Source organism: Anaerococcus rubeinfantis (assembly GCF_001487145.1).
Classification (GTDB): domain Bacteria; phylum Bacillota; class Clostridia; order Tissierellales; family Peptoniphilaceae; genus Anaerococcus; species Anaerococcus rubeinfantis.
In genome coordinates this window covers 1,094,508-1,209,850 of record NZ_LN913016.1, presented here as the reverse complement: position 1 = coordinate 1,209,850, position 115,343 = coordinate 1,094,508, and the positions used below count along the sequence as shown (strand labels likewise).

At 28.4% G+C, this 115,343-nt stretch carries 102 protein-coding genes, 1 tRNA gene and 4 pseudogenes (2 of these 107 cut by a window edge); 88 read left to right on the top strand and 19 right to left on the bottom strand.

Annotated features, from left to right (window positions below; translation table 11 throughout):
- The 3 genes in view from hisS to BN3265_RS06785 are tightly spaced (at most 8 nt apart) and all read left to right on the top strand, a layout consistent with a single transcriptional unit that may run on beyond the window.
- Positions 1–1,119: the 3' portion of a histidine--tRNA ligase gene (gene hisS, locus BN3265_RS06795; protein WP_058990780.1), read on the top strand. 180 nt of this gene lie to the left of the window's left edge; the window shows 1,119 of its 1,299 coding nt (coding positions 181–1,299); its start codon lies beyond the left edge, outside the window; its stop codon occupies positions 1,117–1,119.
- Positions 1,120–1,127: 8 nt separating this feature from the next.
- A complete protein-coding gene (locus BN3265_RS06790) occupies positions 1,128–1,994 on the top strand; it encodes a DegV family protein (protein WP_058990779.1) in 867 nt (288 codons plus the stop codon).
- A gap of 7 nt (positions 1,995–2,001) precedes the next feature.
- A complete protein-coding gene (locus BN3265_RS06785) occupies positions 2,002–2,910 on the top strand; it encodes a DMT family transporter (protein WP_058990778.1) in 909 nt (302 codons plus the stop codon).
- 11 nt (positions 2,911–2,921) lie between these two features.
- On the opposite strand, the gene BN3265_RS06780 is transcribed toward BN3265_RS06785, so the two are convergent.
- A complete protein-coding gene (locus tag BN3265_RS06780; protein ID WP_058990777.1) occupies positions 2,922–3,614 on the bottom strand; it encodes a hypothetical protein in 693 nt (230 codons plus the stop codon).
- Positions 3,611–4,087: a YbaK/EbsC family protein gene (locus tag BN3265_RS06775; protein ID WP_058990776.1), complete on the bottom strand. Its 477-nt coding sequence runs from the start codon at positions 4,085–4,087 to the stop codon at positions 3,611–3,613. The genes BN3265_RS06780 and BN3265_RS06775 overlap by 4 nt, the downstream gene beginning before the upstream one ends.
- 102 nt (positions 4,088–4,189) lie before the next feature.
- Here BN3265_RS06775 and BN3265_RS06770 point away from each other — a divergent pair, with 102 nt between their 5' ends.
- Positions 4,190–4,963 carry an MBL fold metallo-hydrolase gene (locus BN3265_RS06770; RefSeq protein WP_058990775.1) on the top strand — a complete coding sequence of 258 codons (774 nt, stop codon included), beginning with the start codon at positions 4,190–4,192 and terminating at the stop codon, positions 4,961–4,963.
- 5 nt (positions 4,964–4,968) lie between these two features.
- On the top strand, positions 4,969–5,823 hold the full coding sequence (locus tag BN3265_RS06765; protein ID WP_058990774.1) for a DegV family protein: 855 nt from the start codon (positions 4,969–4,971) through the stop codon (positions 5,821–5,823).
- A 52-nt stretch (positions 5,824–5,875) separates the two neighbouring features.
- Here the strand turns inward: BN3265_RS06765 and BN3265_RS06760 are convergent, their stop codons facing one another.
- Positions 5,876–6,235, bottom strand: coding sequence for a desulfoferrodoxin family protein (locus BN3265_RS06760; protein ID WP_058990773.1), 360 nt, complete (start codon positions 6,233–6,235; stop codon positions 5,876–5,878).
- 110 nt (positions 6,236–6,345) lie between these two features.
- On the opposite strand from BN3265_RS06760, the gene BN3265_RS06755 reads away from it, so the two are divergent.
- The 8 genes from BN3265_RS06755 (at position 6,346) to recQ (ending at position 15,065) form a co-directional block, all read left to right on the top strand.
- Complete coding sequence (locus BN3265_RS06755) at positions 6,346–7,488, top strand: THUMP domain-containing class I SAM-dependent RNA methyltransferase (protein ID WP_058990772.1); 1,143 nt, start codon at positions 6,346–6,348, stop codon at positions 7,486–7,488.
- Positions 7,489–7,516: 28 nt separating this feature from the next.
- On the top strand, positions 7,517–8,935 hold the full coding sequence (locus BN3265_RS06750) for a L,D-transpeptidase family protein (protein ID WP_058990771.1): 1,419 nt from the start codon (positions 7,517–7,519) through the stop codon (positions 8,933–8,935).
- A 66-nt stretch (positions 8,936–9,001) separates the two neighbouring features.
- The gene (locus tag BN3265_RS06745; protein ID WP_058990770.1) at positions 9,002–9,832 is read left to right on the top strand and encodes an energy-coupling factor transporter ATPase; all 831 of its coding nucleotides are present in this window, start codon (positions 9,002–9,004) and stop codon (positions 9,830–9,832) included.
- Entirely contained in the window at positions 9,829–10,686 is an 858-nt protein-coding gene (locus BN3265_RS06740; protein ID WP_058990769.1) for an energy-coupling factor transporter ATPase, read from the top strand. Before BN3265_RS06745 ends, BN3265_RS06740 begins: the two co-directional genes overlap by 4 nt.
- Positions 10,679–11,473, top strand: a complete 795-nt coding sequence (locus BN3265_RS06735; RefSeq protein ID WP_058990768.1) for an energy-coupling factor transporter transmembrane component T family protein — start codon at positions 10,679–10,681, stop codon at positions 11,471–11,473. The genes BN3265_RS06740 and BN3265_RS06735 overlap by 8 nt, the downstream gene beginning before the upstream one ends.
- Positions 11,470–12,228 carry a tRNA pseudouridine(38-40) synthase TruA gene (gene truA / locus BN3265_RS06730; protein WP_058990767.1) on the top strand — a complete coding sequence of 253 codons (759 nt, stop codon included), beginning with the start codon at positions 11,470–11,472 and terminating at the stop codon, positions 12,226–12,228. The genes BN3265_RS06735 and truA overlap by 4 nt, the downstream gene beginning before the upstream one ends.
- 21 nt (positions 12,229–12,249) lie before the next feature.
- Complete coding sequence (locus BN3265_RS06725; protein WP_058990766.1) at positions 12,250–13,236, top strand: DUF4097 family beta strand repeat-containing protein; 987 nt, start codon at positions 12,250–12,252, stop codon at positions 13,234–13,236.
- Positions 13,237–13,277: 41 nt separating this feature from the next.
- Positions 13,278–15,065 (top strand): DNA helicase RecQ, encoded by a 1,788-nt coding sequence (gene recQ, locus BN3265_RS06720; protein WP_058990765.1) that lies wholly within the window; start codon positions 13,278–13,280, stop codon positions 15,063–15,065.
- 197 nt (positions 15,066–15,262) lie between these two features.
- Here recQ and asnA read toward each other — a convergent pair whose 3' ends face one another.
- On the bottom strand, positions 15,263–16,276 hold the full coding sequence (gene asnA / locus BN3265_RS06715; RefSeq protein WP_058990764.1) for an aspartate--ammonia ligase: 1,014 nt from the start codon (positions 16,274–16,276) through the stop codon (positions 15,263–15,265).
- 167 nt (positions 16,277–16,443) lie between these two features.
- Here asnA and BN3265_RS06710 point away from each other — a divergent pair, with 167 nt between their 5' ends.
- The 10 genes from BN3265_RS06710 to BN3265_RS06665 all read left to right on the top strand — a co-directional run bounded on the left by BN3265_RS06710 (position 16,444) and on the right by BN3265_RS06665 (position 25,725).
- Positions 16,444–17,397: a substrate-binding domain-containing protein gene (locus BN3265_RS06710; RefSeq protein ID WP_058990763.1), complete on the top strand. Its 954-nt coding sequence runs from the start codon at positions 16,444–16,446 to the stop codon at positions 17,395–17,397.
- A 143-nt stretch (positions 17,398–17,540) separates the two neighbouring features.
- Positions 17,541–18,401, top strand: a complete 861-nt coding sequence (locus tag BN3265_RS06705) for a substrate-binding domain-containing protein (protein WP_058990762.1) — start codon at positions 17,541–17,543, stop codon at positions 18,399–18,401.
- Between the two features lies 1 nt (position 18,402).
- Entirely contained in the window at positions 18,403–19,263 is an 861-nt protein-coding gene (gene pstC / locus BN3265_RS06700; RefSeq protein WP_058990761.1) for a phosphate ABC transporter permease subunit PstC, read from the top strand.
- An 8-nt stretch (positions 19,264–19,271) separates the two neighbouring features.
- Complete coding sequence (gene pstA, locus BN3265_RS06695) at positions 19,272–20,072, top strand: phosphate ABC transporter permease PstA (RefSeq protein WP_058990760.1); 801 nt, start codon at positions 19,272–19,274, stop codon at positions 20,070–20,072.
- A gap of 10 nt (positions 20,073–20,082) precedes the next feature.
- Positions 20,083–20,934, top strand: a complete 852-nt coding sequence (gene pstB, locus BN3265_RS06690) for a phosphate ABC transporter ATP-binding protein PstB (protein WP_058990759.1) — start codon at positions 20,083–20,085, stop codon at positions 20,932–20,934.
- Position 20,935: 1 nt separating this feature from the next.
- On the top strand, positions 20,936–21,553 hold the full coding sequence (locus tag BN3265_RS06685) for a phosphate signaling complex PhoU family protein (RefSeq protein ID WP_058990758.1): 618 nt from the start codon (positions 20,936–20,938) through the stop codon (positions 21,551–21,553).
- A complete protein-coding gene (locus BN3265_RS06680; protein ID WP_058990757.1) occupies positions 21,550–22,209 on the top strand; it encodes a response regulator transcription factor in 660 nt (219 codons plus the stop codon). The genes BN3265_RS06685 and BN3265_RS06680 overlap by 4 nt, the downstream gene beginning before the upstream one ends.
- A complete protein-coding gene (locus BN3265_RS06675; RefSeq protein WP_058990756.1) occupies positions 22,206–23,825 on the top strand; it encodes a sensor histidine kinase in 1,620 nt (539 codons plus the stop codon). The genes BN3265_RS06680 and BN3265_RS06675 overlap by 4 nt, the downstream gene beginning before the upstream one ends.
- A 66-nt stretch (positions 23,826–23,891) precedes the next feature.
- Positions 23,892–24,182 carry an NAD(P)H-dependent oxidoreductase subunit E gene (locus BN3265_RS06670; protein ID WP_058990755.1) on the top strand — a complete coding sequence of 97 codons (291 nt, stop codon included), beginning with the start codon at positions 23,892–23,894 and terminating at the stop codon, positions 24,180–24,182.
- Positions 24,183–24,216: 34 nt separating this feature from the next.
- The gene (locus BN3265_RS06665) at positions 24,217–25,725 is read left to right on the top strand and encodes a 4Fe-4S dicluster domain-containing protein (RefSeq protein ID WP_058990754.1); all 1,509 of its coding nucleotides are present in this window, start codon (positions 24,217–24,219) and stop codon (positions 25,723–25,725) included.
- 75 nt (positions 25,726–25,800) lie between these two features.
- On the opposite strand, the pseudogene BN3265_RS09790 reads toward BN3265_RS06665, so the two are convergent.
- A pseudogene (locus BN3265_RS09790) lies at positions 25,801–27,014 on the bottom strand (FprA family A-type flavoprotein).
- Positions 27,015–27,380: 366 nt separating this feature from the next.
- Here BN3265_RS09790 and BN3265_RS09350 point away from each other — a divergent pair.
- The 6 genes from BN3265_RS09350 to BN3265_RS06630 all read left to right on the top strand — a co-directional run bounded on the left by BN3265_RS09350 (position 27,381) and on the right by BN3265_RS06630 (position 34,377).
- Entirely contained in the window at positions 27,381–29,312 is a 1,932-nt protein-coding gene (locus BN3265_RS09350) for an acyl-CoA dehydrogenase family protein (protein ID WP_082664109.1), read from the top strand.
- Positions 29,313–29,324: 12 nt separating this feature from the next.
- On the top strand, positions 29,325–30,566 hold the full coding sequence (locus BN3265_RS06650) for an FprA family A-type flavoprotein (protein ID WP_058990753.1): 1,242 nt from the start codon (positions 29,325–29,327) through the stop codon (positions 30,564–30,566).
- Between the two features lie 92 nt (positions 30,567–30,658).
- On the top strand, positions 30,659–32,470 hold the full coding sequence (gene nadE / locus BN3265_RS06645) for an NAD(+) synthase (protein WP_058990752.1): 1,812 nt from the start codon (positions 30,659–30,661) through the stop codon (positions 32,468–32,470).
- Positions 32,463–33,254 (top strand): metallophosphoesterase, encoded by a 792-nt coding sequence (locus BN3265_RS06640; RefSeq protein ID WP_058991302.1) that lies wholly within the window; start codon positions 32,463–32,465, stop codon positions 33,252–33,254. The genes nadE and BN3265_RS06640 overlap by 8 nt, the downstream gene beginning before the upstream one ends.
- Positions 33,245–33,318, top strand: a tRNA-Arg gene (locus tag BN3265_RS06635). The genes BN3265_RS06640 and BN3265_RS06635 overlap by 10 nt, the downstream gene beginning before the upstream one ends.
- A 168-nt stretch (positions 33,319–33,486) precedes the next feature.
- On the top strand, positions 33,487–34,377 hold the full coding sequence (locus BN3265_RS06630; RefSeq protein WP_058990751.1) for a hypothetical protein: 891 nt from the start codon (positions 33,487–33,489) through the stop codon (positions 34,375–34,377).
- 218 nt (positions 34,378–34,595) lie between these two features.
- Here the strand turns inward: BN3265_RS06630 and BN3265_RS06625 are convergent, their stop codons facing one another.
- Positions 34,596–35,105 (bottom strand): nucleoside 2-deoxyribosyltransferase, encoded by a 510-nt coding sequence (locus BN3265_RS06625; protein WP_058990750.1) that lies wholly within the window; start codon positions 35,103–35,105, stop codon positions 34,596–34,598.
- 52 nt (positions 35,106–35,157) lie between these two features.
- Complete coding sequence (locus BN3265_RS06620) at positions 35,158–35,751, bottom strand: DUF4230 domain-containing protein (RefSeq protein ID WP_058990749.1); 594 nt, start codon at positions 35,749–35,751, stop codon at positions 35,158–35,160.
- Between the two features lie 309 nt (positions 35,752–36,060).
- Between BN3265_RS06620 and BN3265_RS06615 the strand changes: the two genes are divergently transcribed.
- The 8 genes from BN3265_RS06615 to BN3265_RS06580 all read left to right on the top strand — a co-directional run bounded on the left by BN3265_RS06615 (position 36,061) and on the right by BN3265_RS06580 (position 43,669).
- A complete protein-coding gene (locus tag BN3265_RS06615) occupies positions 36,061–36,741 on the top strand; it encodes a phosphoribosylaminoimidazolesuccinocarboxamide synthase (protein WP_058990748.1) in 681 nt (226 codons plus the stop codon).
- Positions 36,742–36,753: 12 nt separating this feature from the next.
- Complete coding sequence (gene purE, locus BN3265_RS06610) at positions 36,754–37,236, top strand: 5-(carboxyamino)imidazole ribonucleotide mutase (RefSeq protein ID WP_058990747.1); 483 nt, start codon at positions 36,754–36,756, stop codon at positions 37,234–37,236.
- The gene (locus tag BN3265_RS06605) at positions 37,233–38,516 is read left to right on the top strand and encodes an amidophosphoribosyltransferase (RefSeq protein ID WP_058990746.1); all 1,284 of its coding nucleotides are present in this window, start codon (positions 37,233–37,235) and stop codon (positions 38,514–38,516) included. The genes purE and BN3265_RS06605 overlap by 4 nt, the downstream gene beginning before the upstream one ends.
- A 1-nt stretch (position 38,517) precedes the next feature.
- Entirely contained in the window at positions 38,518–39,543 is a 1,026-nt protein-coding gene (purM, locus tag BN3265_RS06600; RefSeq protein WP_058990745.1) for a phosphoribosylformylglycinamidine cyclo-ligase, read from the top strand.
- Complete coding sequence (gene purN, locus BN3265_RS06595) at positions 39,515–40,132, top strand: phosphoribosylglycinamide formyltransferase (RefSeq protein WP_058990744.1); 618 nt, start codon at positions 39,515–39,517, stop codon at positions 40,130–40,132. The genes purM and purN overlap by 29 nt, the downstream gene beginning before the upstream one ends.
- A gap of 9 nt (positions 40,133–40,141) precedes the next feature.
- A complete protein-coding gene (gene purD / locus BN3265_RS06590; RefSeq protein WP_058990743.1) occupies positions 40,142–41,386 on the top strand; it encodes a phosphoribosylamine--glycine ligase in 1,245 nt (414 codons plus the stop codon).
- Positions 41,387–41,556: 170 nt separating this feature from the next.
- Positions 41,557–42,408 carry an SDR family oxidoreductase gene (locus BN3265_RS06585; protein ID WP_058990742.1) on the top strand — a complete coding sequence of 284 codons (852 nt, stop codon included), beginning with the start codon at positions 41,557–41,559 and terminating at the stop codon, positions 42,406–42,408.
- On the top strand, positions 42,398–43,669 hold the full coding sequence (locus tag BN3265_RS06580) for a dicarboxylate/amino acid:cation symporter (RefSeq protein ID WP_058990741.1): 1,272 nt from the start codon (positions 42,398–42,400) through the stop codon (positions 43,667–43,669). Before BN3265_RS06585 ends, BN3265_RS06580 begins: the two co-directional genes overlap by 11 nt.
- 73 nt (positions 43,670–43,742) lie before the next feature.
- Here BN3265_RS06580 and BN3265_RS06575 read toward each other — a convergent pair whose 3' ends face one another.
- Entirely contained in the window at positions 43,743–44,165 is a 423-nt protein-coding gene (locus BN3265_RS06575) for a Fur family transcriptional regulator (protein ID WP_058990740.1), read from the bottom strand.
- Between the two features lie 93 nt (positions 44,166–44,258).
- Here BN3265_RS06575 and BN3265_RS06570 point away from each other — a divergent pair, with 93 nt between their 5' ends.
- The 8 genes from BN3265_RS06570 to BN3265_RS06535 all read left to right on the top strand — a co-directional run bounded on the left by BN3265_RS06570 (position 44,259) and on the right by BN3265_RS06535 (position 58,484).
- The gene (locus tag BN3265_RS06570) at positions 44,259–45,341 is read left to right on the top strand and encodes a metal ABC transporter substrate-binding protein (protein WP_058990739.1); all 1,083 of its coding nucleotides are present in this window, start codon (positions 44,259–44,261) and stop codon (positions 45,339–45,341) included.
- Positions 45,342–46,007, top strand: a complete 666-nt coding sequence (locus tag BN3265_RS06565; RefSeq protein ID WP_058990738.1) for a metal ABC transporter ATP-binding protein — start codon at positions 45,342–45,344, stop codon at positions 46,005–46,007.
- Entirely contained in the window at positions 46,000–46,794 is a 795-nt protein-coding gene (locus BN3265_RS06560) for a metal ABC transporter permease (protein WP_058990737.1), read from the top strand. The genes BN3265_RS06565 and BN3265_RS06560 overlap by 8 nt, the downstream gene beginning before the upstream one ends.
- Positions 46,795–46,867: 73 nt before the next feature.
- Positions 46,868–47,590, top strand: coding sequence for a YaaA family protein (locus tag BN3265_RS06555; protein WP_058990736.1), 723 nt, complete (start codon positions 46,868–46,870; stop codon positions 47,588–47,590).
- Complete coding sequence (locus tag BN3265_RS06550) at positions 47,587–48,681, top strand: exonuclease SbcCD subunit D (protein WP_058990735.1); 1,095 nt, start codon at positions 47,587–47,589, stop codon at positions 48,679–48,681. Before BN3265_RS06555 ends, BN3265_RS06550 begins: the two co-directional genes overlap by 4 nt.
- Positions 48,678–51,740 carry an AAA family ATPase gene (locus tag BN3265_RS06545; RefSeq protein ID WP_058990734.1) on the top strand — a complete coding sequence of 1,021 codons (3,063 nt, stop codon included), beginning with the start codon at positions 48,678–48,680 and terminating at the stop codon, positions 51,738–51,740. The genes BN3265_RS06550 and BN3265_RS06545 overlap by 4 nt, the downstream gene beginning before the upstream one ends.
- Positions 51,737–55,096: a PD-(D/E)XK nuclease family protein gene (locus tag BN3265_RS06540; RefSeq protein ID WP_058990733.1), complete on the top strand. Its 3,360-nt coding sequence runs from the start codon at positions 51,737–51,739 to the stop codon at positions 55,094–55,096. Before BN3265_RS06545 ends, BN3265_RS06540 begins: the two co-directional genes overlap by 4 nt.
- A complete protein-coding gene (locus tag BN3265_RS06535) occupies positions 55,089–58,484 on the top strand; it encodes a UvrD-helicase domain-containing protein (protein ID WP_058990732.1) in 3,396 nt (1,131 codons plus the stop codon). Before BN3265_RS06540 ends, BN3265_RS06535 begins: the two co-directional genes overlap by 8 nt.
- On the opposite strand, the gene ymfI is transcribed toward BN3265_RS06535, so the two are convergent.
- On the bottom strand, positions 58,465–59,193 hold the full coding sequence (ymfI, locus tag BN3265_RS06530; RefSeq protein WP_058990731.1) for an elongation factor P 5-aminopentanone reductase: 729 nt from the start codon (positions 59,191–59,193) through the stop codon (positions 58,465–58,467). The genes BN3265_RS06535 and ymfI overlap by 20 nt on opposite strands.
- Before the next feature lie 50 nt (positions 59,194–59,243).
- Between ymfI and BN3265_RS06525 the strand changes: the two genes are divergently transcribed.
- The gene (locus BN3265_RS06525; RefSeq protein WP_058990730.1) at positions 59,244–60,083 is read left to right on the top strand and encodes an aldo/keto reductase; all 840 of its coding nucleotides are present in this window, start codon (positions 59,244–59,246) and stop codon (positions 60,081–60,083) included.
- A 71-nt stretch (positions 60,084–60,154) separates the two neighbouring features.
- Here BN3265_RS06525 and pdxS read toward each other — a convergent pair whose 3' ends face one another.
- On the bottom strand, positions 60,155–61,006 hold the full coding sequence (pdxS, locus tag BN3265_RS06520) for a pyridoxal 5'-phosphate synthase lyase subunit PdxS (RefSeq protein WP_058990729.1): 852 nt from the start codon (positions 61,004–61,006) through the stop codon (positions 60,155–60,157).
- A gap of 89 nt (positions 61,007–61,095) precedes the next feature.
- Here pdxS and pdxR point away from each other — a divergent pair, with 89 nt between their 5' ends.
- The 4 genes from pdxR to BN3265_RS06500 all read left to right on the top strand — a co-directional run bounded on the left by pdxR (position 61,096) and on the right by BN3265_RS06500 (position 67,574).
- A complete protein-coding gene (gene pdxR / locus BN3265_RS06515; RefSeq protein ID WP_058990728.1) occupies positions 61,096–62,481 on the top strand; it encodes a MocR-like pyridoxine biosynthesis transcription factor PdxR in 1,386 nt (461 codons plus the stop codon).
- Between the two features lie 132 nt (positions 62,482–62,613).
- Positions 62,614–63,207, top strand: coding sequence for a TetR/AcrR family transcriptional regulator (locus tag BN3265_RS06510; protein ID WP_058990727.1), 594 nt, complete (start codon positions 62,614–62,616; stop codon positions 63,205–63,207).
- Complete coding sequence (locus tag BN3265_RS06505; protein ID WP_058990726.1) at positions 63,204–65,258, top strand: efflux RND transporter permease subunit; 2,055 nt, start codon at positions 63,204–63,206, stop codon at positions 65,256–65,258. The genes BN3265_RS06510 and BN3265_RS06505 overlap by 4 nt, the downstream gene beginning before the upstream one ends.
- Before the next feature lie 9 nt (positions 65,259–65,267).
- Positions 65,268–67,574 (top strand): YhgE/Pip domain-containing protein, encoded by a 2,307-nt coding sequence (locus BN3265_RS06500; protein WP_058990725.1) that lies wholly within the window; start codon positions 65,268–65,270, stop codon positions 67,572–67,574.
- A 222-nt stretch (positions 67,575–67,796) separates the two neighbouring features.
- On the opposite strand, the gene gltA is transcribed toward BN3265_RS06500, so the two are convergent.
- A complete protein-coding gene (gltA, locus tag BN3265_RS06495) occupies positions 67,797–69,188 on the bottom strand; it encodes an NADPH-dependent glutamate synthase (protein WP_058990724.1) in 1,392 nt (463 codons plus the stop codon).
- Positions 69,175–70,017 carry a sulfide/dihydroorotate dehydrogenase-like FAD/NAD-binding protein gene (locus BN3265_RS06490; RefSeq protein ID WP_058990723.1) on the bottom strand — a complete coding sequence of 281 codons (843 nt, stop codon included), beginning with the start codon at positions 70,015–70,017 and terminating at the stop codon, positions 69,175–69,177. Before BN3265_RS06490 ends, gltA begins: the two co-directional genes overlap by 14 nt.
- Before the next feature lie 112 nt (positions 70,018–70,129).
- Here BN3265_RS06490 and BN3265_RS06485 point away from each other — a divergent pair, with 112 nt between their 5' ends.
- The 9 genes from BN3265_RS06485 (at position 70,130) to mnmA (ending at position 77,720) form a co-directional block, all read left to right on the top strand.
- A complete protein-coding gene (locus BN3265_RS06485; protein ID WP_058990722.1) occupies positions 70,130–71,899 on the top strand; it encodes an ABC transporter ATP-binding protein in 1,770 nt (589 codons plus the stop codon).
- A 52-nt stretch (positions 71,900–71,951) separates the two neighbouring features.
- Positions 71,952–72,716: a J domain-containing protein gene (locus BN3265_RS06480; protein ID WP_058990721.1), complete on the top strand. Its 765-nt coding sequence runs from the start codon at positions 71,952–71,954 to the stop codon at positions 72,714–72,716.
- Between the two features lie 64 nt (positions 72,717–72,780).
- A complete protein-coding gene (locus BN3265_RS06475) occupies positions 72,781–73,551 on the top strand; it encodes a threonine/serine exporter family protein (protein WP_058990720.1) in 771 nt (256 codons plus the stop codon).
- A gap of 9 nt (positions 73,552–73,560) precedes the next feature.
- Positions 73,561–74,031 carry a threonine/serine exporter family protein gene (locus tag BN3265_RS06470; RefSeq protein WP_058990719.1) on the top strand — a complete coding sequence of 157 codons (471 nt, stop codon included), beginning with the start codon at positions 73,561–73,563 and terminating at the stop codon, positions 74,029–74,031.
- Complete coding sequence (msrA, locus tag BN3265_RS06465; protein WP_058990718.1) at positions 74,028–74,513, top strand: peptide-methionine (S)-S-oxide reductase MsrA; 486 nt, start codon at positions 74,028–74,030, stop codon at positions 74,511–74,513. The genes BN3265_RS06470 and msrA overlap by 4 nt, the downstream gene beginning before the upstream one ends.
- A gap of 323 nt (positions 74,514–74,836) precedes the next feature.
- Entirely contained in the window at positions 74,837–75,268 is a 432-nt protein-coding gene (locus tag BN3265_RS06460; protein WP_058990717.1) for a hypothetical protein, read from the top strand.
- Between the two features lie 8 nt (positions 75,269–75,276).
- On the top strand, positions 75,277–75,498 hold the full coding sequence (locus BN3265_RS06455; RefSeq protein ID WP_004838352.1) for a YdbC family protein: 222 nt from the start codon (positions 75,277–75,279) through the stop codon (positions 75,496–75,498).
- A 43-nt stretch (positions 75,499–75,541) separates the two neighbouring features.
- Positions 75,542–76,627: a cysteine desulfurase family protein gene (locus tag BN3265_RS06450; protein WP_058990716.1), complete on the top strand. Its 1,086-nt coding sequence runs from the start codon at positions 75,542–75,544 to the stop codon at positions 76,625–76,627.
- Entirely contained in the window at positions 76,611–77,720 is a 1,110-nt protein-coding gene (gene mnmA / locus BN3265_RS06445) for a tRNA 2-thiouridine(34) synthase MnmA (RefSeq protein WP_058990715.1), read from the top strand. Before BN3265_RS06450 ends, mnmA begins: the two co-directional genes overlap by 17 nt.
- A 56-nt stretch (positions 77,721–77,776) precedes the next feature.
- Here mnmA and BN3265_RS06440 read toward each other — a convergent pair whose 3' ends face one another.
- Genes BN3265_RS06440 through BN3265_RS06430 form a run of 3 tightly spaced genes read right to left on the bottom strand, consistent with a single transcriptional unit; the run spans position 77,777 to position 81,391 of the window.
- On the bottom strand, positions 77,777–78,961 hold the full coding sequence (locus BN3265_RS06440; RefSeq protein WP_058990714.1) for a GspE/PulE family protein: 1,185 nt from the start codon (positions 78,959–78,961) through the stop codon (positions 77,777–77,779).
- The gene (locus BN3265_RS06435; RefSeq protein WP_058990713.1) at positions 78,961–80,490 is read right to left on the bottom strand and encodes a YifB family Mg chelatase-like AAA ATPase; all 1,530 of its coding nucleotides are present in this window, start codon (positions 80,488–80,490) and stop codon (positions 78,961–78,963) included. The genes BN3265_RS06440 and BN3265_RS06435 overlap by 1 nt, the downstream gene beginning before the upstream one ends.
- A 1-nt stretch (position 80,491) precedes the next feature.
- Complete coding sequence (locus BN3265_RS06430; RefSeq protein ID WP_058990712.1) at positions 80,492–81,391, bottom strand: RluA family pseudouridine synthase; 900 nt, start codon at positions 81,389–81,391, stop codon at positions 80,492–80,494.
- A gap of 134 nt (positions 81,392–81,525) precedes the next feature.
- On the opposite strand from BN3265_RS06430, the gene BN3265_RS06425 reads away from it, so the two are divergent.
- From BN3265_RS06425 to BN3265_RS09795, 16 genes and pseudogenes are all read left to right on the top strand, one after another.
- Entirely contained in the window at positions 81,526–82,230 is a 705-nt protein-coding gene (locus tag BN3265_RS06425; RefSeq protein ID WP_058990711.1) for an undecaprenyl pyrophosphate synthase, read from the top strand.
- Positions 82,217–82,993 carry a phosphatidate cytidylyltransferase gene (locus BN3265_RS06420; RefSeq protein WP_058990710.1) on the top strand — a complete coding sequence of 259 codons (777 nt, stop codon included), beginning with the start codon at positions 82,217–82,219 and terminating at the stop codon, positions 82,991–82,993. Before BN3265_RS06425 ends, BN3265_RS06420 begins: the two co-directional genes overlap by 14 nt.
- 12 nt (positions 82,994–83,005) lie before the next feature.
- Positions 83,006–84,019, top strand: a complete 1,014-nt coding sequence (gene rseP, locus BN3265_RS06415) for an RIP metalloprotease RseP (protein WP_058990709.1) — start codon at positions 83,006–83,008, stop codon at positions 84,017–84,019.
- A gap of 10 nt (positions 84,020–84,029) precedes the next feature.
- The gene (gene ispG, locus BN3265_RS06410) at positions 84,030–85,088 is read left to right on the top strand and encodes a flavodoxin-dependent (E)-4-hydroxy-3-methylbut-2-enyl-diphosphate synthase (RefSeq protein ID WP_058990708.1); all 1,059 of its coding nucleotides are present in this window, start codon (positions 84,030–84,032) and stop codon (positions 85,086–85,088) included.
- A complete protein-coding gene (locus BN3265_RS06405; protein WP_058990707.1) occupies positions 85,069–89,253 on the top strand; it encodes a PolC-type DNA polymerase III in 4,185 nt (1,394 codons plus the stop codon). The genes ispG and BN3265_RS06405 overlap by 20 nt, the downstream gene beginning before the upstream one ends.
- Positions 89,254–89,465: 212 nt before the next feature.
- The gene (locus BN3265_RS06400) at positions 89,466–90,371 is read left to right on the top strand and encodes a DMT family transporter (RefSeq protein ID WP_058990706.1); all 906 of its coding nucleotides are present in this window, start codon (positions 89,466–89,468) and stop codon (positions 90,369–90,371) included.
- A gap of 137 nt (positions 90,372–90,508) precedes the next feature.
- Complete coding sequence (locus BN3265_RS06395; RefSeq protein WP_058990705.1) at positions 90,509–90,949, top strand: ribosome maturation factor RimP; 441 nt, start codon at positions 90,509–90,511, stop codon at positions 90,947–90,949.
- 8 nt (positions 90,950–90,957) lie between these two features.
- Positions 90,958–92,217 (top strand): transcription termination factor NusA, encoded by a 1,260-nt coding sequence (gene nusA / locus BN3265_RS06390; protein WP_058990704.1) that lies wholly within the window; start codon positions 90,958–90,960, stop codon positions 92,215–92,217.
- Between the two features lie 21 nt (positions 92,218–92,238).
- Positions 92,239–92,496 carry an RNase P modulator RnpM gene (gene rnpM, locus BN3265_RS06385; protein ID WP_058990703.1) on the top strand — a complete coding sequence of 86 codons (258 nt, stop codon included), beginning with the start codon at positions 92,239–92,241 and terminating at the stop codon, positions 92,494–92,496.
- Positions 92,497–92,509: 13 nt separating this feature from the next.
- Positions 92,510–94,651, top strand: coding sequence for a translation initiation factor IF-2 (gene infB / locus BN3265_RS06380; protein WP_058990702.1), 2,142 nt, complete (start codon positions 92,510–92,512; stop codon positions 94,649–94,651).
- 1 nt (position 94,652) lies between these two features.
- The gene (gene rbfA / locus BN3265_RS06375; protein ID WP_058990701.1) at positions 94,653–95,036 is read left to right on the top strand and encodes a 30S ribosome-binding factor RbfA; all 384 of its coding nucleotides are present in this window, start codon (positions 94,653–94,655) and stop codon (positions 95,034–95,036) included.
- Positions 95,014–95,994, top strand: coding sequence for a DHH family phosphoesterase (locus BN3265_RS06370; RefSeq protein WP_058990700.1), 981 nt, complete (start codon positions 95,014–95,016; stop codon positions 95,992–95,994). The genes rbfA and BN3265_RS06370 overlap by 23 nt, the downstream gene beginning before the upstream one ends.
- Positions 95,987–96,871: a tRNA pseudouridine(55) synthase TruB gene (gene truB, locus BN3265_RS06365; protein ID WP_058990699.1), complete on the top strand. Its 885-nt coding sequence runs from the start codon at positions 95,987–95,989 to the stop codon at positions 96,869–96,871. The genes BN3265_RS06370 and truB overlap by 8 nt, the downstream gene beginning before the upstream one ends.
- The gene (locus BN3265_RS06360; protein ID WP_058990698.1) at positions 96,861–97,802 is read left to right on the top strand and encodes a bifunctional riboflavin kinase/FAD synthetase; all 942 of its coding nucleotides are present in this window, start codon (positions 96,861–96,863) and stop codon (positions 97,800–97,802) included. Before truB ends, BN3265_RS06360 begins: the two co-directional genes overlap by 11 nt.
- A gap of 289 nt (positions 97,803–98,091) precedes the next feature.
- The gene (locus BN3265_RS06355) at positions 98,092–98,607 is read left to right on the top strand and encodes a YbaK/EbsC family protein (RefSeq protein WP_058990697.1); all 516 of its coding nucleotides are present in this window, start codon (positions 98,092–98,094) and stop codon (positions 98,605–98,607) included.
- Between the two features lie 133 nt (positions 98,608–98,740).
- A pseudogene (locus tag BN3265_RS09795) lies at positions 98,741–98,815 on the top strand (helix-turn-helix domain-containing protein); the annotation flags it as partial.
- 274 nt (positions 98,816–99,089) lie between these two features.
- On the opposite strand, the pseudogene BN3265_RS09340 reads toward BN3265_RS09795, so the two are convergent.
- The 3 genes and pseudogenes from BN3265_RS09340 to BN3265_RS06345 all read right to left on the bottom strand — a co-directional run.
- Positions 99,090–99,272 (bottom strand): annotated as a pseudogene (locus tag BN3265_RS09340) (IS3 family transposase); the annotation flags it as partial.
- Between the two features lie 15 nt (positions 99,273–99,287).
- Positions 99,288–99,959: an IS3 family transposase gene (locus BN3265_RS06350; protein WP_245191119.1), complete on the bottom strand. Its 672-nt coding sequence runs from the start codon at positions 99,957–99,959 to the stop codon at positions 99,288–99,290.
- Between the two features lie 148 nt (positions 99,960–100,107).
- Positions 100,108–100,503, bottom strand: coding sequence for a helix-turn-helix domain-containing protein (locus BN3265_RS06345; RefSeq protein ID WP_094777022.1), 396 nt, complete (start codon positions 100,501–100,503; stop codon positions 100,108–100,110).
- Between the two features lie 60 nt (positions 100,504–100,563).
- Between BN3265_RS06345 and BN3265_RS06340 the strand changes: the two genes are divergently transcribed.
- The 7 genes and pseudogenes from BN3265_RS06340 to recA all read left to right on the top strand — a co-directional run bounded on the left by BN3265_RS06340 (position 100,564) and on the right by recA (position 110,684).
- The gene (locus BN3265_RS06340; RefSeq protein ID WP_058990696.1) at positions 100,564–102,777 is read left to right on the top strand and encodes a DUF5633 domain-containing protein; all 2,214 of its coding nucleotides are present in this window, start codon (positions 100,564–100,566) and stop codon (positions 102,775–102,777) included.
- Positions 102,778–102,911: 134 nt separating this feature from the next.
- Positions 102,912–104,078 (top strand): annotated as a pseudogene (locus BN3265_RS09335) (IS256 family transposase).
- Between the two features lie 160 nt (positions 104,079–104,238).
- Positions 104,239–104,505, top strand: a complete 267-nt coding sequence (gene rpsO, locus BN3265_RS06325; protein WP_058990694.1) for a 30S ribosomal protein S15 — start codon at positions 104,239–104,241, stop codon at positions 104,503–104,505.
- A 48-nt stretch (positions 104,506–104,553) separates the two neighbouring features.
- Positions 104,554–106,662: a polyribonucleotide nucleotidyltransferase gene (locus BN3265_RS06320; RefSeq protein ID WP_058990693.1), complete on the top strand. Its 2,109-nt coding sequence runs from the start codon at positions 104,554–104,556 to the stop codon at positions 106,660–106,662.
- A 144-nt stretch (positions 106,663–106,806) separates the two neighbouring features.
- On the top strand, positions 106,807–109,068 hold the full coding sequence (locus tag BN3265_RS06315) for an FtsK/SpoIIIE family DNA translocase (protein ID WP_058990692.1): 2,262 nt from the start codon (positions 106,807–106,809) through the stop codon (positions 109,066–109,068).
- 1 nt (position 109,069) lies between these two features.
- The gene (gene pgsA, locus BN3265_RS06310; protein ID WP_058990691.1) at positions 109,070–109,600 is read left to right on the top strand and encodes a CDP-diacylglycerol--glycerol-3-phosphate 3-phosphatidyltransferase; all 531 of its coding nucleotides are present in this window, start codon (positions 109,070–109,072) and stop codon (positions 109,598–109,600) included.
- 37 nt (positions 109,601–109,637) lie between these two features.
- A complete protein-coding gene (recA, locus tag BN3265_RS06305; protein ID WP_058990690.1) occupies positions 109,638–110,684 on the top strand; it encodes a recombinase RecA in 1,047 nt (348 codons plus the stop codon).
- Between the two features lie 45 nt (positions 110,685–110,729).
- Here the strand turns inward: recA and BN3265_RS06300 are convergent, their stop codons facing one another.
- Positions 110,730–111,773 (bottom strand): DNA polymerase IV, encoded by a 1,044-nt coding sequence (locus BN3265_RS06300; RefSeq protein WP_058990689.1) that lies wholly within the window; start codon positions 111,771–111,773, stop codon positions 110,730–110,732.
- Positions 111,774–111,875: 102 nt separating this feature from the next.
- On the opposite strand from BN3265_RS06300, the gene BN3265_RS06295 reads away from it, so the two are divergent.
- From BN3265_RS06295 to BN3265_RS06270, 6 genes are all read left to right on the top strand, one after another.
- Positions 111,876–112,121: an RNA-binding S4 domain-containing protein gene (locus tag BN3265_RS06295; RefSeq protein ID WP_058990688.1), complete on the top strand. Its 246-nt coding sequence runs from the start codon at positions 111,876–111,878 to the stop codon at positions 112,119–112,121.
- Positions 112,114–112,431: an FtsB family cell division protein gene (locus BN3265_RS06290; protein WP_058990687.1), complete on the top strand. Its 318-nt coding sequence runs from the start codon at positions 112,114–112,116 to the stop codon at positions 112,429–112,431. The genes BN3265_RS06295 and BN3265_RS06290 overlap by 8 nt, the downstream gene beginning before the upstream one ends.
- Positions 112,403–113,791 (top strand): tRNA lysidine(34) synthetase TilS, encoded by a 1,389-nt coding sequence (gene tilS, locus BN3265_RS06285; protein ID WP_058990686.1) that lies wholly within the window; start codon positions 112,403–112,405, stop codon positions 113,789–113,791. The genes BN3265_RS06290 and tilS overlap by 29 nt, the downstream gene beginning before the upstream one ends.
- A complete protein-coding gene (gene hpt, locus BN3265_RS06280) occupies positions 113,788–114,339 on the top strand; it encodes a hypoxanthine phosphoribosyltransferase (RefSeq protein ID WP_058990685.1) in 552 nt (183 codons plus the stop codon). The genes tilS and hpt overlap by 4 nt, the downstream gene beginning before the upstream one ends.
- 99 nt (positions 114,340–114,438) lie before the next feature.
- Entirely contained in the window at positions 114,439–114,930 is a 492-nt protein-coding gene (locus BN3265_RS06275; RefSeq protein ID WP_058990684.1) for a DUF5673 domain-containing protein, read from the top strand.
- Positions 114,931–115,001: 71 nt separating this feature from the next.
- Positions 115,002–115,343, top strand: the 5' end (the start) of a protein-coding gene (locus tag BN3265_RS06270) for a type III pantothenate kinase (RefSeq protein ID WP_058990683.1). The gene runs 450 nt beyond the window's last position; the window shows 342 of its 792 coding nt (coding positions 1–342); its start codon is at positions 115,002–115,004; its stop codon lies beyond the right edge, outside the window.

Below are 115,343 nucleotides of genomic sequence, written 5' to 3'. Positions count from 1 at the left end.
ACTGAAAAACAAATTTTTGGCATTGATTCTTCAAAAAAAGATATGTCTTTGAGATTTGATTTGACAGTTCCTCTTGCAAGATATGTATCAGAACATTTTTCTGATTTGAATTTTCCTTTTAAAAGATATCAAATCGCCAAAGTTTATAGGGGTGAAAGAAATCAAAAGGGAAGATACAAGGAATTTTACCAATGTGATATTGATATTATTGGAAATAATTCTCTTTCAATCCACAATGATGCTTTATTACCAAAGGTAATTTATGATATTTTTCAAAAGCTAGATTTTGATGGAATTAAATTTCACATTAACAACAGAAAATTATTGAATGGATTTTTTGAATCAATTGAAATTTCTGATAAGGAAGAAGTTTTAAGAACAATTGATAAAAAAGCAAAAATCGGAGATGAAAATACAAAAAAACTTTTGGTAGAGATTTGTGGAGAAGAAAAAGCAGATAAATTGATGGATCTTATCAATAATAAGAGAGAAAACAAAGAACTTTTGACTTATCTTGAATCTTTAGACTTAAATGAAAATTATAAAATTGGTTTGAAGGAACTAAGAGAAGTTTATGATTATATGATTAAATTTGGAATTGATGATAAATCAATTATGATTGATTTGTCGATTACTCGTGGTCTTGATTATTATACTTCTACAGTTTATGAAACATTTTTGGATGGTTATGAATCTATAGGAAGTGTGTGTTCTGGTGGAAGATATGAAAATCTTGCTGGAAATTTCTCAAAGCAAAATCTACCAGGAGTTGGTCTTTCTATTGGTCTTACAAGACTATTTTATCAATTTCAAGAGCTTGGTCTTGTTGAAAAATATAGGAAGAAATTTACAGATTGTTTAGTTATTCCAATGGATGAAAAATTAAATTTCTATGCTATTGAAATAGCAAATAATTTGAAAAATCAAGGTTATAAAGTTGATATATATCTTGAAGATGGAAAGTTTAAGAAAAAAATTAATTATGCTAATAAAATTGGTGTAAAAAAAGTTTTAATTATTGGTCAAGAAGAATTTGACAATAAAATGGTTTCTGTAAAAAATATGGAAGATGGAAAACAAGTTAGCGTAAAAATTGATGAAATTTCCGCTTATATTTAAGGAGAGTTATGACATTTAGAATAATTACAGATGGTTCTAGTGATATGAATGTTGATTTTATAAAATCTTCAAACATAATCATAGTTCCCATGCAATCAAATATGGAAGATGAGGTCTATGAAATCATAGGCACAGATTTGGAAAACCTAAATAAATATTATGAATTTATGCTAGATGACAAAAATGTATCAACAAGCCAAGTAAATTTAGCTTCATTTGAAAAATATTTTGAAGAAGTTTTAAAAGATGGCCAAGATATTTTTTATATAGGTCTAAGCGATTCCTTGTCAGGGACTTTTGAAAATGCTCAAAAAGCAAAAGAAATTTTAGAGAAAAAATATCCAGATAGAAAAATATATATTTATAATCCAAAACAAGCATCAACAGGCGCTGGACTTTTGTGCCAAATTATTGTAAAAATGCAAGAAGAAGGAAAAGATATAGACCAAATTGCTTCTTTTATAAAAGAAAATTCAAAATATATGGTTTCCCAATTTGGAGTTGAAAGTCTTAAATATCTTTATAAGGGTGGAAGAATTTCAAAAACTAGTGCTGATATAGGAAATTTTTTGAAAGTAAAACCAGTTATTCATATTACAGATGATGGTTCTCTTGAAGTTTTAAAACTTGAAAGAGGAACAAAGAGGGCTATAAAAGTTTTATTTAAAAACTTCCAAAAAAATTGGAACCCAGATTTGTCGGAAGAAGTTCTTATAGGTTATGCATATTTTGATGAAAATGCAAAAAAATTAAAAGAAATGGTTGAAGAAAAATTTCCAAATGCAAGAGTAAGCCTTGCTCCAATTGGATCTTTGATTGGATCTCACGTTGGACCAGGCATGTATTCTTTGTCATATTTTGGGGAAAAAAGATAGGAGAAATATGCTAAAAAATAAAAAAAATGCAGTAATTTTTTCTTTAATAGCAATGTTTTTATGGGGGAGTGCAATCCCCCTTATTAAATCTACTTATGTAGTTTTGGATGTTAAATCTTACGATACCTTTGCCAAGGTTTATGTTGCAGGAATTAGGTTTTTTATGGCAGGAATTTTGGCGTTTTTTTATGCGAAAATTTTTGGCAAAAGTAAGATTTCATTTAAAAGTGTAAACTTAAAATTGGTGATAGTTCTTGCAATACTTCAAACTTTTTTGCAATATTTTTTCTATTATATAGGTCTATCAAACACGAGTGGAGTAAAATCGTCAATCATTCAAGCATCAAATTCCTTTATGATTGTAATAATCTCACTTATTTTACTTCCTGAAGATAAAATTACTTCAAACACAATTCTTGCTTTAATAATTGGAACAGCAGGAATTGTTTTGGTAAATTCAAATCAAAAAATGGGAAGTGGATTTAAATTAAGCGGAGAAGGATTTATTTTCACATCAACTTTTATAAATGCCCTTGCTTCAGTTTTACTTAGAAAATATTCCAAAGGATCAAATCCTTATGTTTTAAATGGATTGGCTTTATTTTTTGGGTCCTTGCCTTTAATAATTCTAGGAAAATTTTTACTTATAAATCCAGTTTATATAAATTTAAAGGCTTTTATCATGCTTTTTTATGGAGCATTTATTACAGCAACTTCATTTACAATTTGGACCATTGTATTGCAAAACCACAGTGCAAACCAATTTGGAGTATTCAAATTATTTATACCGATTTTTGGATCAATTTTATCGGTAATAATTTTGGGCGAAGTTTTTACAATAAGGCTCTTTATAGGTTTAATTTTAGTTTTGACAGGATCTTTGGTTTTAATGAAAGGTAAAAATAAAAAAAGATAGTTTAGAATTTACTAAACTATCTTTTTTATTGGTCTTTTTAAATTATTTGTTAATTTATAAATTTCATCAATATATAAATATCTATTTTTATCTTTATATCTTGCAATTTTCATAAGGTCTAGCGCCCAATTTACCAAATATTTTGACAAGTAAAAGGCATAAATATCATTTGCAAGAATTGATCTTCTACCATTTATTACTATATCATTTCGAATTTCTTTAAAATATCTTATCAAATTTTTCCTATTATATTTAGAAAAAATCACTTCAATCAATGAAACAAGGGCTAAAATATATTTATCCTCAAGAAAATTTATAGTAAAATCAATGCTTTCATCTTCATTTAAAATTATATCTTCAAATTTTTCATGATTTTTATAAAATTCAAAATATTTTTCTTTGGAAAAATCTTCAAAAAAATTAGGATAAAGACCATATTCAAAATTTGATTTTTCTAAATTTTCCCTAAAAAATTCAAGAGATGTAGAATTATCAAAAATTGTTATAAAAATAGGAGATAAAATTACTAAAAGCCTCAAAGTTTCATTATCTTTATCATTTTTAAAATTTAATATTATTTTTTCTTCTTGATCTGCTTTTTCTAATTTAGAAAAGTCCTTATTTTTTAATTTTTTATCAAGGTCAAAAACATCTTTCGCCTGGTATTGGTATAATTTATTATTTTTAAAAACTTTTACAATCATTGTCTTATATTTTCAAATTTTCCATTTACAGCTTCTGCCAAATCAAATGGATTTAATTTTAAACTTACTCCACATTTCCCACCAGAAACAATCATTTTATCAAGATCTTTTGCACTATCATCAATAAAAACTGGATAATCTTTTTTCATTGCAAGGGGAGTTGTTTCTCCTCTTTGATAGCCAACTTTAGATTTTAAATTTTTGGTTGGAAGGATTGAAATGCTTTTAACGCCTGCAACTTTTGCAGCCTTTTTCATATCAATTGAATCATAAGATCTTACTAAATAAATTATAATTTCCTTATCTTTTGAAATTGTTGCTATAGTTTTATACATTTTATTTAAATCGACGTGAGATTTTTTACCAGCATCAACTGCTGATTTAAATTCTCCACCCAAATCATATTCTATTTCTTCATAATCAATATTTTTATTTTCTAAAAGTCTCATTGCATTTGTTTTTATTTTTCCCATACTAGCTCCTTTCTTTTTTAATATTACCAGAAAATTACAAAAATTCATTAGAATTTATCAAATTTGGGTATACTTATCTTAGAAGAAATTAGGAGAATTTGAATGATTGAAAAAATTATAATAACTTATATTTATCATTCCTGCTATAGTGTTGAAATAGGGGATTATTTTATTATATTTGATTATTATAAGGGAGTTTTAAATATACCTGAAGATAAAAATGTGATTTTTGTTGCAAGTCATGGACATTCTGACCACTACACTTCAGAAATTTTAAAAATTCCTAATATGAAAAATTATACTTATGTTTTATCAAGTGATATTGGGCATTTGGAAAGTGATGACAATATTATTTATATAAAAGAAAATAAATTGGGCATGGACCAATTAAAATCTTTGTATAATTCAAAAAATATATATCTTGTTGATCCTTATCAATTTAAGGAAATTAATATTAAGGGAAGAAAAATTTCTATAAAAACTTTTGGATCAACTGATGAGGGAATTTCTATAATTTTATATATCGATGGAATAGAAATTTTTCACGCAGGAGATTTAAATTATTGGGCTTGGGAAGATTATGATGACAAAAGTGTAAAAAAAGAGTATTATGCTTTTATCGACCAAATAGAAAAAATAAAAAATGAACCGATAGATATAGCTTTCTTTCCAGTTGATTATAGGTTGGGCGAAAATTATTATAAGGGTCCGAAAATTTTTGCAGATACCGTAAAGCCTCAACTAATGTTTCCAATCCACAGCGGAGATCATGAAAAAATCAGCTTGAAATTTGCGAGAGAAATCAAATTAAAAGAAACTGTATTTAAACCAATTATAGATAAAGGTCAAAAAATTATTGTAGATATAAAGGATTAGATAAGATGGAAAAAATAGCAGTATTAGTAGATTCTGGATCAGATATAGATTTAGAAAAAGCTAAGGAATTTGGCATTTATTTGATGCCATTTTATGTAAATTTAGATGGAAAATTTTATAAGGAACAAATAGATTTAAAGCCAGAACAATTTTATAATTGGATAAGAAAAAATGAAAAATTACCCAAAACTTCTATTCCCTCTCCAGGCGAGTTAGAAGAAAAATTAAATGAAATTAAAAAAGATGGATATGAAAAATTAATAATAATTACCATATCCAAAAATTTCACAGGATTTTTCAATTTATGTTCACAAATAGAATTTGAAGGACTTGATATAAGAGTAGTTGATTCACAATCAGTTGCCCTTACAACAGGTTTACTTGCAATTTATGCTAAAAATTTAATTGAAAAAGGATTTGAATTTGAAAAAATAGTGGAAATGGTAGAAGAGAAGAAAAAAGAATCAAAAATATTTTTCACTATAGATACCTTTAAATATATAATTGCAGGAGGAAGGGTTCCTAAAGCTTTTGGAAAAGTTGGAGAACTTTTAAATATCAAACCAATTGTTATGTGTGATCCAACAGATGGAAAATATCATATTGTTAAAACCTGTAGGGGCGAGAAAAAAGTTATAAAAGAAATGGAAAAAATCGCAAATGAATATTTAGGAAAATTTGACAAATATTACATGATAATTTCAAATGGTGGCTACAAAAAAGGATCTGAAATTTTGGAAGAAAAATTAAAAGATTTTAAGGAAAAATCGAGCTTATTTTTAGCATCACAAATAGCTCCAAGCCTTGGAGCAAATACAGGGCCAGGATTATTTGGTTTTGGATTTTTGCCTATTGATTAATAAATAAAAAAGACGAGAATTTTCTCGTCTTTTTAAATGAAAATTTTTAATCTTATTTAATTTCTAAAGAATTTTCCCAAAGGCCATGGATATTGCAATAGCTTAATGCAAATAAAGTACCTTTTTTGTCAGATTTAAATTCACCAACAGCTTTTGGAGTTGTATAAATTTCACTTTCACCGTGAGCTGAGAAATTATAATTTGCAATTTCTACAGGTAATTTTTCACCTTCTGGTATAAAGAAAACTTTAATCCAAGCAATGTGGTGTTCTAAAGTATTTGGGTGAGCAATTTCTTTTCCTACAAAAGCAGAAACTTCATATTTTCCTTCGCCAAGTTCTTTATATTCTAATTCTGGTACGTGTTTTTCATTTTTCCAATCGCCTGATTGAACAGTTTGTGTTAATAACATAAAATCCTCCTAATTTTTTATCTACATTTATTTGATACCCATAGGCAAAAAAAAATAACAAAAATATAAAAGTTTTTTTAAGACTTCAAATTTGTTATAATATAATTGTTATGGAAAAAATTATTATTACAACAAGCTTTGGTTTAGAAAGCTTAATAAAAAGACAATTACAAGAAGAAAATTATAAAGATTTCGAAGTTTTAAATGGGAAAATAATTTTAAATGGAAATTTAGATGATATCTCTTATTTAAATTTAAATTTAAGAGAAGCTGATAGGGTATTTTTAGAAATTGCATCATTTGAGGCTAAAAGTTTTGAAGAATTATTTGAAAATATAAATAAAATAGATTGGTTTGATTTCTTATCAATTGATGATAATTTTATTGTAAATGCCAGGACTTACAAATCAAAATTATTTTCTATTCCTTCAATCCAATCAATAAGTGAGAAAGCAATTGTAGATTCTTTAAAAAGAAAATATAAAATTTCGACATTCAAAAAAACAGGACCTCGAGTTCAAATTGAAGTTATGATTGAAAAGGATATGGTTTCAGTTTGCCTTGACACATCGGGAGATGGTCTTCACAAAAGAGGATACAGAGAAGGAAGTGTAAAAGCTCCTTTAAGAGAAAATTTGGCGGCGGCTCTTATAGATTTATCTTTTTATAAAGATGATAGGTTTTTGTTTGATGGTTTTTGTGGATCAGGAACTATTTTGATTGAAGCTGCAAGAAAAGAAAGAAATATTGCCCCAGGTCTTGATAGGGATTTTGATTTTACATCTTTTAAATTTTACGATAAAAAAAGATTTGAAAAAATAAAAAAAGAAGCCTACGAAAAAATCGATTATAATAAAAAGTTAAATATCTTAGGCTCAGACCTATCAAAAAATGCAATTGATCTTGCCAAAAATAATGCTTTAAATGCTGGAGTATATGAAGATATTACTTTTCTAAACAAAAATTTTAGGGAAATAAATTTAAAGGATAATTTTGGAATTTTTATATCAAATCCACCATATGGTGAAAGATTGTCAAAATTTGATAAGGAAAAAATTTCAAAAATGATTGATGATAAATTTAAAAAATTAGATACTTGGTCAATGTTTATAATTTCATCCGACGAAAAAATTGATAAAAATATAAAAAGAAAGCTATCAAAAAAGAGAAAATTATATAACGGAGGACAAAAAGTTGACCTCTACCAATATTTTGGTAAAAGACCAAAAAAAGATAGAAAAGTTAAGATTTAAGTGGTACTATAATTACAGCTATTAGGAGGTGTTTATTATTAATAATAATGAAACAAATAGAAATTCAAATAAAGTATTGTTTACAATCGGTGGAATTGTAGTAGGGATATATATAATAGGAACAGTTTTATTTTCTTTTGTGTGTTTACCAAATACCCATGTTAATGGAAAAAATGTATCATTTGCTCCAAAAGAATCAGTAATTGGCGATAGTGTTGGAGATTTTGATATAAAAATTAAAGGGCTAGACGATAAAGAATTATCATTTAATTCAAAAGATGTTGATTACAAGGCAAATATCCCAAAAGGAGCAAGTCTTGATCAAAATCCATTAAAATGGCCAATAAGTTTTTTGACAAAAGAAAATTTTGATTTTGATTATAAGGTAAATTTTGATGAAGATAAACTTGATAATATTTTAAAAAATTCAAGCTTTATGAATAAGCTTGTTGAACCTAAAGATGCAAAATTAGAATTTGATGGAAAAGAATTTAAAATTGATGAAGAAGTTGAAGGAAATAAAGTAAAATATAATAAATTAAAAGAAGCTTTAGTTTCTGCAATTAAAACTAGAAATGCTGATATAAAAATGGATGAGTCATTTTATGAACGTCCAAAAGTATATGCCAAAGATGAAAATTTACAAAAAGCCTTAAAAGAAGCAAATGATGCTTTAAAATTATCTTACAAATTTAATATCAATGGTTTTGATTATAAAATTGAAGGTCAAACTTTGGCAGATATGCTTGAATATAAAGATAAAAAGTTAAGCTTGAAATATGATAAACTTGCCGAATATGTTTCAAAAATGGCGGAAGAAACAAACACCTACGGTAAAAATAGGAAATTTAATGCGACCGATCTTGGAGAAATTACAGTAAATCCTGGAGTATATGGTTTTATTATAAATCAAGAAGAAACTATTAATTCCGTTTTAAAATCTTTTGACCAAAAAAAATCAGCAAATATAGACCCTGTTTATGAAAGAGAAGGCCTTGAAAGATATGATGATGGTTCTGATTTGAAAGATACCTATGTTGAAATTGATATTTCAAGACAACAATTATGGTATTATCAAAATGGTGAGCTTTTACTTTCTACACCTGTAGTTACTGGAGATGTTTCTCAAAAAGGATTTACAAATGTGGGTGTAGGTTCAATTCTTTCAAAAGAAACAAACAAAAAATTAAAGGGAAATAACTTTGATGGAAGTAAGTATTCAGTTCCAGTAAAATATTGGATGCCAATAGGATGGGATGGAGAAGGTCTCCACGATGCTGGATGGAGAAGAGCTTTCGGTGGATCTTATTATAAGTATTCGGGTTCAAATGGGTGCATAAATATGCCGCCAGATCAAATCAGCAAACTATTTGAAATGGTTAAATACAATACTCCAGTTGTTGTATATGAATCATCAACAAGCAACTCACCAAACATGTTATATTAATTTTTAAAAGTGCTATCTATTTTTAGATAGTCACTTTTTATATTTACTAATTGAAAGGAAGAAAAATTGATTAAAATTGAAAATTTAAATTTTTCTTATAAAGATAATTCAGAAGAAAATGAAATTAAATACACGAAAGCTTTAAATAATTTAAATTTGTCTATTAAAGAAGGAGAATTTGTGGCGATTTTGGGCCATAATGGTTCTGGAAAATCTACTCTTGCAAAACTTTTAAATGGTCAAATATTTCCTACAAAAGGAGATATCTTAATTTGTGGAATGAATACAAAGGATGAGAAAAAAATTTGGGATATAAGAGAAAAATGTTCAATGGTTTTTCAAAATCCTGATAACCAAATGGTTGCAACTACTGTTGAAAATGAAGTTGCCTTTGGTCCAGAAAATTTACAAGTTAAAAACCCAGAGCTTAGAGAAAGGGTAGATGAGGCGATAAAACTTGTCGGTATGGAAGATTATAAAAAAAGATCTCCTTCTGCTCTTTCAGGTGGACAAAAACAAAGAGTTTCTATTGCAGGAGTTATAGCTATGCTTTCAGATTGTATTATTTTTGATGAACCAACAGCCATGCTTGATCCTCAAGGAAGAAATGATGTTATGGATATAATTCAAACTCTAAATAAAAAATATAAGAAGACAGTCGTTCACATAACTCATTATATGGAAGAAGCTGCCCTTGCTGATAGGATAATTGTTTTAAATAAGGGAGAAAAGGCTCTTGAAGGAAGTGCTAGAGAAGTTTTTTCAAAGGTAAAAGAAATGAAAGATTTAGGTCTTACAGTTCCTCAAGTTACAGAAATTGCCTATGAACTTGAAAAAGAAGGTTATAATTTTGAAAAATTACCTTTAAATATAGAAGAATTTTTGGAGCTAGTATGAAAATTGAACTAAAAAATGTTGATTATATATATAATGAAGACAGCGAAGAAGAAAACTATGCTCTAAAAAATATTAATTTAGAGATTAATAAGCACGAAATAATTGGTTTGATTGGTCAAACAGGATCAGGAAAATCGACCCTAGTCCAACTTTTAAATGGATTATTGATTCCTACAAATGGAGATGTTTTTGTAGATGGAGTAAATACAAAAGATAGAAAAACTAGAAGAGATATCAGATTTAAAGTGGGGCTTGTTTTTCAATATCCAGAAAATCAATTGTTTGAAGAAACTGTTGCAAAAGATATAGCCTTTGGTCCAAAAAATATGGGACTTGATGATGAAGAAATTCAAAAAAGAGTAAAAAATTCTATGGAAGCTGTTGGTCTTGATTATGAAAAGATAGGTGAAAAATCTCCTTTCGAATTATCAGGTGGCCAACAAAGAAGGGTGGCAGTTTGTGGAATTATTTCTATGAATCCAAAAGTTTTGGTTTTAGATGAGCTTACAGCTGGACTTGATCCAAAAGGCAGAGATGATATTTTTGGAGAAATTTTAAAACTTTATAATAATGATCCAGAACTTACTATCGTTTTAGTTTCCCATTCTATGGAAGATGTGGCAAAATATGTTGATAGGGTTATTGTTATGAACAAGGGAGAAGTTTTTTCCGATAAGTCAACTTATGATACCTTTACAAAAACAGATTTATTATCAATTGGGCTTGATATTCCACAAGTTACAAAATTTATGAAAGCTTTAAAAGAAAAAGGCGAAGATGTTAGAGATGATATTTATACGGTAGAAGATGCTGTTGTTGAATTAAAAAAATATTTGGAGGCTAAGAATGAATAATATAGCTATAGGTCAATATTTACCATACGATACCTTTATTCACAAATTAGATCCAAGAGTAAAATTAATTGCATCCTTACTTTTTATAATTACCATATTTTTTGTTCAAACTTTTGTAGGATATATTCCCTTTGTAATTTTATTAGTTGTTATGATAAGTGTAGGAAAAATTCCTGTAAAATCATTAATTAGAAGTATAAAACCATTAATATGGATTTTACTTATAACTGGACTTATAAATTTATTTACAACAAGTGGAAAAACACTTTTTACTATTTTTTCACTAACAGCAACCTATGAGGGACTTTATAAAACTATTTTTATGTTTGTAAGAATTATTATGATAGTTGTTTCAACTTCAGTTTTAACTTTTACAACTTCTCCAATGGAGCTTACAGATGGATTGGAAAAATTATTTTCTCCTTTAAAAAGATTTGGTTTTCCTGCGGGAGAGCTTGCTATGATGGTTTCAATTTCTTTAAGATTTATTCCTACTCTTTTTGAAGAAGCCCAAAGAATTAAAATGGCTCAAATGGCAAGGGGAGCAGATTTTGAATCTGGAAATATAATTAATAGAGCGAAAAATATGATACCCCTATTAGTTCCACTTTTTATAAATTCTTTTAAAAGAAGTGATGACCTTGCAACAGCAATGGAGGCAAGACTTTATAGGATTGGTAGGGAAAGAACGAGGCTTAATGAAATAAAAATGACAAAAATTGATTATATAGTTTTGATTCTTTTTATTTTATTTTGTGCTGTAGTTATTTTTAATTTTTTCATATGACAATTCAAAATATTTTACTAAAGATCCAGTATGATGGATCTTTATTTGAGGGATTTCAAATTCAAAATGATAGAAGAACTGTTCAAAAAGAATTAGAAAATGCTATTAGAAAAGTTACCGGTGAAGAAAATAGGATTATTGCAAGCGGAAGAACTGACAGTGGAGTCCATGCAAATGAAATGTATATAAATTTTTTGACTGCAAAAAATATTAGGGCTGATAAATTTCATTTTCATCTTAAAAAATTTTTGCCGGATGATATTTTGGCTTTATCTTCAAAAAAAGTTGATAAAAATTTTCATGCAAGATTTTCTGTCAAAACAAAAACCTATAAATATGTGATTTCCTTGGAAAAAATTCTTCATCCAATTTATAGAAATTATATGGAACATGTAACTTATAAACTTGATTTTGAAAAGCTTCAAAAAGGAATGGATATTTTAAAAGGCGAGCATGATTTTAGAGCCTTTATGCTCAGTGAAAAAAATGATATAATTAATACTATAAGAAAAATTGATGATTGCTACTTTGTTTTGAATGAAAATAACTTATATTTATATTTTAAGGCTGAAAGTTTTCTACATAATCAAGTTAGAATTATGGCAGGCTCATTGATTGAGCTAAGTCGTGGAAAAATTAGCCTTGAAGAGTTTAAATATTATTTTAATGAAAATAATACGAAAAGAGCTAATCCAACTTTAAAGGCTGGGGGGCTATATCTTGAAAGTATTGACTATAGCAATTTAAAAAGTTAGTTATTATTATGGGAGAGTTAAATGAGTAAAAATAAAAAAAATAATAGCTTTAAACTTGATAAAAAGCAGATAGCTATAGGATTTTTTGCCATAATTGTTTTGGTTTTGATTTTCTTTTTATCAAGAAATATTGATTTTGCTAATAAAGAAGGTAAGTCATCCAAGGAAATTAATGAAAATTCTTATAATTCTTCAAAGATTATGAGAGTTGACCTTGATGATTTAAAAACTATAAATTTAGATTTAAAAACTTGCGATGTAAGAATTCAAGAGTCTTCTACAAATCCTTATGTGGAATATACAAATCTTTATAAAGATGACTATTCCTATGAAGTAAAGAGTAAATATAAAGATGGGAATTTGAAATTATCTTCGGATATAAAGGGAAAAGAACTTTACATGAAAAATAAAATTCAAATTGTAAGGATATTTTTGCCAAAAAATAAGAAGATTGACAGTATAAAATTAAAACTTGGAGCGGGCGATGTAAAAGTTACAAACCTAATTTCAGATGATGTAGATTTTGATTTGGAAAGTGGAAATGTAAGTTTTGAAAATTCTAAAATTTCTGGATCTGTAGCAAATAATGCTGGATCTATTCTCATAAAAAAATCTGAGCTTAAAAATTCTGATTTAAATACAAAAACAGGAAATATTATTGTAACAGATACAAAGCTTCAAGCAGATGAAAAAATGCAAAGTCAAAATGGAGACATAGTAATAAAAACAAAAGACCCTATAAAATCTTTTAATATTAATGCAAGGTTGGATGTAGGAAATTTTGTTTTGGGAAATGTTTCTTATAGGAATATTCTCGATGGTTATACAAGCGGAAAAAATAAAAAGAAATCACTTGATCTTAGAACAAATGTTGGAGATATTTTATTTAATCAAAGTGATGAAAATGCAATAAAGGAAGAGGAATTTATCAATGTTTCTAGTCCAGATTCAAATGAAAATTCTGATTCAAATGAAGACAATATTAATACGAATGAAGAAAATAATTAAGTTTTTAAGCTTAATTATTTTTTTTAGAAAAAAGGTGGGACATGGATACTTTAAAAAGTTTGAAAAAATATTTTGGTTTTGATTCTTTTAGAAAAGGTCAAGAAGAATTAATTGAAAATATTATTAATGGAAAAGACACGCTTGGAGTTTTGCCAACTGGTGGGGGAAAATCAATTTGCTATCAACTCCCGGCTTTAATGCTTGATGGAATTTGTCTAGTGATTTCTCCCTTAATTTCTCTTATGAAAGACCAAGTAGATTCTTTAAAAGAAAATGGGATTAGGGCTGAATTTATTAATTCCAGCCAAGATATTAAAGCTTACACGGAAACTTTAAGAAAAATCAAAAGAAATGAAATTAAAATTTTATATATTTCACCAGAAAGACTCGAAAATGAATTTTTTATTGATTTTATTAAGGAAGTAAATATTTCTTTTGTAGCCGTTGATGAAGCTCATTGTATTTCCCAATGGGGTCATGATTTTAGGCCATCTTATAAACTTATTCCACAAATTTATGATTTTTTTGATAAAAAAATTCAAATTGCAGCCTTTACAGCTACAGCAACCAAGGCAGTAAGGGAAGATATAATAAAAAATTTAAAATTATCTGATCCTTTTGTAAAAGTTACAGGTTTTGACAGGGAAAATTTATTATTTGAAGTTAGAAAACCTAAGGACAAAATGGACTTTATTTCATCTTATTTAAAAGATAAAAAAGATTTATCAGGAATAATTTATGCTTCAACAAGAAAAAAAGTTGAGGTTTGCTATAGATATTTGAAAAAATTATCTTTTAATGTAACTTTTTATCATGCAGGTCTTAGCGATAAGGTTAAAAAGAAAAATCAGGAAGATTTTATTTATGACAGAAAAAATATAATTGTTGCTACAAATGCTTTTGGAATGGGAATTGATAAGTCTGATGTGAGATATGTAATTCATATGAATATGCCAAAAGATATGGAATCTTATTACCAAGAGGCAGGGAGAGCCGGAAGAGATGGAGAAAAATCTGATGCAATTTTACTTTATTCAACCCAAGATATAGTTATAAATAAATATCTGATTTCCCAATCTCCTAATAGGGCTTATCAATTGGTAAAACTTGAAAAACTTCAAACAATAATAAATTATGTGAATACAAATAAATGTTTGAGGGGCTTTATTTTGGAATATTTTGGTCAAGAAACAAAAGAAAAATGTGATAATTGTTCAAATTGTATAGATGATTACGAAAAAATCGATGCAAGTATTGATAGTCAAAAAATTTTATCTTGTATTTATAGACTTGATCAAAGATATGGAACTTCTACAATCGTTGATTGCTTGAAAGGATCAAATAATAAAAATTCTAGAGAAAAAAATTTAAAGGCTGTTTCAACTTTTGGAATTATGAAAGAAAATAATGCAAAATATATAAAAGATTTGATTGGAGTCTTGGTTGCTGATGGTTATATAAAAGTTTCCGGCCTAAAATACCCAATTTTAAAATTAAATGAAAAATCAAAGGAAGTTTTGTTTAAAAATAAGAAAGTTTTCATCAGGGATCTAAAAGAAGATAATATTAAAGAAAAAATTGAAAAATTTAGTGGGAATTCTAATTATGATAAAGATTTATTCAATAATTTGAAAAAATTAAGATTAGAAATTTCTAAAAAAAGAAATATTCCACCATTTATAGTCTTCTCAGATGCATCTTTGATTGACATGGCAAGACTTAAGCCAAAAAATGAAGAAGATTTTTTAAGAATTAAGGGAGTAGGGGAAAAGAAATTAAGCCAATATGGAAAATTTTTTATTGGTAAAATAAAAGAATTTGAAAATTAAAAAGGACTTATAGTCCTCAGACTGTTGACAAACTAAATTTTTTCCCATTTCGAGCGAACGTAGTGAGTCGAGAAATCTCATGAAATCTCTCCGTGCGTTCGTTTCACTCACTTAGTCGAGATGGGTTGTAATGTAATTTTATTTTTAAATTACTTTGTCTACGCTCTGGGGATTAAGAGTCCTTTTTTTTTGCAAATTTATAGTAAAATAACTGATTTTTTCTTTAATTCTTCTCTAATTTCATCTGGCCAGTAGGAAACTTGAACTTCTCCTATGTGGGCTTTTTGTAAAAAGAACATACAAAGTCTTGATTGACCGATTCCGCCTCCAACTGTTTGTGGCAATTGGTTATTTACTAGCATTTTGTGATATTTGTAAGCTAATCTTTCTTCACAATCAGAAATTTTTAATTGTTCTTTTAAAGTTTTTGCATCAACTCTTATTCCCATTGATGATAATTCTAATTGGTCGTCTAAAATTGGATTGTAAACTAAAATATCTCCATTCAAATTCCAATCATCATAGTCAGGTGATCTCAAATCGTGAACTTCACCGTTTGATAAAACTTTTCCAATTTGCATTAAAAATACTGCCTTGTATTTTTTACAAGCAGCTCTTTCTCTTTCCTTGCTGTCTTTACATTCTGGAAATTCATCTATTAATTCTTGGCTTGTTAAAAATTTTATATTATTTGGCAACAATTTTACTCTTTTTGGAATCAATCTACAAAGATATTCATCCAAAGCCCTAAGGGTATTAAAAATTGTAAGAACTGTAGATTTTAAATAATCTTCATTTCTGTCCGTATCTTTTATTACTTTTTCCCAATCCCATTGGTCAACATAAAATGAATGAGTGTTGTCTGGTTCTTCGCACCTTCTTATTGCGTTCATATCAGTGTAAAGTCCCTCGTACATTGCAAAATTATATTCTTTTAAAGCATATCTTTTCCATTTTGCAAGGGAGTGAACAATTTCCATGCTAGCATTATTTGCTTCAGGTAGTGTAAATTTTACGGGCTCTTCAACACCAGATAGGTTATCGTTTAGACCGGTAGAATTTTCTACAAATAAAGGTGCTGATACTCTTTTTAAATTTAAATTGTTTGATAAATTTATTTGGAAAAAATCCTTAATTTCTTTTATCAACAATTGTGTCTTATATAAATTCTTATCACTTTGATAATTTTCTGGTATTTTTATTTCTTGCATTTTCTCTCCTAATACTTTGTTCTATTTTTACTATTAAATTATATAGGTTTTAGAATAAATTACAAGAAATTTTAAAAATTAACCTAAACTTTACATTAGTCTAATCAATTTGAAATAAAAATACTTTATTATTCATTGTGAAGTTACAAATATTAAAGGAGTAAATAATGAAAATTAAAAATTCAAAAATTATAGTAGCAGCACTTTCTCTATCAATGATTTTATCAGCTTGTGGAAATAAGGATGACAAAGCAAATGATGCAAGTGGATCAAATCCAACAGAAAATGCTAGCACAGCTAATGAGAAAAAAGACGGGGATACAGAAAATTCTGACCAAGAAGATTTTGATATAACTGTTGTTTCAAGAGAAGATGGTTCTGGTACAAGAGGAGCTTTCATTGAACTTGTTGGTCTTGAAGAAGAAAAAGACGGTGAAAAGAAAGATACAACAACTGATGAAGCTGTAGTTCAAAATTCTACAAATGGTGTAATGCAAACAGTATCTCAAGATCCTTCAGCAATTGGATATGTTTCTTTGGGATCTGTAAATGATAATGTTAAAAAAGTAAAAGTTGAAGGAGCAGAAGCAACAGAAGAAAATATTGAATCTGGAGATTATACTTTACAAAGACCTTTCAACCTTGCTTTCAAAGAAGATAAACTTGATGATTTGGCAAAAGACTTCTTGGCATTTGTTTTGAGTAAAGATGCTCAAGATATAGTTGAAAAAGAAGGATATATAAAAGTTGAAGCAAAAGAATACAAGGGTAAAAAAATCAAAGGTGATTTAACAATTGCAGGTTCAACATCTGTTACTCCTCTAATGGAAAAACTTGTAGAAAAATATAAAGATGTAAACCCAGATGCAAATATTGAAATCCAATCTACAGGATCTTCTTCAGGAATCGAATCAACAATTTCTGACGTAAGCCAAATTGCTATGGCATCAAGAGAATTAAAAGACGATGAAAAAGATAAACTTCAAGTAGAAGTTTTAGCAAAAGATGGAATTGCAGTAATTGTTAATAAAGATGATTCTAAATTAAATGATCTAACAAAAGACCAATTAAAAGAAATTTTCTCAGGAAAAATTAAAAACACATCTGATTTAAGCAAATAATTATTTTTAAATAGGCTCTAGGAGATTTCCTATGAGCTTATTTTTTTGTGAATTTTATAAACTTTACATAGATTTTACATAGGATTTATCAATTTAATACAAGGATTTAATAATATTATGTAAGAAAATAAAAAGGAGTTTGTATGGTAAAAAAATTATTATTGTTTTTATCTACTTTAGTTTTAATAACTTCTTGCTCTGGCAAAAAAACTGAAGTAAAAGAAAGCAAAAATTTTGACCTTACTGTTACAAGTAGGGAAGATGGATCGGGAACGAGAAAAAGTTTTATTGAACAAGTTGGTTTGATAAGAGAAAATAAAAAAGGAAATTATGAAGATATGACTACAGATAATTCTATGGTAATAAATTCTACAAATGGAGTTTTAAAAGCTGTTGGAGTTGATAAAACTGCAATTGCCTACCTATCACTTACAGCTTTGGATGATTCAGTTAAAGTTGTAAAAATTGATGGTGTTAGTCCAAACAAGGATACAATCGAAAGTGGAGAATATAAATTGCAAAGACCTTTTGCCCTTGCCTACAAAAAAGATTCTCAAACAGACTTATCCAAAGATTTTTTGGAATATGTAAAAAGTAAAAGTGCAAAAAAATTAATTGAAGAAGATGGACTTCTTGCCCTAACAAATGAAAAAGAATATAAAGCAAAAAATCTTGAAGGAAAATTAACCATAACAGGTTCTTCATCTCTAAGTTCAATTGTAGAAAAACTTGCTGAAAATTATGAAAAATTAAATGAAAATGTTGAAGTTGAAGTTTTATCTAACGAATCTTTGACAGGTTTAAAAAATGTAAAGGACGATGTTGTAGATATAGCCATGATTTCAAATAAATTGCATGATGATAGCCTTTCATCAGAAATATTCGCAATTGATGGAATAGCAGTAATCGTAAATAAAGAAAACACTCAAATAAATGATTTAACAATGAAAGAGTTAAGAAGTATCTATACAGGAGAGATAACAAACACAGGAGAGTTAAAATAAAATGAAATCTTTTAGAGAAAAATTTGGAGAAATTGTATTTTTAATTTCTGCCATTATGTCCATTTTATTAATAATTCTAATTACCTTTTTTATTTTTAGATCAGGTATAGATTTTGTTAGCCAATATGGACTTATAAAATTTATCAGCGGAACAAAATGGGCTCCAACTGCAAAACCTGCATACTTTGGAATAGGACCAATGATTGTTGGCTCAATTATTGTAACACTTTTATCAGCAATAATTGCAGTTCCCTTTGGTCTTGCCGTATCAATTTTTATGGCTTATTATTCAAAAAAATCTTACAACTTTTTGAATGGTCTTATAAATTTGATGGCAGCTATCCCTTCAATTATTTATGGATTTTTTGCCATGATGGTTTTGGTTCCATTTGTTTCAAAAACTTTTAAAACTGGTGGAATGAATATGCTCACTGCATCAATTCTTTTATCAATAATGATTCTTCCAACTATGGTAAACATTTCAAAAAACTCTCTCGAACAAGTTCCGGAAGTTTTTTATACAGGTTCTCTTGCTCTTGGAGCTACAAAGGAAGAAACTATTAGAAAAGTTATGGTACCTTATGCAAAAAGTGGAATTTATTCTTCAATAATTCTTGCTATTGGTAGGTCAATTGGAGAAACCATGGCAGTATATTTGGTAATTGGAAATCAACCAAGAATGCCAGGCGGTTTACTTGATGGGGTAAGAACTCTTACAACAAATATAGTTTTGGAAATGGGATATGCATCTGGTCTTCACAGAGAATCCCTTATAGCAACAGGTATGGTTTTATTCGTATTTATTCTTTTGATAAATATCGTATTTAACTTTATAAGAAACAAAGATCAAGCAAGAATGTAGAGGTAGTAATGAAAAATTCTTTTAAAATATTAATTTATTTATTGTCATTTTTGGGATTTGCAGCCGGTGGAGTTGTAATTGCCTATATTTTAATAAATGGTATACCAAATATTTCCCCTTCGCTTTTTGAATTAAAATATTCATCCGAAAATGTTTCAATAATGCCAGCCCTTATTACAACATTTTTATCAATTGTAATAACCCTAATAGTAACTTTGCCAGTAGGAATTTTTACGGCAATTTACTTGTCACAATATGCAAAAAATAAAATTTTGATAAAATCTGTAAGATTTGCTACAGAAATTCTTTCATCAATTCCTTCAATTGTATATGGTTTGTTTGGATATTTGTTTTTTGTTGACGCCTTACATTTGGGATATTCTTTAATTGCAGGATGTTTGACAGTAGCAATTATGATTCTTCCAACCATAATTAGAACAACTGAAGAGGCGATTTTAAATGTAAATCCTCTCCAAGCTCACGCATCACTTGCCCTTGGAGCTACAAAAATTCAAACAATTTTTAAAATAATAATTCCAGAAGCAATTAATGGAATTTTAGGAGGAATATTCTTATCAACAGGAAGAATTGTTGGTGAATCTGCAGCACTAATTTATACAATGGGAACAGTAGCAAAAACACCTACATCAATACTAGATTCTGCAAGAACAATGGCAGTTCATATGTATGTACTATCAACAGAAGGTTTCCATGTAAAAGAAGCCTATGCAACGGCAGTATTACTTTTAGTTTTTGTAATACTATTAAATTTTGTATCAGCAAAAATTTCTAAGGCTATAGTAAAATAAGGAGAGAATAATGGAAAAAACAAAAGATAAAAATAAACATTTATCTAATGATAAAAGAAGAATAGAAACATTTTTTGGAAATAAAGAATCAGAAAATTTAGCTAATAAAAAAACTATAATAAATGTAAAAGATTTAGATTTATATTATGGAGATTTCCAAGCTCTAAAAAAAATAAATATGGAAATAAAAGAAAATGAAATTACAGCTTTCATTGGACCAAGTGGTTGTGGAAAATCTACAACTTTAAAATGTTTTAATAGGATGAATGATTTAATCGATGATTGTAAAATCGAAGGCTTAATTGAAATTGACGGAAAAGATATAAATAAAAAAGATGTTGATGTAGTTAGTCTTAGAAGAAATGTAGGAATGGTTTTTCAAACTCCAAATCCTTTTTCAAAATCAGTCTATGACAATATAACCTACGGACCAAGAATTGATGGAATAAAAGATAAGGATGAGCTTGATGCAATTGTAGAAAAATCTTTGAAAGCTGCAAGCGTCTGGGATGAAGTAAAAGATAAATTAGACAGAAATGCTCTATCATTTTCTGGTGGACAACAACAAAGAATTTGTATAGCAAGGACTCTTTCTGTAAATCCAGAAATAATTTTGATGGACGAGCCAACCAGTGCCCTAGATCCAATTTCTACTGCATCAATTGAAGAGTTATTAGAAGATTTAAGGGGTAAATATACAATAGTAATAGTAACACACAATATGCAACAAGCAGCAAGAATTTCTGACAGGACAGCATTTTTCTTGACAGGAGATGTAATTGAAATGGATGAAACAAAAAAAATATTTAATGATCCAAGGGACAAAAGAACTGAAGATTATATAACAGGAAGGTTCGGTTGATATGAGAACAAGATATATAGAAGATTTAGATAATATTAGAGAAATGGAAAAAAACGTATCAGAATTGATTCAATTATCATATGATAGGTTTATCTTATATCTTGAAAATGGTCAAAAAAACAATCTAGAAGAAATAATTGATCTTGACCATGACACAAGACAATATGCAGCAGATATAGAAAGATTTTGCTATGATCTTTTAGCTTTGCAACAACCAGTTGCAAGAGACTTGAGATTTTTACAAATGTCAATAAAACTTGCTTCAACTTACAAAAGAATTTCAAACCATATAGCCCAAGCAGCTGCAATTATTTTGGAATTTCCTTTAAGAGCAGAAGAAAAAGAATTTGTAAAAACTTTTATAAAAAATCAAAAAAATATGAATTTAAATAGTATCCAAAGTTTTGAAGATAACGACAACGAGCTTGCTCTAAGAACAATTGATGATGATGAAATAAATAATGAATTATTTGAAGATTGCATCCATTATCTTGTAAAATTAACAAAATCAGACCAAATCACACCAATGGAATTGTCTGAAAAAGTACTATTCTATAAATATTTTGAAAGACTTGGAGATAGGTTAGCTAAGATAGCTGACTATTCAACAAGATTATGATTTATGTTGTAGAAGATGATAAGTCGATTAGAAATTTAGTTTTATACGCCTTATCAGAAAAAGATTATCAAGTTAGAGGCTTTGAAGATGGTCTGGATGTTGTAGAATCAGTAAGAGAAGAGAGTGTGGACTTACTAATTCTAGATATAATGTTACCTGAAAAAGATGGAATTGAGATTTTAAAAGAGATTAGAGAATTTTCAAATGTTCCTATAATAATGCTTACAGCAAGAGATGATGAATTTGATAAAGTTTTGGGTCTTGAAAGTGGAGCAGATGATTATATAACAAAACCATTTTCGATTTTAGAATTAATTTCAAGAGTGAAGGCAGTTTTAAGAAGAAGTGAGAAAAAAGATAGAGAACATTTGACCTATGCAAACATAGAAGTAAATATCAAAAAAAGAACTGTGAAAGTTGATGGTGAAAAAATAGATCTAACCTACAAGGAATTTGAAATGCTCTTGTTATTTTTGGCAAATATTGGTAATGTTATTACAAGAGAAGATTTTCTACTAAAAATTTGGGGTTATGATTACGAGGGAGAAACGAGAACCGTTGATGTTCATATAGCAAGTCTTCGTAACAAGTTAAAATCTGCAGGAGTCCACATAAAAACCGTAAGAAATTTAGGATATAAACTTGGAGAAATATGAGAAAAATAATTAATAGAAATATTAATATTATAACAAGTTCGTTAATTATTATTATTTTTGTATTGTCTTCTTTATTTTCATATCAAAAAGAAAAAAAAGCTCAAGATGAATTTGTAGAAAATTCCTTGAGCTTTCTTACTTATAAAAAAATTGATGAAAAAAAGTTAGATAAATTTAAAAATTCCTATAATATCGACCTACTATTAAAAGATACAGAAGGAAAGGTATTATATAATTCTGGAATAAATAAAAATATAATAAAAAATTATGAATTTGATGATGTTGATATTGTTAAAAAATCTAAAAAAAATTACATAAATAAAGAAACAAAAGTTTTTGCAAAAAAATCCAAGAATAAAATTCTTGCTATAAAATTTTATAATGTAACTTTTATTTTATATCTTTTTAAAAGAATTCATATTCTAATCTTTGGAATGATTATTGCCTTAATAATAAATAAATTTTTCACAAATTATCTATATGAAAGAATAACCAATCCATTTAAAGAAAGAATAGATGATAAGAAAGAATTTTATAATTTTAAGGAAAATCCAAAAGCCTACATTGAAAGTTTAAGATTAGATAGGAAAAATTTACTTAACGAAAATTCAAATTTAAAATCTAGAATTTTAGATATTGAAAAAGTAAGCTCAAATATGGAAGAAGGCTTTATTTATTTAGATAAAAAAGGAAATATTTTAATAATCAATAAGGCTGCCAAAGAATTATTAAATATTGAAAAAGACAAAAAATTAGAAAATTTAGTAGAAAATGATGATTATAAACTTGCCATAAGAGAGACTAAGCTTCTTAGAAAAGGTAAAAATATTGAGCTTAATCTTGATGATTTATCTTTAAAATTATATATTGATCCAATAATAGATGAAGAAATTGTGTCATATATAATTATAGTAATTGATAATTCAAAAAATAAAAAAGCCGAGATTATGAGAAGAGAATTTACAGCAAATGTTAGTCACGAATTAAAATCTCCCCTTACAAGTATTAATGGCTATGCAGAATTAATTGCTACAGGTCTTGCAAAAAATGATGATATAAAAGAATTTGGGAAAATTATAAATGAAGAAGGAAATAGACTACTAAATATAATAGATGATATTTTAAAACTTTCAAAACTTGACGAAGAAAATTTAGCCGAAGGTAGAACAAGTGTAAATATAAAAAATGTAGTCGATCAAAGTATAAGTAGATTTAAAAGAATTTCAGATAAGAAAAATATTAAAATCGAAAACAATATGGATGATTTATATATTAAAACTCACGAATCACTTTTTACTGACCTTATATCCAATATTTATGAAAATGCGATCAAATACAACAAAGTAAATGGGAAAATTTCTATAAATTATGAAAAAAACGATAGAGGAATCAAATTATTTATAGAAGATAGGGGTATAGGAATAAAGAAAGAAGATCTTTCTAGGATTTTTGAAAGATTTTATGTAGCAGATAAGCAAAGGACAAGAACATTAAAATCAACAGGACTTGGCTTATCAATTGTAAAACATATATGCGATTACTTAAATTATAATATAGAAGTCGAAAGTGAATATGGCTTTGGAACAAAATTTACAATCTTCATTCCAAGCTTATAATTTCATTTTTCTATTTTATTTGTTATAATTGTTATGAGTAATTATTAAAATTTATAAGGAGTAGATATGAAAATAGAAGTTTGTGCAGGCGCAAGATGCACTATGCTAGGATCGGACATAATTTATAACAGATTATCAAATTTTGTAGAAGAATTTAATGATAGACTCTATAAAGGGGACTTAGACATTCAAGATATAGAACTTGAAATAGAAATGATAACATGCAATAATGAGTGCAAAAAAAATAAAAAAAATGCACCAGTTGTACTTGTAAATGGAAAAGTATTTACAAATGCCAAAACAGAAGTAATAATGGAATACATATTAGATACGGCCTTTGAAGATAAATTTAATTAATATTTGAAAAAGATTTGTAAGGAAGATAAGAATAATGAAAGAAACATACATAAATATATTAAATATTAGAAGAATGGCCTTTGAACATATAGCGAAAATTGCTTTTGAAAATAGGCCAATTTATGACATAGCAACAGAAGTTTTTGAAATACTTCCAGGAGAAGAAGCATCATATAGGGAAAATATTTTTAGAGAAAGAGCCGTAATGGGCGAAAGACTAAGAATGGGAGTAGGACTTCACGCAAGAACTGCAGACAATACAGGAGCAATTACTGACGGCTTGGATGATGAAGATTATGATATAAAAAAATATGAACCACCTCTTGTTTCAGTAATAAAAATTGCCTGTGAAGCTTGTCCTGAAAATAGAGTAGAAGTTACAAATACTTGTAGGGCTTGTATTGCTCACCCATGTGTAAATGTGTGTCCAAAAAATGCTATTACCTATACATCAAAAGGATCAATAATAGACCAAGATAAATGTATAAAATGTGGAAAATGCGTTCAAGCTTGCCCATATAATTCAATTGCTCACACAAAAAGACCATGCGCAGAAGCCTGTGGAGTAAAAGCTATAAAAAGCGACAAACTAGGTAGGGCAGAAATTGATGATGATAAGTGCGTAGCATGTGGAAGATGTATAACCGCTTGTCCATTTGGAGCAATTTCAGATAAAACAGAAATTTACCAATTGGCAAAAGCTTTAAATACAAATGAACACGTTTATGCAATTGTAGCCCCATCATTTGTAAGACAATTTGGACAAATGGCAAGCCCAGTTCAAATAAAAGAAGCAATAAAAAAATTAGGATTTAAAGATGTAATCGAAGTAGGACTTGGGGCAGACCTTACAACCCTAAACGAAGCTCACGAATACGTTGAAAGTGTTCCAGAAAAAATTCCATTTATGGGAACATCTTGCTGCTATTCTTGGAAATTAATGGTAAAGAAAAAATTCCCAGAAATAAATGATAAAATTTCAGAATCATCAACACCAATGATTTATTCTGGAAAACATATCAAAAAAATGGATGAAAAAACTCAAGTAGCCTTCATAGGTCCATGTATTTCCAAAAAACTAGAAGCAAGAAGACCAGAAGTTGCAGAAACTATAGACTACGTTATAACTTATGAAGAGCTAATGGGAATGTTCTTGGCAAAAGATATAGATCCTGCAGAAATAGAAATCGAAGAAGATTGGCAAGATGCATCAGAAACTGGAAGAAATTATGCAGTAAGCGGAGGAGTAGCCGAAGCAGTAAAAAGAAGAATTGCAGAAATAAATCCAGATTTAGATGTAAAAGTAGAAAAAGCAGAAGGCCTTGCCGATTGCGTAAAACTTGCCCAAATGGCAAAACTTGGAAGAAAAGACGGACTTTTATTAGAAGGAATGGCATGCGTTGGAGGATGCGTTGGAGGTCCTGGAACCTTAATTTCAGAAATAAAAACAGGCAAAGCAGTAAAACAATTTGCCAAAGAATCAATCTACAAATCCCCATACGATAACAAAAACATCCCAGAAGAAGATAAACCAAAAGACTGAAGAAATTAAGAGCATAGAAATATGCTCTTTTTTTGTACAAAAAAAGATGCGAATTCGCATCTTTTAAATATTTTTTTACTTGTCTAAATCTTCTTTAATAGCCTTAGCTAAATCTTCTAAAGTTTTTACTTGATCATTTTTCATTGAAGAATTAATTATGAAATCTTCTCCAACATATTCATGTTTTCCTTTTTCAAGGATTTCTTTAGCTTGTTCAAGAGATCTTCCACCCCATGAATAATTGTGGATGAAGGAAATGTGTCTATTTTGATATCCTGTTCCAACTAATTCTCTTAAAAGGGCATCCATTTTGTGATATAGTCCTGCATTATAGTTCATTGCAACAAATACTTGGTTTGAATATTTGTGAGCATCAGCTATTATATATGAAAAGTCGGTATCAGACACGTCATATAATTTTATATCTTCAACCCCAAGCTCATCAAGTTTTGATGCTAAAATATCAGCTGCTAATTCTGTATTTCCATACATTGAAGAAAATACAATTTCTACACCCTTTGTTTCTGGTTTGAAGTTTGCCCATTTATCGTATTTATCTAGGATAAATTCAATGGATTCTTTGTCATCATATACTGGTCCATGAAGAGGGAGGATTGCATTGATTTCAAAATCTGAAACTTTTTAATAAGATTTGTAACCATTTTTCCTTGTTTTCCAACTATATTTATATAATATCTTCTATTTTCATCTAGCCAAGATTCTTTTTTGATATAGTGCTTTGCAGAAATGTGACCTTCCAAAACATCAAATGAACCAAAGGCATCAGCTGAGAAGAATAAACCTTCTGTAGTTTCATAAGTCATGAAAACTTCTGGCCAGTGAACCATTGGAGCAAAAACAAATTTTAGATTTCTTTTTCCAATATTTAACTCATCGCCATCTTTAATTTCAACAAATCTACTTTCATCATATTTGTCATTTGGATAGAATTGGTGGAAAAATTTAATTGTTTTTTGGTTTCCAACAAATTTACAATTAGGATATTTATCTAAAATGAAATCAATTGATCCACAATGATCAGGTTCCATATGTTGAACAATAATATAATCTAAATCTTCTCCATCAAGAGCTTCTTTGACATTATCAAGGTAAGTTCTTATTACAGAAGAATCAGATCCATCCATCAAAACATTTTTTTCATCTTTTATAATATATGAATTGTAAGTTACACCATTTGGTAGGGTAAACATATTTTCAAATCTTTTTAAGCCCCTATCATTGGCTCCAACCCAATAAATATTGTCATAAACTTTTTTTATAAATTGCATATAACCTCCAAAATTATTATTATCGCTAGGATTATTATACCTTATTAAATATAAAATTAAATACACGATATAAGCTAATATTGTTTAAATTTTAATATTTAGCTTAGAAAACTTTTTCATAGATTTTAAATTTTTGATTTTATTTTAAATTTATAATTTTTTTGGAAAAATTTAAATAATTTTGATTAAATAAAGGATTTTAGGTTATATATTAAGTGTAGATGTTTTACATATTCATATATTGCAATTCAATTTTATCTTTATTAGTAATCTTTATAAAAATAAATTGTGTTGACAAAAAAACATTTTCAGTATAGAATTATATTGTAAAACAAAAATGGATATTATATTTTTTAGGAGGAATATATGCTTTTTAAAACAACAGATGAGCATGAAGCTTTACGTAAAAAAGTCAGAGAATTTGCTGAAGAAAAAGTAAAACCAATTGCTTTTGAGCTTGACCAAAACAACGAATTTCCTGACGAAATTGTAAAGGAAATGGGAGAATTAGGATTTTTAGGAATTCCTTATCCTAAGAAATACGGTGGTCAAGGCTTAGACGTAATGAGCTATGCGATCACAGTTGAAGAATTATCAAGAGTAGATGGTGGTGTTGGAGTAATTTGTTCTGCACATACATCTTTAGGTTCATGGCCAATTTTTGCTTTTGGTACTGAAGAACAAAAGAAAAAATATCTTGTTCCTTTAGCAAAAGGTGAAAAGATTGGTGCATTTGGATTAACAGAAGAAAACGCAGGAAGTGACGCTGGTGGAACAGAAACAACAGCTGAACTTGATTTAGACGGCGAAAGATATATTTTAAATGGTAAAAAAATATTTATTACAAACGCTCCAAAAGCAGATACATATGTAGTATTTGCAGTAACAACTCCAGGAATTGGAACTCATGGTATTTCAGCATTTATTGTTGAAAAAGGTATGGAAGGTTTCACATGTTCTGATCACTATGATAAATTAGGTATTAGATCATCATGTACTGCTGAATTACATTTTGATAATGTAAAAGTTCCAAAAGAAAATCTTCTTGGAAAAGAAGGACAAGGATTTAAGATTGCTATGGCAACTCTTGATGGTGGTAGAATTGGTATAGCTTCTCAAGCTTTAGGTATTGCCCAAGGTGCTTATGAATCAGCTCTTTCATATGCAAAAGAAAGAGAACAATTTGGTATGCCAATAGCTCACCTTCAAGCTAACACATTTAAACTTGCTGATATGGCAACTTATTTGAAAGCTGCAAGACTTATGATTTATTCTGCAGCTGAATTAAAAGAAAATCACGAAAGATATTCTGCAGATGCAGCTATGGCTAAACAATTTGCATCAGATCTTGCATCAAAGATTACTAACGAAGCTCTACAAATGTATGGTGGATCTGGATTTATTAAAGGAATCGATGTTGAAAGATTCTACAGAGATTCTAAAATCACACAAATCTACGAAGGTACAAATGAAATAATGAGAGTAGTTGTTGGAGCTCACACAGTAGGTAGAGCACCAAAGGTTAAAGCTGTTGGATCAAACAAAAAATCTGGACCCATCGCAGGAGTCAGAAAAGGAGAAATCTATGAGGGAGATCCTAAGGAAGCAGTTAAAAACCTTGTGGCAGCACTTAAAAAGGACGGATACGACTTCACTGTAGGAATTAATCCTTATACTCCAATTCCTGATGCTGAAAGAATAGTTGTAGCAGGTCGTGGTATTGGCGAAAAAGCTAATATGAAATTAATTGAAGATTTAGCTTACCAAGCAGGAGCAGCTATTTCATCATCAAGACCAGTTGCAGAAACTCTAAAATATGTTGACATTAATAGATACGTTGGTATGAGTGGACAAACATTTAAAGGAAACTTATACATTGGTGTAGGTGTATCTGGAGCAGGACAACACTTAAAGGGAATCAAAAATGCATCAACAATAGTTGCAATTAACAATTCTAAAAATGCACCAATTTTCAACAACTGTGACTATGGTATAGTTGGAGATGCTATGGAAATTCTTCCACTTCTAATTAAAGAATTAGATAATGGTGAGGAAAAGAAACCAGCACCACCAATGAAGAAAATAAAAAGATCTAAACCAAGAAAAATGGCTCCTACAAATCCAATCTATGTAGATTTAGGTTCTGGATATGAATACAATCCTGAAGAAGGAGATCCAGAAAATGGAATTGAACCAGGAACACCATTTGACAAACTACCAGATTCATGGGTTTCACCAGTTTCAGGAGAAGCTAAAGATCAATTCATTAAAATGGATGTACCAGAAGATAGAAAGTAGTAGGAGGAATATATGTATACAGTTAGAAAAGTTACAGACGACTTATATTATGTAGGTGGAGATGACAGAAGACTTGCTCTATTTGAAAATATTTTTCCTATAGACGGAGTTTCATACAACTCATACCTTTTAATGGATGAAAAAACAGTTTTAATAGATTCAGTTGACTGGTCAATTACAAGAGAATATATTTTAAATGTATCTAGAGTTCTTGGAGATCGTGACCTTGATTATATGATTATCCAACACATGGAACCAGACCACTGTTCAGCAATTGAATTAATGCTACACTACTATCCAAATGTAAAAATTATAGCAAGTGAAAAAGCTATATTATTCATGAGACAATTTGGTTATCACGTAGATGATAGATATATAGAAGTTAAAGAAGGAGATTCAATCTCATTTGGTAAACACGAATATACATTCGTAGAAGCTCCAATGGTTCACTGGCCAGAAGTTTTAATGACATATGATTTAACTGACAAAGTTCTATTCTCAGCAGATGCTTTTGGATCATTTAAATCTAATGACGGAAGACTTTTTGCTGATGAAGTAAATTGGGACAGAGATTGGTTAGATGAAGGAAGAAGATATTACACAAATATAGTTGGTAAATATGGTACTTTTGTTCAAGCAGTTCTTAAAAAAGCAGCTGGACTTGATATTAAATATATCTGCCCACTTCACGGACTAGTTTGGAGAAAAGATTTTGGCTATATTTTAGATAAATATGATAAATGGTCAAGCTATCAACCAGAAGAAGAAGGTGTATTGATTGCTTATGCATCAATGTATGGAAATACAGAATATGCAGCTCAAGCACTAGCTTCAAAACTTGCTGAAAGAGGAATGACAAATATTTCTCTAAGAGATGTTTCAAGTACAGATGTATCTTACCTAATTGCAGATGCATTTAAATATTCAAATATAGTTCTTGCATCAGTAACATATAACCTTGGAATTTATCCAAAAATGAAAGACTTTATCCATGATATGGCAGCTCTAAACGTACAAAACAGAGCAATTTCATTGATGGATAACGGATCTTGGGCTCCAACAGCAGCAGATAAAATGGAAAAATTCTTGGATGAAGAAATGAAATTAATCGATGTTCTTCCAGAACAAGTTAATATAGTTTCATCATTAAAATCTGCAAAAGAACCAGACATGGATGCTTTAGTTGATGGAATTTTCGAATCAATGAAGAAAAGAAGAGAAGAAGTTCAAAAAGCTAAAGACCAAAAGAAATAAAAATAAATTCAATTCTGCCACAGGAAACTGTGGCAGTTTTTTTGTAAATCTATTATAATAATATTTATAAGTTTAGAAATTCGAGGGATATTATGAAAAAAAATTTAAAATTAAGAGCAGAAAATTTTAAAATAAAAGTTGGGGATGTATCCTACAATAAGAAAAAAATAAAAGAAATAGTAAAAAAAGCCAATGATGATTTGGTAAATATTTTACTTTTTCCAGAACTTTCTCTTACAGGAGCAAGTCTTTACCATGGATTTAAAAATGATGATATTTTAAATTCATCACTAGACGCCCTAGATGATTTAAAAAAATTCTCTAAGGATATTGATACCTTATTTTCAGTTGGTCTTCCTGTTAAAAAGGGAAGAAAAATAATTGATATGGTATTTTTAATAAAAAATGGGGATATTATTGGGGGATTTTTTAAAGATAATTTCAAAGATCATGAAAAATATATTTTTGATATCCCTGAAGAAGAATTTATTAGTGTAAAAGATGATTATATATATATTTATAATAAGTCTTTTGTAGAAATTGACGGAGTAAAAATTGCTCTAAGTATTGGAGAAAATGAAGAGAAGATTATTTCTGATTCCCAAATTTCAAAAGCTAATAATGCTATTGATATAATTTTAAATCCATCAGCAAAAACAAGATATATTGGTTCAAAAAAAGCTATCGAAGATAAGATAAAATTCCTATCACAAGATACAATTTACCTATTTTCAAGCACAGGGCTTGGAGAAAGCTCAACAGATTTTGTATACGAGGGTTTAAATATTATTGCGCAAAATGGAAAAATTATAAAATGTGATAGAGATAAAAAAGTAGATTTTGTTTATCCATTTGAAATAAATGAGGAAATTTTTTCTGAAGGCCATCATTTTGAAAATGAAGCAGACTTAGAAAATATTGATAAATATCCATATCTATTAAATGAGAAAAAGCTTTATGTAGAAGACACCTTTGATATAGTTACAAGAGCTTTAATTCAAAGAATGGAAGCTATTTCTTGTAAAAAAGTCATTTTAGGTCTAAGTGGTGGACTTGATTCTACTATGGCACTTTTATTTATAGTTAAAGCTTTTGAAAAAATGGACCTTCCAAAAGAAAATATTCTTTTATACACCATGCCAGCTTTTGGAACAAGCAAGAGAACCAAATCAAATGCCTTTAAATTGGCAGAAGCCTTTTGCCTTAAATTAAACGAAATTGTGATAAAGGATGCAGTAAATATTCATTTAAAAGATATTGGCCATGACGGAAAAACTCAAGATATAGCCTACGAAAATGCTCAAGCAAGAGAAAGAACTCAAATTTTATTTGATATAGGAAATATGGAAAATGCTATAGTTATTGGAACTGGAGATAAATCAGAAATTTCTCAAGGATTTGCCACCTACAACGGTGATCACATGTCATCTTATGCAGTAAATGCATCTTTGACCAAAACAGAATTAAGATACATTGTTTCCTATCTTGTAGAAAATACAGAAAATCAAAAATTAAAAGAAGTTTTGGACGATATTTTAAAAACTCCAATTTCACCAGAGCTAAAAAACGAAAATGAAGACAAAATAAGCCAAAAAACTGAAGATATAATAGGACCTTATGAGTTAATTGACTTTTTTGTTTATGAATTTTTGGAAAATTCATCAGTAGAAGAGATTTATGAAAAAGCAAAAATTGCCTTTAAAGATGATTATGACAGTAAAACTATAAAAAAATGGCTCAAATCATTTTATAAAAGACTTACATCAAGCCAATTCAAAAGATCAGTTTCAGTAGATGGTCCAGCCCTTTCTAAAAAGTCTTTCTCACCAAGAAGAGGATATTTGTTGCCATCAGATATGTCTTCAGAAATATTTATAGAAAGAATAGAAAAATTAGATGAATAAAATAATAATTTTTATAATATTTTGCTTGATTTTACTTCTTTTCGCCTACATTCATTATCAATGTAAGTGGGCGAAAGAAGTAAGGCAGGATATTTATAGTAAAAAAGTTAAAGATGATATAAAAATTACTCACATAAGCGATTTTCATTCAAATAAATTAAAAAATATGGAATATTTTAAGAAAAAAATTTTAGAATTTAATCCAGATTTTATAATTTTGACTGGAGATATTAACGACTATGGGATAGAAAAAAAGTTTAATAAGGCAATAGAATTTTTAAAAGAGCTTTCAAAATTAAAAATAAAAACCTATTATATAACAGGAAATCACGAAGAAGCAGGGCCAATGTTAGATGATTTTATTGGAAAAATTGAAAACTTGGGAATAAAATATTTGAAAAATGATGGAGATTTAATCGAAATAAAAGATAATAAAATTTACATTTATGGACTATCTTTTTATAATTATTCATTTAAAAATTACAAAACAAATGAAGAAAATTTAAATATAATTTTAAGTCATTATTCAAAAAATGTAAGAGATAATCTGGATGATTTGATGGATATAATTTTTTCAGGCCATACGCATGGAGGTCAGGTTAGATTCCCTTTTATAGGCGCTCTTCTTGCTCCAGGAGAAGGATATTTTCCAAAATTTGATAAGGGACTAATAAAATACAAAAATTCACAAATATATATAGATTCAGGCTTAGGAAACACCCTAATGGATTTAAGATTTTTAAATAGGATACAATTTTCAAACATTACAATCAAGCGCCAATAGTTTAATGGTAAAACAAAAGTGTCCGAAGCTTAAGATAGGGGTTCAATTCCTCTTTGGCGTGCCAGGAAATAGGTTGAAGAAAATTAACTTCAGCCTATTTTTTTATTAAAAATTATTTGAAAATTTTCAAATTTAATTTTATGGATAAATATTTAAAATATTTGACAATATATATATATATATAATGTTTAGTGAAAGAATATTTAAAAAAATAAATAAAAGGAGAAAATTTATGAACAAAAATAAGAAAATTATAAGCGCAAGCCTAGCCTTGGCTCTAGGAGTAAGCTTAATAATTCCTAACGCAAAAGCAAATGAAGACAAAACAGTAGAAAAAGCCCTAAAAGAGCCAGTAAAAACAGAAGAAAAATCAGATGTAGCAGATGTAGTAAATAAAGAAATCACTATAAAGAAAGCTCCAGTAAATGAAGGTGGAGAAGAAACTCCAACAGGCGACAAAGAAGAACCAAAGGACGAAGAAGAACCAAAGAACGAAGAAGAACCAAAAGACGAAGAAGAACCAAAAGACGAAGAAGAACCAAAGGACGAAGAGGAGCCAAAGGACGAAGAAGAGCCAAAGGATGAAGAAGAAACTCCAACAGGCGACAAAGAAGAACCAAAAGACGAAACAGAAAAACCAGAAGACGAAAAGAAAGTAAAGCCTAAAGAATTCAAAATGAGTGAAATTTTCAACGAAAATACATTTGAATTTATAAAAAATGATGCTATTAAAACTTTAACTGAATATCCTGATATTTATACTAATGAAGAAATGAAGGAATTTAATAGAAAAGCTAATCTTGTTAGAGAAGCAAAATCCATAGATGAAATTCTAAAAATAACAGGATGGAAAAAAGAAATAGTAGCAAAAGGATATTTGTTGAAAAAAGGTCTAATAAGCTACGAAGAATATAATAGCGATTTGATAAAAATTATAGATGATACAATGACTTCAAATCAAAAAAATCCTAACAGAAAAAATAAAAAAACAGGAACAACAAATACAGCAACCAAAGTAAGTAATGCTGGAGAAAATGTTCAAACAGGAGTTGGAAGCCTTTCAGCAATTTTGGGATTATTAGGAGCATCAAGTCTAGGATTATTTAAAAGCAAAAGAAAATAATAAAATTTAATATTTTAAAAATTTAAAAATGCAAAAATGAGTATCAACCTTGTCTTTGGGACTTGGCTTGATACTCATTTTTTTATCGAAATTATTGCATTTTAAATAAGAGCCTACTTTAAAGGAAAAATTAATTGATAATTTTTTTAGAAAGTTCAATTTAAAATATAAATTCTTAGCTTAAAATTTCTGTGAAAAAAATAGTCAATTATGTAGTCTTATTTATTTTCTTTTATATACAAAATCAAATCTTCTATCAAATCTTCTTTTTTCTTGTAAATTCTTGGTTTTTTGAATTTATTTCCGTTTTTATCAACGTAAGAAAGTCCTGTTACAAGTTTATTTATATACATAAAATCATTTTGGAATATATCTTTTTTCATTGGAGGAAACTTGTCTTCTTTGTCGCTTCCTTCTAGTCTTATGTCTGTGTAGAGTTGAAATATTGCAAGGCCTTTTTCAAATGCTATTCCCATTTCTGCTGAAAGGCCTAAATCTTGTGTGTCCATCAAGCCTACTAATATATCTGAATTTTTCAATCTCTCATAATCTGCCAAAAGTATATCGTAATTTGTTGTAAAACCTGCTGATTTGTCGTTTATTTGTAAATTTTTTGCGGGATTATAAATTTCTATGTCAGAAAATTCTTTTTCAATGGCCTTTTGAATTTCTTCTGCTTGCCATCTTTGTCCTTCTGTAAATAAGTCACAACCTAAATAAATTTTCATATTACCACCTTTTTTATTATATTATAACACAAAAAAAATAAGGGTCTTGCCCTTATTTAAATTCTACATTTATTGTATAATCTTCAAGATTATTGTCTATGTTTACTATATCTTTTACTGCCTTTTTACATTTTTTGTCAGCTTCTATTAATATTCCTCTCTCAATTGCTTTTTTTTCTACTGATTTTTTTTGTTTTTTTGCAAATTCATTGTAGTCTTCTACTTTTATTGGGTTAAAAATTGAAGTTTTTTGGTCGAAAATTTTTAAGGAATCTTCATAAATTTCGTGGGATAGTATTTTTGACTTTGGAAGTTTTATATTTATATTTTTTCCTGATATTTTTACATACATCTTTTCAAGATCTACTCCACAAGAAATCACACCATCATAGGAAACTATAAATTTCTTTTGGGTAAAAGGAATATCGTAGCCATAAAATTTATTTGAATTTTCAAATTGGCCCATATTTGTGTAGGAATATTTTAAGCTTGTAAGTTCTTTTACACTTTCTATCCTATTTTCTATTAATTTATTGTCAATTTTGCTTTCGTTTTTTGTTTTATAATAATTTAATCCTAATAATATGCTTATTGCTAAAAGAATTATTATTAGAACATTTTTTATTAGACTTTTCTTTTTAAACATTAAGGCTCCTTTCTTTTATAACTGATATTATCTTATTATAAGTTTTATAAATTACAAGTCATAAATAAAAAAATTATTATTTATCAAAAAACTTTCTTGACAATTAAAATCTCCCTTGGTATTATGAACTTGAACGAAGAATATGGCTCATAGAAATGGGCGAAAGTGTACCTAGGGATCTGTTTATTCAAGACCGAGCGGTACGGATATTTTCAAGTATTACACCAGAGGGACAAAAGCCCAGGAGGATAGGTTTCGTAGCCTGTCCTTCTGGGCTTATTTTTTGTAAAAATTTTTAAGGAGTAAAAAATGAATACAATCTACGAAGGTAAGACAAAAAATTTGGTAGAAAAAGATGGGAAATACTATTGTTTATTTAAGGACACTATGACAGGAACTGACGGAGTTTTTGATACTGGTGGAAATCAAGTTGCTGGTGAAAAGGAAGGTGCTGGCAGGGAGTGTCTTAAAGTTTCTAAATTTTTCTTTGAAAAAATAAATGAAGCTGGTGTAAAAACTCATTATCTTGGAGCTGATCTTGATAAAAATCTTATGGAAATTGAAAAATGTACAGTTTTTGGAAAAGGTTTAGAAGTTATTACAAGATTTAAGGCAGTTGGTTCTTTTATGAGAAGATATGGACTTTATGCTAAAGAAGGTCAAGACCTTGATGCTTATTCTGAAATCACTTTAAAAGATGATGATCGTGAAGATCCACTTATTACAGAAGACGCTTTAGTTGAATTAAATATTTTATCTCACGATGAATACAAAGAAATTATCAGAGAAAATAAAAAAGTTGCAAAACTTGTAAAGGATATTTTAGCTGAGTACGGTCTTGATTTATATGATATAAAATTTGAATGGGGAAGACTTGCTTCAACTGGAGAAGTTGTTTTGATTGATGAAGTTTCTGGTGGAAATATGAGAGCTTATAAAGATGGAACTTATATTGAACCTATGGAATTGTCAAAATATTTAGGACTTTAATAAGGAGTTTATATGAAAGTTTCTATAATCATGGGTTCTTTATCTGATAGCCCAATTGCTGATAAGGTAGTTTCAAAATTAATTGAATTTGGAATTGATTATGAAGTTAAGGTTATATCTGCTCATAGAGCTTTAAAAAGTTTAGAAGAATATGTAGAAAAAAGCGAAAGAGAAATCGAAGTTTATATTGGGATAGCTGGAAAAGCAGCCCACTTATCTGGTGTTATTGCAGCACTAACAACAAGACCTGTTATAGGAATTCCTGCAAAATCATCTCATCTTGGTGGACTTGAAGCTTTACTTTCTACAGTAGAAATGCCAAGTGGTGTTCCTGTTGCAACTGTTACAATAGGCGGTGGAGAAAATGCCGCAATTTTGGCTACAGAAATTTTAGCTATCAAATATGATTCTTTAAGAGAAAAATTAAAGGATATGAGAAAAAATATGAAAGATACTATAGATAATTCTGAATACGAATATAAGGCAAATAAATGAGTGGAATTGTAGGAATATTTTCAAAAAAGAAATATAAAAATATTTTTCCAGACCTTTATGCTGGCCTCTATGCTATCCAACATAGGGGTCAGGAAGCTATGGGAATTTCTCTTCTTGCTCACGAAAAATTATCAGAGATTAGAGGCGAGGGAGAAATCGCCAACAATATTAGCTTTGATAATATTTCAACTCTTTCAGGAAATGTTGGTCTTGGTCATGTAAAATATAGGTTTGAAGAAGATGACAAGTCACTTTTGCCTATGCCTTGGTTATTTTATCCAAAAAATTCTAATTGTAAAAATTTAATAGCAATTGATGGAAAATTTTTGGATGAAACAAGCCCTGAAGAGATTGTAAATAAATTAAATTCAGATAATATTGATGAAATCATAGATTTTATAAATAATTTAAAGGGAGCTTATTCTATTTTGCTTGTTAGCGAAAATAGGATGATTGCAATTAGAGATCCTTATGGAATTAAAAATCTTTGCGTAGGTAAAAAGGACGACTCTTTTATTGTTGCAAGTGAATCTTGTGCTATAGAATCAATCGATGGGGAATTTTCTCATGAATTAAAAGCTGGAGAAATATATATAGTTGATGATAAGGGAGAAGAATCTTATTTTGCAAAAGAGGTATCAAATTCCCCTTGTATATTTGAATTTGTCTACACAGCAAGGCCTGATTCATCAATAAATGGAGTAAGCGTTTATGATGCAAGGATAAAAATGGGAGAAATTCTTTATAAGGAACATCCTGTCGATGCAGATATAGTTGTAGGAAGTCCTGATAGTGGTTTGATTTCTGCTGTTGGTTTTTCACGCGCATCAAATATAAAATACGAAAGAGCAATTGTAAGAAATAGATATATAAATAGAACTTTTATTCTTCCAACAGATTCAATGAGAAAAAAAGGAATTAAAATAAAGTTAAATCCAATTAAACATCTTATTGAAGGAAAAAGAGTGGTTCTTGTTGATGATTCTATTGTAAGAGGAAATACTATAAAAAGAGTTATAGAAATTTTAAGAGAATCTGGAGCTAAGGAAGTTCATATTAGAATCGCATCTCCTCAAGTTATAAAAGAGGAAGAACTTACTTTTGACATTCCTGACAAGGATCATTTGATAAGCAACAATAGAAGTGTTGAAGAAGTAAGAGATATGATTGGAGCTGATTCTTTGGGATTTATTTCCCTAGAAGGATTAAGAAAAGCTTGTGGAAACAAAACATATTATGAAAATTGTTTTGACGGATATAACCCTTTAGAAAGGAAGTAAAATGCCAATAAATTATAAAGACGCCGGTGTTGATGTAGAAAATGGGCAAAAAGAAGTTGAACTTATTAAAAATCTAGTTGAAAAAACTCAATCAAAAAACGTTTTAAGTAAGCTTGGTGGATTTTCTGGACTTTTTAGTCTAGAAAATTTAGATATAAAAAATCCAGTTTTGGTTTCTGGAACAGATGGAGTTGGAACCAAGGTTATGCTTGCACAAATGATGGATAAGCACGATACAATAGGAATTGATTGTGTGGCTATGTGTGTAAATGATATTTTATGCCAAGGAGCAAGACCCTTATTTTTTCTAGATTATATAGCATGTGGCAAACTTGTTCCAGAAAAAATGGAAAAAATTGTAAAGGGAGTTGCTGACGGCTGCCTAAAAGCAAATTCTTCACTAATTGGGGGAGAAACTGCAGAAATGCCGGGCCTTTATAAGGAAAATGACTATGATCTTGCAGGATTTTGTGTGGGCATAGTTGATAAGGAAAAAATAATTACAGGAGAAAAAATTAAAAAAGGAGACCATATTTTTGGCTTAAAATCTTCAGGAATTCATTCAAATGGATATTCTCTTGTAAGAAAAATTGTTTTAGAAAAAGAAAAATTGTCTTTGGATGAAAAAATTGAAGGACTTGATACAAGTCTTGGAGAAGAATTATTAAAACCTACAAAAATTTATGTAAAAGAAATTTTAAATCTTCTTGAAAAAATTGAAATAAATGGCCTAAGCCATATTACTGGTGGGGGATTTTATGAAAATATTCCAAGAATGATTCCAGATGGACTATGTGCAAAAATTGATGTAAGAAATATTGCTCTTCCTAAAATATTTACTCTTTTAGAAAAATGGGGAGAGCTTGATAAAAAAGATATGTATGAAACCTTTAATATGGGTGTAGGACTTGTTTTTGCAGTTGATAAAAAAGATATTGATATAGTTAAAGAAACAATTGATGAAGATGAACTTTTGGACCTTGGAGAAATAGTAGAAAATGATGAAAAAATCGACCTCAAATTCTAAAAAAATTGCAGTTTTAATTTCAGGCTCAGGCACAAACCTCCAAGCCATAATCGATTCTTGTAAAAATAAAGAAATAAATTGCAATATTTCTATTGTTATTTCAAACAAGGAAAATGCATTTGGCTTAGAAAGAGCGAAAAAAGAAGCAATCAAAACTTTAGTGTGCAAAGATAATAATTTTTTGCTTGATACTTTAATAAAAGAAAAAATTGATTTAGTAGTTCTTGCAGGCTATCTTAAAATTTTACCTGAAGAAATTATTAATGAATTTGAAGGAAAAATTATTAATATCCACCCCTCTCTCATACCTTCATTTTGTGGGATGGGATATTATGGTAGAAAAGTTCACGAAAAAGTTTTTGAAAAAGGGGTTAAATTTACTGGGGCAACTACACATTTTGTAACAAAAGACCCAGACCAAGGCCCAATAATTTACCAAGAAATTGTAAAAATTGACCAAGAAGATTCAGTTGATGATATTTCAAAAAATGTTTTGGAAAAAGAACATGAAATTTTGACAAAATCGGTCAAAGATTTTTGTGATGACTTATTATACATAAAAAATAAGAAAGTTTTCGTAAAAAAATAGGAGTTTTTGATGAAAGTTTTAATTATAGGAAATGGCGGAAGAGAACACGCTTTGGCATGGAAAGTTTCCCAATCAAAAAAGGTTGATAAAATTTTTATGGCAAAAGGAAATGCAGGAACTAAATCTTTTTGTACAAACATTGACATTGACCCAACAGATATAAAGGCTTTGGTAGATTTTTCAAAAAAAGAAAAAATTGACCTTACCATAGTAGGTCCAGAAGATCCTTTATGTATGGGAATTGTTGACGAATTTGAAAAAAATAATCTTAAAATATTTGGACCAAATAAGGAATGTGCAAAATTTGAAAAATCAAAAAAATTCACCAAAAATTTTCTTGAAAAATATAAAATTCCAACTGCAAAATATAAATCTTTTGATAATTTTGACCAAGCAAAAAATTCATTAAAAGAATTTTCCTATCCTTTAGTAATAAAGGCAGATGGACTTTGTCTTGGAAAAGGGGTTATAATTTGCGAAAATGAGAAAAAAGCCCTTGAAACTTTAGATGATATTTTTATTAAAAAAATTTTTGGGGATGAGGGAAAAACTGTTGTTATTGAAGAATTTTTAAAGGGAGAAGAAGCCTCACTTTTGTGTTTGGTATCAAATAATAAATTATTTCCATTAGAAACTTGCAAAGACCACAAGCAAATTTATGAAGGGAACAAGGGACCAAATACAGGAGGAGTAGGAACCTATTCTCCAAGCAAGTTTTCAAAAAAAACAGAGGAAAATATAGGAAAAATTTTAAGGCAGATTGAAGATGGATTTAATGATTCAAAACTTTCTTACAATGGGATTTTATTTATTGGCTTTATGATTGAAAAAGATTTGCCAAAAGTTTTGGAATTTAATGTAAGATTTGGAGATCCAGAAACAGAAACTCTAATGCCAAGATTAAAATCAGATCTTGTAGAAATAATTGAAAAAACTTTAGATAAAACTTTAAAAAAAGATCATATAAAATGGTCAGATGACTTTTCACTTTCTGTAATTTTAGTTTCAAAAGGCTATCCTTTAAAATATGAAAAAGAAAAGGAAATTGAAGGTCTTGACCAAGTTCAAAATTCCTTAGTTTTTCATAATGGTACAAAAATACTTGATGGAAAAATCCTTACAAATGGAGGCAGGGTTCTTACAATAAATGCAAAAGGAAAAACTTTGGATGAAGCGAGAAAAATTTGCTATAAAGATTGTGAAAAAATAAAATATGAAAATATATATTATAGAAAAGATATTGGATTAAATTAGCGAGTTTGATGTGAAATCTAAATTTCTAATAGAAATTAGGATTTCACATCATTTTTTTATTTTAAATTTATGTAAAAATTAAAGTATTGTGCGAATATTAATGAAAAATAATTTGCAATATGCTATAATTGAACATATAGTTTATTTTTTTATATAGAAAGGAAAAATTTATGAGAATTAATACAATTTGGATTACAGGTGCTCATGGAAGGCTTGGGTCTACTATTTTTAGATATTTGGATCCCTTAGAAGCTGAAATAATTGCAACTGACAAAGATGAAGTAGATATTACAAATCAAGAGGAAGTAAATTTATTTGTAGACAGAAACAGACCAAAAATAATTATAAATTGCTCTGCACTAACAAACAGATTAAAATGTGAGAAAGATCCGGACAAGGCTTATTTATTAAATGCACTCGGTGCAAAAAATATTGCTATTGCATCAAACAGGGTTAGGGCAAAATTAATTCAACTATCAACTGCAGATGTATTTGATGGACAAACAATCCATCCTTACAAAGAAATTGACAAGGCAAAGCCTAATACAGTTTATGGAAAAAGTAAATTTATGGGAGAAGAATTTGTAAAAGATTTTGCAAACAGATATTTTATAGTAAGAGTTTCAAGACTTTATTCAAAAGAAAATAATTTAGTTGAGTCCATAATAGAAGAAGCAAAAAAAGGAATTGTCACAGTTCCAAAATCAAGATACGGTTCTCCAACCTCAGCTTATGAGCTTTCAAAATTTTTAATTTCAATAATGGATACAAATGCTTATGGAACATATCATGCATCTTGTGAGGGAACTTGTTCCTTTAGAGCTTTTGCTCAAAAAATTTTGGATATAACAAAAATTGATGCAAAAATTGAAGAGAAAAGAGATTCTAATAGGATAGATTTTGAACCAGCATTTAGAGGAATAGATAATTATTTTTTAAATTTATTAAAAATTAATACTTTTTCCACATGGGAAGATGCCCTTGAAGAATATCTGAGAAGGGAGTATGGGTATGAAAAGTAAATCTCAAAGAAAAATAGGACTTACATCAAAAATTTTCATAGCCCTTATTTTAGGTATGGTTCTTGGAATTGTAATGCACTATTTTGTTCCACAAAGCCACATTAAAGATGAAATAATAATTGATGGAGTTTTTTATTTATTGGGACAAATGTTTATAAGGGCTATGCAAATGCTAGTTGTGCCTTTGGTATTTTTCTCCATTGCAGATGGTTGTAGAAATATGGGAGATACAAAAACTCTTGGAAAAGTTGGAGTAAGAATAGTTTTATTTTATCTTTTGACAACAGCTCTTGCTATAGTTATTGCTTTATCTTTGGCGTCAGTAATTGGTCCAGGTAAGGGAATGAATATGAAATTGGGATCAAATGAATTTAGTATGGAAACTGGAGAAAAAACTTCCATGAAAGACACCTTATTAAATATGATTCCAACAAATCCAATCGAGGCTTTGGCAAAAGGGGATATGCTACAAATAATTATTTTTGCAGTTATAGTTGGACTTTTAATTGCATCCATGGAAGATAGGTTAGAAACTTTAGGAAATATAATTACAGAAATGAATGATTTGATGATGAGTATGACCATGGCTGTAATGAAACTTGCTCCAATAGGAGTATTTTTCTTAATTGCAAGGACATTTTCAAATCTGGGATATGATGTAATTTTATCCATGCTTTCATATATGCTTTCAGTAATTTTAGGACTTGCTTGCCAACTTCTAATAGTTTATATGTTACTTTTAACTATATTTGTAAGAATAAATCCCTTTGCTTTTTTGAAAAAATATTTTCCAGTAATGACTTTTGCATTTTCAACCGCATCATCAAATGCTACAGTTCCTTTAAATATTCAAACTCTTGAAGAAATTGGAGTTGATAAGAAAATTTCTTCATTTACAATTCCTTTGGGAGCGACAATAAATATGGATGGAACAGCGATAATGCAAGGAGTTGCTGTAGTATTTATTTCAAATGCTTATGGAATAGATTTAACTTTAAATGATTATATGACTGTAATTTTGACAGCAACTATTGCATCAGTGGGAACAGCCGGAATCCCTTCAGTTGGACTTGTAACCTTATCTATGGTTTTATCATCAGTAGGACTTCCTGTAGAAGGAATAGCTATGATTATGGGAATTGATAGAATACTAGACATGGCAAGAACTGCAATAAATACAACGGGAGATGCATCAGGAACTATTGTTGTTGCAAATTCTGTAGGTTTATTTGATAAAGTAAAATTTAATAAAAGGACATAAAATAAAAAAGTTGAAAAATTTAATTTGAATTTTTCAACTTTTTATTTTTTAATAAAGTTTTTAGCTAATGATTTTATTTATATAATTTTTTTTGGCATTCTGGGCAAATTCCTGTAAATTCGAAGCTGTGGTTTTTTATTTTAAATCCTGTTTCTTTTTCTAATTGTTTTTCAAAGTCATGGATTGGACAATTTTCAATTATAAACTTTTTACCACAGGAAATACAGCTTATAAAATGTTTGTGGTCAGTTGAATTTAATTGAAAATATGAAATTCCATCTGTGTTAGTATTTTTTAAAAGAAGGTTTACTTCTTCCAAAGTATTTAAATTTCTATAAATTGTTGAAAGATCCATGTTGATTTTTTCTTTTTTAAATTTTTCTAATATTTCTTCGGCAGAAATTGGATCATTATTTTCTATAATTTTATCTAAAATTATTTTTCTATTTTTAGTAACTCTAATATTATTTTCTCTTAATAAATCTTCTACTTTCAAAATCTCACCTCTTTTGTTTATATTACCATATTGACAAAAAATAAAACAGTTATATAATAATTTGTGCAAATGATTTGCAAATAAGGAGGAAAAATGAAAAAGAAAATTTTAGCAATTTTTTTAGCTTTAGGACTTTTTGTAACAGGATGTGCAAAAAATAATGATAAAGCTAATCTAAATTCAAATAATTCAAATGAAACAAGTCAAAGTGTAGACAGTAATGAAGATAGTGATAAAGAAACAATTTATGCTTCTTTTTATCCAATTTATAATTTAACAAAACAAATTGCAGGAGATAAATTTAATGTGAAATCTTTTACAAATTTAAATACAGAAGTTCATGATTTTGAACCATCTGCAAAAGATATGGCAGATTTATCTAAAGCAAAAGTTTTGTTTTTAAGTGGAGCAGATCTTGAATCTTGGAAGGACAAGGTTGAAGAAACTTCAAAAATTGAAATGGTTGATACATCAAAGGGAATTGATTTAATTAAAACTGAAGATGAAGAAGACCATGACCATGAAGATAGTGACCACCATGACCATGAAAGTTCAGAAGAGCATGAAGATAAGGACCACCATGATCATAAAGATGCTGATCACCATGACCATGAAGATGAAGAAGAAGGACATCATCACCATCACCACCATGGTTTGTATGATCCACATGTTTGGTTATCTCCAAAAAATGGTATAGTTCAAGCAAAAAATATTGCAGAAAAACTTTCAGAAATTGATCCGGATAATAAAGATTATTATATGGGAAATTTTGAAAAAATAAAAAAAGAACTTGAAGAAATTGATAAAAATTATGGAGAAAAATTAAAAAATAAAGAAAACAAAAAATTCTTAGTTGATCACGAGGCATTTTCTTACCTTGCTCGTGACTATGGTTTAGAGCAAATCCCACTTACATCAATTACTTCAACAAATGAAGCTGATGCAAAAACAATGAAAAATGCTATAGATTTTGTTAAGAAAGAAAAAATTTCTGCAATTTTTTATGAAAAAGGCGGATCTGATAAAAATGTAAAAACATTAGCAAATGAATTATCTCTTGACGCAAAAGCTATAAATACTATAGAATATGCTAGTGATGATGATTTAAAAAATGAAAAAACTTATCAAGAAATGATAAAGGAAAATTTAGAATTAATGGAAAGCAGTTTAAAATAGATGAAAGATATAGAAGTTAAAGATTTAGTCTTTTCTTATGGCAAGGATGAAATATTAAACAAAGTAAGCTTTGATTTAAACAAGGGAGATTTTTTGACTATCCAGGGCGAAAATGGCTCTGGTAAGTCTACTCTTATAAAATTGATTTTAAAAGATTTGAAGAAAAAATCGGGGCAAATAAAATTATTTGGAGTGGATCTAGAGGATTTTGATGATTATACAAAAATTGGCTATGTTCCTCAAGTAAATGATGCAAATAAATTAGCTTTTCCTGTTACTGGAGAAGAATTTGTTGTTTTAAATTTGTACAAAAAATTTAATATTTTTAATAGGCCGAACAAAAAATGTTATAAAAAAGTTCACGATATTTTTGAGATTTTAAATATAGAAGATCTTTTAAATATTCCTTTTAACCAACTTTCAGGAGGTCAAGCTCAAAAAGTTATGATAGCAAGGGCAATGGTTAATGATCCAGAAATTTTACTTTTGGATGAGCCAACCGTTGGTGTTGATGAAAAATCTAAAAGAGACTTTCTTAAGCTTCTAGCTCACTTAAATGATAAACACAAAATCTCAATTTTGATGATAAGTCATGAAATGGATGTTGTTAGGGAATTTTCCAAAAGAGAAATAAGGTTAAAAAATGGAAGGATAGTTGATGCTTAGTTATGAATTTATGCAAAGGGCTCTTTTAGTTGGTCTTATGCTTGCAATAATAATTCCAATGATTGGGATTGTTATGGTAAACAGAAGAACTTCTATGATTGGAGATGCCCTATCCCACACAGCCCTTTCTGGAGTTGCTCTGGGTCTTATTATTGGAATAAATCCAGTTTTTACTTCAATAATAATTTGTGTTATTGCAAGTTTTGCAATAGAAATAATTAGGAAAAAATTTAAAAGTTTTGGTGATATGGCAACAGCCATTATTATGAGTCTTGGAATTGGACTTGCAGGAATTTTGTCAGATTTTACACCTGGTGGAACAAGTTTTGAATCATTTTTATTCGGTTCAATAACAAGTGTTACAAAAGAAGATTTAATTATTGTAAGTGTGATTTTTATTCTTGTTTTATTTTTTAGCCTTTACTTGTATTATCCACTTTTGTACAATTCAATAAGTCCTTTGATGGCAGATCTTTCTGGAATTAATTCAAAATTAATTTCTAATATTTTTACATTTTTAACTGCTATCACTGTTGCAATTTCTACAAAAACTGTAGGAGCTTTGATGATATCGTCTCTTATGGTTTTGCCAGTTGCAAGCGGACTTTTGATTTCAAAATCTTACAAGGAAACTTTTATAAAATCAATTATAATTGCAATAATTTATATGATGGCAGGAATCAGTGCAAGTTTTTATCTTGGTATAAAACCTGGTGGAGCCATAGTGGTTATTGCAGTTTTTGGAATGATAATTTCTCTAATAATTCAAAAAATTTTAAAAAGATAGGTTCGCCTGTCTTTTTTTTGTGGAAAATTTCTATGATATAATTAATTAAGAATGAAAAACAGAAAGGTTTGATATGAAAATAATAATTTCACCTGCAAAAAGGTTTAAACATTTTGATAATGAAAAAACAGAAGGACTTTTGTTTGAAGATGAAACAAAAGAATTGGTTGAAAAACTTAAAAATTATTCTATAAATGATTTGGCAAATATGTTTTCTTGTAATGATGATCTTGCTATAAAAGCCTATTATGATTACAAGGAATTTAATTTTAATAATTTAAAAAATCCTGCAATTTTTTCCTATGATGGCCTTGTTTTTAAGCAATTTAAAAAAGAAGATTTCAATGATTTATCTTATTTGAATGACCATGTTTATATTATTTCTGCCTTATATGGTTTGTGTAAGCCTTTTACAGGGATTTCTGATTATAGACTTTATATGGATTCAAAAGGAGTCGATATGGATGGATTTTGGGCTGATAAAATTTATAAAAAAGCCTTTGAAAATGAAAATTTTATTATAAATTTGGCAAGTGCTGAATATGCAAAACTTTTGAAAAAATACCTTAAAAAAGACCAAAAAATTTTGACTTTGACTTTTAAAGAAAATAGGGATGGGAAAATTCGTTCGATTGTATCCTACACCAAGCAAATGCGTGGAAGAATGCTAAAATATTTGATTAATAATAAAATTACTGATATAGAAAAAATAAAAAAGATAAGGCTTTGCGATTATATTTATGATCCATATAATTCAACTGACGATGAATTTGTATATATAAGGGAAAACAAATGAAATTACTACACTTATCAGATCTTCACATAGGAAAATCAATCGGATCATATTCCTTACTTGAAGATCAAAAATATTGTCTTGACCAAATTTTAGAAATTATTAAAAAAGAAAAAATTGATATTGTTTTGATTGCAGGAGATATTTTTGATACATCAATCCCAAATAATGAAGCCATGAAGGTTTATTCTGATTTTGTTGATGAAATTATTTTTAATTTGAAGAAAAAAATTATTGCAATTTCTGGAAACCATGATTCAGGGAAAAGACTTGAAATTTCAAAAAGCTTTTTTGAAAAAAATTCTTATTTTATTTATGGAAATAACTTTGATGAAAAACTAACTTTTGAAGATGAATATGGAAAAGTTAATTTTTATCCAATTCCATATATTTCTCTTGCAAGGGCAAAAAATGAAATAGATCAAAGTATAGAAAATTTCACTGACCTTTATAAAGTTTTACTAAAAAACATAGATTACAAAGACAGAAATGTTTTGATTACTCATTGTTATGCGAATGAAAAGCCTTTTGAAGATGAAAAAATTGAAGGGGAGAAGCCTCTTACAATTGGTGGAAATGATGTTATGGACGCCCATTTATTTAAAAATTTTGACTATGTTGCCTTGGGACATCTTCACAGAAAACACTTTGTTCTTGATGAAAAAATCAGGTATTGTGGGACATTTATGAAGTATTCATTTTCAGAAATTAATCAAAAAAAATCTGTGACTATTGTTGATTTAAAAGAGGATTTAAAGATAAAAGAAATAGAAATTAAACTTTTAAATGATTTTGAAAGAATATGTGATTATTTTGAAAATATAATAAAAATGGAAAATTCAAATTCTTATCTTGAATTTATTTTAAAGGATGAAAATCCAATAGATTCTCCCATGGCAAAATTAAAAACCAAATTTCCTCATGCAGTTTCAATTAGCTATGAAAATTCAATTGATATAGAAAATGAAGAAGATTTGGACATTGACCTTGAAAATTTATCTGTAATGGAAATTTTTGAAGAATTTTATAAGTTTAAGATGGATGAAAAAATGGGAAAAAATGAAAAAGAAGTATTTAAAAAGGTGATAGAATGAAGCCTGTAAAACTTGAAATGTATGGTTTTATGACCTACAAAAATAAAACTTTTATAGATTTTACAAAACTTTATGATTCAAAAATTTTTATAATTTCTGGAGATACAGGAAGTGGCAAAACTTCAATTTTTGATGCCATAAGTTTTGCACTTTTTGGAAAAATTCAAAGGCAAGGATTTGATTTAAATGATTTGAGGAGTGATTTTTTAAGTGGAGAAGATCCAATAAGCTATGTTGATTTTTCTTTTGAAATTGATGGAAAAAATTACAGGATTAAAAGAATTCCGAGTCAAAAAGCAAAAAAAACCAGGGCAAATGTTAATGTAAGTCACAGTGTTGAACTTTATAAGATAGAAAATGACAGGGAAATTTTAATTTCGGATAAGGTTAATGAATGTGAAAAAGAAATTATAAATATTATAGGTCTTGATTTTAACCAACTAAATAGGGTTATGATTCTTGCCCAAGGTGAGTTTTCTAAATTCTTAAAATCTTCATCTGATAAAAAGGCAGAATTATTATCAAAGATTTTTTCATCTTTTATCTATAAGAATATTGAAGAAAAATTAAAAGAAGCAAGCAAGGATTCAAAGAAAAATTTGGAAAAAATTTCAAAAAGTCTTGAAAGCGAAATCACTAAAAATAATCTTTTAAGTGAAAATATAGACTCTCAATTAATAGAGCTTAAAAATTTTGATGAAATTTTTAAAATAATAGAAAAAATAAATGATGAGCTTGAAAAAAATATTGATAAAGAAAATAAAGAGAAATTATCCTTAGAAAAAAACTTGGAAGAAGAAAATTCTAGGCTTAATTTTTATCAAAAAGAAAATGAAGAAATCAAAAATTATAAATATTTAAATGAAAAAAGACTTGAGCTTTTAGAAGATGAAGCATACTTTAAAAATTTGAAAAAAAACTTATTTTTTGCAGAAAAATCAATTCAAATTAAGCCATATTACCAAAGTCTTCTTGATTTAAAAAATAGTCAAAAAGAATTCGAAAATAAATTATCTGATCAAAAAGAAAAATTAGCAAAAACAGAAAATGATTTAGAAGAAAATTTAAAAAATCTTGGTGATAGAGAAGAAATCCAAAAAACTATTAGTGAAAAAAGAGAAAATATAATAAAAAATCAATCAATCTTGGATAAATTTATTAATCTTGAAAATTTAAAAAAAGATTTGGACAAAAATAAAAAAGATTTTCAGGATGGAAAAACTTACAAAAATCAAATAGAAGATTTTAAAAATAAAAAAGATATGATAGATAAAAAAATAAGAGAAAAATCTAATGATTTATTGAATTATTCAGCAAAGCTTGAAAAAATAAATGAAGATAAGCACATAATAAGCCAAAAAGTTTTTGAATATGAAAATATTTATGAAAAATCTCTCTTAAATGATAAAAAAATTAAAGATTTATCAAAGTTAAAAATAGAATTAGAAGAGTCAAATAAAGATTTTGAAATAGGCAAAAATTTATTGGAAAAGGCTGAGTCGAACAAAAAAGCTCTTTTAATAAATGATTTTAGGAAAGATTTAAATGAAAATGGAATTTGTCCTGTTTGTGGAAGGATTTTTGAAGGGGAAATTGAATACTTGGATTCTTCCCAAATTGATGGTGACATGGCAAAGGAAGATTATTTAAATCTTAAAATTAAAATTGATTTTTTAATGGAAAAAATATCAGATTTGGAAAAGTCTATAGATGAAAATTTGGAAAAATCAGAAGAAATTAAGAAAAATCTTGATGAATATAAAAATAAATTAGAAAATCTTAAAATTTCATATGAAGATCTTTACGATGAATTTGAAAATGAAAAAAGAAGTAAAGATGATTATGAAAAAAAATCTTTTGCTTTTGAAAAATCCATAGAAAATTTAAAAAATAAGTTAGAAAAACTTGAAAATTTGGAAGATATAGAAAATTTAGAAAATAAATATAAGATTAAAAAAGAAGAACTCGATAAATTTAATAAAAAAGATATAGAAATTTCCATAAAAAATGATAGAGACTTTGTAAAAAAAGAAGAAGAAAGAATAAAAAATCTTGATGATAATATAAAAAATCTGGAAAAAGAAAAATCCTCTTTAAATTCTTTGATTGAAAGTTATAGGTCTTATATTAAAGATACTAAGGATAAAATTTCAAAAAATCAAAAGATTTTAGATGAAAAAATAAGTGAAAATTTTAAGAATTTTGATGAATTTTTAAAGTATTTGGAAATTTCAAAAAAATTATTAGATAAAAAAGACCAGATAGAAGATTATTTTGAAAATTTAAATAACCTATCAATAAGGTTATCAAGCCTTGAAAAATACAAGGGCAAAGAAGAATACCAGACAGAAAATATAAAAGAAAAAATAGAAAAAATAAAAATAGATTTGGAAAAAATTAATGATTTTCTATTTTCTTTAAAACTTAAAAAAACAAGGATACTTGAAAGTAAAGACCAAATAATCTCAATTCAAAAAGAGCTTAGCAAATCAAAAAATGAAGATGCAATTCTTTATAAACTTTCAAAAATTGCAGACGGATCCATGTCTAAGGTTTCTGGTAGGGAAAAATTAAATTTTGAAACTTTTGTTCTTTCTTATTATTTTAAAAAAATATTAAAATTTGCAAATATAAGGCTTAGAGAGATGACTGATGGTCAATTTACAATGATTAGAAAAACCCAAACAAGCGATAAGAGAAAAAATTATGGTCTTGATATAGAAATTTTGGATGCAAATACGGGAAAAATTAGAAGTGAGGCTTCCCTTTCTGGTGGGGAGAGTTTTATTGCATCACTTGCTTTGGCTCTTGGACTTTCTGATGAAATAAGTGGGGAAAATGGTGGAATAAAAATTGATACACTTTTTATTGATGAAGGTTTTGGGACCTTGTCTGATGATTATTTGGAAAAAGCTATAAGAACAATTGAAAAATTATCCTACGATAATAAATTTATAGGATTAATTTCTCACGTAAAAGAATTAAAAGATGCAATTGATGCAAAAATTGAAGTTTCATATTCAAAAACACAAGGATCAAGTTTGAAGGTGGTTGTATGATAAAAATTATAATGAGTAAATTTCCCGAGGAAAATTCATCATATATTTACAAAGATATAGAAAAAAAATTAGAAAATAAAGAAAAATCATATCTTATAGTTCCAGAGCAATACACCCTAGAAAGTGATATGGATTTTATAGATTCTATAAAATATAAGTCAGTTATGGATGCTAAAGTTTTATCTTTTTCATCTTTAATTTCTTATATTTCTCAAAGGTTAAGCCTAAAAAAGAAAGAAAATTTAAATCAAGTTTCAAAAGCAATCTTACTAACAAGCGTTCTTGATGAAATAAATGAAAATTTAAAACTTTTTTCAAACAAATCTTTTGATATAGATTTTGTAAATAATCTTTCTGATTTTATTACAAATATAAAAGAATATTATTTTGATGATGATTTTTTTGATTCAATCAATAAAAATGAAAACTTAGATCCTATGACTAGGTTAAAATTTGAGGAAATAAAATTAATTTATGATGCTTATATAAAAAAGCTTGAAAATTCTTATATAGACAAAGAAGATGAGCTTGAAATTATAAAAAATAATTTAAAATATTGTGATTTTTTTAAGGGAGTAAATTTTTATTTTGATAAATTCGATCTTTTGTCAGATTTAAGACTAGATTTTATTAAAGAGTTAATTAAAATCGGGGCGAAAATTACAATTTCAATTTCAATGGACTATAAATATTATGAAAATAATATGGCAAAAGATATGGATATTTTTAAGCAAAGTATTAGATTTGTTGAAAGTTTAAAAGAAATTGACCAAATTAAAATCATAAATCTTGAAAAAAATAATAAGTTTTCTGATATTAAACACCTTTATGAAAATTTTGAAAAATATAATCCAAAAATTTATAAGGAAAAAACTTCAAATATAAATATAATTGAATCTATTTCATCTCAAAATGAAATAGAAAATGCAGCCTTAATAATCGAAAAACTTATAAGAAGTGGCCATTCTTTTTCAGAAATTTCTCTTGTAATGTCAAATGCCGATGAATATGAAAATCTTATAAAAAGAATTTTTACAAGGGCTGAAATTCCAATTTTTATTGATAAGTCAAAAAAATTATCTGATAATCACATAGTAAAAACTTGGCTTTCATTGATTAGGCTTGTTGTTTTTAATTTTAGAAAAACTGATCTTGAATCTTTTGTAAGGTCAAATGTTCTTGATTTTGGCGAAAATTCTTTTGAAAGAGTTTTGGCCTTTCAAAATTATATAAATACAAGAAAAATCAAAGGTTCTATGATTTTTGATGATAAATATTTTTCCTTGGATGAAAAATTTTATCAAAATGATGAGAAATTGAAAAATGAGAAAAAAGAAGAACTTGAAAAAGTAAATTCAATTAGAAAAATTATAATCTCCTTGGTCAAAGATTTGTATGAAGTTAGAAATGAAAAATTGAAGGCTCTTGATTTTGTTAAAGAAATTTTTAAAATTCTTGATACAGATATAATTAAATCTGGTTTTAATCATTTTCAAGAAAATATTAAGGAAAATAAACTTGATATTTTTGAAGAAAACAGCCAAGTTTGGGATAAATTTTTGACGAATTTGGAACAAATTGCAGGAATTATGGGAAATTCTTATACAAGCCTTGATAAAATTTATAAATTATTAGAAAAGTCATGTGAAGCTTCATCAATTGGGATTATTCCTCCAGCAATTGACCAAGTTTTGATTGGAGATTTTTCAAGAGATAGGATAAATGATAGAAAGATTAAAATTTTTGTGGGAATGACTGATATTTATTTTCCGGGAAATAATAATAGCGATATCTTAATTTCAGAAAATGAAAAAACTGATTTGGAAAAAGAGGGCTACGACCTTAAAATTTATAAGGAAAAAAAGGACGATAAAATTCTTTTGAATTTACTTAGGATGTTTACTTCATCAGAGAGAATATTTTTCTCATATTCTCTTATAAATAAGGCCAATGATCCAATGAATTTGGCGACAAGTATTTCTGATATTATAAATATTTTTCCAAATATAACTTATAAGAAAATTACTCAAAATAAATTTTCTAATATAAAATATTCATCAGATCTTTTGGATTTAAAAGCAAGCCAAATTTTGTGGAATATAAAAAATAAGGAAAACACAAAAAAAGAGGAAAAAGAATTTGTAAAATCTTATTTAAAATACAAAAAAGACCATGATGATAATTTTAATTATTCAAAAAATTCTTCCTATGATTTATTTTTAAAAGGCCTTACCTATTCTAATGAAAAATTTCCTTTAAGAGAAGATATTTCAAAAAAACTTTACGCAAAAAATAAATTTTCGGTTTCAGAAATTGAAACTTATGCAAAATGTCCTTACAAATATTTTATAAATTATGGACTTAAGGCAAAAGAAAATAAAAATTTGGACGTTGATAATTTAGAAATTGGAAATATTGTCCACTATAATATGGAAGATATTTCTAAAAAATTGCAAGGAATAGATCTTGAAAAATTAGATGAAAAAGATTTGGAAAAAATTGTAAATGAAAGTTTTGAAAAAGCTATTGAAAATTCTCTTGATAGGGATAGGGCAAGTGATAAGAAAAATAAATTTATTCTTTCAAATATTTATGAATCAACCCAAAAATCTTCCAAAAAAATCATTGACCAAATAAAAAACGGCAAGTTTCAAATTGATGGTGTTGAGGAGAAATATGGAAAGGGCGAAAAATATCCCCAAGTTTATGTTGATGAGAAAAATTATCTTGAAGGAAGAATTGATAGGATTGATAGGTTTAAAAATTATATAAGAATTATTGATTATAAAACTGGAGCAAAAGAAATTAGAATTGCCAATGTTTTAAATGGTTTTGAGCTTCAATTATTTGTCTATATGCTATCAATAAAAGAAAAAAAATCTGAAAATTTATCACCAATTGCAAGTTTTTATCTTCCTTTAAAAGATGAGGTTAAAAAACTTGATAAGGCTTATGATAAGGATGCAATAAAAAAAATCTATGATGATAAAACAAAAATGAATGGCCTTATTGTAAAAATAAATGAGGAAGTTTTAAAACTTTTGGACAAGGATTTTGATGGAAAAAAATCAGATATTTTTAAAATTTCTAGGGGAAATGCCAATATTTTTTCTCTTGAGGAAGAAGAAATTTTGGAAAAATTTATTAAAAAATTAATTTCAAAATATATTGTAGAAATTAAAAATGGAAATATAAAATTAAATCCTCTTAGAATAAACCAAAACACCTACGAATGTACCTATTGCCCTTACAGGTCAATTTGTAAATTTGATTATTCAAAAGATCAAGATAAGTTTAAGGATGTGGATAATAAAATTTCAATTAATGATATAAAAAAGGAGCTATCAGATGAGTAAATTTAAGCCAACTGATGATCAAAAAAAAGCCATAGAAACTAAGGGCAAAAATATAATTGTGTCTGCTGCTGCAGGAAGTGGAAAAACTAAGGTTTTGGTTGATAGGGTAATTTCTTTGATGATTGAAGAAAAAATTCCTATAAAAAATATGATTATTGTAACTTTCACAAACAAGGCTTCAGTTGAAATGAAAGATAGGATAAGGGAAAAATTAAATGATTTACTCAAAGAAGAAAAGTCTGACAAAATTTTTATAAAAAACCAAATTAAATCTATCAATGATGCTTTTATAAAAACACTTCACTCTTTTTGTGCAGATATGTTGAGGGAAAATTTTTACTTATCTGATAATCTTTCACCATCTTTTAAAATAGCAGCTGATTCCAAACAAGTTTTGTTGAGAAAAGATGCTATTGATGAGCTTTTTGAAAGTGAATACGAAAAAAACGACGGAGAATTTATAAATTTCTTGCACAATTTTGGCTCAAATAGGTCAGATGATGATGCAAAAAAAATAATTTTAGACCTATATGATTTTTCAAAAAGCCAAATAAATCCTCACGCCTGGCTGGAAGATAAAACAAGTTCAAATTTTGATTTTGAAAAATTTAAGGCTTATATAAAAAAGAGAGTAGAAAATATTATAATAAGTGCAAAGGATTTGGAAATTTTTATAAAAGAAAGGTCTATGCGAGATAAATATGTAGAAATGATTGAAAGTGACATAAATTTTTTTCAAAATATAAAATATTCAATAGAAGAAAAGCCTTGGGATGATATTATAGAAATTTTTGGAAAAAGTCTTTCAAGAATGGTCACAATTTCAAAAAAACTAGATGATCCAAACGAAAATTTATATGTAAAAGCCAAAAAAAATGCCTACAAAGATGAATTTAATTTGATAAAGGATTTGATAAGAAATACAGATTCTATAACTAGGGGATTTTTTGATCCTTTGGAAGAGAAAATTTTAAAAGAATTAAAATATTTGGTTTTTTCCTTTGAAGATATTTATAAAAAGAAAAAAAGAGAAGAAAATTATTTGGATTTTTCTGATATGGAACATGAATTTATAAATTTGTTGGAAAATGAAGAATTAAATCAAAAATTGAAAAAACAATTTAAATATATTTTCTTTGATGAATACCAAGATTCAAACGATATTCAAAATTATATTGTAGAAAAATTAAAAAATGAGAACAATCTATTTTTTGTAGGTGATGTAAAACAATCAATTTATGGTTTTAGAAATGCAAGGCCAGAATTATTTTTGGAAAAATTAGAATCATATGAAGATGATGAAAATTCTTTGAGAATTAATTTGTCCAAAAATTTTAGAACTGACAAGGACTTGATTGATTTTAATAATTATATTTTTGAAAGGCTTATGACTAGGGAAAATTCTGATATTGCCTACAAAGATGATGGGCACAGATTAAATTATCATTTTGAATTTGATGAAAAATATCCAAAAGTTTCAATAAAGGCTCTTTCCAAAAATTTAAATGAAGAAGCTTACTTGGTAAAAGAGATTAATAATCTAATAAAGACTGGACTTGAATACAAGGACATAGCAATCCTACTTAGGGCATCGTCAAAAGCATACTTATACGAAAATGAACTAAAAAAAGCTGGAATTCCATTTTCATCTGATATTTCAAAAGTTTCATTTGAAACTGTAGAGGTAGAATTTTTTATAAATATTTTAAAATATATAGCAAATCCAAACGATGATATAAGCCTACTTTCAGTTTTAAGAAGTGAAATTTTTAATTTTTCTGAAGATGATTTGGCAGAAATAAGTCTTTCATCAAATAAATCTTATTTTTACCAAAAATTTAAGGCCTACGAAGAAGAAAATGAAGATGATCTATCCCAAAAAATTTCAGATTTTAATACAATTTTTACAGATTTTTCTTATATTTTAAATTTTTCAAATATGTATGATTTTGCAAATTTTATTTTTGAAAATTCTGGACTCTATGACTTTTTAAAGGCAAGGGACAGGGGAGGTGAAAGGATAAAAAACATTGAGGCCTTCATTGATTTGATGGATGATTATGATAAAAATAATGAAAATTATCTATTTGGATTTTTAACCTACATCGATAATTTGAAAAATCAAAAAAAAGATAATCTGAAAGCTTCAAGAAATCTATCTGATGAAGAAAATTTAGTTAGGATTATGACCATTCATAAATCCAAGGGTCTTGAATTTAAAGCTGTGATTTTGCCAGATTTTTCAAAAAGATTTAACACTCGTGATAATTCAAAAGATATGGTTTTGGATAAGGACTTGGGAATTGGGATTAATATTGCCGATTGGGAAAATAAAATAAAAATTTCTTCAATAAAAAGAGATTTAATTTTAGAAAAATCAAACTTAAATGATAAAAAAGAAGAAATGAGAGTTTTATACGTTGCCCTAACCCGAGCTGAAAGAAAAATTTCTATAATTGGAAAAAAAGATTTAAATGAAAAGGGTCTTGAAAATATTTTAAATGCAAATTCTCTTTTGGATTTATCATCATACATGGATTGGATTTTAAAAATATTATGCAATGATAAAATCATGACTGATTTTATTGATATAGATTATAAAACAGATGCCTTTAAAAAAGGATTTTTAAACATTGAATATGTAGAAGAATTTGAAGAAAATCTAGAAGAGGATTTAACTGATATAAATAAAATAATAAATTCAGACACCTACAATGAGAAAATTTATAGAAACTTAGAGGAAGTTTTTAATTATTCCTATAAAAATAAGGAAAATATCAACAAATCTTTGAAAAAATCTGTAACAGAAATTGCCAAAAATTACGATTTATCAAATGAAGGCTACGAGAAATCTTCCTTTGATCAAAAAGAAATTTCCTATGATTTTAGAAGGCCAAATTTTGAAGAAATAAAATTATCCCCAACAGATAGGGGAAGTTTAATCCACAAAATTTTCCAAGAATTAGAAGTAAAAACTTACGATTTGAATTCACTAGAAAAAGAAATAAATAAATTAATTGACTTGGGGAAAATAAAAAAGGAATATCTTTCATATATTAATTATGAAAATATTTTGGGATTTTTTAATTCAGATATAATTCAAAATCTAATAAAAAAATCACCAAAAATTCGTAAAGAAGAATCCTTCCTTAGAAAAATTGATAATTTTTATGTAAATGGACAAATTGATATAATGTTTGAATATGAAGATGAGATTGTTCTGATAGATTTTAAAACGGATTCAATGAAAAGGGAAGGCTTTTATGATAAGCAACTAGAAATTTACAAGGACTCCATAGAAGAAGCCTTGGGTAAAAAAGTTATTTTATCTTATATTTATTGGTACAATTTCAAAGAATTTGAACAAGTTAATAAAATCCACCATTAATATCAAAAATGGATCCTGTTATATATGATCCCTTATCAGATATTAAAAATTCAACAAGATTTGCAATTTCTTCGGATTTTGCAAATCTTTTTTCTATTAAATCTTCCTTCAAAGATTTTTTATCTTCTTCAGACAAATCAAATTTAGTCATATCAGTATCGACAATTCCTGGAGAAATGGCATTTATCCTGATATTTGAAGGCAAAAGTTCTTTAGAAAGAGCTTTTGTAAAAGAATTAACTCCGCCCTTACTTGCAGAATAAGCAACTTCAAAACTTGCTCCCAAATTTCCCCAAATTGATGAAATATTTATAATAACTCCAGATTTTTGACTAAGCATATTTGGAATTGCTCTTTTTGAAGTTAGAAAAATTGAAGATAAATTTGTATCTAAAAGATTATTCCAAGAAGAAAAATCCATATCTTGTAAAAGACCAAAATAGGAAATCCCAGCATTATTTATTAAAATATCTACATGAGAAAAATTTTTTTCAGAAATTTCAAATAAATTATTAACATCTTTTTCATTTTTTACATCACATTTTACAGCAATGACATTAGGATTTGTAAGTCTTAATTCGTTTAATAAATTTAAAGCCTTATACTTATTTTCCTTATAAGTTAAAATCAGATTGTAGGAATTATTTAATTTTTTTGCAATAGCAGCACCAATTCCTCTTGATGCGCCCGTTATTAATACAGTTTTCATATGATGATTATATCATAAATTTAAGGGTAAGATTTAAAAAGGAGGAGAATATGAAATATTACAAATTAAACGACGGAAATAAAATACCAGCCTTGGGTTTTGGTACTTATAAAATTACCGACAGAGATGACATGGCAAATGCAATCGAGGCATTTTTTGAAAATTCTTATGAATATATAGATACAGCAAAAATTTATAATAACGAAGAAATAATAGGAGCTGAGCTTAAAAATTCTAATAAAAAAAGAAGTGAATACCAAATAGCCACAAAAGTTTGGCCAAGTGATTTTGGATCTGATAAAACAAAAAAATCATTGGACCAGTCTTTAGAAAAATTACAAACAGATTATTTGGATGTGGTTTTACTTCATTGGTTTGGAAAAGATTTTGATAAATCTTGGAAGGTTTTTGAAGATTATAAAAGACAAGGAATTGTAAAAACAATAGGAGTTTCAAATTTTGAACTTGCTCAATTAAAAAAACTTTTAGAAATTGGAGAAAAACCAGCAATCGATCAATTAGAATCTAGTCCACATTTTCAAAATGACGAAACAGTAAGATTTTTAAAAGAAAATAATATAATCCACCAAGCTTGGTCACCAATTGCTAGGGGAAGAAGTGAATTATTGGAAGAGCATGTAATTAAAAAACTTTCAAATAAATATAATAAAACTCCAGCCCAAATAGTTTTGCGTTGGCATATTGAAAGGGGATCAATGCCAATTCCAAAATCAACAAACCCAAAAAGAATAAAAGAAAATATAGAAATATTTGATTTTTCATTTGACGATGAAGATATGAAAGCAATAAAATCAATTGACCTTAAAAAAAGATATTCATCAGACCCAGAAGATGAAAAATGGTTAAAAGATTTACTTGAAAAAATGTAAAAAATATTAAAAAAAATTCTGCAAATTAATTTGCAGAATTTTTTTATATGGGGCATATTGTTTGATTTTTCTTATCTATTTTCAAAAATTTCTTTTATTTCGTCTTCATTTATTCCAACCATAGCTTCGCCAAGATCTTTTGAAACTTCTAAAATAATTTCAGGTTTATCAAAATTTTCTACAGCTTTTACTATAGCTTTTGCTCTTTTTTCTGGATTTCCAGATTTAAAGATTCCACTTCCTACAAATACACCATAAGCTCCAAGTTGCATCATCAAAGCAGCATCAGCAGGAGTTGCAACTCCACCAGCAGAAAGATTTGCAACAGGAAGTTTTTTATTATCTCTTACATATTTTAAAAGATTTACATCAACTGCCAAATCTTTTGCATATGTGAAAATTTCATCATCAGTTAAAACAGAAATTCTTTGAATTTCTCTGTTTATTTCTCTCATGTGTCTTACAGCTTGAACAACATTTCCAGTTCCTGCTTCCCCCTTTGTTCTAATCATTGAAGCTCCTTCAGAAATTCTTCTCAAAGCTTCAGAAATATTTCTTGCTCCACAAACAAATGGAGTTTTAAATTTCTTTTTATCAATGTGATTGTAATCGTCAGCCACAGTTAAAACTTCAGATTCATCTATATAATCAACGCCTAAGGCTTCAAGAATTTGTGCTTCAACAAAATGTCCAATTCTAACTTTAGCCATTACAGGAATTTTTACGGCATTCATTATCTCTTCAATCATTTTTGGATCGCTCATTCTAGAAACGCCACCAGCAGCTCTAATATCTGCAGGAACTCTTTCAAGAGCCATAACAGCACTTGCTCCAGAAGCTTCTGCAATTTTTGCTTGCTCAACGTTCATAACATCCATGATAACCTTTTTTTCAAATTTAGCATTTATATTTTTTTCAGTCATTTTTATCTCCTTAATATTTATCTTAATTCTATTATATGATAAACTGTAACTAATAAAAGTAACAAAAAAATAAAAAATGAGGGATACAGATGTATTTAAATTTACCAAGAAATAAAAAATATCTTTACGAAAAAATTTATCAGATAATAAAAAACAAAATAATAAATGGGGAAATTAAAGAAGGTGAAAAACTTCCTTCCATAAGAAATTTATCAAAAGATATTAATGTATCTATAAATACAGTTAAAAAAGTTTACTATAAGCTTGAAGAAGAAGGCTACATTTATGCAAAAGATAAGAGTGGTTTTTATTGTAGAAAAATTGATGATTTAATTATTTTGGATAAAAAAGAATTAAATAAAAATAAAATTGAAGATGAAAAAATAAAATATGATTTTTCAATCAGTGGTGTTGATTATGAAAATTTCCCATATAAAATTATGCAAAAATATATGAAAGAAGCCATAGATAAAAAAGATTTAAAAATTTTAGATAAGGGATCTTATAAGGGTTATCCGCCTTTAAGAGAGGCTATAAAAAGATATTTAAAAAATTCAAGAAATATAGAAACTAATGCTAGAAATATAATTATTTCATCATCAACTGAGCATTTATTTTCTATTATAAAAACACTTCTCACAGACCAAACACTTTTTGCTTTTGAAAATCCAGGCTATGCTTTTGGAAATAAATTTTATACTTATGATCTGAAAAATCCAATTCCTCTTGACCTTGATGATGAGGGGGTAAAAATTGACAAGTTATCAGACTTAAATGCCTTGTGTTTATTTGTGACCCCTTTTAATCAATTTCCAACGGGTACAGTTATGTCGATTCAAAGAAGAATAGAAATTTTAAATTGGGCATCTCTTTCAAAAGATAGATACATTATCGAAGATGATTATGACAGCGAATTTAAATTTAAGGGATATCCAACAGAAAGCTTGAAGGCTATGGATAAAAATTCTGATGTTATTTATTTCGGATCTTTTTCAAAATTAATAGCGCCATCAATGAAAATTTCTTATATGATTTTGCCAGATGATTTGCTAAAAAAATATGAAAATAATTTTAAAGATCTTTCAAATACAGTTTCAAATTTTTTGCAAAAAGCCCTAGCTTCTTTTATTGAAAGCGGAGAATTTGAAAAGCACATTAACAGGATGAAAAATATTTATTATAAAAAATTTGATTTTATTTTTAAAAAAATAAGTGGAATTGATGAGATTTCTTTTCTTTCAAAATCAAATTCCCTAAATTTATTATTAAAAGTTGATGATTCGATAGATATAAAGAAATTTACGAAAATTTTAAATGAAAATTCTGTAAGATTAGTAAATCTAAATAAGTTTACCTATAACAAGTTTGAAAAAGAAAACTATTTTATTATGGGCTATGCAAATCTAGGTTTGGATGAAATAGATTCAGGTTTTGATATTATAAAAGATGCAATAAAAAATTCAAAAATAAATTAAAATCTCTCTTCGTGGAGATTTTTTTTATTTTAAATTTTTTTAAAAAAATAGTTGAACATTGTTCAGAAAGTTGTATTATATATTTGTAGCAATTAATGAACGATGTTCATTTTAAAAATGGGAGTAGATATAATGGGTAATCAAATAAATAAAAAAGAAAAAATCATGCAAGCAGCTTTAAAAATTTTTGAAAAAAAAGGAGCTGAGAAAACTTCTGTTAGGGATATTATGACTGAAGCTGGCTTTGGTCTTGGAACTTTTTATCTGTATTATTCTGATAAAAATGATTTGCAGGAAAAAATGGTTTTGAATTTGGCAACAGATATTATTTTAAGTGCTGAAAAAACCTGTGTTCAAGAAGATCCTATTGAAAGATATATTTCTTTTGTAGATTTCATTATCGATTATTTGATTTCGCATCCATTTGAGCTTGATCTTTTGAGTAAAAATATTACTTGGACTCTTTATACAAAAATTGAAAATGATTATGGTTTAAGCGAGGCTGATTCTACCTTGCAATTTATTTTAAATAAGTACGATAATTTATTTTTAACAAACCACACTGAGTCTGAAAAATTGTATATTCTTTCTCTTACTCTTGAAATCATGATGTCTACTTGTAAAAGTGCTGTTTTAGATGATTCAATTTTAACGATTGATGAAATGAAACCAGTTTTATTTGCTATTATTAGAAAAATTTTTAATAGAATAGGAGAGAATAAATGAAAAAAATAACAAAGTTTATTTCGCATCATCCTAGACTTGTATTATTAATAATGACAATATTATTAATACCTTCTTGGTTTGCTTATAAAAATACTGGTGTAAATTATGATATTTTGTCATACTTGCCAGCTGACTTAGAATCAACCCAAGGTCAAGAAATTCTTGATAAAGATTTCAAAAATGCTGCCACGGGCATGCTACTTTTGAAAGGTGATGATTACGATGCTGATAAACTTAAAAATGAAATTTTAAAAGTTGATGGGGTAGAAGATGTTATTTCAAAAACATCAATCCTTGGAGATAGCGTTCCAAATGAATTTTTGCCAGATGATATAAGGGATGTTTTTTATTCGAAAGATTGCACCTTGTTAATGGTAAAATTTGGAGAAAGTTCTTCATCTTTTAGAACTATGAAGGCTATAGAAAATATTAAAAAAATTGAATCCAAAGAGAAATTTTTAAGTGGTATTAGCTCACTTGTTAAAGATACAAAAGATTTAATAGATCATGAAACACCAATTTATGTAGCTTTGGCAGTCGTTTTGGCCTTGGTTGTTTTATCTCTTACAAATGAATCAACGATTATTCCATTTTTGTTTATTTTAAACATTGGATATGCAATTTTATATAATTTTGGTACAAATTTATTTTTGGGAGAAATTTCATACATTACAAAGGCAATAGCTGCAGTTTTGCAACTTGCTGTTACAACTGACTATTCAATATTTTTGTATCATAGATATGTTGAAGAAAAGAAAACTAATGAAGATAAAAATGATGCAATGGATGTAGCAATCCAAAAAACTATATCATCAATTTTTGCATCTTCACTTACAACTTTTGCAGGATTTATCGTATTAATCCTAATGCGTTTGGGACTTGGAAAAGATATTGGTCTTGTTATGAGTAAGGGAGTTTTACTTGGACTTATGTCAACAATAGTTGTTTTGCCACCAATGATTTTGATTGCAGAAAAATTGGTTGACAGATTTAATCACAGAATATTTTTGCCAAGTTTTGAAAAAACTTCACATTTTGTACTAAGCCATAAAAATGGATTATTTATCGCCTTTTTGATTTTATTTATTCCTGCAATTTACGGAGCAAGAAATACTGATTTATACTACAATTTGGACAGGTCCTTGCCACAAGATTTGGATTCCATAGTTGCTTTAAATAAAATGAAAAAAGATTTTAATATGGCATCAACTCACTTTGTTGTAGTTGATGAAGATTTGAGTAAGCAAAATATGAATTCACTTGTAGATGAATTAAAGGATGTTGAAGGAGTAAATAGTGTTTTAAGTGCAAATTCTTTGACGGGTTTAACCATACCTGATTCAGTTTTACCTGATAAATTAAAAGATAATTTCACTAAAAACGGCTATCAAATGATAATGATAAATTCAAAATATCAAACAGCATCTGATAAGGTAAACAAACAAGTTGATAAAATAAATAAAATTGTAAAAAATCATGATAAAAAAGGATATTTAACGGGTGAAGCAGTCTTAACAAAAGATTTAACAGTTTTATCTGATAGAGATTTTAAAATGGTAAATATAGCTTCGATTATTATAGTTTTTATAATTATAGCTATAGTATTTAAGTCATTTGCCATTCCTGTTGTTTTAATTGCTGTAATTGAGCTTGCAATCCAAATAAATATGGGAATTCCATTTTATCTTGGTCAAACTATTCCATTTGTTACATCAATAATTATTGGAGTTGTCCAATTAGGATCAACCATAGATTATTCAATTTTAATGATGGATAGATTTATTACAGAATACAAAGAAGTTAATGATGTAGATCAAGCTTTAAAATTGACAGTAAAAGAAACATCAAAATCAATAGTTACATCTGCCTTATCCTTTATGGCAGCAACTGTTGGGGTTGGTTTATATTCAAAAATGGAAATTGTATCAACAATCTGTATGTTTTTGGCAAGAGGAGCAATAATCAGTATGCTTGCTATAATCCTATTTTTGCCAACTATAATTAAAATAGCATTTCCGTTTATAAGAAAAACAACAAAGGGATTAAATTAGGAGGAAAATATGAAAAATAAATTCATGAAAGGATTCTCATTAGTTCTTGCAAGTAGCTTGTTGATGACTAATGTTGCCTACGCACAAGAAGCAAATATAAGAAAAAACGAAACAATTTATGTTACAAAAGAAGCTGACAAAATTAAGGATAAAACTGGGTCAATTTGGATAAATTCAGACAACAATATTAAAATAAAAGATAAAACAAGTTTAAAGGATGTAAAAAATTTAAAAACTGATAAAAAAGTTGATCTTGAAAATGGATATATAAATTGGAATGAAGATAGCAAGGATATCTACTACCAAGGAAAAACTAAAGAAGATTTACCAGTTGATATCAATGTGAAATATATTTTGGATGGAAAGGAAATGACCTTTGATAAATTAAAGGGAAAATCTGGCCATTTAAAAATTGAAATAGAAGCAGTGAATAAAATAAAAACAAATGCAAAAATAAATGGCAAAGAAAAGGAAGTTTATTCACCATACCTTGCTCTTACAGAAATAAGTTTTGACTCAGACAAGGTCAAAAATCTTACAACAGACGATGGAAAACTTGTAAAAGATGGAAAAAATCAAATAGTTGCAGGAATCCTTACTCCAGGTTTAAAAGAAAATTTTAAAGGTTTAGTTGAAAATGATAAAATAGATTCTTTTAAAGATAAAATAGAAATGGAAATGGATGTAAAAGATTACGAACCTACAGAAGTTTATGCTCTAATAAGTAATGAATTTTTCCAAGATGAGACTAAACTTGGTTCAATAGATGAGTTAGAAAATGGAATAAATGAGCTTGAAGATAATGCAGCAAAACTTGTGGATGGGGCAAATAAATTAGGAGAAGGTAGCAAAAAATTAAACGATGGAATTGGAAAATTAAATGAAGGAGCAGGACAATTATCCCAAGGATCAAGCAAAATTGTAAGCTCTTTTGACCAATTAGCAAACGGATTTTCTAGCTTGCCAGGAAAAATTCAAACAGTAAATTCAGCAGTAAACCAATTGAATAATGGTGGATCAAAACTTTATTCTGGAGTAAACCAATACACCAGAGGAGTTGGCGAAATAAATAAAAATATGGCTCTATTAAACCAAGGAGCAGAGAGCTTAAATAAGGGAGCAAGTGAAATTGATTCATCACTTGAAAAACTAAATAAGGGAACAAGCTCACTAAGAAATACTTTGACCCAAAATTCAAATAGTAATGATTTAGGAAAACTTACAGATTCAATGGGACAATTATCAAATGGACTAGATGAATTATCAAAAGGAATAAGTCCACTTGCAGATAGCCTAAGTCAATTAAGTGGGGGACTTACAAAAATTGATGAATCATCAAAAGCCTTAAACCAAGGAATAGAAAATCTAAATCAAAATGCTCAAAACCTACCAAGCCTTGACTCTGATATAGAAAATTTAAATGCACAAATAAACTCAATTAACCAAGTCATAGGAAATTTACAAGCAAAAAATGAAGATGGTTCTATGTCAGGAGAAATTGAAAATTTAAATGCAATAAAACAAGGACTTATGTCTGAGGCTCAATCTCTAGGAGCAAAAAATCAAGGAAACTCTGCTATAAAAGCAGGCCTTGGAGAAATTTCAAAAAGCTCAGCAGGCCTTTCAAATGCAATTTCTGAAGAAAACAAGGGACTAGGTCAAGTAAGCGAAAAATTAAATCAATCAAAAGAAAAAATTCAAACATCATCAACAAAACTTTCCCAAGGAAGTAAAAAAATATCCGAAGGTCTATCAAAAGCTAATATCAAAAAATTAGAAGAATCAGTTGTAATGATTGATGATGCTACAGGTAAAATTAAAGCTGGATCAGAAAAACTAAAAGCTGGAGCTAATCAAAATCAAGTAGGCGTAAATAAACTAGCAAGTGCTATAAATGAACTTGATTCAAATTCCGAGGAACTAAGAAATGGTTCAGCAAGTCTTTCTAGTGGTTTAAAACAATTCCAAGAAAGATCAAAAGCCTTATCATCACTTCAAAATATAAACGAAACAGCAATAAATCCAATGGCAAATGGAATTAAACAATTAGATGGTGGAATAAACAAATTAAGTGATTCAACTGGACAATTGAAAAATGGAAGTGATCAATACGAATCATCATTTGAAAAATTCCAAAAAGGTCTAAGTGATTATAAAACAAAAGGAATAGATAAATTATCTGATAAATCAAAAGATATTACACAAGCTAAAGACATACTTGATCAAATGTCAAAATTGGCAAAAGAAAATAATTCTATAACAGGAACAAGCGATAATTTTGAAACAAAATCTAGAATAATCGAAAAAATTAAATAGAAAAAAATCCGATTTCGGGTTTGTAAATAATTTTGTGTATCAACCTAAATCCTGATATGATGTGTGCCAAAAAAGGGTAAGGGTTGATACATTTTTTATGTATCAATATCTGTATATTTCTATAGGAATTAAGCTTGTCTTAATTTTACAAAGTTTTAATAAAAAGAAAAATCCGATTCACATATTAGAAAATAATTTGTGAATCGGATTTTTAAATTTAAATTAATTAGCCTTATTTTTTATATATTTGTCAATATTTTCAGCAGCTTTTTTACCAGCTCCCATTGCAAGAATTACAGTTGCAGCTCCACTTACTGCATCTCCACCTGCAAAAACTCCGTCTTTGCTTGTCATAGTTGAATCATCAATTATAATTCCACCCCAAGATTCTGTATTTATATCATCATTTGTTTGTTTGATTAGTGGATTTGGAGATTGACCAATTGAAACTATTACAGAATCAAAATCAACTTCTTCATATTTTCCAGTAGGAACAGGACGTCTTCTTCCAGACTTGTCCTCTTCACCTAATTCCATTATTTCAAGTTTAACTTTTTTAACCCAACCATTTTCTCCTTCAATTTCTACAGGATTATGTAGGTTCATAAAGTTAATTCCTTCTTCTTTTGCGTGGTGACTTTCTTCAGCTCTTGCTGGCATTTCTTCGAAACTTCTTCTATAAACAACAGTTACGTCAGCGCCCATTCTTTTTGCACTTCTCGCTGCATCCATTGCCACGTTTCCACCACCAACTACACAAACTTTTTTGCCTATATGAACCGGTGTGTCATATTCTGGGAATTTATAAGCTTTCATCAAATTCATTCTTGTTAAAAATTCATTTGCTGAATAAACTCCATTTAAATTTTCTCCTTTAATTCCCAAGAATTTTGGAAGACCTGCTCCAGTTGAAACATAAACTGCTTCAAATCCTTCTTCAAACAATTCATTTATTGTTTTTGTTCTTCCTATAATTGTATTTCTTTGAAGTTTAACTCCAAGACCAATTACATTTTTCAATTCTTTTTGAACCAAAGTTTTTGGTAACCTAAATTCTGGAATACCATACATCAAAACTCCACCAGCTGTGTGGAAAGCTTCGAACATTACAACTTTATATCCTAATTTTGCAAGGTCAGCTGCACAAGAAAGTCCAGAAGGACCAGAACCAACAACGGCAACTTTTTTATTTTGTCCAGTAACTTCAACTGGTTTTTTATAATCCTTATTCATGTTATAATCTGCAACAAATCTTTCAAGTCTACCGATTCCTACAGGCTCACCATTTTTTCCTCTTGTACAAACTCCCTCACATTGGTTTTCTTGTGGACAAACTCTACCACAAATTGCTGGAAGGTTATTTGTTGATGAAATAATTTCATATGCTTTTTCCAAATCACCTTCTACAACTTGGTGAATAAATTCTGGAATCCTTACAGAAACTGGGCAACCATCAACGCATGGTTTATTTTTACATTGAACGCATCTTTGAGCTTCCTCTTGGGCCATTTTTAAATCATAACCAAGAGCTACCTCGTCAAAATTTTTGTTTCTAACATTTGGATCTTGCTCAGGCATACTTACCTTTTCTTTACTCATATTAAATTTTGCCATTTCTCATATCTCCTGTTAGTCTACAAATGTGTTCTCTTTCTTCTTGTTGGTAATTTCTTCCCCTGTTCATGGCTTCATCAAAATCAACTTCAAAAGCATCAAAATCTGGTCCATCAACACAGGCAAATTTCATTTCGCCTCCAACAGTAATTCTACAACAACCACACATACCAGTTCCATCAACCATAATTGAGTTTAAAGATACTATAGTTGGTATGTCATATTCTTTTGTTACAAGGGCAGTATTTTTCATCATAATCATTGGACCTATTGCCAAAACAAGATCATATTTTTTTCCATTTTCAAGATTTTCTTTTAAAACTTCAGTTACAAAACCTTGTTTGCCATAAGATCCATCGTCGGTTGTAATGTATAAATTGTCTGAAGATTCTTTTAATTCATCTTCAAGAATTACTATGTCTTTATTTTTAAAGCCCATGATTACATCTGTGTGGGCTCCAATTTTATGTAAATATTTTGCTTGAGGATAGGCAATAGCTGTTCCCAAACCTCCACCGATTACACAAACATTTTTTCCTTTGAATTGATCAAGTTCGGTTGGTTTTCCTAAAGGACCAACAAAATCCAAAAATCCGTCACCTGCTTTCAATTCATTCATTCTTATAGTGGTTCCACCAACTATTTGAACAATAATTGTTACATTTTCATCATCAGTTTCAGAAATTGTAAAAGGAACTCTTTCACCTTTTTCATCTATTCTTAAAATTATAAATTGACCAGGCTTAGCTCTTTTTGCAATTTCTGGCGAATTTACAACAAATTTAATGGTTGAATCATTAAGATTTGTTTTTTCAATTATTCTTGCCATATATCCTCCTATTTATATCTTCATTAATATTTTAACAATTACAAGGAAAAAATCAAGTGACTAAGTTTAAATTAATAGTAAAATACTAGAGTATAAATAAAAAGGAGGAAAAATGGAAAAAAGAACTTATTCTGACAAAGAATTAATCAAAAAATTTATTCCTTACTACAAGGATTACAAAAATATTTTGGCTATCGATTTATTTTCTGCATTTTTGACAACTGTTTGTGAATTAATTTTACCAATTATTTTATCGAGCTTGACAGACCATGCAGCAAATTCTAGCCTGACTTATTCAATTATTTTAAAACTTACATTAATATATGCTCTTACAAAACTTGTAGAAGTTGCCGGAAGATATATTATGCAATCTTACGGTCATATAATGGGAGCTCACATTGAAAAAGATATGAGAAGGGATATTTTCAAACATTTTTTGACAATGTCTACAGCTTTTTTCAATGAAACAAAAATTGGACAGCTTATGAGTAGGATGACGACAGATCTTTTTGATATAACAGAATTTTCTCACCACTGTCCGGAAGAATTTTTTATTGGTTTTATAAAACTTTCTATATCATTTGTAGTTTTGATGACTATAAATATTCCTTTGACTCTTGTTTTGTATATAATTATTCCACTTATGGTTTATGCAGCAAGAATAAAAAGAAGAGCTTTTTCAAGATCTGTAAAAAGTGAGAAAAAACAAATTGGGGAAATAAATGCAAGCATTGAAGATTCTCTTTTGGGAATAGATGTTGTAAAATCTTTTGCTAATGAAAATTTAGAAAAAAAGAAATTTAAAAAAGGCAATGATAAATTTGTTGATATCAAAAAAGTAAAATATTACAATATGGCATCCTACAATATGATTAACCAATTATTTGCAGGGGCTATGTATGCAGTTTTGATAATTATGGGTGGAAATTTTGTAATAAAAGGAAAGATAAGCCCTGGAGATTTGGTAGCCTTTGTTTTATATTTAAATATAATTATTGCAACTGTAAATAGACTTGTAGAATTTACTGACCAATATCAAAAAGGAATTACAGGAATTGAAAGATTTAATGAAGTAATTAATATGAAATCTGATATTTTTGATAAGAAAGATGCAAAAAAACTTACAGATGTTAAGGGGAAAATTTCCTTTGATCATGCTTATTTTAAATATCCTGACCAAGATGAAAAAGATCCATGGATTTTGGAAGATATTAATTTTGATATAAGTATTGGAGAAAATGTAGCTCTAGTAGGTCCATCTGGAGCAGGAAAATCTACAATTACAAAACTTATTCCAAGATTTTTCGAATTAAACAAGGGAAAAATTTTAATTGATGATAAGGATATAAATGATTTGACCTTAGATTCTTTGAGAAATAATATTGGGATTGTCCAACAAGATGTTTATCTTTTTGGAGCAAGTATCAAAGATAATATTTTATACGGAAAAGAAGGTGCAAGTGATGAAGAAATTATTAAGGCGAGTAAACTTGCAGGAGCCTATGATTTTATAATGGAACTTCCTGATGGATTTGATACCTATGTTGGAGAAAGAGGAGTAAAACTTTCAGGGGGACAAAAACAAAGAATATCTATTGCAAGAGTATTTTTGAAAAATCCACCAATTTTAATTTTGGATGAAGCAACTTCATCTTTGGATAACACAAGTGAAGCTATAGTTCAAGATTCTTTGGAAAAATTATCAAAGGGAAGGACGACTTTAACAATTGCTCACAGACTTTCTACAATTATAAATGCAGATTCAATTTTAGTTTTAACAGAGGATGGAATTGTTGAAAGAGGAAGTCATAAAGAATTACTTGAGAAAAAAGGAATTTATTACAAACTTTATAATTCTAATAATGAAGAGCTTTTTGGTTAGTAGACAGATAAAAATAACTTGGGTATAATCATGTTAGATTGGAGAAAAGAACGTGAAAAAAATATTTGGAAAATTTATCCACGGACTAGCAAGCGTATTAAATTCTATATTTAATTTTTTAATAAATATTTTAAATGCAATAGTTACAGTCTTTGAAGGTTTAAGCCAAGTTATAATGCTAATTGGATGCTCAGTAATATTTGCACTTCCTTTGTTTTTTATAGCTATACCGCCTGAACTTTTTACTGTTTTTTTGATAATTGCAGTAGTTCCATTTTTAGGCAAATCATTTATTTCCCTTTTAAGATATGGGAATTATACTTTGATAGAATGGATGTATGACAAAGCTGACAGCCTAATTTTAGGTGAGAAAAAAGGCTTTGATAACTTATCAGATTATGCAAAAAAATATAAGCTAGACCAAGAAAGAGAAAGAAGAAGACAGGCTGAAGAAGAAAGACAAAGAAGACAAGAAGAAATGAATCAAAGATTTGAGGAATTTTTTCAAGGTTTTAATTTTTCTGGATTTGATTTTGATGAAAGAAATTTTAATGGGGGATACAATACAGGATCCTACCAAAACGGTGGCTTTGTAAATGACCTTGGTTTTAAGGAAAAATATCAAAAAGCTTGTGATACTTTGGGAGTAGCCTATACAAGTGATCAATATGAAATAAAGCTTGCCTATAGAAAACTTGCCAAAAAATATCATCCTGATATAAGCACAGATCCTGATGCAACAGAAAAATTTCAAAAAATAAATGATGCCTACGAATTTCTTTCTTTAGATAATATTAATAAATATAAAAATATGTAAAATTTTTCAAAGTAACTTTCCTCTAATCAAGGAAAGTTACTTTTGTATTAGAAAAGGAAGATAAATGAAATACAGGGAAGATGATATAAATAAATTGCTCGAAATCACATCAAGAGCAGGAGCTATGATGTTAAAAAATGGAGCAGAAATTTATAGGGTTGAAGACACAGTCGAAAGAATAATTAGATCAATTTATGAAGCAAGCGATATTGATGTTTTTGCAACTTTTAATGCCCTCATGTATTCTTTTAATGTTGATGGTAAGACCTATGCAAACGTTAAGAGAGTAAAAAACAGGGGAAATAATTTAATAGTGGTTGATAAGGTTAATTCATTTTCAAGAAAATTTTGCAATCATGAATATAGCCTTGATGAGGCCTTAAAAGAACTTGATAAAATTAAAAAAACATCCAAGGCAGATGTGAAATCAAAAATTATTGGAGCAACTCTTGCTTCAACTGCTTTTCCTATGATAGTTAATTCCAAAACACCAAATCTTTTGGATTTGCCAGTAACTTTTGTAGTTTCACTTTTAACCTATCTTATATTTATTAGGATTGAAAAGAAAATGTATGGATATTTTATAGAAAATTTTGCTGCAGGAATTATGGTTTCCTTATTTGCTCATGTAATTGGAAAATTTGTTTTTGGTTTTAATATGGCAAATGTAATTATTTCATCAATGATGCCCTATGTTCCAGGATTTTTGTTGACAAATTCTATAAGAGATTTAATGAGTGGAGATTCGACAAGTGGACTAACAGGACTTGCTATGTCATTTTTTGTATCCCTAGCCCTTGCGATTGGAGTTGCCTTTCCAATGACATTATTTTAAGGAGGAAATATGCAATATATTTTTGGATTTATATTTTCATATTTATCAGCTGTAGGATTTGCCTTGTTTTTTTCCTGCCCTAAAAGATCAATTGGATTATCATCTCTTGCAGGAGCTTTAGGTTTTTCGGTTTTTATGCTAGTTAGAGATTTTTATGGAGGATTATTTTTTCCAGTTCTTGTTGGATCATATTTGACAGGAATTTTGGGAGAAATATTTGCAAGAAAATGTCATATGCCAGCAATTTTATTTATAGTTCCAGGCATGATAAATCTTGTACCAGGAAAAGGAATTTATAATACCTTGTTTTATTTTATAGATGGACAAAAATCCCTTGCACTTGTAACCTTATTTGATACCATGGCAGTTGCATCAGCAATTTCATTTGGAATTTTACTAGCATCTGTATTATCAAAATCATTAATGAGTTTTAAATTTAGAAAACCGAGCAAAAAATATGATTGGAGAAAGAAAAAATGAAAAAAATTTATTTAGCAGGCGGATGTTTTTGGGGAGTTGAGGCATATTTTAAAGATATAAAAGGAGTAGAAAAAACTCTTGTAGGATATGCAAATGGAAATAGTGAGAAAACAACTTACGAAAATTTATACCAAACCCACCACGCTGAAACCGTAGAAATTACTTATGATGGAAGAGAAGTTTCTCTAAAAAGAATTTTGGAGTATTTTTATTATATAATTGATCCATTTTCAATAAATAAACAAGGAAATGATATTGGTCTTCAATACAGAAGTGGAATTTTTTCAAAAGATGAAAAAGATTTAGAATTTTCAAAAAAGTTTTTAGAAGAAAAACAAAAAAATGAAGAAAGAAAAATCCAAATTCAAGTAGAAAAATTAGAAAATTTTGTAAAAGCAGAAGATTATCACCAAGATTATTTAGAAAAAAATCCAAGTGGCTATTGCCACATTGATTTATTAGACAAACCAAACCTAGATTAAACTAGGTTCAGACTGTTGACAAACTAAAATTTTCCCCATTTTGAGCGAACGAAGTGAGTCGAGAAATCTCAGAGATCTCTCCGTGCGTTCGTTTCACTCACTTAGTCGAGATGGGTTTTAGCGTAATTTTATTTTTGAATTATTAATGAATTATTAAACTGACTTTGTCTACGCTCTTAACCTAGCATAAACTAGGTTTTTTCTTTTGAGAAAATTTATAAAAAATATAAGAAAAAATCAAAAAATTGATTTTTAAAAACTTTATAATACAATCCTTGTAGAAGAAATTATTCTATGATATTATACTCAAAGGAGAGGATAATATGGATCTTATTGATGAAAATAATTTAACTAAAAATCAAAAAAATTTGTTGGATTTAAAAATTCGTCTTATCAAGGCTGAGTATGAATTAAATTTTTATTTGACTGGATATGAAAATCTTAGTCAATTTTATGATGACAAGGAAAAACTTGATAGGATTTTTGTTGATTCTTATGTTTCATTGAGAGATCATAACCTTTATGATTTTGTTGAAAAAATCGATAGAATTAAAGAAAGTGATTTTTTCTATAAAACTGACGATAGAAAAATTCAAGATTTTCTTAAAAGTTTAGAAGATATTAAAAATTTAGATGATGATGAGATTATTAAACAAAAGGGTAGAATAAAAAACAGAATTCGTAAAATGGAGATGGCGACAAGTGAGATTGAATATGTTTTGCTTGGATCTTTGCCAAGAAATTATTATAGTTAGGAGTTTATATGGCAATAAAATATGATATAGTAGAAAATTTGGGAGTTCTTTCAACAAATGCCAAAGGTTGGACAAAGGAATTAAATCTTGTTTCTTGGAATGATAGGGATCCTAAATATGATTTGAGAGATTGGAATGAAGATCATACAAGAATGAGCAAGGGAATTACTTTTACAAAGGAAGAAGCTGAAGTTTTAAAAGAAATTTTAAAAGAAGAATTTGACGATTAAGACCTAAATTTTTAGGTCTTTTATAAATTAAAAGGAAATTTTAATGATATATTTTGATTATGCAGCTACATCAATAAAAAGAAAAGAAATTTTGAAAGATATCTTTGAAAATATGGAAAATTTTGATGGAAATCCTGATTCTTTGCATGCCTTGGGAAGGTCTGGAAAAAAAGTTTTGGAAGATTCTAGATTAGAAATTGCAAAATCTCTTAATGCAAATCCCAACCATATAATTTTTACAGCATCAGCAAGTGAGGCTAACAATACAATTTTGTCAAATTTTAAGGATGATTTTGTTATTACTTCAAAAATTGAGCATGATTCTATTTTAAATACTGTAAATAAGGAAAAAACAATTTTTCTTGATGTTGATGAGGATGGATATTTTTCTCTTGATGAATTGAAAGAAAAACTTAGGGATGATGTAAAACTTGTTTCTTTGATGTTTGTAAATAATGAAATAGGGGCAATCGAACCAGTTTATGAAATTGGAGAATTTTTAAAAGATAAGGATGTTTTTTTCCATGTAGATTGTGTTCAAGCCTACTCTCATATTGATATTGATGTAGAAAAACTTCATTGCAATTCACTTTCTCTTTCAGGACACAAAATTGGAGGGATAAATTCTTTTGGCGTTCTTTATTGCAATAAAAAAATTAAGCCTTTTATTAAAGGCGGTGAGCAAGAAAAAGATAGGCGTGCTGGAACGTCTTTTACCATGGGAGCATATTCAATGGCAAAATCTTTCCCAAAAGCTATTGGTGAAAGAGAAAAAATTAAGGAATTAAAATCTTATTTTGTAGAAAAATTAAAAGAGTCAAATTTCTTATATGAAATAAATGGAAATTTGGAAAATTCTACTGATCATATATTAAATTTATATTTTCCAAAGGTAAAAAATGAGCTTCTTCTTACATATTTGGATATGAATGGAATTTGCATTTCAGTTGGTTCTGCTTGTAGGGCTGGAAGCGTTGAAGCAAGCAATGTTATAAAAAATATGTACGATGAAGATAGGGCAAGACATTCCGTAAGATTTTCTTTTGGTTTTACAAATACAAAAGAAGATATTGACTATACATTTGAAGTTTTGAAAAAATTAAGGGGGATAGATGGAAAAGAAAGATAAAAAAGATATAAAAGTTATCGTTGGTGTAAGTGGTGGAGTTGACTCATCTGTTGCTGCCCTCTTATTAAAAAAAGAAGGCTACGATGTTAGCGGAATTTTTATGAAAAATTGGGACGAAGAAGATGAAAATGGAGTTTGTACTGCAGAAGTTGATTACGAAGATGCAGTTAAAGTTTGCAATCAAATAGGAATTCCATATTATTCAATAAATTTTGAAAAAGAATATTATGATAGGGTATTTTCATATTTTCTTGATGAATACAAAAAGGGAAGAACTCCAAATCCTGATATAATGTGCAACAAGGAAATAAAATTTAAGGCATTTTTGGACTATGCAAAAGATTTGGGAGCAGACTATCTTGCAACAGGTCATTATGCAAGAGTTGATAGGTCATCCGATGAAACAAAAATGCTTAGAGGACTTGATTCAAACAAGGACCAAACATATTTTTTATCCCAATTATCCCAAGATCAAATAAAAGATGTTTTATTTCCAGTAGGAGATTTGGATAAAAAAGAAGTTAGAAAAATTGCCAAAGAAAATAATTTGGCAACGGCTGATAAAAAAGATTCAACAGGAATTTGTTTTATAGGAGAAAGAAATTTCAACGAATTTTTATCCCACTATCTTCCAGCAAAAGAAGGAAATATTGTTGATACTGAAGGAAATATTATGGGAAAACACTATGGATTAATGTATCATACAATTGGACAAAGAAGAGGACTTGGAATTGGTGGAGAAGGTGAAGCTTGGTTTGTTTGTGGAAAAGATTTAGAAAAAAACGAACTAATAGTTTGCCAAGGAAAAAATAATGAAAAATTATTTTCAAATAGATTAATAGGATCAAATTTATCATCAATTTCAAAAAAAGGACTAAAAAAAGAATTTGACTGCACCTGTAAATTTAGGTACAGACAAAAAGATATAAATTCTCATGTAAAAATTTTAGATGATGGAAAAGTAGAAATAACCTACGACAAAACAAAAGCCGTAACCCCAGGCCAAGCTGCAGTTTTTTATGATGGAGAAGTATGCTTGGGTTCTTGCATTATAGATGAAGTTTATAATGGAGAAAAAAGATTAAAAGTTTAAAAACAAAAATCGGGGAAAATTCTCCGATTTTTTTAAAAATATTTTTAAATTTATTTCTAATTAAAATAATAAATTGAATCCAAAATTTCTTCAAAGCTTGTGACACCATCTAAAACTTTTTTTAATCCATTGTAAGTCATAGACTTAAAATTTTTTTCTTTATTCAATAAATCTAAATCATTTTTGCTGAAATTTTTATTTTCAAAGAAAAGATTTTTGTAGTCATCATCAAAATCTACAATTTCTTCAACAGCTTCTCTTCCTAGATATCCATCGTGACATTTTTCACAAGATCCTGGATCGTAAATATAAGTTTCTTCGTCTATATCAAAATAATTTTTTACAAAATTATATTCTTCTTTTGAAATTTTTCTTTTTTTCTTGCATGAGCAAAGTTTTCTTACAAGTCTTTGGCTTGCAAGGGTATTTACGGATTGTTTTATAAGATAATCTTCAACTGACAAATCACGAAGTCTATTTATTGATGCAAAACTATCGTTAGTATGTAAAGTTGTTAAAACTAAGTGCCCAGTTATGGCAGCTCTTACTGCCATTTTTGCAGTTTCATTATCTCTGATTTCTCCAATCATAATAATATCTGGATCTTGCCTTAAAATTGACCTAAGTGCACTTTGAAAAGTTAGACCGATTTTTTCATTAATTGAAATTTGATTAATTCCCAAAATATTTATTTCTACAGGATTTTCTATGCTAATAATATTTCTATTTTCATCATTTAATTTATTTAATAAAGAATAAAGGGAAGTAGATTTTCCAGAACCAGTTGGTCCAGAAAAAATTATCATGCCTGATTTATTTTTAATGGCTTTTTGTAAAATTTCTTTGGACCTATTAGTAAATCCCAATAAATTTTGAGATTTTTTAAAATTTTCTATAGAAAGAATCCTTAAAACTAATTTTTCACCAACTATGGTATTTAAAGTTGAAATTCTAAAATCAATGTGAGGAAATTTTTCTAATTTTAAATATCCATCTTGGGGCCTTCTTTTTTCTGAAATATCCAGTTTTGAAGATAATTTTATTCTTGTCAAAAGTTTTATATATGAAGGATAATCCATCTCAGTAATAATTCTAAGTTTGCCGTCAATCCTATATCTAATTCTTGAAAAATTTTGATCCATTGGCTCAATGTGGATATCACTTGCATTTAATTTTAAAGCTTTTTCTACAAGCTCATTTATATACAAATCTATATTTGAATTTATCAAATTATTATCCATCACACACTCCAATATTTATCATCCAAAGACCTATACCTTACAGCTTCAAGAAGATGTTTTGCTTCAATTTTTTCGCATCCATCAAGATCTGCAATAGTTCTACTCATTTTTATAATTTTATTGTAAGATCTTACAGAAAAATTATATTTTTCAAAGGCTTTTTGTCCGATTTCTTTTACATTTTTATCAAGTTTTATATATTTTTTCATAAGCCTTGTAGAAAGAGCTCCATTTGTAGAAATCTCTTCATTTTCGTATCTTTTTATTTGAATTTCTCTTGCCCTTTGAACTTCTTCTCTCATTTCTTTTGAAGATTTTGTTTTGATATTATCATCCAAATCTTTGTATTTTACAGGTTTTATTTCTATATGAATATCAATCCTATCAAGAATTGGAGAAGATAATTTTGATAAATATCTTCTTATTTCATTTTGAGTGCAAGTACATTCCTTCAAGGGATTTCCAAAATTCCCACAAGGACATGGATTCATGGCAGCAATCAAAATAAAATCAGACGGATATTTTATGCTTGCCATTGATCTTGAAATATTTATTTCCTTGTTTTCCAAAGGCTCTCTCAAAGCTTCTATTGTTTTTTTGGAAAATTCTGGAAATTCGTCTAAAAATAAAACTCCTTTATGGGCGAGAGTAATTTCTCCTGCTTTTGGAATATTTGCCCCTCCTCCAATCAAAGAAACCTCGCTTGCTGAATGGTGGGGAGACCTAAAGGGCCTATTATTTATTAATTTTCCACTATCAAGAAGTCCCATCACTGAATAAATTTTTGTAACTTCAATTTTTTCTTCAAAATCCATATTTGGTAAAATTGATGGCAAATGTTTGGCGGAAAAAGTTTTTCCGCTTCCAGGAGGTCCAATCATTAATAAATTATGACCACCAGCAGCTGCAATTTCTAGGGCTCTTTTTAAAGAATCTTGACCTTTTATATCAGAAAAATCATAAGGATATGTAATATTTTCACTTATATTTGATAATTTTATTTTGTAGGGAGATTTTTTTGTGTTTTCGTTAAGGTATGAAACTAATTCTTCTAAATTTAAAAATGGAAAAATATTACAGTCTTTTATTATTGCACATTCATCTTTATTATCATTTGAAATTATAAAATTTTTAAAGCCCTTCTCCCTCATAGAAATCACCATGGCAAGAGCACCTTTTACTGGGACAATTCTTCCGTCAAGTGAAAGCTCTCCTATAAAAATAAAATCATCTTTTGAATTTTCAATTACTCCCATACTTTTTAAAAGAGAAATTGCAATTGGTAAGTCTAGTTGAGTTCCTTCTTTTTTTATATCTGCCGGAGATAAATTTATGGTAATTCTTCCTTGGGGAAATTTGAAACCAGAATTTATCAGAGCAACCCTAATCCTATCTTTGGATTCTTTTATAGATGAATCGGGAAGACCCACAATATTAAAAGCTGGTATGCCTGAAGTTATATCAGATTCGACTTCAATCGCTTTTCCATCAAGTCCCAAAAGACTTACTGTATTTGTTTTTGAATACATTTTATTCTCCTAAACCCAAAATTTTTTGATATTTTTTAAAATCTTCGTGGACATCTGCACAAAATTCTCTATAAATTCCATCTTTATCTTTAAATCCTAATTTGTGGCAATGAAGTAGTTGGTGGTCCAAATTAAATTTGTGTTTTACATTTCCATAAACAGGATCTCCCAAAAGTGGATGATTAATGTGGGTCATGTGAACCCTAATTTGATGAGTTCTTCCAGTTAAAATTTTTATTTTAACCAAGGAATAGCCATTATTTTCTGAAATAACCTCATATTTACTAATTGCATCACGACCAGAATTTCTAACTGCCATTTTTCTGCGATTATTTGGATCACGATCCATAAAAGTATGAATAGTTCCAGATTTTTTTTGGAAAATCCCATTACAAATTGCCAAATATTCCTTGTCAACTTTTCTTGTTTCAAAAAGATTTTTCAAATATTTGTAAGATGAATTGCTTTTTGCAATTACCATAAGACCCGTTGTATCCTTATCAAGTCTGTGAACAATTCCTGGCCTATCATCACCTCCGATATGAGATAAATTATCATAGCCAAAATAATCCAAAAGTCCGTTGACCAAAGTTCCACTTACAATTGATCCTGCTGGATGGACAATTACATTTTTATCCTTGTCAATAATTGCAAAATCTTCATTTTCATAAATTATTTTTAAATTCATATCTTCAGCTTCAATTTTTGCTTTTTCAAATAATTTATCAGAAATTTCTATTTCATCTTCTAAAATTAATTTGTAGGAAGGTTTTATTTTTTTATTATTTACTTTTATTTTTTCATCCTTGATAAAATCTTTCACCTTTTCTCTAGGAATTTCTTCAAAAATATCTGAAAGATATTTATCAATTCTAATTTCTTTATTTGCTTTAATTTTCATAGTTAAATTATAGCATTATGAAAAAATATATACAAAATCCTCATTTTTATATTTCAAAAAAATAATTTAGCTTTTTATTTTGGAAGAATTCTTATGGTATAATCATATAGAGATAAAATTAGAAGGAAGGACGCATGAAAGAAAAAGAACTTAACCATCTTGCCATAATTCTTGATGGAAATGGTAGGTGGGCTCAAAAAAGAAATTTGCCAAGATATATGGGTCACAAGGAAGGTTCTGAAAATGTTGTAGATATTGCTCTTTATGCTAAGGAAAAGGGCATAAAATATCTAACTCTTTATGCATTTTCTACAGAAAATTGGAAAAGACCAAAAGTAGAAGTCAATTATTTGATGAAATTGTTGGCAAAATTTATAAAAGATAAGACAAAATTACTCGTTGAAAATGAAGTAAAATTAAATATTATTGGAGATATATCAAAACTTCCAGAAAAAACCATCAAGGCTTGTCTTGATGTTTGCGAGCTTACAAAAAACAATGACAAGCTTGTTTTAAATATGGCTATAAATTATGGGGGAAGAAGTGAAATTGTAAAAGCTTTTAAAGATATGGCTAAAGATGGGATAGATTTTGAAAATATAAATGAGAAAGATATTTCAAATTATTTGTATACGGCAAATATGCCAGATCCTGATCTTTTAATTAGGACGGGGGGAGATCTTAGGATTTCTAATTTTTTAATTTATCAAATGGCCTACACTGAATATTATTTTACAGATATTTTGTGGCCAGATTTTTCAAAAAATGATTTGGATGATGCAGTCGATTCATTTTTTGGAAGAGATAGAAGGTATGGTGGTATAAATGAACCTAGTTAAGAGACTTTTTGGTGGGGGAATAATTCTTTTTGTTTTAATTCTTATAACCTATCTTGGTGGAATTTATTTTGCTCTAGGTTTTGGGATATTTTCTTTAATTGCAGTAAAAGAATTAGTAAATGCCCTAAAAAATTTATCATATGATGTTCCTTTAAACCTTGCCTTATTTATAGATTTATTTTTTGTAGTAAATGCCTATATTAAAGATTTGAATTTATTTATATTTGGCTTAATTTTCATTCTTATTGGAATGTTTATTTATATGATTTTTAATAAAAAATACAGAATAGAAGATTTTTTTGGGCTTTTATTTGTAATAGTATATGTTTCAATTTTTATGTCATCAACTATTTGGATAGGAAATAAAACTTATTTATATATGCTTTATATTATTGCCTGGGGATCAGATACTTTTGCATACTTATCTGGTTCTTTATTTGGAAAACACAAGATAAAATCTCTTGAGTCAATTTCTCCAAATAAAACTCTTGAAGGATTTATTGGAGGGATTTTTGGAGCAGTCCTTTTAAATTTACTTTATGTAAATTTCATAAAACTTGATAAAAACATTATTTTTGTAATTATTTTTACAATAATAGCAAGTCTTTTGTCAGAAACCGGAGATTTATTAGCGTCATTTATAAAAAGAAAATGTAAAATAAAAGATTATGGAAATTTGATTCCAGGTCATGGGGGAATTCTTGATAGGTTTGATTCTATTTTATTTATTAGTCCCTTTATATATTTATTTACATTAATATAAGTTAGGAGAGAAATGAAGTCGGTTATTTTATCTATTATTATGTTCTTATTTTTGATTTTGATTCATGAATTTGGACATTTTATTATAGCGAAAAAAAGTGGAATTAAGGTTAATGAATTTGCCATTGGCATGGGGCCTAAAATTTTTTCAAAACAAAAAGGAGAAACTCTTTATTCTGTAAATCTTTTTCCAATTGGTGGATATTGTGCCATGGAAGGGGAAGATGATGAAAGTGATGATGAAAGATCATTTGACAAGGCACCTGCCTACAAAAGATTTTTGACAATTCTTGCAGGACCTTTGACAAATTTGATTTTTGCAGCAATTTTATTTGCCATTGTATCTTTTAATACAGGAAAACCATCAACAATAATAGGTGAATTTACAGATAATTCTCCTATAAAAAGTCAAGGTTTAAAAATAAATGATCAAATAACAGAAATTTCAGGAGAAAAAATAAATGAATTTTCTGATATTACAAAAAATTTAGAAGATTTTTATAAAAATCATGATAAAAACGAAGAAATTTCTTTGAAAATAAAAAGAGATGGAAAAGAAATTGAAAAAAATGTTAAAGTAAAATTTGAAGACAAAAGACCTCTTCTTGGTTTTATTCCAAAAAATGAGGATGTAGGATTTTTTGAAGCAATTAAAATTGGAATAAAAGAAGTTGGGTCCATGATAGTTTTAATGTTTACTGTATTAAAAAGTTTATTTACAGGGAAATTAGGATTTTCAGCCCTCTCTGGCCCAGTTGGTGTTGTAAAAGAAATGGGTAGACAGGCAAATCTTGGTGCAATGAATTTATTATTCTTTTTGGGATATATTAGTGTGAATTTAGGATTTTTTAACCTACTTCCAATACCAGCCCTTGATGGGTCAAAAATATTTACTTCTTTGTTTGAAATGATTAGCAAAAAAAGAGTAAATAAAAAAATTGAAGAAAAATTTACCATAGGAGGATTCATTCTCTTGTTGAGTTTAATTCTTCTAGTTACAATCAAAGATTTAATTAACTTATTTTAAGGAGAAAAAATTGAAAAAAACTAGAAAAGTGTATGTAGGAGATGTAGCCATAGGAGGAGGATCTCCTATTTCTATTCAATCAATGACAACAAAAGAAACAAAAAATATTGAAGAAGTTGTAAAACAAATTAATGATTTTGAAAAGGCAGGTTGTGATATTTCAAGGTCTGCTATAAATTCTCTTGAAGATGCAAGGGCAATTTCTGAAATTAAAAAAAGAACCAATCTTCCTTTTGTGGCAGATATACAATTTGATTATAAACTTGCGCTTGCAGCTGTCGAAAACGGATGTGATTGCTTAAGAATAAATCCGGGAAATATTGGAGGAAGTGACAAGGTTAAAATTTTGGTTGAAAAATGCAAGGAGAAAAATATTCCGATAAGAATCGGAGTAAATTCAGGATCTGTTCATAAGGATATGATTGAAAAATACCATGGAGTAAATGTTGATAGCCTTGTTTATTCTGCCCTTGATGAAGTGAAAGTTTTAGAAGATTTAGACTTTCATGATATTGTAATTTCTATAAAATCATCCGATGTAAATACAATGATTGATGTAAATAGAAAAATTTCTTCTCTTTGCGATTATCCACTCCATTTAGGAGTTACAGAAGCAGGCCCCCTTTATCAAGCTCTTGTAAAATCATCAATTGGAATGGGATCTTTATTAAAAGATGGAATTGGAGATACAATTAGGGTTTCAATAACAGGAGATCCAGTTCAAGAAGTTAAAGCTGGAAAAACAATTTTAAAATCTTTGGGCCTTAGACGTGATGGAGTTGATTTGGTTTCTTGCCCAACTTGTTCAAGAACAAGTGTAAATTTGGATGAAATTGTAAATGAAGCAAGCGAAAGACTTGATAAATTAAATTTAAATTTAAAAGTTGCCATAATGGGTTGCCCTGTCAACGGACCAGGGGAGGCAAAAGAAGCTGATTACGGAATAGCTTGTGCAAAAGGATATGGATTTTTGTTTAAAAAAGGAATAACCATAAAAAAAGTAAAACAAGAAGAAATAGTAGACAGTCTAATTGAAGAAATTTTGAAAGATGAGAAAAATGAAAATTAGTCTAAAATCAATCATTGATACTGATAAAGATTACTATATAAAAAATGCTATATATTCAAAAAAATTAAATAAATTAAAATTAATAATCCTAGGAAAAAAAGAAAAAGATATCGAGGAAAAATTAGAAAAATATTTTTCTTATGTAAATTTGGCTTTAAAATACGAAGATATAATAGAAAATGAAGAAAAATCAAATCCAATTGATCAATTTTATGAAAATCAACCCCTTCCAGATTTTTATGAAACAGGATATGAAGACCAAGTAGAAGAAATTGTAGAAGAGAATAAAGATCAAATAAAAGAAAATTCTCAAAACAATGACATTTTTGATTTGCCAAATCTTGAAGAAAAAAAAGATGAAAATATAAAAGATGAAAAACCATCAAGCCTTAGAGATTTAAAAAAACTCGAACTTGAAAATATGATTCAAAATGCTAGAAATAACAAAAAAAATTCCGAAAAAATTCAAAAAGACCCATCAGATGTTTTAAAGTATGGAAGAAATATTAAGGCTGATGAATTTAAAATTGAAGAAATTTATGACAAAAAAGGAATGAATCTTTCACTAAGGGGAAGAGTTTTTGGAATTGATATTTTTGAATCAAAAAGAGGAAATTTTATTTATTCTTTTGACCTTGAAGATGAATCAGATGCCATAGCTTGTAAAATGTTTGTTCAACCAAGAAATAAAAATAAGCTTGATAACTTTAAAGAAAATATGGCTGTAAGAGTCCAAGGAGTTTTAAATTATGATGGCTACTCCCACGAGGATGTTTTTACTGTAAATTCCATGGAAGAATGTGAGAAAAAAGAAAGGCTTGATACTTATCCTAAAAAAAGAGTAGAGCTTGAAATTCATACAAAAATGACAAACCTTGATGGTTTTGTTGATATGGATGATTTAGCTAATAAATTAAAATCTTGGGGCCACACAGCTTGTGGAATTACAGATACAGAAACTCTTCAAGCCCTTCCAGATATGTATGATAAGCTTGGAAAAAATGACATAAAAATGCTAGCAGGAGCAGAGCTTTTGTTAGTTGATAAAAATTTAAGAATTCTAACTAATAATTACAATAAAAAAATAAATGATATAAGTGATTTAAAAGATCAAAATTTTATTGTATTTGACTTGGAGACTACTGGTCTTTACAAATATTCTGACAAAATTACAGAAATTGGTGCTGTAAAGGTTCAAAATGGAGAAATTGTTGAAGTTTTTAATGAACTTGTAAATCCGGAAAAAATGATTCCTCAAAAGGTAGTAGAGCTTACCGGAATTACAAATGAAATGGTAATGGATAAGCCAAAAATTGATGAGATTTTGCCAAAATTTTTGGAGTTTTCAAAAGATTCATATTTTGTAGGACAAAATACAGATTTTGATATTGGTTTTATAAAAGAAGCTTGCCACAATCAATCTTTAAAATTTGAGCCAGTTTATTTGGATACTTTGCCAATGGCAAGGGCAGTTTTTCCAAGTATGGGAAGATTTTCTCTTGATAAACTTGCAAAAAAATTAGCAGTAGACCCATTTAACCATCACAGGGCAAGTGATGATGCTCTTACAACTGCCAAAATTTTTATAAAATTATTTGAAAAAATCAAAGAAAAAAATAAAGATTTTAGCCTTGAAAAAATAAATTCTATAAAAACAAAATGGCCAATAGCTCGTCACGAAAATTTCTCATCAATAATTTTTGCCAAAAATTACCATGGCCTTAAAAATCTTTATAAAATAATTTCAGAATCTAGGATGAAATATTTTAATTTTGAAGCCAAAACTCCTTTTGATTTGGTTAAAGAAAACAAAGAAGGTCTAATAATAGGTTCTGGCGGCAAAGATGGTCTTTTGTTTAAGGCAATAAGAGATGATTTTTCTGAAGAAAAAATAGATGAAATCTGTAAATTTTTTGATTTTTTCCAAATAGAGGCACTAGGAGTATTTGCTGATGATTTAGAAAATGGATCAATAAGGGATGAAAATCAAATTATTGAAATAAACAAAAAAATAATAGAACTTGGAAAAAAACATAATAAATTGGTTGTAGCAACAGGATCTGTAAGATATATGGAAAAGAAAGATTATGTTCTTAGAAATATCCTACACAAGGGACAATTTTTCCATTACAAGGAAAATAATCCCCTTTATTATTTAAAAACAACCAATGAAATGCTTGATGAATTTTATTATCTAGATGATCAAACAAAAATGGAAGTTGTAATTGATAATACAATAAAAATTTCTGATAGTTTGGAAAGCATTATGCCTATTCCTCATGAAACTTTTCCACCAAAAATTGAAGGATCTGATAAAAAATTAAAAGATACAACTTATGAAAAAGCAATATCAATTTATGGGGATCCTCTTCCAAATATTGTAAAAGCAAGACTTGATAAGGAGCTTGATTCTATAATTTCAAACGGTTATGCAGTTTTATATATAATTGCAAAAGAGCTTGTAGAAAAATCAAATGAAGATGGATATTTGGTTGGATCAAGAGGTTCGGTTGGTTCATCTTTTGCAGCAACCATGGCAAATATTACAGAAGTAAATCCTCTTGCTCCTCATTATATTTGTCCAGAATGTAAGCATTCAGAATTTATAACTGATGGTAGTGTTGGAGCTGGAATAGATTTGCCAGATAAAACTTGTCCAAAATGTGGGGCAGAAATGAAAAAAGATGGTCACGATATTCCTTTTGAAGTTTTTTTGGGCTTTGAAGGAGACAAAGAACCAGATATTGATTTGAATTTTGCTGGAGAATATCAACCAACCATTCACAAATATACTGAAGAATTATTTGGTGAGGGAAAAGTTTTTAGGGCAGGAACTATTGGAACTATAAAAGACAATACAGCTTTTGGTTACATTAAAAAATATATGGAAGATAACGACCTAAATCTTTCCAACGCACAAATTAGAAAATATCAAAGAGGACTTTACGATGTAAAAAGAACAACCGGACAACACCCAGGAGGATTAATGATTGTTCCAAATGATAAGGAAATTTATGATTTTTCTCCAGTTCAATATCCGGCAGATGATGGAAAAGATGATATAAAAACAACTCATTTTACCTACAATATGATGCACGGAGTTATTTTAAAACTCGATTTATTGGGCCATGATGTTCCTACAATTATTAGAAGTCTTCAAGATTTAACAAATACGGATCCTTTGAAACTTCAAATGGATGATGAAAATGTAATGAATATTTTCTCTTCAACCAAACCCTTAAATATAAAATATGATTTTTCAAATAATGAAATAGGAACTTTGGGGATTCCTGAATTTGGTACATCATTTGTAAGGGGAATGTTAAAAGATACTTTTCCAACTAAATTTTCAGAAATGACAAGAATTTCTGGACTTTCTCATGGAACAGATGTGTGGCTAAATAATGCCCAAGATTTAGTTAAATCAAAAACTGCAGGATTTGACCAAATAATTTCAACTCGTGATGATATTATGAATTCTTTGATTAATCTTGGACTTGATAAGAAAAAATCTTTCCAAATAATGGAAAAAGTAAGAAAGGGAAAAACTTTATCGGAAGAAACTTTGACTTATATGAAAGAAAATAAGGTTCCTGATTGGTATATTGATTCTTGTTTGAAAATAAAATATCTTTTCCCAAAAGCTCACGCGGTTGCATATTGTTTAATGAGCTACAGGATTGCTTATTACAAAGTTTATTATCCAAAAGCATTTTACGCAACATATTTTTCTACAAAATTAAACGACTTTCAATATTCAGTTATTGTAAAAGGATTAAAATCAATCCAATATGCTTTAAATGAAATTAATCAATTAGAAAAACCAACGCAAAGAGAAAAAAATCTAAGGTCTTTGCTAGAAGTTGCTGAAGAGATGGCTGCAAGAGATATAAAAATAAAAAAAGCAGACTTGTATAAGTCTGAAGCTATTAAATTTATTTTAGATGAAGATGGAGAAATTTTACCTCCACTTTCAGCGGTTGATGATGTTTCGGAAGCTATGGCAAAAGATATAGTTACTGAAAGAGAAAAGTCTAAATTTATTTCAATTGAAGATTTGAAAAAAAGAACTTCATTAAATAAAAATGCCCTAAATTCTTTAAAAAATTTAGAAATAATTGAAGGCTTGCAAGAAGAAAATCAAATGTCTTTATTTGATTTGTAATTTATAACTCTAATAGAGATTAATTCTTTATTAGAGTTTTTTATTTGTTTTTAATAATTTAGAAAAATATGCATATTTATAACGATAAAATCCACTTATTTATCAAAGTTGAGTCATAGATATAAGTTTTTAATTATTTTTATAAAAAAATCTTACAAATTATAAATTTTTTGATATAATACAAGCAATGATTAAAAAATTTAGGAGTAGGTATGAAAAATAAGCATAAGGGTGAGCTTTTGTTATTATTGACTTCCTTTATTTGGGGATTTGCTTTTATTGCCCAAAAATTAGGAAGTGATTATATTGAGCCATTTACCTTTAATTTTTTGAGAAATTTAACGGCTGGAATATTTTTATTTGTATATTCAATTTTTAGAAAAAATAAAAGTGTAAAAAAAATGGATAGCTTTACAAAAACTGCAACCATCAGAGGAGCTATTGCTACGGGTATTGTGATGGCAGTTGCCGTAAGTTTTCAACAAACTGGAGTTTATTATACAACGAGTGGAAAAGCAGGATTTATAACTTCGCTTTATGTTGTAATTGTTCCGATTTTTGCAATTTTTATGGGCAAAAAAATATCAAAAAAAACAGGCATTTCAATTATTCTTGCCTTAATTGGTTTATATTTATTGACAGTAAAGGTTGAAGATGGGTTTTCAATTAACAAGGGAGATATTTTAATTTTTATAGGATCCTTGTTCTTTGCCTTTCATATCCTATTTATCGATAAATTTTCCCCTAAAGCTGACAGCGTAAAAATGTCAATGATACAATTTTTTATTGCAAGTTTTGTATCTTTAATTCTTATGATTTTATTTGAAAAACCTGACATTAACTTGATAAGAAAAGGAATTTTTGCAATTTTATATTTGGGAGTATTTTCTTCAGGACTTGGTTATACCCTTCAAATTGTTGCTCAAAAGGATACTGATCCAACTATAGCAAGTTTGATTTTATCTTTAGAATCAGTTTTTGCTGCATTTTTTGGATTTTTATTTTTACATGAAAGACCAGTTGGAAGAGAAGTTATTGGTGGTTTGATTATGTTTGCTGCAATAATTTTATCCCAAATTCCAGAAAGAAAAATAAAAAAATTTTTTAGAATAAAATAAAAAATTAAAGGAAAAATTCATATTATTTTTAAATAATATAGCGTATTTTTAAAAATTGAAAATTAAGACATAGAGAGTATAATAATTTTAAGCGAAGAGTGGACAAATCCACTCTTTTAATATGTAAAGGGGAAGTTATGGATTTAATAAGTAAATTAAAAGAAAATTTAGAAAAAGATATTAATGAGCTTGGTTATGAGCTTGTAGATATCGAGTTTGTAAATGAAGGAAAAAATAAAATATTGAGGTTTTTTATTTATAAGGACGGGGGAATCACCATTGATGATTGCGAAAAAACTTCTAATTTTTTGAGTGAAAAACTGGATGAAATTGACCTTATAAAATCATTTTATTATTTAGAAGTATCTTCTCCTGACCTTTCAAGACCCCTAAAAACAGACAGAGACCTTGAAAGAAATAAAGATGAGCTTTTGGAAGTAAAGCTTAAAGATGGCGAGAAGTTTATAGGGAAAATTAAAGAAATAAAAGAAGATTCCTTGATATTTGCGCTTGAAAACGAAGACAAAGAAATTAATAAAAGTGAAATTAAGACTATTAAAATTGAGATAGTCTTCTAGGGGGAAAGATGAATAAAGAATTTATAATTGCCTTAGAGGAACTTGAAAAAAGTAAAAATGTTGATAAGGAAGTAATCCTTGAAGCATTGGAAAAAGCTTTGGTTAAATCTTACCAAAAAAACTACGATAATAATGAAAATGTTGATGTAAATATCAATCAAGAAACCGGAGAAATTGAAGTGTATTCTCTAAAAAATGTAGTTGATGAAGTAAATGATCCAATAGCTGAAATATCTAAGACAAAAGCAAAAGAAATTGATCCTAAATTAGATTTAGGAGATATTTGTAGGGTAAAAATTGCACCTAAAAATTTTGGTAGAGTTGCAGCTCAAACTGCAAGAAATATTGTAATCCAAAAAATAAGAGATGCCCAAAGAGATTCAGTTTATTCTGAATATTTGGATAGGGCAAATGAAATTATAACAGGTGTTGTTCAAAGAGAAGATAAGTTTAATGTCTATATAAATCTTGATAAAATTGAAGGAATTATTCCTTTAAAAGAACAAGTAGAAAGTGAAACTTATACTCCAAATCAAAGAATTAAAGTTTTAATTAAAGAAGTAAAAAATACAACAAAAGAGCCACAAATAATTCTATCAAGAAAAGATAAGGCCTTGGTTATAAGATTATTTGAACTTGAAGTTCCAGAAATTACAAATGGAATAATTGAAATTTATGGAATAGATAGGGAAGCAGGATCTAGAACAAAAATCGCAGTTTTTTCAAATGATCCAGAAATAGATTCAATAGGAGCTTGTATTGGTTTTAAGGGAAGTCGTGTAAATTCAATAGTTGAAGAATTACAAGGCGAAAAAATTGATATTATAAATTATGACAAAGATGTCAAAGTATTTATCAAAAACTCCCTATCACCAGCTGAAATAAACGAAGTTTATATAAATGATAAGAAAAAACAATCCTTGGTTGTTGTAAGAGATGATCAATTATCCCTTGCAATAGGAAAAGAAGGTCAAAATGCAAGACTTGCAGCAAGACTTACAGGTTGGAAAATTGATATAAAAAGCCAAGAAGAGTATGACAGTTTAGACCAAGATCAAATAGATGAAATTTTAGGTTTAAATGAAGAAGAGATAGAATCTGTAGAAGTAAATGAAGAAGTTTTAAATAAAGATTTAGAAGATATTTCTAATATAGAAGATGAAAAAATAGACGAAGGCGAGTCTTTAGATAAAGAAGATATAGAAAATTTATCAGACGACCTTGACCAAATTATTAAAGAAGATATTGAAGAAAGTGAAAAAGAATAACTTATTAATAATGGTGAAAAAATGAAACAAAGAAAAATACCACAAAGAAAATGTATAGTTTGTGGAGAAAACAAAGATAAACATGAATTAATTAGGATAGTTAAAAACAAAGAAGAGGGAATTATCCTAGATCCTACCGGCAAGAAAAATGGTAGGGGTGCTTATATTTGCAAAAATGAAAAATGCATAGATGAAGCAAAAAAGAAAAGAAAATTAGAAAAAGTTTTTAAAACTGAAATTAGTGATGATCTTTACGAGGAGATAATTGCTATGAAATAAAAGAGGTGATTAGATGGCTAAAAAATTAAGAATATATGAATTAGCAAAAGAACACAAAAAAACTACAAAGGAAATGTTAAATCTACTAAAAGATGAGTTTGGATTAAAAATAAAATCTCATATGTCTGTACTTAGTGGTGAAGATCTAGAAATAGTAGAAGAATATTTTAACGAAGCTACACAAAATCAAGCCAAAGAAGATAAAAAAGAAGAGAAAAAACCAGAAAAGTCTGAAAAAAAACCAGAAAATAAAGAAAATCTTTCTGAAAAAAAATCTTCAAATTCAAATAAAAAGAATAAAAAATCAAATAATAAAAAAGAAAAGAAAAAAAATAAAAAGCAAAATAAAAGATCAAAAAAATCAACAAAAAGAGAAATAAAGGCTGAAAACAATGATGATGGAAAAATTTATATACCAGAATCAATTTCAGTAAAAGCTTTTGCAGAAAAAATTGAAGAAAATGCAAATCAAGTTATCATGAAACTTATGGGCCTTGGAGTAATGGCAGGGCTTAATGATCAAATAGAATTTGATCAAGCTGAACTTGTTGCTCTTGAATTTAATAAAGAAATCTCAAAAGAAGTTAAAGTTGATGAAATTGAAGTTCAAGAAAAAGATCTTGATTTTGAAGATGATGAAAAAGATTTGGCTACTCGTCCACCAGTTGTTTCAGTTATGGGTCACGTTGACCACGGAAAAACTTCAATTCTTGATGCTATTAGAGACACACAATTTGCATCTGGGGAAGCTGGAGGAATAACTCAACATATTGGTGCTTCAACTGTAAATATTAATGATAAAGAAATTGTATTTTTGGATACACCAGGTCACGAAGCCTTCACTCAAATGAGAATGAGAGGAGCTCAATCAACAGATATAGCAATTTTAGTTGTTGCAGGTGACGATGGAGTAATGCCACAAACAATTGAAGCTATTAACCACGCAAAAGCTGCAGAAATTCCAATAATTGTTGCAATTAATAAAATGGATAAGGAAGAAAGTGATCCAAATAGAGTAAAACAAGAATTAACAGAATACGGTTTAGTTTCTGAAGACTGGGGTGGAGATACAATTATGGTAGAAGTATCTGCAAGAACAGGCGATGGAATTAAAGATCTTTTGGAGATGGTTTTACTTGTTGCGGAAATGAGAGAATTAAAAGCAAATCCAAACAGAGCTGCTGTTGGAATTATTGTTGAAGCTCAACTTGATAAGGCAAGAGGAGCCGTTGCAACAGTTCTTGTTCAAAAAGGAACTCTTCACGATAAGGATTATGTAGTTACAGGATCATCTTCAGGAAGAATTAGGGCTATGTTTAATTCAAAAGGCGAACCAATTTCAGAAGCTGGTCCATCAATGCCAGCCCAAATTTTAGGACTAAGCGATGTGGCAGAAGCTGGAGATAAAATTTTTGCTGTAGAAGATGAAAAAACTGCAAGATTTTATGCAGATCGTGCTAAAGAACAAAAAAGAGAAGAAAGACTAATTCAAAAATCTAATACTAACCTTGAAGATATGTACGAAGGCATTGAAGATGGAGAATTAAAAGAATTAAATATTATAGTAAAAACTGATGTAAAAGGAACTGTAGATGCAGTTTCAAGCTCATTTTCAAAACTTTCAAATGAAGAAGTTTTTGTAAATGTAATTGCAGGAGCTGTTGGAGGAATTTCAGAATCAGACGTACTCCTTGCTCAAGCATCAAATGCTATAATTATTGGATTTAATGTTCGTCCAACACAAGGTGCTCTTCAAATGGCAGAAGAAAATAATATAGAAATAAGAACTTATTCTGTAATTTATGAAGCCATAGAAGATGTAGAAAAAGCTCTAAAAGGAATGCTTGATCCAGAATTTGAAGAAAAAATTCTTGGTCGTGCAAAAGTTCAAGAAACTTTCAAAATTCCAAATGCTGGAATGATTGCTGGTGTTCTTGTAACAAGCGGATCAGTTCCAAGAAGAGCAAAAATAAGATTATTAAGAGACAATGTTGTTATCTTTGATGGAAATATTGAATCTATGAAAAGATTCAAAGATGATGCAAAAGAATTAAACAATGGCTATGAAGGTGGAATTGGTCTTGAAAAATTCAATGACATCAAAGAAGGCGACGAACTTGAAGCTTACGAAATAATAGAAAAAGAAAGAGAATAGAATGGATAAAAGAAGAACCTTAAAAATATCTTCACAAATGCAAAAAGAATTATCAAAAATTTTGGCAGAAGATATTAACGATCCAAGATTATCAGATAATGTAATAGTTTCTATAACAGATGTAGAAGTTACAAATGACTTATCTTATGCTGATATTTTTGTTTCAGTTTTGGGAGATGACAGCAAAAAAGAATCTGTAATAGAAGCCCTCGACCAAGCAAAAGGTTATATGAAAAAATTAATTGGCGAGAGAATGAGACTTAGGTCAATGCCAGAATTTAGATTTAAATATGACAATTCTATCGAACATGGCGTCTATATGGATAAGCTAATTGCCGAAACCATAAAAAAGGATGAAAAAAATGCCAAAAATCGAGAAGATTAGTCAAAAAGAATTAGAAAAATTTAAAAATTTTATTGACGAGGCTAATACAATTGCAATTTCAGCCCATATAAATCCAGATGGAGATGCCCTAGGATCAGCTCTTGGTCTTAGGAAGTCTCTTGAACTTTATGGAAAAAAATCTGAAGTTATAAAAATAAGCGAGGTGGATGATTACTTAAAATTTCTACCCCAACTTGAAAATTATAAAGATCCAAGTCAAAAAGAATATGATTTGTTTATAATTGTAGATTGTTCAGAATTTGATAGGATTGATAAGGCTATAGAGATTTGTAAAAAATCTAAAAAAGTTCTTGTAATAGACCACCATGAAGGCGGATCTATAAAAACAGATTTAAATATAATTCATTCAGATTCTCCTGCAAGTTGCGAGCTTGTTTATGAGATTATTAAAAGATTAAATCTTCCAATTGATAAGGAAATTGCAACTCTTTTGTATGCTGGTTTGGTTACAGATACTAATAGATTTTTATATTCAAATATAAGCGAGCTAACTTTTTATACAGCAGCAGACCTTTATAAAATTGGGGCGGATTTTGAAATGATTTATAAAAATCTCTATCAAAATAAAGAAATTTCAAAATTACAATTTGAAAATCATCTTTTAAATAAGGTGGAATTTAAAAAGCCCTATGCTTTGGTTGGAGTAAGCCAAAAAACATGCGAAAAATTTGGTGTTCAAATTGGAGATAGCGAATCAGTTGTAAATATGCTAAGAGATTTAAAGGGAATTGAAGTTGCCTGTCTTGTAAAAGAGTATGGGGAAAATGAATATAAAATTTCTCTAAGAAGCAAAGACTATCTTGATGTTTCAGAAATTGCAAGAAATAATGGTGGCGGAGGTCACATTAGGGCTTCTGGATTTACAATAAATACAGATTCAATGGATAAGGCTTTAAATATAATGAGAAAAATTTTAGAAGAGGCAATAAATGACTAGCGGAATTTTATTAATTGATAAAAGTACAGGAATATCCTCAGGAAAATGTGTATATCAAGCAAGAAAAAAACTAGGCATAAAAAAAATAGGCCATGCAGGAACTCTAGATCCTCTTGCAACTGGCCTTTTGCCACTTTTAATTAACAAAGCAACAAGAGTTTCAGATTTTTTAATGGACGAGGTTAAAATTTATGAGACTCTTGCATTTTTTGGTCAAAAAACAGATAGCCAAGATATTACAGGTGAAGTTTTAGAAAAATCTTCAAATACTTTTGAAAAAAAAGATTTAGAAAAAGCAATAAAAGAAAATTTTACTGGAGAAATCTTACAAACCCCTCCCATGTATTCAGCCCTAAAGCACAAGGGCAGAAAGCTTTATGAGCTTGCAAGAGAAGGAAAAACTGTAGAAAGAAAACAAAGAAAAATTAAAATTTATGATTTTGAAATTCTTGACTTTGATTTTCCCTACGCTAGACTTAAAATAACTTGTTCAAAAGGAACTTATATAAGAAGTCTTGTAAATGATTTGGGTGAGAATTTAAAAACTTTTGCTACTGTAAAAGAGCTTAGAAGGTTAAAAGTTGGAGATTTTGATGTAAAAGATGCCATAAAAATTGAAGATTTTGAAAAAATGGATAGTGATCAAATTTTAAAAAATCTAATTCCCATAGATAAAGCTTTGGGTCAATATGAAAAAATTATTTTGGATAAATCTTATTACAAACAAGCCACAAATGGAATGACCATGAAAGTTGATTTTGACAAAAAGGTTGAGGGATATTTGAGAGTTTATGTTAAAGATTTATTCATTGGACTTGGGGAATACAAAAATGAAAATAAGACTTTGAAAATTAAGAAGGTGTTTTATGAAGGCTAATATAAAAATATTTGACTTAGATTTTAATGAATTTGACCTATCACCAAAGGTGGTAAGTCTTGGAAATTTTGATGGAGTTCACAAAGGCCATCAAAAACTTATGAAAGAAAATATAAAAATTTCAAAAGAAAAAAATCTTACACCATCAGTCTTATTATTTAAAGAAAACACCAAAAATATCCTTAATGGAGAAAAAGAATATCTTACAAGTCTTGATGATAAAATTGAAATTTTAAAGAATATGGGAATAGAGTGTTTTTGCCTTTTGGAATTTTCTGACAAATTTAAAAACTTATCACCCTATGAATTTATAGAAAAAATTCTCTACGAAAAATTAAATACCAAATATGTAATTGTTGGCGATAATTATAGGTTTGGGAAAATGGCAAAAGGGGATACAAAAACTCTAAAAAAATACCAAGAAGACTTTGATTATAAGGTAAAAGTTGTAGATTTTGAGCTTGATGATGGAAAAATTATAAATTCAACAGATATCAGACAAATGGTAAGAGAAGGAAAAATCGAAAAAGCCAACAAAGATTTGGGTCATCCTTTTAAAATGCAAGGAAAAGTCATTAAAGGAGCACAAAGAGGAAGGTTATTAAACTTCCCAACAGCAAATTTAAAACCATCTTTCAAATATGTCACTGCAAAATCGGGAGTTTATTTTACTAGAGTAAATATTGACAGAGATTATTATTTTGCCCTAACAGATATTGGAACAAATCCAACTTTTGAAAATAAAGAAGTAAAAATTGAAACTTATATAATGGATTTTTCTAAAAATATTTATGGAAAAAATATGAGTATAGAATTTTTAGAATATTTAAGATGCGATTATAAATTTAAATCAGCCGATGAATTAATCGAGCAAATGGAAAAAGATAAAAAAACAGGAAGAAAATTAATAGAAAAATATAGAAAAGAGTAGGAAACTGCTCCCAGACTATTGACAAACTAAAAAATTGCCTATTTCGACCGAACGTAGTGAGTGGAGAAATCTCGCGAGATCTCTCCATGCGTTCGTTTTACTCACTTAGTCGAGATGGTACGTAGCTTAATTTTATTTTAAAATAGAAATATTAGCTAAATTATACTTTGTCTACGCTCTGAGAGTAGGAAACTGCTCTTTTTTTGTGTGAAAATTTATTTTTTATAAGTAATTGGGTATTAATAATATTGAAGTGAAAGTGTTGTGCTAGAATTTAAAAGGAGATATTATGGGTAATCCTAGAAAAGTTTTTGATAGACTTAATAAACTAAATATAAAATATGATATGGTAGAACATCCTCCAGCAGAAACTACTGAAGAAGCTGATGCATACATTGAGGGAAAAGAGGGGGCTAGGACAAAAAATCTTTTTTTAGCTAATAGAAAAAATAGGAAGTATTATCTAATAGTTATGGATGATAAAAAAATGATTAGCCTAAAAGATTATAATAAACTATTAAATGAGAAAGGTATGCACTTTCTTGATCCAAAAAAAGTTTACGAAATTATGGAGCAAGAAGTTGGAATAATTTCAGTTTTTGGTTTGATGAATACTGATGAAAATATAAAGGTATTTTTTGATAAGGATATGATAGAAGAAAATAATCTTATGACTTTTCACCCAGATGATAATACTAAGACAGTTTTTATTAAAAATGAAGATATTTTTAAACTTGTAAAAGATTGTGGCTATGATTATGAAATTTTTGATTTTAAAGCAGGAATTAATGAATTAGATTTTTAAAAAATTGGGATTAATTTTATTTTTAAATAAATGATAAGTTGTAAAATTAAATGCGACACTAGAATAAAATAGAAAACTCATACTAACTTCGTGTAAAATGTTAATAACGACAAAAACACACACGGAGGTTAATATAAGTTATAAACATCTTACCATAAATGAGAGAAATAAGATAGAGGTACTAAGAAAAGAGGGCTATTCTTCTAGATGTTATCCAATCCTCATTGATATCAATGAGGATTGGATAACACCTTCTAAATTATATATTAGAATGAAATAGTAAATATTGTGCTGGTAAATTTTACACAATATTATGGACTTGACATTTATATTAGTGATATAATATTTATAAATATAAATGGAGGTAAGTATGAAAACAAATAAAAGTGTGGTGACCCCATAAAGTTGTACCTAATACCAGAACTAGTAAACTACCTGTTCTGGTATTATTTTATTACTTTCCACCCCTAGGGGTGGAATTTTTATGCTGCATTTAACTTTCTATATTCTATTGGACTTAAATATCCTAATTTTTCTTTTATTCTATCTTTATTGTAATATAGGATATATTCTTCTAGTGTTTCTTTTAACTGTTCATATGAGTAGAATTTTTTGCCATAGTAGATTTCTTGTTTTAGTATCCCAAAGAAGTTCTCCATTGGGGAGTTATCTAGGCAATTTCACTTTCTTGACATTGATTGGATTATCCCTTCTTTTTCTAGTCTTGATGTATATTGTTTTATTTGATAAGCCCATCCTTGGTCTGAATGAAATATCCTCTTATCATTGTTCGTGCTTGTTATTTCTATTGCTTTGTCTAAGGCTTTTAGTATTGGTTCTAGCCTTGGTTGTTTTGATATTTCATAACTTATGATTTCACCATTATACATGTCTAGATATGGGTTTAGATAAAGTTTTTTTACTTGGTAGTTTCCTGATTTATCTTTTTCTAGATACTTAAATTCTGTTGTATCTGTTGTTATATATGTGTAGGGTTCATCTACTTTAAATTTTCTATTTATTTTGTTATCTACTACTTTTCCTATTGTCCCTTTGTATGATGAGTATTTTCTTGTTTTTCTTGAGAAACTTGTTACTTGAAGTTTTAGTTTTTGTACTAGTCTTTGAACTTTCTTTTTGTTTATCAATAGTCCTTGTTTTCTTAGCGTTGCTGTTATTCTTCTATATCCATAGTTTGGATTGTCTTTTCTAGTTTCTAGTATCTTCTTTTCTACTTGCTCATCTGTGTTTGGTCTGTCTAAACGTTGTTGCCAATACATGTATGTTGATTTTGCTAGATTGAAATATTCCAACAAGTCCTTCAGTTTGAATTTATCTCTTAGTGATCTAATGACTTCAGATATCTGTCTATTTCTTCCTGTGTCATTTGAGAGAATTGAATCTTTTTTTTTAGAATTTCTACTTCCATTTGAAGATAGTAGTTTTTCTTTCTGTTTATCTTTAGACTTTTTTCTTTTTTTCTTTTATTACTTTTTGTTTTTATTTATGTATAATTTTATCTGTATTTGGCATAATTGAAGGGATACCTTTCTTTTTTGCTTTTAGTCCTTCAATTCCTTCTTCTCTAAATTCTTTTACCCATCTAGCTATCATGGATGGATTGTTGATTTTAAATTCATTTGCTAGGCTTTGATAGGACATTTCTCCTGTTAAATACAAGTCTACTACATTTAGTTTTAAATCTAAAGAGTAACTATTACTCTTTCTTGATAATTTTAATCCTTCATAACCTCTAGATTCATAAGCATTAACCCAAGTTCTAACAGTAGAATGATCTGGGATAGAGTATTTTTTTGCTAATCCTTTGTAGCCTATATTTCCTTCTAGATATTCTCTTACTACTTTAATCTTAAATTCTGTTTTGTATTTTGCCATTAAAAAACTGACCTCCTTAAGTTGATTTTTAAGTCCAACTTTTGGGGGTCAGTTCAAAGAGTGGTTTTATCTTCAGCCTTAATACTAGCATTATCTATAAGTGTCATTCAACCAGCTTATGGACAGGAAGGCGAGCCTGACAAAGTAGAAGAGATTAATATTACTATAGGAGAAGAAGACAAATCCTACCTAAACTTAAGTGAGCAAGAAAATCTAATTGATGAAAAGACGGATAGTAAAGAAAATAAGGATATCGACAAAGATAAGGAGGATAAGGAAGACAAATCTACGGGAAGTCTAAATAACAAAGAAGATGCGAAAGATATATCCTCAAGCAATATTGATGATATAAAAGATGAAAATAATTTATCTTCAAGCAATATTGATGATAAAAATAATGAAAAAGATTTGAGAAGTGAGGAAGAAAAAAGTTCAAGTATTGATGAAAGTAGGACGTTACTATTAAATAAAACAAGGTCATCAGAATCTGAGCACTTTTCTATAAATTTTGAAGTGCCTAATAGAAGAGTTTATGATTGGGTAAAAGAATCGTCTACTTTGTACTATAATGGAAAAGCAGTCAAAATAGATAGTAGTTTTTATTCGCATGCCAATCATAGAGAATACATTAGAATAAGTGATTATTTTGAATTGGGTAAGACTTATGATTTTGAGATAAAGTATGATAAAGATAACAAGACTTATGCTAAAGGCTCTTTAACACTACCAGATCAAATTACTCCTGAAGAAACTAATTTTAGGTTAGTTAATCTTGAATTAAGTGAAAATGTAAAAAGAAGAGTATTTGACCTATATTTCTATGCCGTAGATAAAGAAGGAAATTTGTGCCTTTTTGATGGTGTTAATAACTTCTATGTTAATGGCGAAAATATAGGAAAAATTTATAATAGTTTATATAACAACTTTGAAGGAGAAGTTGGTAAGCCATATTGTTTAGAATTAAGAGGATTAGATAATACATTGGAATATTCAGGTACATTTAATATGCCAGTTGAAGGGGAACTTTTAGGGCCTCTAGCACTGCCCGTTGTATTAACTCCAAGTAAGAATTTACCACATTATAATAAACTCAGTATACATTACGGTAGAGAAGATCAAATGACTAGAATGGCAAATGAAATTTTGACTGTAAATAAAGAATTTAGGTCATACAAACTCAATCCTAAGGGATTTGGAATGTATTCTTTAACTTTGGCTCCTATTCCTAGTCAAAGGGAGCAAGAACATCAACTTTATAAGAATAGAGATGATGCTGTTAAAGCAGCACAAGCAGCTCTTGATGAAAACGAATCATTTAAATCTTATGAAATAAAACAAGATGAAGACGGACTTTACTACTATATTTTGAGTACTAAAGATGTAAAAGAACGTAAAGATATATTTAGTATAAATATTGGGGTTCTAAATAGAAAAATAAATGATTGGATTAAACCAGGATCAAGTCTCATTATAGATGGCAAGTCATACAATCTAGATAACTATAATGATGAAATAGAGATTAGTAAAGAATTAACTTTAGATTTGAATGGGGCGTATTCAGTTGAGATAAAAGATGCTAATGGTAAAACTTATGCTACTGGAAGTTTCACTACTCCTGATGAGTATGTTGAGGATGGTTTAGATAAGTCAATAAAAGTCAAAATGAAGCTTAGTGAGGATATTAATCAAAAAAGATTTGCGGTTATGTTAAGAACTAGGAATAAGAAAGGTGGACTTGATTTTTATCCAGGAGAGGTATACCTATTTGCTGATGGTAAACTAATTGGAAAATCAAACAGTGATGATCAAAATTCTGTTATGGATTTTGTGGGTGAAGCTGGTAAATTATATAGGGCAGAAATTAGAGATGGACGTGATTATAAAAATTCTAAACTTTTAGCTAGAGGTGTAATATCAGTACCAAAAGAAGGAGAGCTTACAGGATTAAGCGTATTAGATTTAATCTTAACTCCTGTTGGTGAAGAACATAAACCAGATCAAGAAGATAAATCTGGTAAGGATAAAGATAAGAATCCAGATGCTAGCGAAAAGCCTAATGATGAAAAAGCTAAGACTGAATCAAAAAATAAAAAAGAATCTGATAATAAATCTAACGATACTAAAATGAAATCTTCTGTTGAAGAATCAGATAACAATGGTAGAAGCAAGGCTAAATCAACAAATGCGAAGACTGGTGTAACTGGATTATCAGGATTATTTGCAGTTGTAGGAGTGGCAGCGGCTGGATTATTTATTAGTAAGAAAAATAAATAGGAAATATAATGTTATATTATATAAAAACCATTTAGCTAAGGATAGAGTCCGTATAATTGTGTAAAAAGAAAAGGTCATTTGAAACCTAAACTAGTACAATGTTTTTAACCACAAAAACAACTAGGAGGAATCAAATGACCCAATTACACTTTACAATTAATCAAGAAGAAATACAAAATTTAATTAATGAATCTGTAGATAATAAAATTGCTAAATCTATCTTAACAAAAGTTTTTAATGAACTTATGGAAAAAGAAAGAGATGAGTACTTAGAAAATACAGCCTATCAAAGATCCTAACAGAATCACCTACCACAATGGATACTATGAACGTGACTATACAACAAAAATAGGAACATTGACTTTAAGAGTACCTAGAACAAGAGATGGTAAATTCAGGGCACAAGTATTTGAAAGATATCAAAGAAATGAAAAAGCACTACTTGCAACCATACTATAAATGTATGTTCAAGGAGTATCAACAAGAAAAGTATCCAAGGTAATAGAAAATATGTGTGGTAAAACATATTCTAAATCCTTTGTATCATCTTTAACTAAAGATCTTGACGAAGAAGTAAAGCTATGGAGAAATAGTGACTTAAGTGCTACTAAGTATCCCTACATAATTGTAGATGTAGTATACATAAAAGTAAGGGAAAATAATCGATTAGTATCAAAAGCTTGTCATATCACAATAGTAATAAATGAAAAAGGAAATAGACAAATCATAGGCTTAGACCTAAGTTCTAGCAAAAGTGAATATTCATGGTCAACCTTCTTTGAATATTTAAAATCTAGAGGACTATCTGGACTTAAAATGGTAATATCAGATTCCCACAAAGGTCTAGTAAAATCAATAAAAGAAACATTCGTAAATGTAATATGGCAAAGATGCCAAGTTCATTTTTTAAGAAATATCCTATCAAAATCACCAAAGAAAAACACTAAAGAATTTAGAACTGATATCAAAGCACTATTTAAAATCCAAGATATAGGCTTAGCAAGAAAAATGAAAGAAGAAATATTCTTAAAATACGAAACAGAAAAGAAATTTCAAAATTCTTTAGCCACCTTAGATGAATGATTTGAAGATTCCTTCGCATATCTAGCTAATGATGTAATTCATAGTAGACTTAGGTCAACCAATTGCTTAGAAAGACTAAACGAAGAAGTTAGAAAACGAGAAAAAGTAATAAAAATATTTCTAATGAAGAATCAGCCATACGTTTAATAGGCGCAATCCTCATTGATATAAATGAGGATTGGATAACATCTTCTAAATTATATATTAGAATGAAATAGTAAATATTGTGCTGGTAAATTTTACACAATATTATGGACTTGACTAATTTTTTCTTTGCAAAAATAAAGATATTTGGTATAATATCAAAGATACCTTAACTATGGACTAAGCTTCCTCAGACTATTTCATGGTTATGGCGAATATATTTAGGAGGATTTTATGTTAAATAAAGAACAAAAAACACAAATTATTAAAGAATTTCAAAAAGACGAAAAAGACACAGGTTCAGCAGAAGTTCAAATTGCTATTCTTACTCAAAGAATCAAGGAATTAACTGAACATTTAAAAGCAAACAAAAAAGACCACTCTTCAAGAAGAGGACTTTTCAAAATGATTAGACGTAGAAAAGGTCTTTTAAATTACTTAATGAAAAATGATATTGAAAGATATCGTGAAGTTATTGAAAAACTTGGATTAAGAAAATAGTTAAATATGACGGGGCTTATCCCGTCTTTTTTGTAGTTAGGAGAAAAAATGGAAAAAACTTATGAATATAAGTCACAAAATGGATCTGATTTATCTATAAAAATCGGAAAAGTTGCTGAGCAAACAAACGGTGAGTGCCTAATTAGAACTGGTGATACAATTTTATTGGTTACTGCTGTTGCAAGCGACAAACCAAGAGAGGGAATAGATTTTTTTCCACTTATTTGTGACTATCAAGAAAAACTTTATGCAGTTGGAAAAATTCCTGGTGGATTTATTAAAAGAGAAGGTAAAGCTTCAGATAAGGCTATTTTAATTTCTCGTCAAATGGATAGACCACTTAGACCCTTGTTTCCAGAAAATTTCTACAATGATGTTCAAGTAATTGCAACTCCATTTTCTGTAGATGAAGACAATGAACCTGATTGTATGACAACAATCGGTGCATCTATTGCTCTTGGAATTTCTGATATTCCTTTTTATGGACCAGTTGCTGCAGTTTCTGTTGGATATGTTGATGGAAAATTTATTGTAAATCCAAACAAGGACCAAAGAGAAAAATCATCTCTTGATTTAACAGTTGCTGGAACAGCTGATGCTATAAACATGGTTGAAGCTGGTGCAAATGAATTATCAGAAAAAGAAATGCTTGAAGCTATGATGGTAGCTCATGCTGAAATTAAAGAACTTTGCGCTTTTATCCAAAAAATTATTGATGATATTGGAAAAGAAAAAATGGAAATTTCTGAAGAAGTTGAAACTGAACTTCAAAGAAAAATCAAAGATAAATACACAGAAGATATTAAAAATTCTATAAGAACAACTGATAAGGTTCAAAGAGAAGATGACATTAAGAAAATCGAAGAAAAATGCAAAGAAGACTTCTTGGAAGAATTTCCAGAAAGTGAAGATGAAATTCACAAAACTGTAGATTCTATAATGAAAAAAGAAGTTAGAAGAATGATTTCTATTGATAAAATTAGACCTGATGGACGTAAGATGAAAGAAATTCGCCCACTATCTGCAGAAGCTGGACTTTTGCCAAGAGCTCACGGTTCAGGCTTATTCCAAAGAGGACAAACTCAAGTGTTATCAGTTCTAACTTTAGGTTCTCCTGGTGAAGAACAAGTAATCGATTCAATGAATAGAGAAGAAATTACAAAAAGATATATTCACCAATATAATTTCCCACCATTTTGCGTTGGAGATATTAGACCATTAAGAGGACCTGGAAGACGTGAAGTTGGACATGGACACTTGGCTGAAAGAGCTTTGATTCCAGTTTTGCCTGATACAAATGATTTTCCTTACACAATTAGGGTTGTAAGTGAAGTTTTATCATCAAACGGATCTTCTTCTCAAGCTTCAATTTGTGGATCAACCTTATCACTTATGGATGCAGGTGTTCCAATTAAAAAACCTGTTGCAGGAATTGCTATGGGATTAATCAAAGAAGAAGATTCAATTTCAATTCTTACAGATATTCAAGGACTTGAAGACCATCTTGGAGATATGGATTTTAAAGTTGCTGGAACAAAAGATGGAATAACAGCCCTACAAATGGATATGAAAATTTCTGGAATAAATAAAGAAGTTTTAGAAGAAGCCTTGGCTGATGCTCATGAAGCTAGACTTAAAATTCTTGATGTAATAACTTCAGCAATTGATAAACCAAGAGAAGATTTATCAAAGTATGCTCCAAGGATTTTTTCCATAGACGTTGATCCTGAAAAAGTTAGGGATGTAATTGGATCTGGTGGAAAAACAATTAATAAAATAATTGATGCAACTGGTGTAAAAATCGAAACTGAGGATGATGGACACATAACTGTTGCAAGCCTTGATGGAGAAAGCGGAAAAAAAGCAATTGAAATGATTAGATCAATTGTAACTGATCCAAAAGCTGGTGATGTTTATGAGGGCGAAGTAAAAAGAATAATGAACTTTGGTGCCTTTGTAGAAATTGCAATTGGAAAAGAAGGACTCTTACACATATCACAAATTGATACAAAAAGAACAGAAAAAGTTGAAGATGTATTAAAAATTGGAGACAAGGTGAGGGTAAAAGTAACAGAAATTGATAGGCAAGGAAGAATTAACCTTTCAAGAAAAGCCCTATTAATTGAAGAAGAAAAAAAACAATCTAAAGAAGACTAATTTTTTAGAATATATAACTAACTACAAATTTGGGCCAAGTCTTTTGGCTTGGTCCTTAAAAATATTGTAGAAGTAATAGAGGCTGCCAATTAATAGGCAGTTTATTTATTTTCCCCTTTGTTATATAATTTATATGAGGTGAATATGGCAAATACAAATACGAATAGAAAAAGAAAAAAATCTAAATATTCAAAAAAATCTGAAAATGCTAAGTTTAATAAGAAATCATTTTCTATATTTTTTATGTTTGTCTCTCTTTTAGGATTTATATTTTTAATCCTACCAAATACAGGAAAACTTGGAGATTTTATTACATATAATAATTTTAAACTTTTTGGATTTATGTCTTATTTTATTTTTCTTTTTATATTTACAAGCTTTTTGTTTGTATTTATGGATAAATTTAAGTCGAATTTTAAGGTATTTAATATTGTATTTATCCTAATTCTACTTACTATGGCAATTTTATCTATGAAATTTTTAGGTGATAATTTATCTGTATCTTTAAAAACAACCGAAAGATTTATAAGAAAATCTGGAGGAGTTTTGGGAACAAGGCTTGCTTTTTATTTGGAATCTCTTATAGGAAGTGCTGGGATTATAATTTTATACCTTATTTTTTGGATTTCTTTAATCAAAAATGTAGTTGGCATAACTTATAAAGATTTAATTATAAAAGTTAAGGAAAAATCTATAATTTTTGGAAATTTTATAGGGAAAAATTATATGAAAATTTCCAATAAAATAAAAACCCACTTTAAGGAAAAAAAGCTTAAAAAAATTAAAGAGAAAAAAAAGGAAAGAAGAAAAGAAAAAACTCAAAGTAAAGAGGACTCAAATTCTGATAAAGTTATAAATTTAGAAGAAGAAAACAAAAGAGAAATAAAGGATGATTTTGACGAAAGATTTGAAAAAGCAAAAATAAATTCTTATAAGTCAAAACAAGTTGATTTGTCAGATTTTGACCAGACTTTTAAGGAAGAATACACCTTAAATTATAAATTTCCAAAACTAGACCTTCTGGATGATAGGGAAAATGGAAGTGAAGTTGACCAAAATGATATTAAAGATAAGGCGAGAAGAATTGAAGAATGCTTAGATTCTTTTGGTATAAAATCAAAGGTTGTTCAAATAAATATCGGGCCAAGTGTAACTTGTTTTGAATTAAAACCCCAAAGAGGAGTCAAGGTTTCAAAAATTTTAAACTTATCTGATGATCTTTCTCTTTCCCTTGCAACAAGCGATATAAGAATTGAAGCTCCAATTCCAGGAAAAAGTCATGTAGGAATTGAAGTTCCAAATTCTAAAAAAGAAGTTGTCGGCTTAAAGGAAATGATAGCAAGCGAAGAATTTATAAAAAATACAAAGGAACTTCCTTTTGTTTTGGGTAAATCTATATCAGGATCTCCAAAAGTTTCTGCTATAGAAAAAATGCCCCATCTTCTTGTATCGGGAGCGACAGGATCTGGAAAAAGTGTTTGTATAAATACAATTATAATGTCAATTTTATATAAACATTCGCCTGATGAGGTGAAATTACTTCTAATAGATCCAAAAATTGTAGAACTTTCAATTTATAATGGGATTCCTCATTTGATTATGCCAGTTATAACTGATCCCAAAAAAGCTTCGTCTTCTTTATTTTGGGCAATCAGAGAAATGGAAAGACGTTATAAATTATTTGAAGAAAATCATGTAAGAGATATTTCATCATATAGAGATCTTACAGAAATCGATGAAAATATAGAAAAACTTCCTTATATTGTTATAATAATTGATGAGTTATCAGATTTGATGATGACAGCAGCAGGCGAGGTTGAAGATTATATTACAAGACTTGCCCAAAAATCTAGAGCTTGCGGAATTCATTTAATAATTGCAACTCAAAGACCAACAGTTGATGTAATAACTGGAACAATCAAGGCGAATATTCCATCAAGAATTGCCTTTGCAGTTACAAGTCAAATTGATTCTAGGACAATTCTTGATATGAGTGGAGCAGAAACCTTACTTGGAAAAGGAGATATGTTATTTTCTCCGTCAGATGCAATGAAACCTATGCGTATTCAAGGAGCTTTTGTTTCGGATTCTGAAGTTTTGAGAGTTGTAAATTATATAAAAGAAACTCGTGAAGAAGAATATGACAAAAAAGCTATGGAAACTGTTGAAGAAAAAACAAAAGTTATTGAAAACGACGATGAAGATGAATTAATTAATGATGCAATAGAAATTATTATAAATGAAAACACAGCTTCGGTTTCTCTTATTCAAAGGAAATTAAAGGTTGGATATGCAAGAGCTGGCAGAATAATTGATCAATTGGAAGCTCGTGGTGTAATTGGTGGTTACGAGGGCAGTAAGCCCAGAAAAGTTTTGGTAGATCATAGCTATTTAGAAGGAGAGTAAAATGAATATAGCAAATAAAGTTACAACTGTAAGAATGATTTTGGTGCCAGTATTTGTGGTATTATATTTAATTTTTGGTAGAATGTATAATGTTGCTGCAATCTTATATGCAGTGGCATCTTTGACAGATGCTCTTGATGGACATCTTGCAAGAAGTAGAAATTTGGTTACAACTTTTGGGAAATTTATGGATCCTTTGGTAGATAAAATTTTGACTATGGCAGGATTTGTTCTATTAACATCAACAAATATAATTCCAAGCTGGGCAGTTATTTTGATAATTTCAAGAGAGCTAATTATTACAGGACTTAGAACTCTTGCAGCAAGCAACAATATTACAATAGCAGCAAGCAAGGGTGGAAAAGCAAAGACAATGAGTCAATGTGTATCAACAGTTATGCTTTTATTAAACAATCAAACCCTTAATTCTATCGGTCTTGTTATATTTTATATAGCTGTAGTTTTGACAGTTGTATCAGGAATTGATTATTTGGTTAAAAATAAAAAAGTTTTAAATTTAGATGATATATAAATTTAAAATAAGATTTTCACAATAGAAAGGAAAATAAATGGCTAAAGAGATTGATAAGGAAAAAGAAAAAGCCCTAAGTCAGGCTTTTAAAAATATTGAAAAAAAATATGGTAAGGGCGCAATTATGAAAATGGGTGAAGCGCCAAAGGTTGATGTTACTGTAATTCCTACTGGAGCAATAAATCTTGATATTGCCCTTGGAGTTGGCGGACTTCCAAGAGGAAGAGTTATAGAAATATTTGGACCAGAATCTTCCGGAAAAACAACCCTAACTCTTCACTGTATTGCTGAAGATCAAAAATTAGGAAATACTTGTGCCTTTATTGATGCAGAACATGCTATGGATGCAGAATATGCAAAAAGACTTGGTGTAAATATTGATGAATTAATTTTATCCCAACCAGATACAGGAGAACAAGCACTTGATATTGCAGAATCTTTGGTAAGATCTGGGGCGGTAGATTTAATTGTTGTCGATTCAGTTGCAGCTCTTGTTCCAAAAGCAGAAATTGAAGGGCAAATGGGAGACAGTCACATGGGTCTTCAAGCAAGACTTATGAGTCAAGCCTTAAGAAGATTAACTGGAATTATTTCAAAAACAAATACAACAGTAATTTTTATAAACCAATTGAGAGAAAAAATTGGAGTTATGTTTGGAAGCCCTGAAACAACAACTGGTGGTAGGGCATTGAAATTTTATTCTTCAGTAAGACTTGATATAAGAAGAATAAAAACAATCCAACAAGGCGATAATATGGTCGGAAATAGAACCAGAGTAAAAGTTGTAAAAAATAAAGTTGCTCCTCCTTTTAAGGTTGTTGAATTTGATATAATGTATGGAACAGGAATTTCAAAATCTGGAGTAATTTTAGATTCTGCAGTCGACGAAGATATCGTGGAAAAAGCTGGAAGTTGGTATTCTTATAACGGCGAAAAGCTTGGTCAAGGTAGGGAAAATGTAAAAGACTATCTTGAACAAAACGAAGATATTTTAAATGAAATCGAAGAAAAATTAAGACAATCAATAAATACAGATGAGAAAAAATCTAAAGATGAAGAAAAAATTGAAAACGAAGAAGAATAAGAAAATCGCAAGCTAGTAAAATTTTATTAGCTTGCGATTTTTATTTTAAAAATCAAAAAGTGTTAATTGGGTATGGTCTTTTTTTGATAGATTTGATAGGGAAATTCCTATAAGTCTTAATTTTTCATTTGAAAGAATTTGATCTAAAAGCTCCTTGGCAATTTTTGAAATATCTTCTTTTTTTGAAAGAGGAGATAGGAGGGTGTAAGATTTGGTATGAGTTTTGAAATATTCTGTTTTTATTTTTAAATTTATAGTGTAGGCTTTTATATCTTTTTTTCTTAAATCTTCTTCAATTTTTTCAGAAATTTCATCAATGTATGCATAGAGAATTTTTTTATCCTTGGTATTTTTTCTAAAAGTAAATTCTCTTCCTATAGATTTTCTTTCTGTGTAGCTTTGGACTTTTCTCTTATCTTCACCTCTTATAACCTTATAGACATAAGATCCTTGTTTTCCAAAAAGTGATTTTAAAAATTCTTGGTCAAGTTTTAATAAATCTGATATTTTATAAACTCCAATGTTTTTTAATTTTTGAACTGATTTATTTCCAAGCCCGTGGACTTTTTTTATATCTAAATTTTTTAAAATTTCTGGAACATCTTCCTTGTTTATTTCTTTTATTCCCAAAGGCTTATTCCAGTCGCTCGCAAGTTTTGCCAAAAATTTATTGTAAGAAATTCCAATTGATACTCCAATTCCAGTTTCTTTTAAAATATGATTTTGAATTTTTTTGGCAAGAATTTTTTTATCTTCATCATTGTCTATATAAATATAGGCCTCATCAATTGAAACTTGCTCTTTTATATCAGAATAAGATTCGATAATATCAAAAACTTCTTGTGATTTTTTCTTGTAATATTTTCTATCAACCTTTACCATAATCAAATTTGGACAAAGCTGTTTTGCAATAAAAACTGGCATTGCAGAATGGATTCCGTATTCTCTTGCCTTGTAATTTGCTGTTGTAATTATAGATTTATTTGAAAGACCACCGACTGCCATAGGATGATTTTTTAAACTTTTATCCCTAAGCTCTTCGCAAGAAGCATAAAAGGCATCGCAGTCTATATGTAGGATTTTATTCATAATATCACCACTATGATTATACTATATAAATAAAAAATAAATGAAATTCTTTCTTATGGACTAAATGGGTCTATATTTGTTATAATGAATTAAGGTGATTTAATGAGAATAGATAAATTTTTAAAAAATTCAAGAATTATTAAAAGAAGGCAGGTTGCAAAAGATGCTTGCCTAAATGAAAGAGTAAAAATTAATGGCAATATAGCAAAGCCAGGAACTTTAGTTGAAAATGGGGATATAATTGAAATTAGCTTTGGTAAAAGTAATTTGAAGGTCAAGGTCCTTGATTTGATAGATGGTGCCAAAAAAAATGATGCAAGTGATATGTATGAGGTTTTAGATGAATAAGTACGAAAGATACCTAAAAAATAGGTCCAAAAAAAATAAAAGATTTTTAATGATGAGTATCCTTGCCTTTGTATTGGTTTTTTTGTTAGCGAAATCTTTTAATAATAAAATAAATGCACAAATTGGTTCTTTAAATAATGATATAAAATCAACATCTAGTAAAATTTCTTCGCTAAGAAAAGATATAGATACTATAAAAAAAGATTATGAAAATAGAAATACTGATGAGTACAAGGAAAAAGTGGCAAGAGAAAAATTGGGCATGATTAAGAAAGACGAATATGTGTACAAAGACGAAAATAATAAATAAGTTTAAGTCTACTGTAAAAAAATATGATCTAATTAGAGAAAATGATACCATAATTGTTGGAGCAAGCGGGGGCCCCGATAGTCAATTTTTAATTTATTTGTTAAATGAGGTCAAAGATTTTTATAAGATAAATATTGTCCTTGCTCATCTTAACCATATGCACAGGGCTGATGCCACCAATGATGAAAAATTGGTTATCGAAACTGGAAAAATCTTATCTTTTGAAACTTTTATTGAACATAAGTCGATGGATTCTTTCGCTAAAGAGAAAAAAATATCTTCTGAGCATGCTGGAAGAATTTTAAGGTATGAATTTTTTAGGTCTGTAAAAAACAAATACAAAAATGCGAAAATTGCTGTTGCTCATAATAAGGACGATCAAGCAGAAACTGTTCTTATGAGAATAATAAGGGGATCAGGTCTTGATGGTCTTAGAGCAATGGATTATAAAAATAAGGATATAATTAGGCCTATAATGGATTTTAGTAAAAGTGAAATTTTGGAATTTTTGGATGAAAATAAAATTTCCTATCATATTGACTACACAAATTTAGAAACTGATTATACCAGAAATAAAATTAGGCTTGAAATAATACCGGAGATTGAAAAAATTAACCCCAATTTTAAAAATTCCCTAGTTTCCTTATCAGAAATTGCAAAAAACGACTATGATATTTTAAGAGAGATTGAAGATAAAAAACTTGAAAAAATCATAATAAAAAAAGATAAAAATCATCTTTCTTTTGATAAATTTAAATTTGAAGAAATTTCAGATCCTTTAAAGGCAAGACTTATAAGAAGGGCTATAGAAATTTTATATGGTAATATCAATGATTTTTCAAAAACTAATATAGAAGATTTTATAAAAATCGAGTCTTTATCAAATGGAAAGAAAATTATAAAAGATGATTTTGTGTTAGAAAAAAATTATAGGTCTTATGATTTTTACATAAAAAGTGGAAGTTTCGAAAAAAAATATGAAGAAATTTATATGAAAACAAATGATGAGAAGATTTTTGGAAAATATAAATTTAAAACTTCTATAGTTTCTTATGATTATTACAAAAATTCTAGTAAAATGAATAAAGTTTTTTATAGTTTTGAAAATTTGGATGATATTTCAATTAAAATAAGGTATAGATTAAATGGTGATTATTTTACCGCAATGAAAAACGGAAAAAGAAAAAAACTCAAGAATTTCTTTATTGATGAAAAAATCGATAAAAATTTAAGAGATGAAATCCCACTTTTGTTTATAAATGATAAACTTTCTTGGATTGTAAATTTGAGAAGAAGTGAAGATTTTAAAGTGAAAAAAAATGATGATAATATTTTAATGGTAAGTGTGGAGGAGATATGAAAGTTGATTTAGAAGAAGTAATAGACCAAGTATTAATTGATGAGGAAAGTTTGAACAAAAGAATAAAACAACTTGCAAGTCAAATTAATGAATATTATGAAGATAAAAACGAACTTGTACTTGTAGGAATTTTAAAAGGTTCAATTATGTTTATGGCCCAACTTGCTAAAAATATCAGATTAGATTGCACTTTGGAATTTATGGATGTTTCATCATATGATAACGGCACACAATCTTCTGGGAATGTAAAAATTATAAAAGATTTGGACACAGATATTACTGGAAAAGAAGTTTTGTTGGTTGAAGATATAATTGATACAGGAAGAACCCTTGATGCTTTGAGACATTCTCTAATAAAAAGAGGAGCAAATTCTGTAAAAATAATTACCCTACTTGATAAACCTGAAAGAAGAGAAATAGAAATCAAACCAGATTGGTCAGGTTTTAAAATACCAAATGAGTTTGTAGTAGGATATGGTCTTGATTATATGCAAATGTATAGAAACTTACCTTTTATAGGGGTTTTAAAAAGAGAAGTTTACGAGTAAAATAAAGAAATAAAAATGTTAAAATCTTATTAAATTTGGCTTTATTTCATTTTTGAAAAAAGCCTTATTTTTTAAGTTTAAATAAAAATAGGAGGGAATATGAAACAATTTGACAAATTTATTATATTGATTTATTTAGGACTTATAGGATGGCTAGGATTTAAACTTTTTAAAAGTAAAAAATCCAAAAAAAATCTTGAAGGAGAAATAAAAAGTTTTGGAAAAAGATCTACAAATATGGAATATATTTTATTTGCTCTTTTAATTGTAACAGGTCTTATTAATTTATTTCAAGGAATTAGGATGAAAAATCAAACAGCTCTTATAACTGCTTCAGTAATGATTGTTATGGGTTTGGTATTTTTCTTAAATACAAGAACAAAAATGTATATTGCTGAAAATGGAATTTTATTAAATGACTCATTTTTCACATACAAAGAATTAAAAAAATGGGGTTTCGACAAAGAGCGTGGAAGTTTGGTTGTAATTGTAAAAAAGGACCACCAAGAAAGCCAAGAATCTGCTCAAGTAAAATTTGAAGATATTGAAGAAATAAATAGGCTTATAAGAAAGTACAAATTAGGCAAATAGCTTGAAAAATCAAACAATAAGATGTATCATATAAGAGTTAATGTTTAGATAATAAAAATATAGGAGAAAATATGCTACTTGTAGTAGATGTCGGCAATACAAATACAGTAATTGGCGTTTACAATAAAAATAAATTAAAAACAAAATTTAGAATAACAACAAATCAAATTGTAACAAGCGATGAAATTGTTCAAATTTTATACAATATTCTTGCTATCCACAAAATTGATAAGGATAATATAGAAGATACAATCATATCATCAGTAGCACCAGATGTCCTATATTCATGGCAATCAGCAAATAGAAAATTTTTTGGTAGAGAAGCCATGATTGTAGGAATTGGTACAAAAACAGGAATAGATATAAAATATGATAATCCAAGAGAAGTTGGTGCAGATAGGGTTGTAGATGCA

Excerpts from the sequence above, each read along its gene's own strand:
- BN3265_RS06640 (WP_058991302.1), top strand. The coding sequence starts at position 32,463 with ATGAATAAAATAATAATTTTTATAATATTTTGCTTGATTTTACTTCTT.
- BN3265_RS06545 (WP_058990734.1), top strand. The coding sequence starts at position 48,678 with ATGAAGCCTGTAAAACTTGAAATGTATGGTTTTATGACCTACAAAAAT.
- BN3265_RS06275 (WP_058990684.1), top strand. The coding sequence starts at position 114,439 with ATGAAACAATTTGACAAATTTATTATATTGATTTATTTAGGACTTATA.
- BN3265_RS06570 (WP_058990739.1), top strand. The coding sequence starts at position 44,259 with ATGAAAAAGAAAATTTTAGCAATTTTTTTAGCTTTAGGACTTTTTGTA.
- truA (WP_058990767.1), top strand. The coding sequence starts at position 11,470 with ATGACAATTCAAAATATTTTACTAAAGATCCAGTATGATGGATCTTTA.
- BN3265_RS06510 (WP_058990727.1), top strand. The coding sequence starts at position 62,614 with ATGGGTAATCAAATAAATAAAAAAGAAAAAATCATGCAAGCAGCTTTA.
- BN3265_RS06320 (WP_058990693.1), top strand. The coding sequence starts at position 104,554 with ATGGAAAAAACTTATGAATATAAGTCACAAAATGGATCTGATTTATCT.
- BN3265_RS06300 (WP_058990689.1), bottom strand. The coding sequence starts at position 111,773 with ATGAATAAAATCCTACATATAGACTGCGATGCCTTTTATGCTTCTTGC.
- purD (WP_058990743.1), top strand. The coding sequence starts at position 40,142 with ATGAAAGTTTTAATTATAGGAAATGGCGGAAGAGAACACGCTTTGGCA.
- BN3265_RS06605 (WP_058990746.1), top strand. The coding sequence starts at position 37,233 with ATGAGTGGAATTGTAGGAATATTTTCAAAAAAGAAATATAAAAATATT.
- BN3265_RS06685 (WP_058990758.1), top strand. The coding sequence starts at position 20,936 with ATGAGAACAAGATATATAGAAGATTTAGATAATATTAGAGAAATGGAA.
- BN3265_RS06765 (WP_058990774.1), top strand. The coding sequence starts at position 4,969 with ATGGAAAAAATAGCAGTATTAGTAGATTCTGGATCAGATATAGATTTA.
- pstB (WP_058990759.1), top strand. The coding sequence starts at position 20,083 with ATGGAAAAAACAAAAGATAAAAATAAACATTTATCTAATGATAAAAGA.
- pstA (WP_058990760.1), top strand. The coding sequence starts at position 19,272 with ATGAAAAATTCTTTTAAAATATTAATTTATTTATTGTCATTTTTGGGA.
- infB (WP_058990702.1), top strand. The coding sequence starts at position 92,510 with ATGGCTAAAAAATTAAGAATATATGAATTAGCAAAAGAACACAAAAAA.
- tilS (WP_058990686.1), top strand. The coding sequence starts at position 112,403 with ATGTGTACAAAGACGAAAATAATAAATAAGTTTAAGTCTACTGTAAAA.
- BN3265_RS06785 (WP_058990778.1), top strand. The coding sequence starts at position 2,002 with ATGCTAAAAAATAAAAAAAATGCAGTAATTTTTTCTTTAATAGCAATG.
- BN3265_RS06460 (WP_058990717.1), top strand. The coding sequence starts at position 74,837 with ATGGATCTTATTGATGAAAATAATTTAACTAAAAATCAAAAAAATTTG.
- BN3265_RS06475 (WP_058990720.1), top strand. The coding sequence starts at position 72,781 with ATGAAATACAGGGAAGATGATATAAATAAATTGCTCGAAATCACATCA.
- BN3265_RS06485 (WP_058990722.1), top strand. The coding sequence starts at position 70,130 with ATGGAAAAAAGAACTTATTCTGACAAAGAATTAATCAAAAAATTTATT.
- recA (WP_058990690.1), top strand. The coding sequence starts at position 109,638 with ATGGCTAAAGAGATTGATAAGGAAAAAGAAAAAGCCCTAAGTCAGGCT.
- BN3265_RS06405 (WP_058990707.1), top strand. The coding sequence starts at position 85,069 with ATGAGAAAAATGAAAATTAGTCTAAAATCAATCATTGATACTGATAAA.
- pdxR (WP_058990728.1), top strand. The coding sequence starts at position 61,096 with ATGTATTTAAATTTACCAAGAAATAAAAAATATCTTTACGAAAAAATT.
- BN3265_RS06710 (WP_058990763.1), top strand. The coding sequence starts at position 16,444 with ATGAAAATTAAAAATTCAAAAATTATAGTAGCAGCACTTTCTCTATCA.
- BN3265_RS06290 (WP_058990687.1), top strand. The coding sequence starts at position 112,114 with ATGAATAAGTACGAAAGATACCTAAAAAATAGGTCCAAAAAAAATAAA.
- pdxS (WP_058990729.1), bottom strand. The coding sequence starts at position 61,006 with ATGACTGAAAAAAATATAAATGCTAAATTTGAAAAAAAGGTTATCATG.
- BN3265_RS06565 (WP_058990738.1), top strand. The coding sequence starts at position 45,342 with ATGAAAGATATAGAAGTTAAAGATTTAGTCTTTTCTTATGGCAAGGAT.
- BN3265_RS06620 (WP_058990749.1), bottom strand. The coding sequence starts at position 35,751 with ATGTTTAAAAAGAAAAGTCTAATAAAAAATGTTCTAATAATAATTCTT.
- purE (WP_058990747.1), top strand. The coding sequence starts at position 36,754 with ATGAAAGTTTCTATAATCATGGGTTCTTTATCTGATAGCCCAATTGCT.
- BN3265_RS06675 (WP_058990756.1), top strand. The coding sequence starts at position 22,206 with ATGAGAAAAATAATTAATAGAAATATTAATATTATAACAAGTTCGTTA.
- BN3265_RS06490 (WP_058990723.1), bottom strand. The coding sequence starts at position 70,017 with ATGGCAAGAATAATTGAAAAAACAAATCTTAATGATTCAACCATTAAA.
- BN3265_RS06370 (WP_058990700.1), top strand. The coding sequence starts at position 95,014 with ATGCCAAAAATCGAGAAGATTAGTCAAAAAGAATTAGAAAAATTTAAA.
- BN3265_RS06430 (WP_058990712.1), bottom strand. The coding sequence starts at position 81,391 with ATGAAAATTAAAGCAAATAAAGAAATTAGAATTGATAAATATCTTTCA.
- BN3265_RS06625 (WP_058990750.1), bottom strand. The coding sequence starts at position 35,105 with ATGAAAATTTATTTAGGTTGTGACTTATTTACAGAAGGACAAAGATGG.
- BN3265_RS06790 (WP_058990779.1), top strand. The coding sequence starts at position 1,128 with ATGACATTTAGAATAATTACAGATGGTTCTAGTGATATGAATGTTGAT.
- BN3265_RS06525 (WP_058990730.1), top strand. The coding sequence starts at position 59,244 with ATGAAATATTACAAATTAAACGACGGAAATAAAATACCAGCCTTGGGT.
- BN3265_RS06355 (WP_058990697.1), top strand. The coding sequence starts at position 98,092 with ATGGGTAATCCTAGAAAAGTTTTTGATAGACTTAATAAACTAAATATA.
- BN3265_RS06650 (WP_058990753.1), top strand. The coding sequence starts at position 29,325 with ATGTATACAGTTAGAAAAGTTACAGACGACTTATATTATGTAGGTGGA.
- BN3265_RS06560 (WP_058990737.1), top strand. The coding sequence starts at position 46,000 with ATGCTTAGTTATGAATTTATGCAAAGGGCTCTTTTAGTTGGTCTTATG.
- BN3265_RS06580 (WP_058990741.1), top strand. The coding sequence starts at position 42,398 with ATGAAAAGTAAATCTCAAAGAAAAATAGGACTTACATCAAAAATTTTC.
- msrA (WP_058990718.1), top strand. The coding sequence starts at position 74,028 with ATGAAAAAAATTTATTTAGCAGGCGGATGTTTTTGGGGAGTTGAGGCA.
- ymfI (WP_058990731.1), bottom strand. The coding sequence starts at position 59,193 with ATGAAAACTGTATTAATAACGGGCGCATCAAGAGGAATTGGTGCTGCT.
- rbfA (WP_058990701.1), top strand. The coding sequence starts at position 94,653 with ATGGATAAAAGAAGAACCTTAAAAATATCTTCACAAATGCAAAAAGAA.
- truB (WP_058990699.1), top strand. The coding sequence starts at position 95,987 with ATGACTAGCGGAATTTTATTAATTGATAAAAGTACAGGAATATCCTCA.
- BN3265_RS06775 (WP_058990776.1), bottom strand. The coding sequence starts at position 4,087 with ATGGGAAAAATAAAAACAAATGCAATGAGACTTTTAGAAAATAAAAAT.
- mnmA (WP_058990715.1), top strand. The coding sequence starts at position 76,611 with ATGGAAAAGAAAGATAAAAAAGATATAAAAGTTATCGTTGGTGTAAGT.
- asnA (WP_058990764.1), bottom strand. The coding sequence starts at position 16,276 with ATGCAAGAAATAAAAATACCAGAAAATTATCAAAGTGATAAGAATTTA.
- purM (WP_058990745.1), top strand. The coding sequence starts at position 38,518 with ATGCCAATAAATTATAAAGACGCCGGTGTTGATGTAGAAAATGGGCAA.
- BN3265_RS06735 (WP_058990768.1), top strand. The coding sequence starts at position 10,679 with ATGAATAATATAGCTATAGGTCAATATTTACCATACGATACCTTTATT.
- BN3265_RS06400 (WP_058990706.1), top strand. The coding sequence starts at position 89,466 with ATGAAAAATAAGCATAAGGGTGAGCTTTTGTTATTATTGACTTCCTTT.
- rseP (WP_058990709.1), top strand. The coding sequence starts at position 83,006 with ATGAAGTCGGTTATTTTATCTATTATTATGTTCTTATTTTTGATTTTG.
- BN3265_RS06440 (WP_058990714.1), bottom strand. The coding sequence starts at position 78,961 with ATGGATAATAATTTGATAAATTCAAATATAGATTTGTATATAAATGAG.
- BN3265_RS06770 (WP_058990775.1), top strand. The coding sequence starts at position 4,190 with ATGATTGAAAAAATTATAATAACTTATATTTATCATTCCTGCTATAGT.
- BN3265_RS06670 (WP_058990755.1), top strand. The coding sequence starts at position 23,892 with ATGAAAATAGAAGTTTGTGCAGGCGCAAGATGCACTATGCTAGGATCG.
- nusA (WP_058990704.1), top strand. The coding sequence starts at position 90,958 with ATGAATAAAGAATTTATAATTGCCTTAGAGGAACTTGAAAAAAGTAAA.
- BN3265_RS06315 (WP_058990692.1), top strand. The coding sequence starts at position 106,807 with ATGGCAAATACAAATACGAATAGAAAAAGAAAAAAATCTAAATATTCA.
- BN3265_RS06555 (WP_058990736.1), top strand. The coding sequence starts at position 46,868 with ATGAAAATAATAATTTCACCTGCAAAAAGGTTTAAACATTTTGATAAT.
- purN (WP_058990744.1), top strand. The coding sequence starts at position 39,515 with ATGATGAAAAAATCGACCTCAAATTCTAAAAAAATTGCAGTTTTAATT.
- BN3265_RS06755 (WP_058990772.1), top strand. The coding sequence starts at position 6,346 with ATGGAAAAAATTATTATTACAACAAGCTTTGGTTTAGAAAGCTTAATA.
- BN3265_RS06535 (WP_058990732.1), top strand. The coding sequence starts at position 55,089 with ATGAGTAAATTTAAGCCAACTGATGATCAAAAAAAAGCCATAGAAACT.
- BN3265_RS06760 (WP_058990773.1), bottom strand. The coding sequence starts at position 6,235 with ATGTTATTAACACAAACTGTTCAATCAGGCGATTGGAAAAATGAAAAA.
- BN3265_RS06740 (WP_058990769.1), top strand. The coding sequence starts at position 9,829 with ATGAAAATTGAACTAAAAAATGTTGATTATATATATAATGAAGACAGC.
- nadE (WP_058990752.1), top strand. The coding sequence starts at position 30,659 with ATGAAAAAAAATTTAAAATTAAGAGCAGAAAATTTTAAAATAAAAGTT.
- BN3265_RS06705 (WP_058990762.1), top strand. The coding sequence starts at position 17,541 with ATGGTAAAAAAATTATTATTGTTTTTATCTACTTTAGTTTTAATAACT.
- BN3265_RS06470 (WP_058990719.1), top strand. The coding sequence starts at position 73,561 with ATGCAATATATTTTTGGATTTATATTTTCATATTTATCAGCTGTAGGA.
- BN3265_RS06435 (WP_058990713.1), bottom strand. The coding sequence starts at position 80,490 with ATGTATTCAAAAACAAATACAGTAAGTCTTTTGGGACTTGATGGAAAA.
- gltA (WP_058990724.1), bottom strand. The coding sequence starts at position 69,188 with ATGGCAAAATTTAATATGAGTAAAGAAAAGGTAAGTATGCCTGAGCAA.
- BN3265_RS06455 (WP_004838352.1), top strand. The coding sequence starts at position 75,277 with ATGGCAATAAAATATGATATAGTAGAAAATTTGGGAGTTCTTTCAACA.
- BN3265_RS06630 (WP_058990751.1), top strand. The coding sequence starts at position 33,487 with ATGAACAAAAATAAGAAAATTATAAGCGCAAGCCTAGCCTTGGCTCTA.
- BN3265_RS06505 (WP_058990726.1), top strand. The coding sequence starts at position 63,204 with ATGAAAAAAATAACAAAGTTTATTTCGCATCATCCTAGACTTGTATTA.
- BN3265_RS06615 (WP_058990748.1), top strand. The coding sequence starts at position 36,061 with ATGAATACAATCTACGAAGGTAAGACAAAAAATTTGGTAGAAAAAGAT.
- hpt (WP_058990685.1), top strand. The coding sequence starts at position 113,788 with ATGAAAGTTGATTTAGAAGAAGTAATAGACCAAGTATTAATTGATGAG.
- BN3265_RS06780 (WP_058990777.1), bottom strand. The coding sequence starts at position 3,614 with ATGATTGTAAAAGTTTTTAAAAATAATAAATTATACCAATACCAGGCG.
- BN3265_RS06295 (WP_058990688.1), top strand. The coding sequence starts at position 111,876 with ATGAGAATAGATAAATTTTTAAAAAATTCAAGAATTATTAAAAGAAGG.
- BN3265_RS06360 (WP_058990698.1), top strand. The coding sequence starts at position 96,861 with ATGAAGGCTAATATAAAAATATTTGACTTAGATTTTAATGAATTTGAC.
- BN3265_RS06540 (WP_058990733.1), top strand. The coding sequence starts at position 51,737 with ATGATAAAAATTATAATGAGTAAATTTCCCGAGGAAAATTCATCATAT.
- BN3265_RS06665 (WP_058990754.1), top strand. The coding sequence starts at position 24,217 with ATGAAAGAAACATACATAAATATATTAAATATTAGAAGAATGGCCTTT.
- pgsA (WP_058990691.1), top strand. The coding sequence starts at position 109,070 with ATGAATATAGCAAATAAAGTTACAACTGTAAGAATGATTTTGGTGCCA.
- BN3265_RS06725 (WP_058990766.1), top strand. The coding sequence starts at position 12,250 with ATGAGTAAAAATAAAAAAAATAATAGCTTTAAACTTGATAAAAAGCAG.
- rpsO (WP_058990694.1), top strand. The coding sequence starts at position 104,239 with ATGTTAAATAAAGAACAAAAAACACAAATTATTAAAGAATTTCAAAAA.
- BN3265_RS06425 (WP_058990711.1), top strand. The coding sequence starts at position 81,526 with ATGAAAGAAAAAGAACTTAACCATCTTGCCATAATTCTTGATGGAAAT.
- BN3265_RS06345 (WP_094777022.1), bottom strand. The coding sequence starts at position 100,503 with ATGGCAAAATACAAAACAGAATTTAAGATTAAAGTAGTAAGAGAATAT.
- BN3265_RS06585 (WP_058990742.1), top strand. The coding sequence starts at position 41,557 with ATGAGAATTAATACAATTTGGATTACAGGTGCTCATGGAAGGCTTGGG.
- rnpM (WP_058990703.1), top strand. The coding sequence starts at position 92,239 with ATGAAACAAAGAAAAATACCACAAAGAAAATGTATAGTTTGTGGAGAA.
- BN3265_RS09350 (WP_082664109.1), top strand. The coding sequence starts at position 27,381 with ATGCTTTTTAAAACAACAGATGAGCATGAAGCTTTACGTAAAAAAGTC.
- recQ (WP_058990765.1), top strand. The coding sequence starts at position 13,278 with ATGGATACTTTAAAAAGTTTGAAAAAATATTTTGGTTTTGATTCTTTT.
- BN3265_RS06450 (WP_058990716.1), top strand. The coding sequence starts at position 75,542 with ATGATATATTTTGATTATGCAGCTACATCAATAAAAAGAAAAGAAATT.
- BN3265_RS06680 (WP_058990757.1), top strand. The coding sequence starts at position 21,550 with ATGATTTATGTTGTAGAAGATGATAAGTCGATTAGAAATTTAGTTTTA.
- BN3265_RS06395 (WP_058990705.1), top strand. The coding sequence starts at position 90,509 with ATGGATTTAATAAGTAAATTAAAAGAAAATTTAGAAAAAGATATTAAT.
- BN3265_RS06550 (WP_058990735.1), top strand. The coding sequence starts at position 47,587 with ATGAAATTACTACACTTATCAGATCTTCACATAGGAAAATCAATCGGA.
- BN3265_RS06500 (WP_058990725.1), top strand. The coding sequence starts at position 65,268 with ATGAAAAATAAATTCATGAAAGGATTCTCATTAGTTCTTGCAAGTAGC.
- pstC (WP_058990761.1), top strand. The coding sequence starts at position 18,403 with ATGAAATCTTTTAGAGAAAAATTTGGAGAAATTGTATTTTTAATTTCT.
- BN3265_RS06420 (WP_058990710.1), top strand. The coding sequence starts at position 82,217 with ATGAACCTAGTTAAGAGACTTTTTGGTGGGGGAATAATTCTTTTTGTT.